This window comes from Zhengella mangrovi, from assembly GCF_002727065.1.
GTDB classification, from domain to species: Bacteria; Pseudomonadota; Alphaproteobacteria; order Rhizobiales; family Rhizobiaceae; genus Zhengella; species Zhengella mangrovi.
Genome location: NZ_PDVP01000014.1, coordinates 1 through 111475 on the forward strand (window position 1 = coordinate 1; position 111475 = coordinate 111475).

General features: G+C 66.2%; 116 protein-coding genes and 2 tRNA genes (1 of these 118 cut by a window edge). 51 read left to right on the top strand and 67 right to left on the bottom strand.

Annotated elements, in window-relative coordinates; translation table 11 throughout:
• The first annotated feature begins 394 nt into the window (after positions 1–394).
• Entirely contained in the window at positions 395–1180 is a 786-nt protein-coding gene (locus CSC94_RS18105) for a hypothetical protein (protein ID WP_099307788.1), read from the top strand.
• A 505-nt stretch (positions 1181–1685) separates the two neighbouring features.
• Here the strand turns inward: CSC94_RS18105 and CSC94_RS18110 are convergent.
• The 5 genes from CSC94_RS18110 to CSC94_RS18130 form a co-directional block, all read right to left on the bottom strand.
• A tRNA-Arg gene (locus CSC94_RS18110) sits at positions 1686–1762 on the bottom strand.
• Between the two features lie 64 nt (positions 1763–1826).
• Positions 1827–2972: an osmoprotectant NAGGN system M42 family peptidase gene (locus tag CSC94_RS18115; protein WP_099307789.1), complete on the bottom strand. Its 1146-nt coding sequence runs from the start codon at positions 2970–2972 to the stop codon at positions 1827–1829.
• Between the two features lie 86 nt (positions 2973–3058).
• Positions 3059–4855 (bottom strand): N-acetylglutaminylglutamine synthetase, encoded by a 1797-nt coding sequence (gene ngg / locus CSC94_RS18120; protein WP_245408404.1) that lies wholly within the window; start codon positions 4853–4855, stop codon positions 3059–3061.
• Entirely contained in the window at positions 4852–6627 is a 1776-nt protein-coding gene (locus tag CSC94_RS18125) for an N-acetylglutaminylglutamine amidotransferase (protein ID WP_099307791.1), read from the bottom strand. The genes ngg and CSC94_RS18125 overlap by 4 nt, the downstream gene beginning before the upstream one ends.
• 192 nt (positions 6628–6819) lie before the next feature.
• On the bottom strand, positions 6820–7989 hold the full coding sequence (locus tag CSC94_RS18130) for a M20 aminoacylase family protein (RefSeq protein WP_099307902.1): 1170 nt from the start codon (positions 7987–7989) through the stop codon (positions 6820–6822).
• Positions 7990–8142: 153 nt separating this feature from the next.
• On the opposite strand from CSC94_RS18130, the gene CSC94_RS18135 reads away from it, so the two are divergent.
• Positions 8143–9330 carry a D-alanyl-D-alanine carboxypeptidase family protein gene (locus CSC94_RS18135; RefSeq protein ID WP_205853355.1) on the top strand — a complete coding sequence of 396 codons (1188 nt, stop codon included), beginning with the start codon at positions 8143–8145 and terminating at the stop codon, positions 9328–9330.
• 13 nt (positions 9331–9343) lie between these two features.
• A complete protein-coding gene (locus tag CSC94_RS18140) occupies positions 9344–10477 on the top strand; it encodes a CobW family GTP-binding protein (RefSeq protein WP_099307792.1) in 1134 nt (377 codons plus the stop codon).
• A 6-nt stretch (positions 10478–10483) separates the two neighbouring features.
• Here CSC94_RS18140 and CSC94_RS18145 read toward each other — a convergent pair whose 3' ends face one another.
• The 5 genes from CSC94_RS18145 to CSC94_RS18165 form a co-directional block, all read right to left on the bottom strand.
• Positions 10484–10717: a sulfurtransferase TusA family protein gene (locus tag CSC94_RS18145; RefSeq protein ID WP_099307793.1), complete on the bottom strand. Its 234-nt coding sequence runs from the start codon at positions 10715–10717 to the stop codon at positions 10484–10486.
• On the bottom strand, positions 10707–11864 hold the full coding sequence (locus tag CSC94_RS18150) for a L,D-transpeptidase family protein (protein WP_099307794.1): 1158 nt from the start codon (positions 11862–11864) through the stop codon (positions 10707–10709). The genes CSC94_RS18145 and CSC94_RS18150 overlap by 11 nt, the downstream gene beginning before the upstream one ends.
• A 185-nt stretch (positions 11865–12049) precedes the next feature.
• Positions 12050–13000, bottom strand: coding sequence for an acetyl-CoA carboxylase carboxyltransferase subunit alpha (locus tag CSC94_RS18155; RefSeq protein WP_099307795.1), 951 nt, complete (start codon positions 12998–13000; stop codon positions 12050–12052).
• A 109-nt stretch (positions 13001–13109) separates the two neighbouring features.
• The gene (locus CSC94_RS18160) at positions 13110–14015 is read right to left on the bottom strand and encodes a site-specific tyrosine recombinase XerD (protein WP_099307796.1); all 906 of its coding nucleotides are present in this window, start codon (positions 14013–14015) and stop codon (positions 13110–13112) included.
• A complete protein-coding gene (locus CSC94_RS18165; RefSeq protein ID WP_099307797.1) occupies positions 14012–14161 on the bottom strand; it encodes a histidine kinase in 150 nt (49 codons plus the stop codon). The genes CSC94_RS18160 and CSC94_RS18165 overlap by 4 nt, the downstream gene beginning before the upstream one ends.
• 153 nt (positions 14162–14314) lie before the next feature.
• Between CSC94_RS18165 and CSC94_RS18170 the strand changes: the two genes are divergently transcribed.
• Genes CSC94_RS18170 through CSC94_RS18180 form a run of 3 tightly spaced genes read left to right on the top strand, consistent with a single transcriptional unit; the run spans position 14315 to position 17306 of the window.
• Positions 14315–14911: a shikimate kinase gene (locus tag CSC94_RS18170; RefSeq protein WP_099307798.1), complete on the top strand. Its 597-nt coding sequence runs from the start codon at positions 14315–14317 to the stop codon at positions 14909–14911.
• Positions 14908–16038 (top strand): 3-dehydroquinate synthase, encoded by a 1131-nt coding sequence (gene aroB / locus CSC94_RS18175; protein ID WP_099307799.1) that lies wholly within the window; start codon positions 14908–14910, stop codon positions 16036–16038. Before CSC94_RS18170 ends, aroB begins: the two co-directional genes overlap by 4 nt.
• Positions 16035–17306 carry an HlyC/CorC family transporter gene (locus CSC94_RS18180; protein WP_099307800.1) on the top strand — a complete coding sequence of 424 codons (1272 nt, stop codon included), beginning with the start codon at positions 16035–16037 and terminating at the stop codon, positions 17304–17306. Before aroB ends, CSC94_RS18180 begins: the two co-directional genes overlap by 4 nt.
• A 13-nt stretch (positions 17307–17319) precedes the next feature.
• On the opposite strand, the gene CSC94_RS18185 is transcribed toward CSC94_RS18180, so the two are convergent.
• Positions 17320–17628: a BolA family protein gene (locus CSC94_RS18185; protein WP_099307801.1), complete on the bottom strand. Its 309-nt coding sequence runs from the start codon at positions 17626–17628 to the stop codon at positions 17320–17322.
• Positions 17629–17787: 159 nt separating this feature from the next.
• Between CSC94_RS18185 and CSC94_RS18190 the strand changes: the two genes are divergently transcribed.
• From CSC94_RS18190 to CSC94_RS18205, 4 genes are all read left to right on the top strand, one after another.
• Positions 17788–18399: a J domain-containing protein gene (locus tag CSC94_RS18190; RefSeq protein WP_099307802.1), complete on the top strand. Its 612-nt coding sequence runs from the start codon at positions 17788–17790 to the stop codon at positions 18397–18399.
• A gap of 71 nt (positions 18400–18470) precedes the next feature.
• Positions 18471–19457, top strand: coding sequence for a cobaltochelatase subunit CobS (gene cobS / locus CSC94_RS18195; protein WP_099307904.1), 987 nt, complete (start codon positions 18471–18473; stop codon positions 19455–19457).
• Between the two features lie 13 nt (positions 19458–19470).
• Positions 19471–21381 carry a cobaltochelatase subunit CobT gene (cobT, locus tag CSC94_RS18200; protein ID WP_099307803.1) on the top strand — a complete coding sequence of 637 codons (1911 nt, stop codon included), beginning with the start codon at positions 19471–19473 and terminating at the stop codon, positions 21379–21381.
• A complete protein-coding gene (locus CSC94_RS18205) occupies positions 21378–22379 on the top strand; it encodes an esterase-like activity of phytase family protein (protein WP_099307804.1) in 1002 nt (333 codons plus the stop codon). The genes cobT and CSC94_RS18205 overlap by 4 nt, the downstream gene beginning before the upstream one ends.
• A 219-nt stretch (positions 22380–22598) precedes the next feature.
• On the opposite strand, the gene CSC94_RS18210 is transcribed toward CSC94_RS18205, so the two are convergent.
• Both CSC94_RS18210 and rpmB read right to left on the bottom strand, forming a co-directional pair.
• Complete coding sequence (locus CSC94_RS18210; protein WP_245408405.1) at positions 22599–23225, bottom strand: queuosine precursor transporter; 627 nt, start codon at positions 23223–23225, stop codon at positions 22599–22601.
• Positions 23226–23322: 97 nt separating this feature from the next.
• Positions 23323–23613 carry a 50S ribosomal protein L28 gene (rpmB, locus tag CSC94_RS18215; protein ID WP_099307906.1) on the bottom strand — a complete coding sequence of 97 codons (291 nt, stop codon included), beginning with the start codon at positions 23611–23613 and terminating at the stop codon, positions 23323–23325.
• 269 nt (positions 23614–23882) lie between these two features.
• Here rpmB and CSC94_RS18220 point away from each other — a divergent pair, with 269 nt between their 5' ends.
• From CSC94_RS18220 to CSC94_RS18230, 3 genes are read left to right on the top strand one after another with little or no spacing between them, the layout of a single operon-like run.
• A complete protein-coding gene (locus tag CSC94_RS18220) occupies positions 23883–24668 on the top strand; it encodes a DUF3108 domain-containing protein (RefSeq protein ID WP_099307805.1) in 786 nt (261 codons plus the stop codon).
• Positions 24669–24712: 44 nt separating this feature from the next.
• A complete protein-coding gene (gene yddG / locus CSC94_RS18225) occupies positions 24713–25606 on the top strand; it encodes an aromatic amino acid exporter YddG (RefSeq protein ID WP_099307806.1) in 894 nt (297 codons plus the stop codon).
• Complete coding sequence (locus CSC94_RS18230; protein WP_099307807.1) at positions 25603–26289, top strand: lysoplasmalogenase family protein; 687 nt, start codon at positions 25603–25605, stop codon at positions 26287–26289. Before yddG ends, CSC94_RS18230 begins: the two co-directional genes overlap by 4 nt.
• On the opposite strand, the gene CSC94_RS18235 is transcribed toward CSC94_RS18230, so the two are convergent.
• Both CSC94_RS18235 and gloB read right to left on the bottom strand, forming a co-directional pair.
• A complete protein-coding gene (locus CSC94_RS18235) occupies positions 26281–26730 on the bottom strand; it encodes a cupin domain-containing protein (RefSeq protein ID WP_099307808.1) in 450 nt (149 codons plus the stop codon). The two genes, CSC94_RS18230 and CSC94_RS18235, sit on opposite strands and share 9 nt — an antisense overlap.
• A gap of 4 nt (positions 26731–26734) precedes the next feature.
• Complete coding sequence (gene gloB / locus CSC94_RS18240; RefSeq protein WP_099307809.1) at positions 26735–27505, bottom strand: hydroxyacylglutathione hydrolase; 771 nt, start codon at positions 27503–27505, stop codon at positions 26735–26737.
• Positions 27506–27577: 72 nt separating this feature from the next.
• On the opposite strand from gloB, the gene CSC94_RS18245 reads away from it, so the two are divergent.
• The 3 genes from CSC94_RS18245 (at position 27578) to CSC94_RS18255 (ending at position 30533) form a co-directional block, all read left to right on the top strand.
• On the top strand, positions 27578–28345 hold the full coding sequence (locus CSC94_RS18245) for a class I SAM-dependent methyltransferase (RefSeq protein WP_245408406.1): 768 nt from the start codon (positions 27578–27580) through the stop codon (positions 28343–28345).
• 111 nt (positions 28346–28456) lie between these two features.
• Complete coding sequence (gene hisC / locus CSC94_RS18250) at positions 28457–29569, top strand: histidinol-phosphate transaminase (protein ID WP_099307811.1); 1113 nt, start codon at positions 28457–28459, stop codon at positions 29567–29569.
• A gap of 43 nt (positions 29570–29612) precedes the next feature.
• A complete protein-coding gene (locus tag CSC94_RS18255; protein ID WP_099307907.1) occupies positions 29613–30533 on the top strand; it encodes a prephenate/arogenate dehydrogenase family protein in 921 nt (306 codons plus the stop codon).
• Between the two features lie 9 nt (positions 30534–30542).
• Here CSC94_RS18255 and CSC94_RS18260 read toward each other — a convergent pair whose 3' ends face one another.
• Complete coding sequence (locus CSC94_RS18260; protein WP_099307812.1) at positions 30543–31544, bottom strand: DUF2125 domain-containing protein; 1002 nt, start codon at positions 31542–31544, stop codon at positions 30543–30545.
• A 41-nt stretch (positions 31545–31585) separates the two neighbouring features.
• On the opposite strand from CSC94_RS18260, the gene CSC94_RS18265 reads away from it, so the two are divergent.
• The gene (locus tag CSC94_RS18265) at positions 31586–32125 is read left to right on the top strand and encodes a gamma-glutamylcyclotransferase (RefSeq protein ID WP_245408407.1); all 540 of its coding nucleotides are present in this window, start codon (positions 31586–31588) and stop codon (positions 32123–32125) included.
• Positions 32126–32133: 8 nt separating this feature from the next.
• Here CSC94_RS18265 and CSC94_RS18270 read toward each other — a convergent pair whose 3' ends face one another.
• From CSC94_RS18270 to ftsE, 4 genes are all read right to left on the bottom strand, one after another.
• On the bottom strand, positions 32134–32937 hold the full coding sequence (locus CSC94_RS18270) for a lysophospholipid acyltransferase family protein (protein ID WP_099307813.1): 804 nt from the start codon (positions 32935–32937) through the stop codon (positions 32134–32136).
• A 333-nt stretch (positions 32938–33270) separates the two neighbouring features.
• On the bottom strand, positions 33271–33984 hold the full coding sequence (locus tag CSC94_RS18275) for a YdcF family protein (protein ID WP_245408408.1): 714 nt from the start codon (positions 33982–33984) through the stop codon (positions 33271–33273).
• An 89-nt stretch (positions 33985–34073) separates the two neighbouring features.
• Positions 34074–35027: a cell division protein FtsX gene (locus CSC94_RS18280; protein ID WP_099307910.1), complete on the bottom strand. Its 954-nt coding sequence runs from the start codon at positions 35025–35027 to the stop codon at positions 34074–34076.
• Positions 35028–35121: 94 nt separating this feature from the next.
• Positions 35122–35781: a cell division ATP-binding protein FtsE gene (ftsE, locus tag CSC94_RS18285; protein WP_099307911.1), complete on the bottom strand. Its 660-nt coding sequence runs from the start codon at positions 35779–35781 to the stop codon at positions 35122–35124.
• Positions 35782–35974: 193 nt separating this feature from the next.
• Here ftsE and CSC94_RS18290 point away from each other — a divergent pair, with 193 nt between their 5' ends.
• Genes CSC94_RS18290 through CSC94_RS18300 form a run of 3 tightly spaced genes read left to right on the top strand, consistent with a single transcriptional unit; the run spans position 35975 to position 37544 of the window.
• Complete coding sequence (locus CSC94_RS18290) at positions 35975–36628, top strand: hypothetical protein (protein WP_099307814.1); 654 nt, start codon at positions 35975–35977, stop codon at positions 36626–36628.
• Entirely contained in the window at positions 36628–37170 is a 543-nt protein-coding gene (hpt, locus tag CSC94_RS18295; RefSeq protein WP_099307815.1) for a hypoxanthine phosphoribosyltransferase, read from the top strand. Before CSC94_RS18290 ends, hpt begins: the two co-directional genes overlap by 1 nt.
• An 8-nt stretch (positions 37171–37178) precedes the next feature.
• On the top strand, positions 37179–37544 hold the full coding sequence (locus tag CSC94_RS18300; protein WP_099307816.1) for a response regulator: 366 nt from the start codon (positions 37179–37181) through the stop codon (positions 37542–37544).
• A gap of 103 nt (positions 37545–37647) precedes the next feature.
• Here the strand turns inward: CSC94_RS18300 and CSC94_RS18305 are convergent, their stop codons facing one another.
• From CSC94_RS18305 to argH, 5 genes are all read right to left on the bottom strand, one after another.
• A complete protein-coding gene (locus CSC94_RS18305; protein WP_099307817.1) occupies positions 37648–38019 on the bottom strand; it encodes a glyoxalase superfamily protein in 372 nt (123 codons plus the stop codon).
• On the bottom strand, positions 38016–40613 hold the full coding sequence (locus CSC94_RS18310; RefSeq protein ID WP_099307818.1) for a TIGR02302 family protein: 2598 nt from the start codon (positions 40611–40613) through the stop codon (positions 38016–38018). The genes CSC94_RS18305 and CSC94_RS18310 overlap by 4 nt, the downstream gene beginning before the upstream one ends.
• 124 nt (positions 40614–40737) lie before the next feature.
• Positions 40738–42003, bottom strand: coding sequence for a diaminopimelate decarboxylase (lysA, locus tag CSC94_RS18315; protein WP_099307819.1), 1266 nt, complete (start codon positions 42001–42003; stop codon positions 40738–40740).
• A gap of 32 nt (positions 42004–42035) precedes the next feature.
• Positions 42036–42248, bottom strand: coding sequence for a hypothetical protein (locus CSC94_RS18320; protein WP_099307820.1), 213 nt, complete (start codon positions 42246–42248; stop codon positions 42036–42038).
• A 74-nt stretch (positions 42249–42322) separates the two neighbouring features.
• On the bottom strand, positions 42323–43723 hold the full coding sequence (gene argH, locus CSC94_RS18325; RefSeq protein ID WP_099307821.1) for an argininosuccinate lyase: 1401 nt from the start codon (positions 43721–43723) through the stop codon (positions 42323–42325).
• Between the two features lie 32 nt (positions 43724–43755).
• Between argH and tlpA the strand changes: the two genes are divergently transcribed.
• Complete coding sequence (gene tlpA / locus CSC94_RS18330; RefSeq protein ID WP_099307822.1) at positions 43756–44424, top strand: thiol:disulfide interchange protein TlpA; 669 nt, start codon at positions 43756–43758, stop codon at positions 44422–44424.
• Between the two features lie 2 nt (positions 44425–44426).
• On the opposite strand, the gene CSC94_RS18335 is transcribed toward tlpA, so the two are convergent.
• From CSC94_RS18335 to CSC94_RS18380, 10 genes are all read right to left on the bottom strand, one after another.
• Positions 44427–45605 carry a carboxynorspermidine decarboxylase gene (locus CSC94_RS18335; protein ID WP_099307823.1) on the bottom strand — a complete coding sequence of 393 codons (1179 nt, stop codon included), beginning with the start codon at positions 45603–45605 and terminating at the stop codon, positions 44427–44429.
• A gap of 4 nt (positions 45606–45609) precedes the next feature.
• The gene (locus CSC94_RS18340) at positions 45610–46860 is read right to left on the bottom strand and encodes a saccharopine dehydrogenase family protein (RefSeq protein WP_099307824.1); all 1251 of its coding nucleotides are present in this window, start codon (positions 46858–46860) and stop codon (positions 45610–45612) included.
• A gap of 179 nt (positions 46861–47039) precedes the next feature.
• Complete coding sequence (locus tag CSC94_RS18345) at positions 47040–47378, bottom strand: TfoX/Sxy family protein (RefSeq protein WP_099307825.1); 339 nt, start codon at positions 47376–47378, stop codon at positions 47040–47042.
• A 21-nt stretch (positions 47379–47399) separates the two neighbouring features.
• Entirely contained in the window at positions 47400–48278 is an 879-nt protein-coding gene (locus CSC94_RS18350; protein ID WP_099307826.1) for a 3-hydroxybutyryl-CoA dehydrogenase, read from the bottom strand.
• A 179-nt stretch (positions 48279–48457) separates the two neighbouring features.
• Complete coding sequence (locus CSC94_RS18355; protein WP_099307827.1) at positions 48458–49387, bottom strand: electron transfer flavoprotein subunit alpha/FixB family protein; 930 nt, start codon at positions 49385–49387, stop codon at positions 48458–48460.
• A 26-nt stretch (positions 49388–49413) separates the two neighbouring features.
• Positions 49414–50163 (bottom strand): electron transfer flavoprotein subunit beta/FixA family protein, encoded by a 750-nt coding sequence (locus CSC94_RS18360; protein WP_099307828.1) that lies wholly within the window; start codon positions 50161–50163, stop codon positions 49414–49416.
• Positions 50164–50363: 200 nt separating this feature from the next.
• Positions 50364–51140, bottom strand: a complete 777-nt coding sequence (locus CSC94_RS18365) for a rhomboid family intramembrane serine protease (protein ID WP_099307829.1) — start codon at positions 51138–51140, stop codon at positions 50364–50366.
• 27 nt (positions 51141–51167) lie between these two features.
• On the bottom strand, positions 51168–51749 hold the full coding sequence (locus CSC94_RS18370; protein ID WP_099307830.1) for a cob(I)yrinic acid a,c-diamide adenosyltransferase: 582 nt from the start codon (positions 51747–51749) through the stop codon (positions 51168–51170).
• Positions 51750–51773: 24 nt separating this feature from the next.
• Positions 51774–51968 (bottom strand): twin transmembrane helix small protein, encoded by a 195-nt coding sequence (locus CSC94_RS18375; RefSeq protein WP_099307831.1) that lies wholly within the window; start codon positions 51966–51968, stop codon positions 51774–51776.
• A 54-nt stretch (positions 51969–52022) separates the two neighbouring features.
• Positions 52023–52856 carry an SDR family oxidoreductase gene (locus CSC94_RS18380; RefSeq protein WP_099307832.1) on the bottom strand — a complete coding sequence of 278 codons (834 nt, stop codon included), beginning with the start codon at positions 52854–52856 and terminating at the stop codon, positions 52023–52025.
• Positions 52857–52930: 74 nt separating this feature from the next.
• On the opposite strand from CSC94_RS18380, the gene CSC94_RS18385 reads away from it, so the two are divergent.
• A complete protein-coding gene (locus CSC94_RS18385) occupies positions 52931–53815 on the top strand; it encodes a YihY/virulence factor BrkB family protein (protein WP_099307833.1) in 885 nt (294 codons plus the stop codon).
• On the opposite strand, the gene CSC94_RS18390 is transcribed toward CSC94_RS18385, so the two are convergent.
• Entirely contained in the window at positions 53742–54638 is an 897-nt protein-coding gene (locus CSC94_RS18390; RefSeq protein WP_099307834.1) for a DMT family transporter, read from the bottom strand. The two genes, CSC94_RS18385 and CSC94_RS18390, sit on opposite strands and share 74 nt — an antisense overlap.
• Here CSC94_RS18390 and CSC94_RS24280 point away from each other — a divergent pair.
• Positions 54628–55065 carry a hypothetical protein gene (locus CSC94_RS24280; RefSeq protein ID WP_133122925.1) on the top strand — a complete coding sequence of 146 codons (438 nt, stop codon included), beginning with the start codon at positions 54628–54630 and terminating at the stop codon, positions 55063–55065. The two genes, CSC94_RS18390 and CSC94_RS24280, sit on opposite strands and share 11 nt — an antisense overlap.
• A 6-nt stretch (positions 55066–55071) precedes the next feature.
• Here CSC94_RS24280 and gluQRS read toward each other — a convergent pair whose 3' ends face one another.
• A complete protein-coding gene (gene gluQRS, locus CSC94_RS18400) occupies positions 55072–55947 on the bottom strand; it encodes a tRNA glutamyl-Q(34) synthetase GluQRS (protein WP_099307836.1) in 876 nt (291 codons plus the stop codon).
• Between the two features lie 80 nt (positions 55948–56027).
• Here gluQRS and CSC94_RS18405 point away from each other — a divergent pair, with 80 nt between their 5' ends.
• Together CSC94_RS18405 and CSC94_RS18410 are read left to right on the top strand one after the other, a co-directional pair.
• Entirely contained in the window at positions 56028–56672 is a 645-nt protein-coding gene (locus tag CSC94_RS18405) for a DNA-3-methyladenine glycosylase family protein (RefSeq protein ID WP_099307837.1), read from the top strand.
• Between the two features lie 125 nt (positions 56673–56797).
• Positions 56798–57355: an HNH endonuclease gene (locus CSC94_RS18410; RefSeq protein ID WP_099307838.1), complete on the top strand. Its 558-nt coding sequence runs from the start codon at positions 56798–56800 to the stop codon at positions 57353–57355.
• Positions 57356–57364: 9 nt separating this feature from the next.
• Here CSC94_RS18410 and CSC94_RS18415 read toward each other — a convergent pair whose 3' ends face one another.
• Both CSC94_RS18415 and CSC94_RS18420 read right to left on the bottom strand, forming a co-directional pair.
• Positions 57365–57871, bottom strand: coding sequence for a disulfide bond formation protein B (locus CSC94_RS18415; protein ID WP_099307839.1), 507 nt, complete (start codon positions 57869–57871; stop codon positions 57365–57367).
• Positions 57872–57883: 12 nt separating this feature from the next.
• Positions 57884–58465, bottom strand: a complete 582-nt coding sequence (locus tag CSC94_RS18420; RefSeq protein WP_099307840.1) for a YqaA family protein — start codon at positions 58463–58465, stop codon at positions 57884–57886.
• A gap of 173 nt (positions 58466–58638) precedes the next feature.
• On the opposite strand from CSC94_RS18420, the gene CSC94_RS18425 reads away from it, so the two are divergent.
• The 3 genes from CSC94_RS18425 to CSC94_RS18435 all read left to right on the top strand — a co-directional run bounded on the left by CSC94_RS18425 (position 58639) and on the right by CSC94_RS18435 (position 60753).
• A tRNA-Leu gene (locus CSC94_RS18425) sits at positions 58639–58723 on the top strand.
• 165 nt (positions 58724–58888) lie between these two features.
• Complete coding sequence (locus tag CSC94_RS18430) at positions 58889–59068, top strand: hypothetical protein (protein WP_205853356.1); 180 nt, start codon at positions 58889–58891, stop codon at positions 59066–59068.
• A 56-nt stretch (positions 59069–59124) separates the two neighbouring features.
• On the top strand, positions 59125–60753 hold the full coding sequence (locus CSC94_RS18435; RefSeq protein WP_099307841.1) for an acyl-CoA dehydrogenase family protein: 1629 nt from the start codon (positions 59125–59127) through the stop codon (positions 60751–60753).
• Positions 60754–60942: 189 nt separating this feature from the next.
• Here the strand turns inward: CSC94_RS18435 and CSC94_RS18440 are convergent, their stop codons facing one another.
• The gene (locus CSC94_RS18440; RefSeq protein WP_099307842.1) at positions 60943–61869 is read right to left on the bottom strand and encodes a calcium/sodium antiporter; all 927 of its coding nucleotides are present in this window, start codon (positions 61867–61869) and stop codon (positions 60943–60945) included.
• Positions 61866–62267, bottom strand: coding sequence for a hypothetical protein (locus CSC94_RS24285; RefSeq protein WP_133122926.1), 402 nt, complete (start codon positions 62265–62267; stop codon positions 61866–61868). The genes CSC94_RS18440 and CSC94_RS24285 overlap by 4 nt, the downstream gene beginning before the upstream one ends.
• Positions 62268–62534: 267 nt before the next feature.
• Here CSC94_RS24285 and CSC94_RS18450 point away from each other — a divergent pair, with 267 nt between their 5' ends.
• The 3 genes from CSC94_RS18450 to kce all read left to right on the top strand — a co-directional run bounded on the left by CSC94_RS18450 (position 62535) and on the right by kce (position 65333).
• Entirely contained in the window at positions 62535–63335 is an 801-nt protein-coding gene (locus CSC94_RS18450) for an SDR family oxidoreductase (protein WP_099307844.1), read from the top strand.
• A 1-nt stretch (position 63336) separates the two neighbouring features.
• Positions 63337–64284 carry a 3-hydroxyacyl-CoA dehydrogenase gene (locus CSC94_RS18455; protein ID WP_099307845.1) on the top strand — a complete coding sequence of 316 codons (948 nt, stop codon included), beginning with the start codon at positions 63337–63339 and terminating at the stop codon, positions 64282–64284.
• A gap of 116 nt (positions 64285–64400) precedes the next feature.
• Positions 64401–65333, top strand: a complete 933-nt coding sequence (gene kce, locus CSC94_RS18460) for a 3,5-dioxohexanoate:acetyl-CoA acetone transferase (RefSeq protein ID WP_099307846.1) — start codon at positions 64401–64403, stop codon at positions 65331–65333.
• A gap of 81 nt (positions 65334–65414) precedes the next feature.
• On the opposite strand, the gene CSC94_RS18465 is transcribed toward kce, so the two are convergent.
• The 8 genes from CSC94_RS18465 to CSC94_RS18500 form a co-directional block, all read right to left on the bottom strand.
• Positions 65415–66929, bottom strand: coding sequence for an HWE histidine kinase domain-containing protein (locus CSC94_RS18465; protein WP_114647867.1), 1515 nt, complete (start codon positions 66927–66929; stop codon positions 65415–65417).
• Positions 66930–67148: 219 nt separating this feature from the next.
• Entirely contained in the window at positions 67149–68156 is a 1008-nt protein-coding gene (locus CSC94_RS18470) for a glycosyltransferase (protein ID WP_099307848.1), read from the bottom strand.
• A 176-nt stretch (positions 68157–68332) separates the two neighbouring features.
• The gene (locus tag CSC94_RS18475; RefSeq protein ID WP_099307849.1) at positions 68333–69013 is read right to left on the bottom strand and encodes a PulJ/GspJ family protein; all 681 of its coding nucleotides are present in this window, start codon (positions 69011–69013) and stop codon (positions 68333–68335) included.
• The gene (locus CSC94_RS18480; RefSeq protein WP_099307850.1) at positions 69010–69420 is read right to left on the bottom strand and encodes a PulJ/GspJ family protein; all 411 of its coding nucleotides are present in this window, start codon (positions 69418–69420) and stop codon (positions 69010–69012) included. Before CSC94_RS18480 ends, CSC94_RS18475 begins: the two co-directional genes overlap by 4 nt.
• A 1-nt stretch (position 69421) precedes the next feature.
• Positions 69422–69907 carry a prepilin-type N-terminal cleavage/methylation domain-containing protein gene (locus CSC94_RS18485; protein ID WP_099307851.1) on the bottom strand — a complete coding sequence of 162 codons (486 nt, stop codon included), beginning with the start codon at positions 69905–69907 and terminating at the stop codon, positions 69422–69424.
• A gap of 1 nt (position 69908) precedes the next feature.
• Entirely contained in the window at positions 69909–70343 is a 435-nt protein-coding gene (gene gspG / locus CSC94_RS18490) for a type II secretion system major pseudopilin GspG (RefSeq protein WP_099307852.1), read from the bottom strand.
• Between the two features lie 62 nt (positions 70344–70405).
• Complete coding sequence (locus CSC94_RS18495; RefSeq protein ID WP_099307853.1) at positions 70406–71620, bottom strand: type II secretion system F family protein; 1215 nt, start codon at positions 71618–71620, stop codon at positions 70406–70408.
• A 17-nt stretch (positions 71621–71637) separates the two neighbouring features.
• Positions 71638–73362, bottom strand: a complete 1725-nt coding sequence (locus CSC94_RS18500; RefSeq protein ID WP_165784502.1) for a GspE/PulE family protein — start codon at positions 73360–73362, stop codon at positions 71638–71640.
• A gap of 247 nt (positions 73363–73609) precedes the next feature.
• On the opposite strand from CSC94_RS18500, the gene CSC94_RS18505 reads away from it, so the two are divergent.
• The 5 genes from CSC94_RS18505 to CSC94_RS18525 all read left to right on the top strand — a co-directional run bounded on the left by CSC94_RS18505 (position 73610) and on the right by CSC94_RS18525 (position 78314).
• On the top strand, positions 73610–74932 hold the full coding sequence (locus CSC94_RS18505; RefSeq protein WP_099307855.1) for a class I SAM-dependent methyltransferase: 1323 nt from the start codon (positions 73610–73612) through the stop codon (positions 74930–74932).
• Between the two features lie 205 nt (positions 74933–75137).
• Positions 75138–76151 (top strand): PilN domain-containing protein, encoded by a 1014-nt coding sequence (locus tag CSC94_RS18510; RefSeq protein ID WP_099307856.1) that lies wholly within the window; start codon positions 75138–75140, stop codon positions 76149–76151.
• Position 76152: 1 nt separating this feature from the next.
• A complete protein-coding gene (gspM, locus tag CSC94_RS18515) occupies positions 76153–76755 on the top strand; it encodes a type II secretion system protein GspM (protein WP_099307857.1) in 603 nt (200 codons plus the stop codon).
• Between the two features lie 61 nt (positions 76756–76816).
• Positions 76817–77245: a hypothetical protein gene (locus CSC94_RS18520; protein ID WP_099307858.1), complete on the top strand. Its 429-nt coding sequence runs from the start codon at positions 76817–76819 to the stop codon at positions 77243–77245.
• Between the two features lie 64 nt (positions 77246–77309).
• Entirely contained in the window at positions 77310–78314 is a 1005-nt protein-coding gene (locus tag CSC94_RS18525; protein WP_099307859.1) for a rhamnan synthesis F family protein, read from the top strand.
• On the opposite strand, the gene CSC94_RS18530 is transcribed toward CSC94_RS18525, so the two are convergent.
• The 13 genes from CSC94_RS18530 to ectA form a co-directional block, all read right to left on the bottom strand.
• On the bottom strand, positions 78289–79077 hold the full coding sequence (locus CSC94_RS18530; RefSeq protein WP_099307860.1) for an ABC transporter ATP-binding protein: 789 nt from the start codon (positions 79075–79077) through the stop codon (positions 78289–78291). The two genes, CSC94_RS18525 and CSC94_RS18530, sit on opposite strands and share 26 nt — an antisense overlap.
• Positions 79078–79083: 6 nt before the next feature.
• Positions 79084–79857: an ABC transporter permease gene (locus tag CSC94_RS18535; protein WP_165784503.1), complete on the bottom strand. Its 774-nt coding sequence runs from the start codon at positions 79855–79857 to the stop codon at positions 79084–79086.
• A 183-nt stretch (positions 79858–80040) separates the two neighbouring features.
• Positions 80041–80955 carry a type II secretion system protein GspK gene (locus CSC94_RS18540; protein ID WP_099307862.1) on the bottom strand — a complete coding sequence of 305 codons (915 nt, stop codon included), beginning with the start codon at positions 80953–80955 and terminating at the stop codon, positions 80041–80043.
• Between the two features lie 63 nt (positions 80956–81018).
• Positions 81019–81417: a hypothetical protein gene (locus CSC94_RS18545; protein ID WP_099307863.1), complete on the bottom strand. Its 399-nt coding sequence runs from the start codon at positions 81415–81417 to the stop codon at positions 81019–81021.
• 155 nt (positions 81418–81572) lie between these two features.
• Positions 81573–84224, bottom strand: a complete 2652-nt coding sequence (locus tag CSC94_RS18550; protein WP_165784504.1) for a S8 family serine peptidase — start codon at positions 84222–84224, stop codon at positions 81573–81575.
• A gap of 176 nt (positions 84225–84400) precedes the next feature.
• Positions 84401–84982 (bottom strand): prepilin peptidase, encoded by a 582-nt coding sequence (locus CSC94_RS18555; protein WP_099307865.1) that lies wholly within the window; start codon positions 84980–84982, stop codon positions 84401–84403.
• A 9-nt stretch (positions 84983–84991) separates the two neighbouring features.
• The gene (gene gspD, locus CSC94_RS18560; protein ID WP_099307866.1) at positions 84992–87178 is read right to left on the bottom strand and encodes a type II secretion system secretin GspD; all 2187 of its coding nucleotides are present in this window, start codon (positions 87176–87178) and stop codon (positions 84992–84994) included.
• 219 nt (positions 87179–87397) lie between these two features.
• Positions 87398–88072 (bottom strand): hypothetical protein, encoded by a 675-nt coding sequence (locus CSC94_RS18565; protein ID WP_133122927.1) that lies wholly within the window; start codon positions 88070–88072, stop codon positions 87398–87400.
• A gap of 244 nt (positions 88073–88316) precedes the next feature.
• On the bottom strand, positions 88317–89801 hold the full coding sequence (locus tag CSC94_RS18570; protein ID WP_099307868.1) for an aspartate kinase: 1485 nt from the start codon (positions 89799–89801) through the stop codon (positions 88317–88319).
• Between the two features lie 16 nt (positions 89802–89817).
• Positions 89818–90750, bottom strand: a complete 933-nt coding sequence (thpD, locus tag CSC94_RS18575; protein WP_099307869.1) for an ectoine hydroxylase — start codon at positions 90748–90750, stop codon at positions 89818–89820.
• Positions 90751–90805: 55 nt separating this feature from the next.
• Positions 90806–91198 (bottom strand): ectoine synthase, encoded by a 393-nt coding sequence (locus CSC94_RS18580; protein ID WP_099307870.1) that lies wholly within the window; start codon positions 91196–91198, stop codon positions 90806–90808.
• A 5-nt stretch (positions 91199–91203) separates the two neighbouring features.
• Positions 91204–92493 carry a diaminobutyrate--2-oxoglutarate transaminase gene (gene ectB, locus CSC94_RS18585; protein ID WP_099307871.1) on the bottom strand — a complete coding sequence of 430 codons (1290 nt, stop codon included), beginning with the start codon at positions 92491–92493 and terminating at the stop codon, positions 91204–91206.
• 65 nt (positions 92494–92558) lie between these two features.
• Positions 92559–93092 (bottom strand): diaminobutyrate acetyltransferase, encoded by a 534-nt coding sequence (ectA, locus tag CSC94_RS18590; protein WP_099307872.1) that lies wholly within the window; start codon positions 93090–93092, stop codon positions 92559–92561.
• Positions 93093–93277: 185 nt separating this feature from the next.
• On the opposite strand from ectA, the gene CSC94_RS18595 reads away from it, so the two are divergent.
• Complete coding sequence (locus tag CSC94_RS18595) at positions 93278–93757, top strand: MarR family winged helix-turn-helix transcriptional regulator (RefSeq protein WP_099307873.1); 480 nt, start codon at positions 93278–93280, stop codon at positions 93755–93757.
• Between the two features lie 7 nt (positions 93758–93764).
• Here CSC94_RS18595 and CSC94_RS18600 read toward each other — a convergent pair whose 3' ends face one another.
• Positions 93765–95054, bottom strand: a complete 1290-nt coding sequence (locus CSC94_RS18600) for a GNAT family N-acetyltransferase (RefSeq protein ID WP_099307874.1) — start codon at positions 95052–95054, stop codon at positions 93765–93767.
• Position 95055: 1 nt separating this feature from the next.
• A complete protein-coding gene (locus tag CSC94_RS18605) occupies positions 95056–96468 on the bottom strand; it encodes a lipopolysaccharide biosynthesis protein (protein ID WP_099307875.1) in 1413 nt (470 codons plus the stop codon).
• Positions 96469–96620: 152 nt separating this feature from the next.
• Here CSC94_RS18605 and CSC94_RS18610 point away from each other — a divergent pair, with 152 nt between their 5' ends.
• Both CSC94_RS18610 and CSC94_RS18615 read left to right on the top strand, forming a co-directional pair.
• Entirely contained in the window at positions 96621–97862 is a 1242-nt protein-coding gene (locus tag CSC94_RS18610; RefSeq protein WP_099307876.1) for an MFS transporter, read from the top strand.
• 99 nt (positions 97863–97961) lie between these two features.
• Positions 97962–98405 (top strand): hypothetical protein, encoded by a 444-nt coding sequence (locus CSC94_RS18615; RefSeq protein ID WP_099307877.1) that lies wholly within the window; start codon positions 97962–97964, stop codon positions 98403–98405.
• 88 nt (positions 98406–98493) lie between these two features.
• Here CSC94_RS18615 and secA read toward each other — a convergent pair whose 3' ends face one another.
• On the bottom strand, positions 98494–101223 hold the full coding sequence (gene secA, locus CSC94_RS18620) for a preprotein translocase subunit SecA (RefSeq protein WP_099307878.1): 2730 nt from the start codon (positions 101221–101223) through the stop codon (positions 98494–98496).
• Positions 101224–101480: 257 nt separating this feature from the next.
• Between secA and CSC94_RS18625 the strand changes: the two genes are divergently transcribed.
• The 6 genes from CSC94_RS18625 (at position 101481) to CSC94_RS18650 (ending at position 105618) form a co-directional block, all read left to right on the top strand.
• Positions 101481–102338: a peptidylprolyl isomerase gene (locus CSC94_RS18625; RefSeq protein ID WP_099307879.1), complete on the top strand. Its 858-nt coding sequence runs from the start codon at positions 101481–101483 to the stop codon at positions 102336–102338.
• A gap of 28 nt (positions 102339–102366) precedes the next feature.
• Positions 102367–103608, top strand: a complete 1242-nt coding sequence (gene argJ, locus CSC94_RS18630) for a bifunctional glutamate N-acetyltransferase/amino-acid acetyltransferase ArgJ (RefSeq protein ID WP_099307880.1) — start codon at positions 102367–102369, stop codon at positions 103606–103608.
• A 19-nt stretch (positions 103609–103627) separates the two neighbouring features.
• Entirely contained in the window at positions 103628–104404 is a 777-nt protein-coding gene (locus CSC94_RS18635; RefSeq protein ID WP_245408409.1) for a GNAT family N-acetyltransferase, read from the top strand.
• Positions 104405–104406: 2 nt separating this feature from the next.
• Positions 104407–104817 carry an 8-oxo-dGTP diphosphatase MutT gene (gene mutT / locus CSC94_RS18640; RefSeq protein WP_425356533.1) on the top strand — a complete coding sequence of 137 codons (411 nt, stop codon included), beginning with the start codon at positions 104407–104409 and terminating at the stop codon, positions 104815–104817.
• A gap of 178 nt (positions 104818–104995) precedes the next feature.
• Complete coding sequence (locus CSC94_RS18645; protein WP_099307883.1) at positions 104996–105313, top strand: hypothetical protein; 318 nt, start codon at positions 104996–104998, stop codon at positions 105311–105313.
• 137 nt (positions 105314–105450) lie between these two features.
• Positions 105451–105618, top strand: coding sequence for a Flp family type IVb pilin (locus CSC94_RS18650; RefSeq protein ID WP_099307884.1), 168 nt, complete (start codon positions 105451–105453; stop codon positions 105616–105618).
• A gap of 15 nt (positions 105619–105633) precedes the next feature.
• Here the strand turns inward: CSC94_RS18650 and CSC94_RS18655 are convergent, their stop codons facing one another.
• Entirely contained in the window at positions 105634–106506 is an 873-nt protein-coding gene (locus CSC94_RS18655; protein ID WP_099307885.1) for a methyltransferase domain-containing protein, read from the bottom strand.
• An 87-nt stretch (positions 106507–106593) separates the two neighbouring features.
• Between CSC94_RS18655 and CSC94_RS18660 the strand changes: the two genes are divergently transcribed.
• The 4 genes from CSC94_RS18660 to CSC94_RS18675 are packed head-to-tail and all read left to right on the top strand — an operon-like array spanning position 106594 to position 108939.
• Complete coding sequence (locus CSC94_RS18660; protein ID WP_099307886.1) at positions 106594–107361, top strand: ComF family protein; 768 nt, start codon at positions 106594–106596, stop codon at positions 107359–107361.
• A 24-nt stretch (positions 107362–107385) separates the two neighbouring features.
• Positions 107386–107655 carry a glutaredoxin 3 gene (gene grxC / locus CSC94_RS18665; protein ID WP_099307887.1) on the top strand — a complete coding sequence of 90 codons (270 nt, stop codon included), beginning with the start codon at positions 107386–107388 and terminating at the stop codon, positions 107653–107655.
• Positions 107656–107668: 13 nt separating this feature from the next.
• Positions 107669–108517: a carbon-nitrogen hydrolase family protein gene (locus CSC94_RS18670; RefSeq protein WP_099307888.1), complete on the top strand. Its 849-nt coding sequence runs from the start codon at positions 107669–107671 to the stop codon at positions 108515–108517.
• Positions 108514–108939 (top strand): DUF1178 family protein, encoded by a 426-nt coding sequence (locus tag CSC94_RS18675; protein ID WP_099307889.1) that lies wholly within the window; start codon positions 108514–108516, stop codon positions 108937–108939. The genes CSC94_RS18670 and CSC94_RS18675 overlap by 4 nt, the downstream gene beginning before the upstream one ends.
• A gap of 18 nt (positions 108940–108957) precedes the next feature.
• Here CSC94_RS18675 and ubiG read toward each other — a convergent pair whose 3' ends face one another.
• Positions 108958–109707, bottom strand: coding sequence for a bifunctional 2-polyprenyl-6-hydroxyphenol methylase/3-demethylubiquinol 3-O-methyltransferase UbiG (ubiG, locus tag CSC94_RS18680; RefSeq protein ID WP_099307890.1), 750 nt, complete (start codon positions 109705–109707; stop codon positions 108958–108960).
• Between the two features lie 224 nt (positions 109708–109931).
• Between ubiG and CSC94_RS18685 the strand changes: the two genes are divergently transcribed.
• Together CSC94_RS18685 and ptsP are read left to right on the top strand one after the other, a co-directional pair.
• Positions 109932–111206: an aspartate kinase gene (locus CSC94_RS18685; protein WP_099307891.1), complete on the top strand. Its 1275-nt coding sequence runs from the start codon at positions 109932–109934 to the stop codon at positions 111204–111206.
• Between the two features lie 140 nt (positions 111207–111346).
• A protein-coding gene (gene ptsP / locus CSC94_RS18690; protein ID WP_099307892.1) for a phosphoenolpyruvate--protein phosphotransferase crosses the window boundary here: on the top strand, positions 111347–111475 show its 5' portion. 2139 nt of this gene lie beyond the right edge of the window; only the first 129 of its 2268 coding nucleotides appear in the window; it begins with the start codon at positions 111347–111349; its stop codon lies beyond the right edge, outside the window.

Here is a 111475-nt window from a genome sequence, read left to right on the forward strand (position 1 = left end):
GCTCCTTCAAGATGCCGATGATCTGTTCTTCCGAGAACCGTGATCGCTTCATTGCCTGTCTCCTTATTCCAGGAACAGGCTAACCTAAAATCGGGGACATCTCAGGGGAGCAGGTCACCAGTTGGACTTTACCGGAAAAACTGGAGCCTCGGTGCGGCATGAGGGTCGGTTTGGTGCATTTTCGCCGTTTTCGGGCGCACCTATTCCATGGCCTTGTGTATCGACCCAGCAGAATCTGCACAGGTTGAGCCGCTAAAGCGAATGCCTGAGCGGGCTTTTCATGTTAGCGCCTGATGGGGGCGCTGATTGTTGTAGAATGCGATCAGTCCCATTGCCGCAAACAGATCCGGCGGCGTACGACAACGCAGCGCCGCCGAGGGACGAACGTGATCTCATGGCGACAGCGCGCCATTCGCACCTGCTGAGTTTCGACAACCTGTCGCGCATCGACAGCAGGCTTTCCGATGCCATCTGCCGGCTTTCCACCGGCGGCGCCTTCACAACGCGCAAGCTTCACACCGATAGCGATCTTGCCTGGTTCCAGGGCGCGCGGCCGATCATTCTCAATGGCATCCCCATGCTGACGGAAAGGGCCGATCTTGCTGACCGCTCGCTGCAGGTCCGGCTCCTCGACATCGGTGGCCGGTCTCGGCAGACGGAAGCCGAATGGTGGACGTCGTGGCATTCCGTGCGCCCGAATATCCTCGGCGTCCTGTTCAGTGCCCTTTCGGTGGCGATCCGGAGGATCGACACGGTCAAGCTCGAGCTGCTCCCGCGCATGGCCGACTTCGTCCGCCTCGTGGAGGCAGCAGCGCCGGGTCTTGGATGGGAAGACGGCGCATTCTCGGCTGCCTACGCGGAAAACCGCAGTTGCGCGAACGATCTGGCGTTCGAAGCCGATCCCGTGGCCGTGGCCATCCACGATCTTGTGCCGTCAAAGGCAGGTGCGAAATGGTCATGGGAGGGAACGGCGACGGAACTCCTGGCCACGCTCAATCGGGCCGCGAGCCCGGAGATCCGGCGTCTGCACCCGTGGCCGAAGAAGGCAAACGAGATGGGAAACGCGGTTCTGCGGGCCAAGCCATCGCTGCGGCAGAAAGGCATCCTCGTGGACAGATACAAGACCGCCGCTCGACGATTGATCACGATCAGCCTGGACAGGACGTCCAAAAGGCGGTGAACCGTACGCCCGCCGAGGCAACAAATCCCGAGCGCTGGCGCCAATGGGCGCCATCATGCTGCCTGACATGACGCGCCATGCTCATCCAGGTCACGGCAGCAATCCATGACACGCCAGCGCGCATGCGTCCGCACAGGCGCAGACAGACGTCAAGTCTCCCACCCATGCCGGGGTCGCCAGCACACCGCGCCAGTGCCCAAGGCTGGAAACGCTATGCGCCGCCAGCAATCGAGGCTTCCCGATCCTCGCCAACGCGTGCGGGTATCAGCGATTTGGCCCAAATGACGAGGGCTGACGGTAAGTGACGGCCTCCGGCGCAGGCCAAGTGATTGATTCCACTAAATTCCTGACGGCTGTGACGGCTGTGACAACCCGTTCTCAAAACAGAAAAGAGGTATGAAATCAGAAAGGCAAGCTGCTCAGACAAGCGGTGTCGGTTGCTTACAATGCGCTTACAAGGTGAGACTTGGCTTTGGGTCTGAAAATTGTAAGTGTCAGAATTTATTGGTGATCCCGGCAGGATTCGAACCTGCGACCCTCAGATTAGGAATCTGATGCTCTATCCTGCTGAGCTACGGGACCACTAGCCTTCCTGATAGCAGAAGGCCGCGGGTTTTCAAACGCCCGTTTTTCGGCTCCGGGCCTGTCACTTCCCTTCCGGCGTCAGCACCTGCTCGGCCTCTGCCGTGGGCTGGCGGGTGAAGCCGGACATGTCGCCGGTTTCCTCGAAGTCGCGCTTGATGCGGACCGGGCTGACCGCGTAGGCGGTGAGCAGTTCGGCGAGCGAGCGCAGGGCATGCATGTGGATGCGCTCGTAGCCATGCGAGGCGTCGATGCCGAATGTCAGCAGCGCGGTGCGGACATCGTGACCGGCCTCGATGGCTGAGGCGGAGTCCGACCGGTAGTGGCGGAAGATGTCCTTCTGGTAGCGGATGTCGTTCTCGATGCACAGGTCGACCAGCTTCTTGGTCAGGTGGTAGTCGAAGGGGCCGGTCTGATCGGCCATGCCGACGGTGACGCCGAACTCGCTGGAATTCTGCCCCGGCGCGGAGGTGCCGTTGTCGACGGCGATCATGGAGGCCACGTCGTGGCTGACGACGGAGGATGCGCCGACGCCGACTTCCTCCGCGATGGTGAAGAGGAAATGGATGTCGACCGGCGTGATCGCGTTCTGGTCCTGCATCGCCTTCAGCGTGGCGAGGGCCAGGGCAACGCCGGCCTTGTTGTCGAGGTGGCGCGAGACGATGTAGCCGTTGTCGAGGAACTCGGGCTGCGGATCGACGGCCACGATATCGCCGATCTCGATACCGAGCCGGTCCAGCTCGGCGCGGTCGCGGGCCAGCGCATCGACGCGCAGCTCGACGTAGTCCCACCCGACCGGCAGCGTGTCCACTTCCTCGTTGAAGGTGTGGCCCGAGGCCTTCAGCGGCAGGATCGTGCCGCGATAGCTGCCCTTCCGGGAAAAGATCGTGACGCGCGCGCCCTCGGCGAAACGGGCCGACCAGTGCCCGATGGACACCAGTTCCAGCCGACCGTTCGGCTTGATCGCCTTGACCTGGGCGCCGAGCGTGTCGACGTGCGTGACGATGGCGCGCGCGCCTTCGCGGCGCGAGCCCTGGCGGATGGCGCGAATGGCGCCGCGCCGGGTCAGTTCGACGTCGAGGCCGAGCCGGTTCAGTTCGCGCGACACGTAGCGCACCACGGTGTCGGTGTAGCCCGTCGGGCTCGGGATCAGGAGCAGGTCGTGGAGCGTGCGGGCGAGGTACTCGTTGTCAATGGCTAGTCTGGTCATGTCTCGGTCATCCTGAGGCGGCTCCGGTCTCCGGCATCCCTGCCGGTTCTCCGCCATTCTTTCTGCGCCGACTTTGCGATGGCGCATCATCCGGCCTGGACGGCCTGGCGGACCGCGGCCGGCACGGAAAGGGGGAACAGCAGGTCGATGAATCGTTCAGCGGTCGGCTGCGGTTCGTGGTTGGCCAGACCCGGCCGCTCGTTGGCCTCGATGAAAGCATAGTCCGGCCTGGTGGGCGATGTCACCATCAGGTCGATGCCGGTGACCGGGATCGAGATGGCGCGGGCGGCCTTGACGGCGGCGTCGACAAGGACGGGGTGAACAACCCCGGTAACGTCGTGAATCGTGCCGCCGGTGTGCAGGTTGGCGGTCTTGCGGACCTGGATTTCCTCGCCGTCCGGCGGGACGTCCTCCAGCGCGAAGCCGGCGCGCAGCAAGGCGCGGTCGGTCTCGGCGTCCAGCGGGATGCGCGATTCGCCGCCCGTCGCGGCCGCGCGGCGGCGGCTCTGCTTGTCGATCAGTTCCCTGACCGTGGAACGGCCGTCGCCGGTGATCATGGCCGGCCGGCGGATGGCGGCGGCCACGACCCGGTAGTTGATGACGACCAGGCGCAGGTCCTCTCCGGCGATGCAGGCCTCAATCAGGACATCGTCGGAGACGGACCGGGCCTCGCCGATGGCGCGGTCGACATCGTCCATGGCGGCCAGGCCGACGGAAACGCCGCGGCCCTGTTCGCCGCGCGCCGGCTTGACGACCACTTCGCCATGGCGGTTCAGGAATTCCTCGATCTCGCCCCGGCTGGCGCTGGCCGACAGCTGGTCGGGCACCACGACGCCGGCCTTCTCGACAAAGCGCCGGGTGACGGTCTTGTCATCGCAGATCGACATGGCAACCGCGGTGGTCAGTTCCGACAGGCTTTCGCGGCAATCGATCGTGCGGCCCCCGTGGGTGAGGCGGAAGAACCCGCTCCCGGCGTCGAGCACCTGGACATGGATGCCGCGACGGCGGGCCTCCTTGACGATGATCCTGGCGTAGGGGTTGAGCGACTGGTCGGTTTCCGGCCCGGTGAACAGGGTCTCGTTGATCGGGTTCTTGCGCTTGAGCGAGAAGAAGTGGACCCGGTGGAAGCCGAGTTTCTCGTAGAGCCTGATGGCCTGTTCGTTCGAGTGGATCACCGACAGGTCCATGAAGGCGGCGCCGCGCGCGGCATAGTGTTCGGCGAGACGGCGGACCAGGGTTTCGCCGACGCCGGGGTGCCTGGCCTGCGGATCCACGGCAAGGCACCAGAGCGAGGAGCCGCGCTCTGGATCGTTGAACGCGCGGAAATGATCGACGCCGGTCACGGTGCCGAGGATCTCGCCGGTCGCCTCGTCCTCGGCGACGAAATAGGTGATGGAGCGGGCATCGCGGCGCGACCAGAAAAACTCCGGCGGCACGGCGACCATGCCGCGCGCGGCATAGATGCGGTTGATGGCATCGGCATCTGACTGGGACGTCAGGCGCCGGACGAAGAAGGTCCGGGAGCCGTCATGGGAGGGCCGGTAGGTCGACAGGTCGAGCCGGTAGGTGTGCGAGGGATCGAGGAAAAGCTCCTGGGGGGCCTCGGCGAGAACCACGTGCGGATCGCGGACATAGATGGCAATGTCGCGGCGGTCGGGCAATTCCTCGCCGAGCGAGCCGGCGAGCGCGGTGGCATCGGTGAAGGTCTGGCCGAAGACGAGGCGGCCCCAGCCGCAATTGAGCGCGAAGTTCTCCTTCATCGGCTCCTGGCGGCTTTCGCGCTGTTCGATGGGCGGCTTGAGCCCCTGTTCGCGGAGGCGCTTGAGCCGGTGCGCACCGGCCTGTCCGCGCCCCTTCTGCCTGTTGCCGGGTGCCTTGCTCACAGTGCATGCTCCTGCAGCCACATTTCCAGCAGGGCGGCCTGCCACAGCTCCGAGCCCCGCAGGGGCGTGATGTGGGCGGCAGGATCGGCGAACAACCGGTCCAGCCATTCCTGCCGGAACAGGCCGCGCTCGCGCGCCGGGGCCGAGGACAGCGTGTCGCGCACCATGTCGAGGTAGGGGCCGGCGATGTACTTGAGCTGCGGCACCGGGAAGTAACCCTTCTTGCGGTCGATGACCTCGTGCGGGACGACCAGGCGGGCGGCATCCTTCAGGACACCCTTGCCGCCGTCGTTGAGCTTGAACTCGGGCGGAATCGCCGCGGCCAGCTCGGCCAGTTCATGGTCGAGGAACGGCACGCGGGCTTCCAGGCCCCAGGCCATGGTCATGTTGTCGACGCGCTTGACGGGATCGTCGACGAGCATGACCTGGCTGTCGAGGCGCAGGGCCCGGTCGACCGGGTCTTCCGCGCCATCGGCCATGAGGTGGGCTGCGACGAGGTCGCGGCTGACATCGCTGCCCGCGATCCACTCGTCGGCCAGCTGCGACTTCAGCGTCGCATGGTCGCGGTCGAAGAAGACGCGGGCGTAGTCCGACACGACATCGTTGGAGGATTGCAGCGGCGGGTACCAGTGATAGCCGGCGAAGATCTCGTCGGCACCCTGGCCGGACTGCACCACCTTGATGTGTTTCGATACCTCCCTGCTCAGGAGGTAGAAGCCGATGTTGTCATAGGAGACCATGGGTTCCGACATGGCGGCGATGGCGCCGGGCAGGTGGGTCATCAGATCGGAGGACGGCACGAAGATCTTGTGGTGATCGGTGCCGAAGCGCTCGGCGATCAGGTCGGAATAGACGAACTCGTCTCCCTTCTCGCCGTTGGCTTCCTCGAAACCGATGGAAAAGGTCATCAGGTCGCGCTGTCCCTCCTCGGCGAGCAGGCCGGTGATGATGGAGGAATCGACGCCGCCGGACAGCAGCACGCCGACCGGCACGTCGGCAACCATGCGGCGGCGCACGGCGACCCGCAGCGCCTCGAGCACGCGATCGCGCCAGTCGTTGCGGGTCAGGCCCTTGTCCTCCGGGCGGCGGGCGTGGGGCGGGTTCCAGTAGCGCTCCTCGGTGAAATTGCCGGTGGCGTCATAGATGCGCATGGTGGCCGGCGGCAGCTTGCGCACACCGTTGATGATGGTGCGCGGCGGCGGCACCACGGCGTGGAAGGTCATGTAGGTGTGCAGTGCCTCGCGGTCGATGCCGGTGTCGATGTCGCCACCCTTGACGAGGGCCGGCAGCGTGGAGGCGAAGCGGATCGCGCCCGGAAGCCCGGCAAGGTAGAGCGGCTTGATGCCGAAACGGTCGCGCGCCATCACCGTGCGGCCGGTGTCGCGCTCGGCGATGACGAAGGCGAACATGCCATGGAAACGCCGGACGCAATCGGCGCCCCAGGCGTGCCATGCCTTCAGGATGACCTCCGTGTCGCCGTGGGAAAAGAAGTGGTAGCCCTTGCCTTCCAGTTCGGCGCGCAGTTCCGGGTAATTGTAGATGCAGCCGTTGAAGGCGATGGTCAGGCCGAGATCGGAATCGACCATGGGCTGGGCCGCGCGTTCCGAGAGGTCAATGATCTTCAGCCGGCGGTGTCCGAAGCAATAGCGCCCTTGCTGAACAATGCCGCATCCATCCGGCCCTCTTGGCGCCAGTGCCGCAGTTATTCTCGAGACGGCTTCAGAATTGGCGAACTTCTCATCGAAACGGATTTCCCCGGCTATTCCACACATGTCGGGATCTATTCTCCTCTTGTATTTTCGTTATTGGGGAAAGCATCTCCCCGAAATCAACCATTATTTCTGCGACGCCGATATTGTTGCAGTGCAGCAGTCATAGGCCAGGGGTGCGCGAAAGGCAAACCCCGACGGGTTTGAACGCGCCGGGGGCCGTCCGGTTCCGGTTTTCGCGCGGAAAAGGCGATGTCAGGCTTTTGGCGCCAGCACGGTTTCGGCCAGTTTCACCCAGTAGGTGATGCCATGGGCAATGGTGTCGTCGTTGAAGTCGTATTCCGGGTGGTGCAGGCCGGCGGTGTCGCCGTTGCCGATATACATGAAGCAGCCAGGCCGGGACTGGAGCATGAAGGCGAAATCCTCGCCGCCAAGCGTCGGCGGAATGTCGTCGCGAACCTGGTCCTCGCCGGCGAAGGTGCGGGCGACAGAGGCGGCGAGTGCCGTTTCTGCGGCGTGGTTCACGGTGACCGGGTAGCTGGTGACATAGGCGATCTCCGCCGTGGCGCCGTGGGCCTGCGCCAGGCCGGTGACGAGCGCTTTCAGGCGGCTTTCGGCGAGGGCCGCCAGCTCCGGCTTGAGGGCGCGGACGGTGCCGGCGATCGTCGCGGTCTGCGGGATGACGTTATAGGCATCGCCGGCATGGAACTGGGTGACCGAGACGACGACCGATTCGACCGGGTCGGCGTTGCGCGCGGCGATCGACTGCAGGGCGGAAACGATCTGGGCGCCGGCCACGATGGGATCGACGGTCTCGTTGGGATGGGCCGCATGGCCGCCGCGGCCGGTGATGGTGATGTCGAACTCGGCGGTGGACGCCATGATGGCGCCGGGCCGGGTGGCGAAGCAGCCGACCGGAACGCCGGGCACGTTGTGCAGGCCATAGACGCTGGCGATACCGAAGCGGTCCATGATGCCCTCCTGGACCATGACCTCGCCGCCGCCGCCGTTTTCCTCGGCCGGCTGGAAGACGAGTGCGACGGTGCCGGCGAAATTGCGTGTTTCCGCCAGGTGCTTGGCGGCGCCGAGCAACATGGAGGAGTGGCCGTCATGGCCGCAGGCGTGCATCCTGCCGACCGAGCGGGAGGCATGGGGCAGGCCGGTCGCCTCGCGGATCGGCAGGGCATCCATGTCGGCGCGCAGGCCGACGACAGGCCCGTCGCCGAGGTTGCCGCGGATGAGGGCGACCATGCCGGTCTTCGCGATACCGGTGTGCAGTTCGTCCACCCCGATCTCGCGCAGGCGCGCGGCGATGAAGCCGGCCGTCTCCGGCAGGTCGAACTCCAGTTCCGGGATGGCGTGGAGGTGGCGGCGCCACTCGGCCGCCTCGCGGGCGATTTCGGCAGCACGATTGAGAACAGGCATGACGGATTCCTCGTTGAGAGCCACAGATTGATCACGCCGGTCACGCGATCGTCAATCTTTGCGGCTTTGATTTCGCGCGGCGGATCGGATACCACGGAACACGCGTAGCCGAACGCCGTTGATCACCCAGAAATTCACGGGACGCCTGCCGTCATGTCATTCCGCCCGATCCGCGCCCTTCTCGCCGCGATTGTCATTTTCCTTTTCGCCGCGCCGGCGTTTGCCCAGAACCCCTATGTCGTCGCCGACGTGCAGACGGGCGCCGTGCTCGATCACAACAGGGCCTTCAAGCGCTGGTATGCCGCGTCGGTCACCAAGATCATGACCGCGCGGCTCGCCTTCAAGGCGATCCGCTCTGGCGAGCTGTCGATGAAAAGCCCGGTGCGAATGACGGCACGGGCGGCCAAGGAGCCGCCGAGCAAGATGGGCTACAAGGTCGGCACCGTGCTGACGATGGAAAACGCGCTCAAGATCATGCTGGTCAAGTCGGCCAACGACGTCGCCATGGCGGTCGGCGAGGCGGTGGCGGGCTCCGAGATGGAATTCGTGGCGGCGATGAACGAGGAAGCCCGCGCGATCGGCATGACCGACACCATCTATGCCAATCCAAACGGCCTGCCCGGCGGCACGCAATACACAACGGCGCGCGACCAGGCGATCCTGGCGGTGCGCACGCGGCGCGACTTCCCGGACTATGCCGGCTTCTTCGACCTGGAGGCCATCGATACCGGCGGCCACGTGATCCCGAACTACAACATCCTGCTTGGCCGTTTCGCCGGCGCCGACGGCATGAAGACCGGCTACGTCTGCGCATCCGGGTTCAACCTGGCGGCCTCGGCGACCCGGGACGGGCGCACGGTGGTGGCCATCGTCCTGGGGGCACCGAGCCAGAACGAACGTGCCGACCTTGCCGCCGACCTGCTGGCCAGGGGCTTCGCGACGGACCCGGCCGGCAAGCCGACGCTGTGGACGCTGGAGCCCTATGGCGACAACCGCATGCAGGTGGCCAACATCCGCAACGACATCTGCACCCAGGCGGCGCAGAAGGCGCGCTACGATGGCCGCGATTTCGACGGCAAGCTGGTCTACCGCTCGTCCTACCTGCACCCGATGAACCGGGCGCCCGTGGCCGTCGCCGTCGGAACCGGCGGGGCCACCGGGCCGGCTGCCGCCAACACGCTGGTCGCCGACGTGCCGGTGCCGACGCCGCGGCCGGACGACGCGCCGCAGGTGGCGCTCACCACGCCGGCGCAGGACCAGGACCAGGAAGAGATCACCTCGCAATTGCGCGGCACGCCGGCGCCCGGCATTCCCGTGCCGACGCCGCGGCCCTCCATCTGACGGTACAGCCTCCATGCATGACCAGATTCCCGTCACCGTCGTCACCGGCTTTCTCGGCTCGGGCAAGACGACGCTGCTCAACCGGCTTCTGAAGGACCCGGCGCTGACCGACACGGCGGTCATCGTCAACGAGTTCGGCGAGGTCGGCATCGACCACCTGCTGGTGGAACAGTCGGCGGACGGCGTGATCGAATTGTCGGACGGCTGCCTGTGCTGCACGGTGCGTTCCGACCTGGTGCTGACGCTGGCCGATCTCGTCGACCGGGTGCAATCGGGCCGGATCGCATCGCTGAAGCGGATCGTCATCGAGACGACGGGCCTGGCCGACCCGGCGCCGGTGCTGCAGGCGGTGATCGGTCACCCGGCCCTGCAATGGGCGCTGCGGCTGGACGGCGTGGTGACCACGGTCGACGCGGTCAACGGCATGCGCACGCTGGACAATCATGAAGAGGCGGTGAAGCAGGCGGCGGTGGCCGAGCGCATCGTGCTGACCAAGACGGACCTGGCGGACGGCGATACTGTCGCCGCGCTGAAGGGCCGGCTGGCGGCGCTCAATCCGCAGGCGCAGATCCTCGACGCGCAGGACGAGCCCTCCGTCGCGGCGCTGATGGACTGCGGCGCCTGGAACCCGGACACGAAAAGCGCCGACGTGCGCAAGTGGCTGGCCGCGGAGGCGGGCGGGGATCAAGGCCGCGATCATCACCATGGCGGGCATGACCATGGCCATGGCCATGGCGATGACCATCACCATCATCACGACGTGAACCGGCACGATGCCCGGATCCGCTCGTTTTCCATCGTCCACGACAAGCCGGTGGACAAGCTGGCCGTGGCGATGTTCCTCGACCTGCTGGCCTCGGGGCACGGCGACAAGCTGTTGCGGATGAAGGGCATCGTGGAACTGAAGGACGATCCGGAGCGGCCGCTGGTCATCCACGGCGTGCAATCGGTTATGCATCCGCCGGTGCGGCTGGATGCCTGGCCGAAGGGGCCGCGCGGTACGCGGATCGTGCTGATCACGCAGGACCTCGGCGAGGATTTCGTGCGGCGGATGTTCGCTGCCTTCACCGATACGCCGGCGATCGACACGCCGGACCGGCAGGCGGTCACGGAGAACCCGCTGGCGGTCCCCGGTTTCAGGCGCTGAAAGGCGTCAGGCGCCGCGCTCGACGAGGAAGCGGTGGCCGCTCCCGGCGGTCACGGTCTCGACGAGCCGGTGGCCGGCCTCCTGGCAGAAGGCGGGAATGTCGATCACGGCGAGGGGATCGGTGGTCTCGAGCCAGAGCCGGGTGCCGGGAACCATGTCGTTCAGGCGCTTGCGCGCCTTCAGCACCGGCAGGGGACAGTTGAGGCCGCGCAGGTCGTAGACGGCCGGGTCAGAAGACATTCCACCAGCGCTTCTTCTTCGGTTCTGCATCGGCGGTAGCCTGGTCCGGCCGCTCCTGCGGGACAGGGGTCGCGGCTTCCGCGGGCGCCTGCTTCGGCTGTTCGGCAGCGGCCACGGCTTCGGTGGCGGCTTCCTCCTGCTTCGGCTCGGGCCGCGCAGCGGGGGCCGGCGCCCGGGCCGGCACGTCGAGCGACGGCGGCTGGCGCGAGACCTTCTCGCCACGGGCGCGCCGCTTCGACCAGTCGGCGACGAGGCGGGCTTCCTTGATGCCGTCGATCGACGGGCGCGGCGGGGTGGAAGCGCCGCCGTTCGAGAGCAGCCTGGTGAAGGCCTCGTCCTGGTCGCGCTTCAGCGCATCGTAGGCCAGGCGCAGGCTTTCCGGCTCCGACATCGACGGGCAGGCGGCGGAGGGGCCGCGGAACGACTGGCCCTCGGCAGGAACCTGGTTGAAGACGTAGCGGCCTTCGCAGACATCCACCTTGGGCGGGACCTTGGTCAGTTCGAAGTGATCGTAGCCGACCTTCAGCATGCGCCAGAAGCCGATGTTCGGATCGTCCTTGTAGCGGGCCATGTTGGCCGGCGTCAGGCGGAAGGGATAGGCCTGGACCTGGAACTCCTTCTGGCCGCCGCGGAAGGCGTCGCGGCCGAAGGCGAAGATCTCCGCGACCTGTTCGTCGGTCATGGAATAACAGCCGGACGACGAGCAGGCGCCGTGCACCATCAGGTGCTGGCCGGTGCGGCCATGGGCCCGGTCATAGGCATTGGGGAAGCCGATGTTGAAGGACAGGTAGTAGTTCGACTTCGGGTTCATCTGGTAGGGGCGGATGGTGTAAAAGCCTTCCGGCGCCTGGCGGTCACCCTCGATGTACTTCGGACCGAGCTGGCCCGACCACTTGCAGATGTCGTAGTCGGTGACGAAGTCGTAGCGGCCGTTGTCCTTCTGCTTCCAGACCTCCAGCTTGCCCTCTTCCTTGAAGATGCGGATCATGATCGGCGAGGACTTGCTCATGCCCTTGGACTTCAGCACCCGGACCAGGCGCTCGGGCAGGGGGCGTTCGGCCTTGGCGGCGCTGTCGAGCGCGTCGGTGCAGCCCGACAGCGCGAGCGCGGCAGCGATGAGCAGTCCGGAAATGAGTTTCCGCTTCATGACGTGACAACCGGTTTCAACATCTTCGTCCCGTACGCGCCGGCAGGCACGCACCGATCAAGCGTATATGCGTTAACCATTGAAAAACCATTACCGCAAGTGCCAGCAACGCCTGATCACGCAAGCGTCATTGGATGGCAGGATTGGCAATTTTGTGGCACCCGACCGACGTCGGTGCCCGGTGCCTAGAGGCTTCGGCCGATTGCCAGGAACTTCTCGCGGCGCTGCTTGCGCAGGTCGAGGCCGTCCGCCGACAGGTCGTCCAGCGCCTTCCCGATCTGGTCGCCGGCCGCCTCGATGACGCGGGCGGCATTGCGATGGGCGCCGCCGACGTGTTCGGGAACGATGCCGTCGATGATCTTCAGTTCGAGCAGGTCCTGGGCCGTGATCTTCATGCCCGTCGCCGCATCCTTGGCGCGGGTGGAGTCGTGCCACAGGATCGAGGCCGCGCCTTCCGGCGAAATCACCGAGTAGATGGAATGTTCCAGCATGTAGACGCGGTTGGCCGTGGCGATGGCGATGGCGCCGCCCGAACCGCCTTCGCCGATGACCAGCGAGATGACGGGAACGGTCAGGTTGAGGCATTTCTCGGTCGAGCGGGCGATGGCCTCGGCCTGGCCGCGTTCCTCCGCGCCGATGCCGGGATAGGCGCCGGCGGTATCGACCAGCGTGATGACCGGCAGGCCGAAACGCTCGGCCATGTCCATCAGGCGGACGGCCTTGCGGTAGCCCTCGGGCCGCGCCATGCCGAAATTGTGCTTCAGGCGGCTCTGGGTGTCAGCGCCCTTTTCCTGGCCGATGACGCAGACGGCGCGGCCATTGAAGCGCGCCAGGCCGCCGATGATGGCGTGGTCCTCGGCGAAGTTGCGGTCGCCGGCCAGCGGCGTGAACTCGGTGAAGAGCGCCTCGACGTAATCCTTGCAATGCGGGCGGTCGGGATGGCGGGCGACCTGGGCCTTCTGCCAGGGGGTCAGCGCCTTGTAGACGTCGCGCAGGGCTTCCTGCGACCGGGCCTCGAGGCGGGTGATCTCGTCGCCGACGTCGACGGATTCGCCGCTGTCCATCAGCGTCTTGAGTTCGAGGATCTTGCCTTCGAGATCGGCAACGGGTTTTTCAAAATCGAGATAGTTGTACATGCGCCCCTGATCCCGCGTCTTGCGGCCTGGTCATGGCAAATTGCCGGAGCGCACCGCATCGCCTGGCGGCGCGCCCGCCTTTCTGGACCCTCACATAGCGATCAAGGCGTCAATCGGCAAGCGGGTGGTGATCCCGGACCAGTTCCACCAGGCGTTCCTCGAGCACGTGGGTGTAGATCTGGGTGGTGGAAATATCGGCGTGGCCGAGCAGTTGCTGAACGGCGCGCAGATCGGCCCCGTTCTGCAGGAGGTGGCTGGCAAAGGCATGGCGCAACACGTGCGGCGAGACGGCAGACGGCTTGAGGCCGGCACGGGCGGCCAGCGCCTTCAGGTCGCGGGCGAAGACCTGGCGCGGCAGGTGCCCGTCGGCTGCGCTGCCGGAGGGAAACAGGAAGGGTGACTGCGACAGGTCGGCGCGTGCGTCGCGCCAGGCCAGCCAGGCGGCCATGGCCCTGCGTGCCTTTGGCGACAGGGGCACCATGCGATCCTTGCCGCCCTTGCCGCGAACGATGAAGAAACGCTCGTCGCGGCGTGCCACCGTGACCGGAAGCGCGACCAGTTCCGAAACGCGCAGACCCGTGGCGTAGAGCACTTCCAGCAGGGCATGCATGCGCAGCGGGGCAGGGTCCCCTGCTGCGGCTTCGGACGCGGCGAGGTCGAGAAGGCGGGTGACCTCGGCTTCCGACATGATCTTCGGCAGCGGGCGGGCCTTCTTCGGCGAATCGATCACGCCGGTCGGATCGTCGCCCCTGACGCCTTCGCCATAGAGAAAGGCGAAGAACTGGCGCAGCGACGACAGCCGCCGGGCCTGCGTCGAGACGGCAAAGCCGCGGGCGGAGAGATCGGCCAGGTGAGCGGAAATGTCGTCCGGCACCGCCGCGGCAAGGCGGCCGGCCATGCCGGCATCGGCCTCTTCCAGGTCGCGCCGGTAGGCGTCGAGCGTGTTGCCGGCGGCGCCGCGCTCGGCGGCCATCATTTCCAGGAAGGCGTCAATCAGGGCCGCGGAGGACGTCATTCGTCCAGTTTCAGCTTGTCGGGCGGAATGCGCACCTGCATCTCGCCCTTGTTGGGCTTCACGAAGGTGGCCAGCGCGAACATGCCGCCATAGGCGAGCCCTGCCAGGATGCCGATCGTTACCAGAAACCGGAACAGAGTTGGCATCGTGCCGTTCCTCGCCCTTACCCCTTGATTTACCCTGGCTCGTTATGGGACGCGACGATCTCCAATGCAACCCGTCCGCGGCCCGGACGCTTGACGGCGCGGCGCTTTTCATGTCGAAACGCGGCCAATGCAGCGAGGGCGGACCAGTCCCGGATGGAAGCACAAGAGGCCAGACCCGAATCGGCGATCCGGCAGTTGCTCGGAGAACGTTCCGTCGTCTTCGTCGGCCTGATGGGCGCCGGCAAGACGGCGGTCGGCAAACGCGTGGCCCAGATGACGGGACTCGGCTTCGTCGACAGCGATCACGAGATCGAGCACGTGTCCCGGATGACCATCCCGGAACTGTTCGAAGCCTATGGCGAGCCGGAGTTCCGTTCGCTGGAAAGCCGCGTCATCCAGCGCATCATCGGTACCGGTGCACAGGTGCTCTCGACGGGCGGCGGCGCCTTCATGAACGAGCAGACGCGCGAGGCGGTCCGCCAGCACGGCGTTTCGGTCTGGCTGAAGGCGGACCTCGACCTGCTGATGGAACGCGTCAGCCGCAAGCAGAACCGGCCCTTGCTCAAGGATCCCGATCCGCGCGGCGTCCTGCGCCGGCTGATGGAGGTGCGCTACCCGGTGTATGCGCAGGCCGACGTCACGGTGGAATCGGCCGACGTGAGCAAGGAAGAGATGGCACAGCGGGTCATCGAAGCGCTGCATGCCCACCTGAGCGGACAATCCAACCCGGACGGAGCCAGACCGACATGAGCGCAGTGACAAGCGAAACCTCCGCACGCGTGCAGGTGGGGCTCGGCGACAGGGCGTATGACATCCTGATCGGGTCCGGTCTCGTGGGGGCCGCCGGGCTGGAAATCGCCTCGCGGCTGCCGGGCAGCCGGGCGGCCGTCATCACCGACGAGAACGTGGCCGCGGCCCATCTCGACGTGCTGAAGCAGAGCCTGCGCGAAGCCGGCATCGCCCATGAATGCCTCGTGCTGCCCGCTGGCGAGAAAACCAAGAGCTTTCCCTATTTCGAGAAAGCGGTCGATTTCGTGCTGGCCGGGAAGTTCGAACGCGGCGACGCCGTGGTGGCGCTCGGCGGCGGGGTGATCGGCGACCTGAGCGGTTTCGTCGCCGGCGTCATCCGGCGGGGGATGCAGTTCGTCCAGATACCGACCTCGCTGCTGGCGCAAGTCGACAGTTCGGTCGGCGGCAAGACCGGCATCAATTCCGATCATGGCAAGAACCTCGTCGGCGTGTTCCACCAGCCGCGCCTCGTGCTGGCCGACACCGGTGTGCTCGACACGCTGCCCGAACGCGAGTTCCGCGCCGGCTACGCCGAGGTCGCCAAGTACGGGCTGATCGACCGGCCGGACTTCTTCGCCTGGCTGGAGCGCAACTGGCGCGACGTCTTCGCCGGCGGCGAGGCGCGCACCCATGCCATCGCGGTCTCCTGCCAGTCGAAGGCGGACGTGGTGGCGCGCGACGAACGCGAGAGCGGCGACCGGGCCCTGCTCAACCTCGGCCATACCTTCGGTCACGCCCTGGAAGCGGCGACGCGCTACGACAGCCGCCGGCTGGTGCACGGCGAGGGCGTGGCCATCGGCATGGCGCTGGCGCACCGCTTCTCCGCGCGGCTGAACCAGGCCAGCCCGGACGACGCGGAACGGGTGGAAGCGCATCTCAAGGCCGTCGGCCTGCCGACGCGCCTGCAGGATGTTCCGGGCGGCCTGCCTTCCGCCGACGAACTTCTCACCTATATTGCGCAGGACAAGAAGGTCAGCCGCGGAAGCCTGACCTTCATCCTGACGCGCGGCATCGGCCAGTCCTACATCGCGAAGGACGTGCCGCCGTCGGAAGTTCTGTCCTTTCTGCGGGAGCAACTGGTTTCATGACACCGGAACTCTGGATCATTCTCGGCGCGATCTTCTGCCTGATCCTCCTGTCCGCCATGTTCTCAGGATCGGAGACGGCGCTGACCGCGGTGTCGCGGGCGCGCATGCACTCGATGGAGAACGCCGGTAACGCGCGCGCGGGCACGGTGGGGGCGCTGATCGAGCGGCGCGACCGGATGATCGGCGCATTGCTGATCGGCAACAACCTGGTCAACATCCTGGCGTCATCGCTGGCCACCTCGGCCTTCCTGACGCTGTTCGGCGATGCCGGCGTGGCCTATGCGACGCTGGCGATGACGGTGCTGCTGGTCATCTTCGCCGAGGTCCTGCCAAAAAGCTGGGCGATTTCCAGCCCGGACCGGTTCTCGCTGGCGATCGCGCCGATCATGCGCGTCTACGTCGGTGTGATCGGCCCGCTGTCGAGCGGGGTCAACTGGATCGTGCGCCACGTTCTGGGCCTCTTCGGCGTGCGCCTCGACGCGGGCCAGTCGATGCTGTCGGCACACGAGGAGTTGCGCGGAACGATGGAAGTGCTGCACCGCGAGGGCGCCTTCGTGAAGCAGGACCGCGACAGGCTGGGCGGCCTTCTCGACCTGGCCGAACTGGAAGTCTCCGACGTGATGGTGCATCGCACCGGCATGCGCATGGTCAATGCCGGCGACCCGCCGGAGAAGGTTGTGCGCGAGGTGCTGGAATCGCCGCATACCCGGCTGCCGGTGTGGAAGGGCGAGACCGACAACATCATCGGCGTGGTCCATGCCAAGGACCTGTTGCGGGCGCTGCACGATGTGGACAACGACCCGTCGCGCATCGACGTGACGCGCGTCGCCGCGCGGCCCTGGTTCGTGCCCGACACGACGACGCTGCATGACCAGCTCAATGCCTTCCTGCGCCGCAAGGCGCATTTCGCCATCGTCGTCGACGAATATGGCGAGGTGGAAGGACTGGTGACGCTGGAGGACATCCTGGAAGAGATCGTCGGCGAAATCGCCGACGAGCACGATGTCGAGATGCAGGGCGTCAAGCAGGAAGCCGACGGATCGATCGTGGTGGAGGGATCGGTGCCGATCCGCGACCTCAACCGCGCGCTCGACTGGTCGCTGCCGGACGACGAGGCGACGACGATCGCCGGGCTCGTCATCCACGAGACCAAGCTGATCCCGGAGGAAAAGCAGGCCTTCACGTTCCACGGCAAGCGCTTCGTGGTGCTGAAGCGGGAGAAGAACCGGATCACCCGGCTGCGCATCCGGCCGCTGGAACCGACCTGACCGGACCGGCCTGTCAGGTGCCGCGCCGCCCCGGTTCGCCGGGCGCGCGGGCCTCGACGGCCAGGGCATGGACGGTGGAAGCCAGTTCGTCGGCCAGCGCCGCGTTGACGGCCCGGTGGCGCTCCAGGCGGCTCATGCCGGTGAAGGCGCCGGCGACGATGCGGACGCGGTAATGGGTCTCGCCGTCGCGCGGGAAGCGTTCGTTGTGCGGCCGGCCGGTGTGGTGGTGGCCGGCGTGGAGGCTGCTCTCGTTGAGCACTTCCAGGTGTTCCGGCGAGAATGCCGCCGTCAGCTTGGTCCTGATCGTTTCATCCATGGACATCGTGATGCCTCTTTCCCATATCTGGCGCAGGCGGGCGGTGAATCGGCCCTTAGACAGGCATAAAAGCCGTCTTGTCAATTCTTGTTTCCCCTGACGAAGCGCCCATAATCACGCGTTCGAAACGACGCGCCGCTGACGCACCATGGCGAAGACTGGACGATGAAACCCTATTCGAAATATTTCGAGCGCATCCGCGTTCGCCCCGATCCGCAGGCCGAGGCCAAGGCGCAGGCGCCGGTCTGCCAGTGGGACGGCTGCGAGGCGCCGGGCACGCATCGGGCGCCGGTCGGGCGGATGGCGGAAGGGGAGTATTTCCACTTCTGCGTCGACCACGTGCGCCAGTACAACAAGGGCTACAACTATTTCTCCGGCCTGTCGGATTCCGACGTGGCGCGCTACCAGAAAGAGGCGCTGACCGGTCACCGGCCGACCTGGAAGCTGGGGACCAACAGCCAGACCTGGACGTCCAGCGACATGCGCACCGGATCGGCCGCATCGCGGGCGCGGCTGCGCGATCCGCACGGGCTGTTCGGGCAGAACGCCAACCGGCCGGACATGGCGCGCCAGAGGCGGCTCAAGCCGCTGGAAGCCAAGGCCTTCGAAACGCTGGGCCTGGAGGCCAAGGCGACGCAGCAGGACATCAAGACGCGCTACAAGGAACTGGTGAAGCAGCACCATCCCGACGCCAATGGCGGCGACCGGGGCTCCGAGGAGCGGTTCCGCAATGTCATTCAAGCTTATCGATTGCTCAAGCAAGCCGGTTTCTGCTAAGCCGAACCGAACCGTATTACAGACCGGCGGGCAAACCGGGTCAAACCTGCTTGCGCGCCGTTGGAGGCATGATGAACAAGGTCGATCGCGATATCGCCAACCTTCCGGACACGACGGTGCCCGTGAAGGAAACCTTCGGCTTCGATTCGCAAATGGTGGTTCCCGCGTTTTCCGCGCCGGATCCGAACGTGCCGGACGTCGATCCGGATTACCTCTTCGACAAGCAGACGACGCTGGCGATCCTGGCGGGCTTTGCCTACAACCGGCGCGTCATGGTGTCGGGCTATCACGGCACCGGCAAGTCGACCCACATAGAGCAGGTCGCCGCGCGGCTCAACTGGCCCTGCGTGCGCGTCAACCTGGACAGCCACGTCAGCCGTATCGATCTCGTCGGCAAGGACGCCATCGTCATCAAGGAAGGCAAGCAGGTCACGGAATTCCGCGACGGCATCCTGCCCTGGGCGTACCAGCACAACGTGGCGCTGGTATTCGACGAATACGACGCCGGCCGTCCGGACGTGATGTTCGTCATCCAGCGCGTGCTGGAATCCTCCGGCCGCCTGACGCTCCTCGACCAGAGCCGCGTCATCCGGCCGCATCCGGCCTTCCGCCTGTTCGCCACGGCCAACACGATCGGTCTGGGCGACACGACCGGCCTCTACCACGGCACGCAGCAGATCAACCAGGCGCAGATGGACCGCTGGTCGATCGTGACCACGCTGAACTACCTGCCGCACGACCAGGAAGTCGAGATCGTGCTGGCAAAGGCGCATCACTACCGCAACGAACAGGGCCGTGACATCGTCGACCGCATGGTGCGGCTGGCCGGCATGACGCGTGCCGCCTTCATCAACGGCGACCTGTCGACCGTGATGAGCCCGCGTACGGTCATCACCTGGGCCGAGAACGCGGACATCTTCAAGGATGTCGGCATGGCGCTCCGGCTCACCTTCCTCAACAAGTGCGACGAACTGGAACGGCCCATCGTGGCGGAGTTCTACCAGCGCTGCTTCAACGAGGAACTGCCGGAAAGCGCGGCCAACATCACGCTGAGCTGAGGGCCGACACGCCATGGCAGGGCCGGGAGACAACCAGCGCGCACGCAAGCAGCAACAGGCCGAGAGCGAGAGCTTCCGCCGGTCCATCACGGCGACCGTGCGCGCGATCGCCGGCGACGGCGAGATGGAGGTCTCCTTCTCCAAGGACAAGCCGTCGCTGACGGGCAAGGCGGCGCGCCTGCCCGACCTTCCGAAACGGCCGACCGCCAATGACGTGGCGGTGACGCGCGGCACCGGCGATTCCATGGCCCTGCGCCGGGCCTGCCACGACGGGCGGGTGCACATGCGCATGGCGCCCGACGGCCGCCAGGCCCGCGCCATCTACGACGCGGTGGAGCAGGCACGCTGCGAGGCCATCGGCTCCAACCGGATGTCCGGCATGGCCGCCAACATCGCCACCATGCTGGAGGACAAGTACCAGCGCGCCAACCTCGGCGCGGTCACGGCACGCGAGGAAGCGCCGCTGGAGGAAGCCGTGGCGATGATGGTGCGCGAGCGGCTGACCGGCCAGCCCGTGCCTCCGTCGGCGTCGAACCTGGTCGAGCTGTGGCGCGACTGGGTGGAGACCAAGGCCGGCGGCGATCTCGACGACCTCACCGCCAAGCTGGACGACCAGCAGGCCTTCGCCCGCGCGGTCCGCAACATGCTGGTCAGCATGGACATGTCCGACGAATACCAGGACGAGGACCAGCAGGAGGAAAGCGAGGAAAACGAGGAGCAGGAGCAGGAGCCGCAGGACCAGGGCGAGGACGGCCAGGAGGAAAGCGACGGCAGCGAGCCGTCTCAGTCGGAAGAGGAACAGGCCTCCGACGAGGAGCAGCAGGCCGGCGAGATGGAAAGCGCCGATGCCACGGCCGACGATTTCGCCGAGGACGACAACGAGGCCGAGACGCCGGGCGAGGCACAGCGCAAGGATGATCCGTTCTCGCAGATGACGGCGGAACTGGACTACAAGGTCTTCACCTCGGAGTTCGACGAGACGGTCGGCGCGGAAGAACTCTGCGACGCGGAAGAACTGGAACGCCTGCGCGCCTATCTCGACAAGCAGCTGTCGAACCTGCAGGGCGTGGTCGGACGGCTGGCGAACCGGTTGCAGCGCCGGCTGATGGCGCAGCAGAACCGCTCCTGGGACTTCGACCTCGAAGAGGGCTACCTCGATCCGGCGCGCCTGCCGCGCGTCGTCATCGACGAGTTGAAGGGTTCGTTCGCGTCGCTGTCGTTCAAGCGCGAGCGCGATACCAATTTCCGCGACACCGTCGTGACGCTGGTGCTCGACAATTCGGGCTCGATGCGCGGACGGCCGATCACGGTGGCCGCGACCTGCGCCGACATCCTGGCCCGGACGCTGGAGCGCTGCGGCGTGTCGGTGGAGATCCTGGGCTTCACGACGCGCGCCTGGAAGGGCGGCCAGTCGCGCGAGAAATGGCTGAAGGACGGGAAGCCGGTCAACCCGGGACGGCTGAACGACCTGCGCCACATCATCTACAAGTCGGCGGATTCGCCGTGGCGGCGGGCGCGCAACAATCTCGGCCTGATGATGCGCGAGGGCCTGCTGAAGGAAAACATCGACGGCGAGGCGCTGCTCTGGGCGCACAAGCGCCTGCTCGGCCGGCCGGAACAGCGCAAGATCCTTATGATGATCTCCGACGGGGCGCCGGTGGACGATTCCACGCTCTCGGTCAATCCGGGCAACTACCTGGAAAAGCACCTGCGCGCGGTGATCGACCTGGTGGAGACGAAATCGCCGGTCGAACTGCTGGCCATCGGCATCGGCCACGACGTGACGCGCTACTACCGCCGCGCGGTGACCATCGTCGACGCCGAAGAGCTGGCAGGCGCGATGACGGAACAGCTTGCGGCGCTGTTCGAGGAGCAGAGCGCACGCGGACGACAGCCGGGACACGGGATGCGCCGGGCGGGATGAAACGCGCGTTCCTTCTGCCGGCCCTGGCCGCCCTGGCACTGATCAGCGGATCCGGACCGGGGCTGCCGCGCGATTTCGACGCCCCGCTCGCGGCCAGTCCGATCACCGCGTTCAGCGTCAATTCCACCGAAACCCGCTTCGGGCCGCTGACCTTCGTCGGCGGCTTTTCGCTCACCTCGAGCCAGTCGCATTTCGGCGCGGTCTCCGCGTTCCGGTTCATCGAGCCCGGCGGGCGGTTCCTGGCGGTGACCGACAACGGCTTCTGGCTCAGCGGTACCGTGACGCGGGACAAGGCGGGGGTGCCGACGGGCATCCGCGACGGGCATATGAGCGAGATCGAAGGTACTGACGGCAGGCCGCTCGGCAACAAGTACGAGGCGGATGCCGAGAGCCTGACGGTCCGGGGCAATGTGGCGACTGTCGGGTTCGAGCGTTTTCACCGCATGGTCGACTATCCGCTGTCAGCGGACGGGCAGCCGGGCCGGGCGGGCCGCAATCTCGATATCGTGGTCCCGGTGCAGGAATTGCGGGCGAATCGCGGGTTTGAATGCCTCGCCTATTCGCCGCCGGACAGTCCGCTTGCCGGTGTCCGGGTGGCCGTGACCGAGAAGAGCCTCGACCGCAAGGGCAACATTTTCGGCGCCATCCTGGAAGGACCGAAGCGCGGGATTTTCACCGTCGCCAAGTCCGGCCCGTTCGATATCACCGATTGTGCCTTCCTGCCGGGCGGCGACCTCGTGGTCCTGGAGCGCCGTTACTCGATCGCGACGGGCGTGGGCATGCAGTTGCGCCGGATCGCGGGGAGCGACATCGCGCCGGGCCGGCTGGTCGACGGCAAGGTGCTGTTCTCTGGCGGCATGGACTACCAGATCGACAACATGGAAGGCATGGACATCTGGCGCGCCGCCGATGGCAGCCTGCGGCTGTCGATGGTCTCCGACGACAACAAGTCGCTGCTGCAGCGCTCTCTCTACCTGGAATTCCGGATCGAGGAATAAGCCCGGGCCGCGTGCCGGTGCACAGTGCGCCTCCGGGCCGGCAACTCCTCCGGCGGCGGTCTCTCCGCTTTCAGCGACCGGCCTGAAAGCAGGCGTCCGCTTCGCCATCCCCCGCCCTTGAGACGAGGCTCGATGCCATGGGTCCCAGGACCTGACCCGGGGATGACGAGGAAGGCAGGCGGGCGTTCGGGCGGCGCACAGCGGCGCCGCCGGAACCGCTCAGGCTGCCCTGGTCTGGACCGGCTTGAGCCAGTTCAGCAGCGCGCCGTAGGGGGCGAGCATGACAAGGCCGACTGCGATCTTGACGCAGAAGTCCCCAAAGGCCAGCGACACCCAGAGCGGAACCTCGCGGCCGAGGAAGGCCACCGGGAAGGCGAGCGAGCCGTCTTCCATGCCGAGGCCCGTGTCGAGGACCGCGAAGCGGGCGGCGAAGGCGAGACTGAAGAAGATGATCGTGTCGAGGATCGAGCCGAGCACGGTGGAGAGCAGCGGCGCGCGCCACCAGGCAAGGCGGCGCAGGCGGTTGAACACCGTGGCATCCAGCATCTGGGCGACGAGGAAGGCCGAGCCGGACGCGATCGCGATGCGCGGCGTCGCCAGCCAGACCGACAGGATGACGGCAATGACGAAGCCCGCCAGCACGACCTTGCGCGCGGCGGAAACGCCGAAATGCCGGTTCGTCAGGTCGTTGACGAGGAAGGCGACGGGATAGGTGAAGGCGCCCCAGGTCAGGATCTCGCCAAGCCCGAAATGGGCAAAGGGATACTGCACGAGGACGTTGGAAACGGCGACGACGGCCGCCATGGCTGCCACGAAAGGCAGAAGGGCACGGATGCTGACCCGCATTTTTTTATCCTGGGTGATGCCACCAGCTGGCCGGGAAACCCGGCGGTTCACGATGTGCCCGGCAAGCCGACGCCTGCCGGGAGGGCTCTCAGGCCGATCAGGCCTGTTCGGCGAGCTTCTTGGCGATCTGCTTCTTGAGCACGCGGGCGCGCTGCGACAGATCGTTGGAAGAGGCCTTCAGCAGGAAGGCATCCAGGCCGCCGCGATGCTCGACGCTGCGAAGCGCGTTGGCGGAGATGCGGAGGCGGTAGCTCTGCCCCATGGCTTCCGACATCAGCGTGACCTGCACGAGGTTCGGCAGGAAGCGACGACGGGTCTTGTTGTTGGCATGGCTGACATTGTTACCGGACATGACGGCCTTGCCGGTCAGTTCGCAAGCACGGGACATGAGATCACCTTTTTCTTCGTTTGTCTCTTTCGCGGCCAGCCCGAACACGATCAGCGGTTGTTCAACCGCGTCTTGTTTCCGGGGCGGCCTCGTGGAAAAATCCCGCGTTCCTTAGTGGCAAAGCGCCTTGCCGTCAAGCAACGAATGCGCCTGCCGCTGCGTTGCATTCCGGCAAACGACACAACTTCGCCGGATTCGCCCTGTAGCCGCGAGCGCAGAGGGACAGCAGGCGACCGGGCATCTGGCCGGCGCGAGAGAGGCTACGACGCATGCGCCATTTACGCACCATCCTTTTTGCCACCGCGATGGCGGCGACGCCGGCAGCAGCGCAGGCGCTCGAGGCGGGACCGGCCTTCGTCACCGAGTATCGCATCTCGATTCTCGGGCTGCCGCTTGGCGTCTCGCATTTCGAGAGCCGGGTCGACGGCGACCGCTTCACGGTGGAAGGCACCGTCCGCAGCGCCGGCATCGCGCGCATCTTCGACAAGACGGTCGCCAATTCCCGCGTCGAAGGCCGCATGACCGACGAAGGCGTGCAGCCGACGAGCTACGCGCTCAACTACGTCTCCGGCAAGAAGAAGCGCGCCGCCGAGCTCGTGTTCCGGAACGGGAACGTCGTGGAAACGCGCCTGTCGCCGAAGCCGCGCAAGAACGACCGGCTGGTGCCGGTTGGCCCGCAGCACCTGACGGCGGTCAGCGATCCGCTGACGGCGAGCATCGTGCGTGCCGGCAGCCCGGAAGCGGTCTGCGCCCGGACGCTGCACGTGTTCGACGGCCAGATGCGCATGGACATCGCCCTGTCGGCGCCGCAGGTCGGCAAGGTGAGGCTCGCCGGTTATTCCGGTCCTGCCGTCACCTGCAAGGCAAAGTTCACGCCGGTGGCCGGCTACCGCAAGGGCAAGAAGTCGATCGAGTTCCTGCGGACCAACAACAATATCTCGGTCACCTTCGCCCGGCGCGGCTCGACAGACGTTTATGCGCCGGTTAAGGCTTCCGTGCCGACCTATATCGGGACGCTGACGATAGCCGCGACCCGGTTCGGTCCGGCCGACTGAGGCACGGGCGCGGGGCCGCTTTCCCCGACAGGGGGACCGGACGCATGGCGCGCGCCACTTTCATCGGATTTCTTGCCGTCGTCCTGTGGGCGCTGCTGGCGCTGTTCACCGATGCCTCGGGCGCGGTGCCGCCCTTCCAGCTGGCCGCGATGAGCTTCGCGGCCGGAACGGCGGTCGGCCTTGTGGCGCTGGTGCTGCGCGGCAAGTCGCTGTCGGCCCTGCGGGTGGAGCCGAAGGCCTGGGCGGTGGGCGTGATCGGTCTGTTCGGCTACCACTTCTTCTATTTCTCGGCGCTGAGGAATGCGCCGGCGGTCGATGCGAGCCTGATCGCCTACCTGTGGCCGCTGTTCATCGTCGCCGGTTCGGCGCTGATGCCGGGCGAGCGGCTGCGGATCCATCACGTCATCGGGACGCTGATGGGGCTTGTCGGCACCGGCCTGATCGTGACCAAGGGCAAGGGGCTCGATTTCGATCCCGCCTACGGCTTCGGCTACGCCATGGCCTTCGTCTGCGCCTTCCTGTGGTCGGGCTATTCGCTGCTGTCGCGGCGCCTGGCGAACGTGCCGACCGACGCGGTGACCGGGTTCTGCGCGGCCACGGCCGTGCTTGCGCTCGCCTGCCACCTGGCGCTCGAGCAGACGGTGTGGCCGGCCACGCCGACGCAATGGCTGGCCGTTCTCGGCCTCGGCCTCGGACCGGTGGGCGCAGCCTTCTATTTCTGGGACCACGGCGTCAAGCACGGCAACATCCAGGTGCTGGGCGCGTCGAGCTACGGCGCGCCGCTGCTCTCCACGCTGGTGCTGATCGGCGCCGGGTTTGCCGAGCCGACGGCCATCGTGCTGGCCGCCTGCCTGCTGATCACCGGCGGCGCGGTGCTGGCCGCCTGGCCTATGCTGGCGGGTCGCGGCAAGCCCCCGGTGGCCGAGACCGTGCCATGACGCTGCTGCCGTTCCCCGGTGGGATTCACGAAACGGGCAACGGCCTGCTGCTGCTGTCGGCGATTGCCGCGGTCCTCTATGCCCTGATGCTCGGCCAGCCGGTCTCGTGGCGGCGCACGGCATCCAAGACGCTGTCGACCGCGCTGCTGGCGCTGATCGCATCCCACGCCGGAGGGCCATGGGCGCTGGCGGCGGGACTGGCCCTGTCGGCGCTGGGCGATTTCTTCCTGGCCCATCACGACGACCGTTCGTTCATGGCCGGCCTGGCGTCGTTCCTGGCGGCCCATCTCGTCTTCGTCTGGCTGTTCGCGACGCACGATCCGGCCGCGGCTTCGGCCCTGCCGGTGGTGATGCTGCCCGCCGCGGCCGCCTACGCGCTGATCGCGCTGGCCGCCGGCTGGACGCTGTTCCTCGGCGCGCGGCTGATGCCGGCGCTGGATGGCGGGATGCGGGTGCCCGTCGCCATCTACATCGCGGCCATCGTGGCGATGGCGGCCACGGCCTTCCTGTTCCAGCCGCTCGGCGTCGTGGCCGGCGCGCTATTGTTCGTGGCCTCGGATTCGGTGCTCGCCATCGAGCGTTTCCTCATGCGCGAGGGCGATCCGCGCCAGGGCGCTGCGCATCTTTTCGTCTGGTCGACCTATTACCTGGCGCAGGCGGCCTTCCTGGTCGCGCTAACCTGACGGCTGCCAGCCCGGCGGCGCCATCTCGAAACGGTCGAACAGGAAGCCGGGCGCCACCGTGCAGCCGACCAGTGTCCAGGCGCCGAGGCTCTGCGCCGACTGCCATCCGTTGGGCGGGACGACAGCCTGCGGGCGCTGGCCGGCGGCGAGGTCCATGCCGAGCACGACGCTCGACACGGACCGGCCGTCGCCGGACCGGTCCAGCCGCAGCGGCGCGCCGGCATGCCAGTGCCAGATCTCGGCGGCGTCGGAGACGCGGTGCCAGTGCGAGCGCTCGCCGGCTTCCAGCAGGTAGAGGATCGCGGTGGAATGACCGCGCTCGCCGCCACCGCTGCCGTCGCGAAAGGTCTCGACGTACCAGCCGCCTTCGGGATGACGCCGCATCGCCAGCGTCTCGCGGATCGCCTCCGGCGTCAGGACAGTGTTGTCATCCCCGGCCATGGCGTCAGAAATTGTCCTTGCGCTTGCGGATCTCGGCGAGCACTTCCCAGTCCTCGGCGCCGCTCATGCCGAGATGGGCGCGGATCGCCGGGTCGCCCCAGCGCAGGAAGGGATTGGTCTCCAGTTCCCGGCCGATGGTGGTCGGCAGGGTCGGCTTGTCTTCGCCGCGCAGGACCTCGATCTCCTTCAGCCGTGCCGCGAGCGCGCTGTTGTCGGGGTCCACGGTGACGGCGAAACGCGCGTTGGCCAGGGTGTATTCGTGGCCGCAGTAGACCGCGGTCTCCGGCGGCAGGGCCGCGAGCTTCGACAGCGACGTGAACATCTCCTGCGGGCCGCGCTCAAACAGGCGGCCGCAGCCGAGCGCGAACAGCGTGTCGGCGGTGAAGACCACGTGATCGTCCGGCAGATGGTAGCAGACATGGCCGGCGGTATGGCCCGGCGTGGAGATCACCTCGACGCGGTGGCCGGCCCAGTCGAAGCGGTCGCCGTCGCCAACCAGCCGGTCCAGCCCGTCGATGCGCCCGGCCTCGGCCGCGGGCCCGACCACCTCGCAGCCATAGGCAGCCTTCAGCGGCGCGACCGCCTCGACGTGATCGCCGTGGTGATGGGTGATGAAGATATGCGTCAAGGTCCAGCCCCGGGCGGCGAGGCGGTCACGGATCGGGCCGTTCTCGGGCGCATCGATGGCCACCGTGCTGCCCGTTTCCGGGTCGTGCACCAGGACGCAGAAATTGTCGGAGCGGCACATGAACTGTTCGATCTGCAATGGCATCAATCGTCTCCCTCGTTTCGTCCAGACCCTATTGGACGCGCGGCGCAATGTCACTTGGTCGGGGTGGTTGCGCTGGTGTCTGCGCGTGCTACCGTCCCGCCCATGTATGGCGACATCGTCGATTTGCGAACCTTTTATGCGTCCGAACTCGGACGGTTGGCCGAACGGTCGATCGCCCGGGCGCTGACGGCGGTCTGGCAGCCGCTGGCCAACGAGCGGCTCGTCGGCCTTGGCTACCCGCTGCCCTGGCTGGACCGGTTCTCGCCCGATACCGAACGGACCTTCGCCTTCATGCCGGCGGGGCAGGGCGCTGTCAGCTGGCCGCCGGAAGGGCCAAGCGCTGCCGCACTGGTCTTCGACGAGGAACTGCCGCTGCCGGACAGCTCCATCGACCGGCTGGTCATGGTGCACCTGCTGGAGCACTCGGAAAACCCGCGCGAAACGCTGACGGAAGCCTGGCGCGTCCTGTCGCCCGGCGGACGGCTGATCGTGGTCGTTCCGAACCGTCGCGGCGTCTGGGCGCGGTTCGAGCACACGCCGTTCGGTTCCGGGCGGCCGTTCTCGCGCGGACAGGTGACGACGCTGCTGCGGGATGCCAATTTCACGCCCGGCGCCTTTGCCGATGCCCTGTTCTTCCCACCCTTGCGCAAACGCTGGCTGATCAAGGCCGCGCCGACGCTGGAACAGGCGGGCCGGCGCTTCTGGCCGGTGTTCGCCGGCGTCCTCGTGGTCGAGGCACAGAAGCGGCTCTACCAGGGCCGCCCCGTGGCACAGCGCGCCTCGCGCCGCGTCTTCGTGCCGGTGCTGGCGCCGCAGGCCGTCTCGCGGACCAGGGAGGCATGATGCCGGCGGCGCGCGATGCGCCGCGCCACCTCGACATTTCGCCTCATCGCCTGTATGTCGGCTCGCGGCCGTCTCGAAGGGCGGCCTTCCTTTCATCAACGGACCCCCGCCATGGAAAAGAGAGCCAATCCCACCCGTCCCGAGCCCAATCCCGGCGTGATGGACATTGCCGCCTATGTGCCCGGACGCGAAACCGTGCATGGCGTCGACAAGGTCTACAAGCTCTCGTCCAACGAAACGCCGCTGGGCTGCTCGCCGAAGGTGCGCGCGGCCATCGAGGCGACGCTTGCGAAGCTGGAAATCTACCCGGACGGACAGTCGGAGGACCTGCGCCACGCCATCGCCGAAGTGCACGGCCTGAACCCGGCCAACATCGTCTGCTCCAACGGTTCCGACGAACTGCTCGGCCTGCTGGCCCACGTCTATCTCGGCGAAGGCGACGAGGCGATCTATACCGAGCACGGTTTCCTGGTCTACCGCATCCAGATCCTCGCCAACGGCGCGACGCCCGTCGTGGCTGCCGAGAAGGACGAGACGGCCGACGTCGACGCCATCCTGGCCTGCGTGACGGAGCGCACCAAGGTCGTGTTCCTGGCGAACCCGAACAATCCGACCGGCACCTACATTCCCTACGAGGACGTCAAGCGGCTGCGCGCCTCGCTGCCGTCCCACGTGCTGCTGGTGCTGGATGCGGCCTACGCGGAATATGTGCGCCGGAACGATTACGAGGCCGGCATGGAACTGGTGGCCAACAACGACAACACGGTGATGACGCGCACCTTCTCCAAGATCTACGGGCTCGCGGGCCTGCGGATCGGCTGGATGTATGCGCCGGCGCATATCTGCGATGCCATCAACCGGGTGCGCGGGCCGTTCAACGTCAACGCACTGGCGATCAAGGCCGGTGCTGCGGCGATCCGCGATCGCGGCTTCATCGAGGCGGCGGTGTCGCACAACGACGAGTGGCTGGCGAAGCTGACCGAGGCCTTCACCGGGCTCGGCCTGCGGGTGACGCCGTCGGTCGGCAATTTCGTGCTGGTGCATTTCCCGGAGAACGATCCGGAGCACACGGCGGAAGCGGCGGATGCCTTCCTCTGCGCCCGCGGCTACGTGCTGCGCCGCGTGACCGGTTACGGTTTCCCGAACGCATTGCGGATGAGCATCGGCACGGCGGAGGCCAACGAAGGCGTCATCGCGGCGCTGAAGGCGTTCCTGAAAGGATAATCCCTTGGCTGACAGCAGTTCCGCGGCGGCGGGCGGCGAACCGATGTTCGCGCGCATCGCCCTCATCGGCATTGGCCTGATCGGCTCGTCGCTCGCCCACGTCATCCGGCGGGAGGGGCTGGCCGGCGAAACCGTCGTGTCGACGCGCAGCGCCGACACGCTGAAGCGCGCCGAAGAGCTGGGGCTGGGCGACCGCTACGAGGCCGACGCGGCCACGGCGGTGCGCGATGCCGATCTCGTCATCGTCTCGGTTCCCGTCGGCGCGTCGGGTTCGGTTGCCAAGGCCATCGCCGGGGCGCTGAAGCCGGGCGCGATCCTCACCGACGTCGGCTCCACCAAGCGCTCGGTCATCGACCAGATGGCGCCGCACGTGCCGCAGGGCGTGCATTTCATTCCCGGTCACCCGATCGCCGGTACGGAGCGTTCCGGCCCCGACGCCGGCTTTGCCGACCTGTTCGAGGGGCGCTGGTGCATTCTCACCCCGGTGGACGGCACGGACGAGGCTGCGGCCGACCGGCTGCGCGCCTTCTGGGAAGCCTGTGGTTCGCGCGTCGACGTCATGGATGCAGACCACCACGACCGGGTGCTGGCCATCGTCTCGCACCTGCCGCACATCATCGCCTACAACATCGTCGGCACGGCGGACGACCTGGAAACGGTGACCAAGTCGGAAGTCATCAAGTATTCGGCCTCCGGCTTCCGCGACTTCACGCGCCTTGCGGCGTCCGATCCGACGATGTGGCGCGACGTCTGCCTGCACAACAGGGATGCGATCCTGGAAATGCTGGCGCGGTTTTCCGAGGACCTCTCGGCGCTGCAGCGGGCGGTGCGCTGGGGCGACGGCGACAAGCTGTTCGACCTCTTCACCCGCACGCGGGCGATCCGCCGCTCGATCATCGAGGCCGGCCAGGATACCGCGGAACCGGATTTCGGGCGTCACGCGGATCACGCCCCGAAGGGCTGACGTCTCCGGTCAGGGCAGCGGCGGCAGCGGGTTCAGCCGGATGAAGCCAATCGTCGGCACGCCATCCTTGACGCTGACCGGCAGGGTCGGGCCTTCTGCACTGCCTCCGGCAACGGTGACCGCCGTCAGCACGGTATCGACCGTCCTGGCCTGTTGCGGGTAGAACTTCTTCGCCAGCGACGCCAGCGCGGACGGGTTGCGCAGGGTCAGCGAGAAATCGCCGCTGAGACGCCCCTGCGTGTCGACGCTGTAGGGGCCGGTGATGCGCATGCCGGAGGTCTCGCCGATCGCCAGCGAGAGATCGCGCAGCGTGCCCTCCGTGCCGCGCAGCGACCGGTTGCCGCTGGCCAGCCAGAAGGCGCCGTCGCGCATGCCCAGATCGGCCGTCAGGGCGAGGGGCGGCAGGTCCTGGCCGCTGGTCAGCGCCTTGTCGACCTGCACGCCGGTCAGTGCCGCTGCGATGTCGAGCGCACCCTGGTTGGTGCGCATGTGAAGCTGGACATCCTCGGCCGTGCCGATTGGCGGCTGTTCGCCGGAGCGGACAGCCAGGCGTGCCTTGCGCGCCTCCAGCGAGACGCGCGCCGGCACGGGCCGGCTCGCGCGTACGCTGGCCTGGAGGTTTTCCCAGTCGGCCGCCAGCGGCAGGAGGCCGGGCAGGTCGATCTCGGCCGGGCCGTCGATCTCGCCGACGACGTGGCTCGGCGCGTAGACCTGCGCGGCGGTCCGCAGGGCCCCGGCCTTCACCGCGATGCCGCCTTCGGGGCGGCGCCATCCCGTGGCATCGCAGAACAGGCCGATGCGGAACGGATAGCCGCGGGCTTCCGGGCTGGCGCATTCGGCCTCGACGCCGCGCTCGGCCTGGCGGGCGAGGGCGAGGCGGGTTTGCTCTTCGAGGCGACCGGCGATATAGAACCAGCCGGCCGTGTAGAGCGCGATGGCCGCGACGATGGACACGGCGAGCCAGATAAAGCGGCGTGCGTAGCGGGGAGCGGGCTTGTCGGTTCGGGTCATCGCGACGGGCGGCCTTTCATTTCAGTCATGGAACGTTTCGCATGAACACGAACGCCGATATGGGCGATTTTTGGGTCTTCGGCTACGGTTCGCTGATGTGGCGGCCCGGGTTCGATTTCATCGAGAGCCGGCGCGCGCACCTTCATGGCTTCCGGCGGGCACTGTGCGTGCGGTCCTACGTGCATCGCGGCACCGAACAGCGGCCGGGCCTCGTGCTCGGCCTCGACAAAGGCGGGTCGTGCGTCGGCGTGGCGTTCCAGGTGGCGGGCGTCCATCGCGACGGGGTGATCACCTACCTGCGGGAGCGCGAACTGGTGACGCATGTCTACCGCGAGCGCTGGCTCAGCATCTCGCTCGACGATGGCCGGCGGGTTCCGGCGCTGGGCTATGTCGTCGACCAGCACCACCGGCAATATGCCGGACGCCTGGGCGTCGACGAGGCGGCCCGCCACGTGGCCGGGGCGCGGGGGCAGTCCGGCCCGAACGAGGAATATGTCGCCAACACGGTGGAGCACCTGCGCCAGATGGGGATCCGCGACCGCTGGCTGGAGGCGGTCGCCCACCACATGCATCAGCGCTGACCGGGGCATCAGCGCCGCGGAAGGCCGGCGGTATCGATGCCGAGTTCCTCGAGGCGCCGTATGGCCGTCTCCGGCATGGGCGGCGGGTTGGCGCCGGTGGCCGCCTCGACGAGATAGGCGTCGCAGGCTGCCTCGATCTCCGACTGCAGGCGCGCCTGGAATTCCTCGCGCGGGAGCCCGGCCGGGATCGGCGGCAGGAAACGGGCCCGGATGGTGCCGGGATAGCGCAGCATCTTGCGGCGCGGCCAATAGAGGCCGGCGACATGGGCGACCGGGACCACCGGCACGTTCAACTGCGAATAGAGCTCGACGATGCCGTACTTGTAGGCCGGTTCGGCGCCGGGCGGACGCCGCGTGCCTTCCGGGTAGATGATCAGTTGCCGCCCCTCGGCCATTTTCTCCCGGGCTTCGCGAACAGCCTTCTTCAGCGCGACCGACCGTTTGCCGCGATCGATCGGGATCATGCGCATCTTGGCCACGTACCAGCCGAACAGCGGTATCCACATCAGTTCCCGCTTGAGGATGTAGAGGGCATCGGGAATCCACGGCAGGAAGGCGATGGTGTCCCAGACGGACTGGTGCTTCGGCGCGATGATATAGCCGCCATCGGGCAGGTTCTCCTGGCCGGTGACTTCCGATTTCACGCCTCCGATCCAGTGGAGCAACCACAGGTTCACCCTCGCCCAGGTCTTGGGGACCCACCAGGACTTCTTTCGTGGCGCGACGAAGTAGAAAGGCGTGTAGACGATCATCTGGACGATGGTCGCCACGTAGAAAGCCGCGTTGAACAGCAGGGAGCGCAGGAGGATCATGAAGCGTCCGGACCAGTATGATGTGCTGCCGACCGGATTACACGATGGCGCGCGAAAGGCCAATGCCGGGCAGGCGATGGCGGTGGCGCAGGTTTGCCCTGCCTGACCGGGGCGGCGGACGGTCTGAAATCGCCGTTGCGGCGGCGGATCGCCCGACCCGCCTGCAGAACGGTTCCTTGTTTCGCATTTGTGCGACGGCGGATGATTTCATCCGCCTGCAAAACGGTTCCTTGTTTCGCATTTGTGCGACGGCGGATGATTTCATCCGCCTGCAGAACGGTTCCTTGTTTCGCATTTGTGCGACGGCGGATGATTTCATCCGCCTGCAAAATGCTAGTGCACCGAGGCTCGCAGGGATTCGGATTCCTGGTCGCCCGGGAAGACGCCGCGCGCCATCGCGGCCACATACTTGGTATATTCCGTCAGCAGCACGCGCAGCGCGGCCGGTTTCACCATCCAGCGGCCGTCATCCATGGGCGTGTTGACCACCGGCCAGGGTGTGATGGCAATGTCGCCGGCCGTCCGCTTCAGTTCCATCATCGAGCGCGGCATGTGGTAGTTGTTCGTCACCAGGATGACGCTTCTGTAGCCGTTGCGCTTGAGCCACTTGGCGCTCTCCGTCGCATTGCCGATGGTGTCCAGCGCCTCGATGTCGATGTCGATGCAGCAGTTGAACAGGGCGCTGCGCGCGCCGGTCGCCTTGCGCAGGCTGGTGCGGGTGGTGACGGGATTGACGCCTGAAATCAGCAGGCGCTTGCCGTGGCCGTTCTCGAGCAGGTCGATGGCGGTGTCGAGGCGATGATAGCCGCCGGTGAGCACGATGATCGCGTCGGCATCGGCAATCGCCCCGGGCGGCGCCATGCGGCTGACGGAGTCGGCGAAAAAGGTGAAGCCGGCGACGAAGACCGCGGCGATGACGAGAATGCCGAGAAACGTGTAGCGCCAGGCACGGCGGAGCCGGCGGATCACGGTCGGCCCCTCCGTCTTCTCCGCCATCGCTGCCGGCATGGCAGCCCCGGCGCAATCATCGTTGGCATTCGCGTTCATGCAATTTCGTTACATGGCAATTGCGGCATTGAATAGCCAAAAATGCGGACAATCCGGCCGCTCCGGCGGTTCGCTGCCCGCGCGGGAGGTCAGCCGCTGCTGGTGGCGTCGAGGTCATTGAGATGGGACAGGACGGTGAAATGGGTTGTCAGCGCGGTGAGAAGGGAGATCAGGATCACGACTGCGATGACGCCCAGATAGCCCGGAATGCCGATGCCGAAGGTGCCGAACAGGGCCGTGGCCTGGTCGGCCTGCGGCGTGGCCAGGTTGCTCGCCGTCCACCAGGAGATCAGCAGGAAGACGAGAACCGCAAGCGCCCCGCCGATGGCCGCGCCCTTCATGCCGACGGAGAGGAAATGGCTGCGGAACTCCACCGCGATGAACTTGCCCTCGGCGCCGACGAAATGGAGCACCTCGATGATATGGGCATTGCCGGCCATGGCGCCACGGGTGGCGAAGACCACGGTCAGAACGGTGGCCGCCAGCATGAGGGCGAGAACGGCCATGCCGATGGCGACCGTCGTGCGCGCCATGGAGACCAGGCGGTCGACCCAGGCGCGGTGATCGTCGAGGGACAGGTGCTCCACCGCGCCGGTCAGGGCCTGGCGCATGGCGTTGAAATCGGGCGGATTGCGTTCGTTGATGGTGACCACGACGAGGCGTGGCACCGGCAGTTCATCGATGTCGAGGCCGCTGCCGAGCCAGGGCTCGAGCAGGCGGGCGGTGGCTTCCCGGTCGACGATCTCGGCCGACCTGACGCCGTCGAACCCTTCGGCGATGGCGGCCGCCTTGGCCAGCGCCGCGTCCATGTCGAAGCCGTCCTCCGGGCGGATCTGGATCGTCGCCTCGCGGGCGATCTGGCTTTGCCAGGTCGAGGCGGTGTCGCGGACCAGCGTGACGGCGCCGAGCGTCAGGCAGGACAGGAAGGTCATGATGGCGATGACGAAGATCAGCGCCCGGCCGGCGACGTTGCCGGACGGGACGATGGGCGTGGGCCTGCGCGCGCGGGTGTTGAGGATGCGCGGAATGGCCCGGACCGGCATGTCGGGGAGTTTCGGCAGGCGCGGCGTCTCGCCGACCCGGCTGGCCTTGCCGCCGTCCTTCGGCGCCTTCGTGCCCGGTGCTGCCTGCGGCGGCCTAGTCATAGATATCCAGCCTCCCGTCGGAGAGGATCATGCGCCGGGCATCGACCTGGTTCATCAGCGACAGGTCGTGGGTGGCGATGAGGACGGCGGTTCCGGACCGGTTCAGTTCGATGAAAAGGCGGAGCAGGCGTCGCGCCAGGGGCGGGTCGACGTTGCCCGTCGGTTCGTCGGCGAGCAGAATCTCGGGCTGCTCGATCAGGGCGCGGGCGATGGCGGCACGCTGCTTCTCGCCGCCGGAGAGGACCGGGGGGAGGACATGCATGCGGTCGCCGAGGCCGACCCACTTGAGCAGCTCGGTGACGTCGTTGCGGTAGCCGGATTCCTCGCGGCCGCGGATGCGCAGCGGCAAGGCAACGTTTTCCCACGTGGTCATGTGGTCGAGGAGCCGGAAATCCTGGAAGACGACGCCGATGCGCCGCCGCAGGTGCGGCAGTTCGGCCCGGGTGATCTGGGTGCGGTCCTTGCCGAAGACCGTGATCAGCCCGCGCGTCGGCTTGAGCGACATGAACAACAGGCGCAGCAGGGTGGTCTTTCCGGCGCCCGACGGCCCGGTCAGGAACTGGAAGGAGCGCTCCGGCAACTGAAAGGAGATGTCGCGAAGGATCTCCGGTCCCATGCCATATCTGAGGCCAACATTCTCGAAACGGATCACGCCGTTCAATCCTTCGCCTGCGGCGCCGCGGACGCCATACCCGGTGCCGGGCAAATCAGTCGTTCGTCTTGGTTAGCTGTCCCGGGCACGAGGGGTCAAGAATCCTCTCGCCCGGTGGCGGTTTTGAGGAAGCGTTAACCATTTCTTGACGCGGGCCACGCCACACATGAGGGAACGACGAATCAGGCGAACCATGGCGACGCAGACCGGCCCCCAGCCGCTGGACGGCGAGATCATCGACATGCGGGACCCGGCGGGCGCTCCCGGGGCCGCCGGCCTGCGGGACGATGCCGAGGTCGTCGGCTTCGAAGCCGTGACGCCGGATACGGACACGCAGGCCCACGGCAGCCGGGCGTGGCGCCAGCCGCCTGACACCGGGGTTCTGGCGGCCGGCGCAGACGGCCTGGCGATGCTGCGCGCGCAGCCGGCGGGCGCCGAAGACGGCGCCACGCGGGAGCACTGGGCCGGCCGCTGGCTGAAAACGGCCGGTTTCGTCTGTGCCGGCGCCGCGTTCTGGGTCAATGGCGGTCATGCGCTGTTCATCGGCCCATCTTCCGCGCCCGACCTCGTGATCGCCGACGTGACGTCGCGCCTGGAGACGCGCGACGGGCAATCGCTGGTGCGGGTGGATACGCGCGTGGAAAACCGCGGCAGCGGAACGGCGCAATTGCCGACCCTGGTGGTCTCGGTGCACGGGCGGGACGGATCGACCACACGGTACAAGCTGGGGACAAGCCGGAACGGCCTCGGACCGGGCGCAAGCCACCTCTTTTCCGGCCATGTCGCAGCGCCTAATGTAGGCGTTGACCGGGTGTCTGTGCGCCTGGCAAACGCGGGGAGCGGCTAATGCAGACGGTCAGGGGCAAACAGATCGAAGTGCTGTTCAGCGCGTCCACCATCGCCCGGCGCAACCTCGAACTGGCCAAGGAGATCGCCGAGCGCGACTTCAACGACCTGCTCGTCATTTCCGTGCTCAAGGGCTCGTTCATCTTCGCGGCCGACCTGATCCGGGCCATGCATGATGTCGGGGTGGCGCCGGAGGTGGAATTCATCATGATCTCCTCCTACGGGGCCGGGCGCACCAGCGGCGAGGTCAAGGTGCTGCGCGACATCGACAACGACGTCACCGGGCGCGACATCCTCGTCATCGACGACATCCTGGAATCGGGCAAGACGCTGAAATTCGTCCGCGAGCTGATGCTGTCGCGCGGGGCGCGGTCTGTTTCCATCGCCGTTCTGCTCGACAAGCGCATGCGCCGGACCAGCGAGATCGATGCCGATTTCACGGGGTTTGACTGCCCCGACTATTTCGTGGTCGGCTATGGCATGGATGCCGGTCACGCGTTCCGCGAACTGCCCTATGTCGGGTTCATCAAGGATGAGGCTTGAGGACAACCATGGCCAAGATACTTCTTGTCGAAGATGACGATTCGGTGCGCACCTTCACCGCGCGTGCGCTCGGCGTGGACGGGCACAGCGTGGAAACGGCCGAGGACGGCGAGATCGGACTGTCCATCCTGACCGGCGAATCGGGTGGCTTTGACCTCGTGCTGTCGGACATCCGCATGCCGGTGATGGACGGCATCGAGATGGCCAGGACGGCTGCCCGGGATTTTCCCGGACTGAAGATCCTGCTGATGACGGGCTATGCCGAACAGCGCGAACGGGCCGGCGACCTGGCCGAGATCATCATCGACGTGGTGCCCAAGCCGTTCACGCTGTCGGAAATCCGCTCGGCCGTTGCCGGCGCCCTGGCCGCCTGAGCGGCCTGGAGCGTTTCCGCAATTCCCTGGATTGCTCCAAAGCTCCCCGTTGTTTCTACGCGCTTCCGGACGGGACCCGGTGTCCACTTTCGCTGGAATTGCTCTAGCTACCGGCTGACTGGAAAAAGGTCAGCCGGTTCGAGAAGGGGTCCGTCAGCGTCATTTCGCGCATGCCCCAGGGCTGGTCGATGATGGCCGGTCGAAGATGGCGATCGTCTTTCGCGGCCAGTTCGCGATGGAATTCTTCGATATCCTGAACGGCGATGCGAATCCTGGCGCCCGGCGAGCTGTCGCCGTGGTGCTCGGAGAGATGGAGCACGGCGTCATCACGCCGGATTTCCAGGTACAGGGGCAGCGCCGGTTCGAAACGGTGCTCGAAAACGACCGTGAAGGACAGGTAGCCGCAATAGAATTCGCGGGCCTTCTGCTCATCGAAGATTCGCAGGATGGGAACCGGAGTGCCGAGAGCCGTCACTGCTGCTCCAGCAGGCGCTCGAGATATTCCTTCTCCAGTTGCGGCGACAGCGCATCGCCCAGGCGCTTGCGAATGGCCTCGAGGATTTCGCGGGCGCGCTGCGCATCGATCTCGTCGGGCACCTTCACGGTATCGCCAAAATCCGGACCGGTAGTCGCCCGCGGCCGGCCGAGCGGATCGCGGTCGTCGGCGCGCGTGTTGCCGCCGGGCTCGGAGCCGCCCTGTCCGTTCTGCTGCGCCTGCTGCTGCATCTGGTTCATCATGTCCTGGGCGCCGCGGCGAAGGGCTTCCAGCGCCTCGCCCTGGCGGCCGACGGCCGATTCGCCATCGGCCTGGCCGAGCGCCTTGCCGGCCTGGCCCATGCGGTCCTGCGCCTCGCCGAAGCCTTCGCCCGGCTCGATGCCCATGCCGCGCAGGCTCTCCATGAGCTGGCCCAGTTCACCCTGCAGCTGTCCCTGGCCTTCCTGGAGGCCACGAAGCGCCTCGGCCAGTTCGTCGGGCGTCATGCCACCCTGACCCTGGCCCGGCTGCTGGCCGTTCTGGCCCATCTGGCCGTCCTGCTGGCCCTGTTGCCCCTGCTGTCCGCGCTGGCCCTGCTGCCCGCGCTGGCCCTGTTGCCGGCCTTCGCCCTCCTGCTGTCCGCGCTGCATCTGGTCGAGGCGGAACGTCTCGTTCATCATTTCCTGCTGGCGGCGCATCAGTTCGCCGAGCTTGTTCATCTGCTGGCGCATCTGGCCCTGCTGACCCTGCTGGCCATTCTGCTGGCGGCCGGCCTGCAGGTTGCGCATCATGTTCTCAAGCTGGGAAAGAAGCTGCTCGGCCTTGTCGCGCTGACCGGACTTGGCGAGGTCCTCCATCTGCTTGAGCATCTGCTCCAGGTCGGACTGGCTGAGTTCCTGGCCCTGCTGGGGCATCTGCTGCGCCATGTTGGGATCCTGCTGCGCGCGCTCGGCGAATTCGCGCAGGAAATTGTTCAGCGCCTCGCGCAATTCCGCGATCCGCTTCTCGATTTCCTCGTCGCTGGCGCCGTTTTCTAGCGCGTCCCGCAGGGCCTGCTGGGCATCGCGGAGGCGGCGTTCGGCGTCGGTCAGGTCGCCGTCCTCGATCTGGACCGCCAGTTCCCACATGTAATCGACGGTTTCGCGCAGGGCATCGTCGCTGTCGGCCAGCTTGAGCCGGGTCCGCAGCGCCATAAGGCCCAGGTAATGGGCCATGTTTGAGAACGTGTCCTCGGGGCGAAGCGTGGCCGAATCGAGCAGCAGCAGCACCCTTGGCTTGCGGTTGGCATCCAGTGCCAGCATGCGTCTCTGCTCGATCACCGCCCTGGCCAGCGGGTTGGTGAAAACGCGCTCGGGCATGGTGATCGCGACCGGCTGCGTGTAGCCTTCCTGACCGGCGGCGTCCGTCACCTTGAGGCGCATGCGCGCCCTGGCGCCTGCCCAGGGGTGTTCGGCCATCATGGTCGTGGTTTCGGCATCCGCCTGGCGGCCGCGCGGCATGGTCAGCGGCATTTCAGGTGCTTCATAGAGCGGATGGGCGTTCGGCGCCTGTTTCTCGGCCAGTTCGAACAGGGTTTCGCCGGATTGGGCGCCGTAGTCGTCCTTGACCGTGTAGCCGAGCGTGAAGGTGCCGTTGGGTTCGCGCTTGGGATCTCCCTTCAGGGCGATTTCGGGCGGCTGGTCGGGGATGACGGTGAAGGCCCAGTCGTTGATCGGCGTGTCACCCATGGACAGCCGGAGGTGGCCGTCGCCTTCGAGCGTCAGCGAGAACTGGCGGGCCGCCGTTCCGGTGCTGCCGGCGGGCGCGGACGACGAGGCGCCTTCCGGATCGATGACCCGGGCGGCTTCGGCGCCGGCGGCCTGGAACGACAGGTCCTCGCTGCCTTCGCCGCCGGTGACGCGCACGATGGCCCTGGAGCCTTCCGGAACGGTGAAACCGGATTCGCCGCGATTGGCATCGGCGGTGAGGAAAACGGGCGCCCGCCCGGTGTAGGCCGGCGGCGTGACCCATGCATCGACACGGGGCGGGATGGCCGGGGCGCCGCCGCGCGCGGTCAGGAGGTCGGTGAGACGGCCGCCGTTCGGGCCGAAGGAAAAGGCAAAGGCGGCTGCAAGCAGGAGGGCCGGAACGGCACGCAGCGCCCAGGGATCACGCGCCGGAACGCCGGTGGAGGGCGAGCCGGGCGCCAGCCGGTCCAGTCCGGCGGCGATGCGCTTCTGGTGCTCGCGCCACAGGGCCTCGGCGAAGGGATCGCGCGCGCGCGCGGCCAGCGTGTCGGTCTGTGCCGTGACCGGCCGGTGCAGCAGTGCGTTGGCGCGCTCGATGCGGTGGTCGACGTCCTGCGAGCGCGGCAGGCGCAGGCGGGTCAGCGGGTAAAGGGAGGCAAGCGCGGCCAGGGCAAGCGCCGCGCCGGTCGCATAGCGGACGCCATCGGGCATGAGGCGGAAGAGGCCGAACCAGGAGATGACGGCGAAGAGCGCGGCGACGATGACCAGCGGCAGGCAGAGCGGCCAGAGGCGCTCGACGATCATCACGAGGCGCACGATGAACCGCGTGCGTTTCAAACGTTGCATGAGGCCGGTCGTGGTCTGCATGGCGTCCTTCCGCTTTCCCTGCCCATCATCGGCCGGGACCAGGGACAAGGATAGCGAAAAATGCGCCAAAGGCGAGGCCACCCCACGCAAACGTGAGCGGCCGTCTTTTCCGGCCGGCGGCGGCTCAGAGCCAGTCGGGCAGGGAATCGAGGCCGATCATGTCGTCGTAGCCGGGGCGGGGCCGGATGACATGGAAACGGTCGCCATTGACCAGCACCTCGGGCACCAGCGGGCGGGAATTGTAGGTCGATGCCTGGACGGCGCCGTAGGCCCCGGCCGAACCGACCGAGAGCAGGTCGCCGGCCGAGACGCGCGGCATTTCGCGGTCCTGGGCCAGGTAGTCGCCGGTTTCGCAGACCGGGCCGACGATATCGGCGAAGATCCGCGAGGCGGTCGCGGCCTTCTGCTCGACCGGATAGATCTCGTGATGGGCGTCGTAGAGCGTCGGGCGGATCAGGTCGTTCATGCCGGCGTCGACGATGACGAAATTCTTCGCGTCGCCTTCCTTCACGTAGATCACTTCCGTCACGAGGATCCCGGCATTGCCGGAAATCAGGCGCCCGGGCTCGAAGATGGCCTTGAGGCCCAGCTGCGTGACGTGCTTGCGCACGACCTCGGCATAGTGCTCGGGCAGCGGCGGCGGGTTGTTGTCGTCCTTGTAGGGGATGCCAAGGCCGCCACCGAGGTCAACGTGCTCGATCTCGTGGCCGTCCTGGCGCAGGGTCTGCACGAGTTCGGTAAGGAGCGCGAAGGCGTCGTCGAAGGGCTGCAGTTCGGTGATCTGGCTGCCGATGTGCATGTCGATGCCGGCGACACGGATGCCGGGCAATCCGGCGGCCTCGGCATAGACGGCGCGGGCGCGCTGCCAGGGTATGCCGAACTTGTTCTCCGCCTTGCCGGTGGAAATCTTGCGGTGGGTCCTGGCGTCCACGTCCGGGTTGATGCGCAGCGAGACGGCCGCTTCCCGGCCGAGCGCCACGGCGCGGGCCGACAGCAGTTCCAGTTCCGGTTCCGATTCGACGTTGAAGCAGCAGATGCCGGCCTGCAAGGCAAAATCGATCTCGCGGGCGGTCTTGCCGACGCCGGAGAAGACGATCCGGCCGGCGGGAATGCCGGCGGCAAGCGCGCGCCGCAGTTCGCCCTCGGAGACCACGTCGGCGCCGGCGCCGAGGGCTGCCAGCGTCTTCAGGACGGCCTGGTTGGAATTGGCCTTCATGGCATAGCAGATCATCGCGTCGAGGCCTTCGAAGGCCTTGGCGAAAACCTCGTAATGCCGTCTCAGCGTGGCGCTGGAATAGACGTAGAAGGGCGTGCCGACGGCGCGGGCGATCTCCGGCACCGGCACATCCTCGGCGTGGAGCACGCCGTCACGATATTCGAAATGGTTCACGGCAGACGATCCTGGCGCTCAAGACAGATGGATCACTCGATCAGCGGATCGAGAATGAAAGGCTTGTTCTTTTCCGGTTTCTGCGGCTCGGGCACCTTCTCGCCGGTCTTGCGCGCGTCCCGGGCCTCGCGAACCGATGCCTGGTAGGGCGTTTCCAGCGAACTGCGGCGGCCGCACCCGGCGGCCACGGCCGCGATCATCAGGAGGCAGAGCCCGGTCGAAAGGGATTTACTGATCGCGGTCATCGGTCTTCCGTTGTGTGATCCGGGACTTCCTATAACTGATCGCAGCGTCTTTTGCACCCGCGTTCGACCCCGCCTCACCCCTTTGCGAGTCGCTTTTTCCAGTAGCGGACCTGCTTTTTCACCTGCGCCGGGGCCGTGCCGCCATAGGAGGCGCGGCTCTTCACCGACTGGGCAACCTGGAGCACGGGGAAGACGGCATCGGTGATCGCCGGGTTGATCGCCTGGAGGTCGGCCAGAGGCAGGCGCTCCAGCGGGCAGCCGCGCTCCACGGCCAGCGCGACGGCGCGGCCGGTGACGTGGTGCGCCTCGCGGAAGGGCAGGCCGACCTCGCGGACCAGCCAGTCGGCCAGGTCGGTGGCCGTGGACATGCCGGAGCCTGCGGCTTTCTTCATGGCGGCGACATTGACGTCCATCTCGGCGAACATGCCGGTCATGGCTGCCAGCATCAGGTCCAGCGTCTCAGCGGCATCGAAGACGGCTTCCTTGTCTTCCTGCATGTCCTTGGAATAGGCCAGCGGCAGGCCCTTCATCACGGTCAGCAGGGCGATCAGATCGCCGTTGATGCGGCCTGTCTTGGCGCGAATCAGTTCCGCGGCATCCGGGTTCTTCTTCTGCGGCATGATGGACGACCCGGTCGAAAAGCTGTCGGAAAGCTTCACGAAGCCGAACTGCGGCGTCGACCAGATCACGATCTCCTCGGCCATGCGCGACAGGTGCGAGGCGCAGATGGCGGCGATGGAGAGAAACTCCAGCGCGAAATCGCGGTCGGACACGGTGTCCATGGAATTGCGCGTCGGTTCGCGGAAACCGAGGGCCTTCGCGGTCATGTGGCGGTCGATCGGATAGCCCGTGCCGGCCAGCGCGGCGGCGCCGAGCGGGCATTCGTCGAGACGCTCGATGGCGTCGGCAACGCGCGAGCGGTCGCGGGCGAACATCTCGACATAGGCCATGCAGTGATGGCCGAAGGTGACCGGCTGGGCGGTCTGAAGGTGGGTAAAGCCGGGCATGACGGTGGCCGCATGGGCCTCTGCCTTGGCGAGCAGCACCTCGATGAGCCCCTTCAGCGCGGCATGCGTGCGCTGCAGTTCCTCCTTCACCCAGAGGCGGAAGTCGGTGGCCACCTGGTCGTTGCGGGAGCGGGCGGTGTGCAGCCTTCCGGCGGCCGGGCCGACCAGGTCGGCAAGGCGCGCCTCGACATTCATGTGGATGTCTTCCAGGCGGGTGGAAAACTCGAATTTCCCGTCCTCGATCTCTGACAGGATCGTGTTCAGCCCGTGAACGATCTTGTCATGGTCGTCCGCCGAAATTATGCCAGTTTCACGAAGCATGGCGGCGTGGGCCAGCGATCCGCGGATGTCCTGGGCATAGAGCTTCCGGTCGAAGCCGATGGACGCGTTGATCGCTTCCATGATGGCGGCGGGGCCGGAGGCGAAGCGTCCACCCCACATCTGGTTGCTGGTCTTGTTGTCGCTCATGGCCCTGTTCACACCCCGGGAGTGGTTCTTCAATGGCTGACGGAAAGACGTCCCTGTCCTTCAAGTGGATTGCCGGCGCGGCGGTTGCCGCCGTGCTTGCCGGCGCCGGCGCGGTATACGTGACAATGGCGCCGTCTGGCAATGGCGGGACGCAGACGGCGGACGTCGACTGCCCGGTCAACGCGGAGCGCCGCGCAGCCATCGACGCCGCGGCGACAGGCGAGGTCGCTGCCTTCGCCTCGGCCGATCCGGAAAACCTGTCCGGCCTGTCCTTTCAGGGGCGCGACGGCAAGGCGATGACGCTCGCCGATTTCAAGGGCAAGACCATCCTCGTCAACCTGTGGGCGACCTGGTGCGTGCCCTGCCGCAAGGAGATGCCGGCGCTGAACGGGCTGGAGCAGCAGCTTGGCGGCGACGAGTTCCAGGTGGTCGCGATCAACATCGACACCGGCGAGCCGGAAAAGGTCGACCGCTTTCTCGACGAGGTGGGCGTCTCGGCGCTCGGGCGCTACAGCGATTCCTCGATGCGCATCTTCAACGAGTTCAAGAAGCGCAGCCTGGCGCTGGGCCTGCCGGCGACCGTGCTGGTCGATCCGAAGGGCTGCCTGCTGGGCAAGATCAACGGTCCGGCCGAGTGGGACAGCGCCGATGCCATCGGCCTGATCGAGGCGGCGATGGGCGGTGCCGCGCCCGCGCAGTAGGATCAGCCCAGACGGGCTTCGAAATCCTCGTATCCGAAACGTTTCACCACGTCGGCCTGACCGGTGCGGCTGTCCCAGATGACGAGAGCCGGAAGCGGCGTGCCGTTGAAGGTGGTGGCCTTGACGCCGGTGTAATAGGCGAGATCGAGGAAGACCAGGCGGTCGCCGATCTCCGGCAGCCGATCGAAGCGGTAGGTGCCGATGGTGTCGCCGGCCAGGCAGGTGGGACCGCCGACACGGGCAACGGCGGGGTCGTTGACGTCACGCGGGTCGAGGTCGCGCGGCAGCGTGGCGGCGCCGAGGCAATCCGGCGTGAACGGAGCTTCGAGCACGTCCGGCATGTGGCAGGTGGCGGAGGCATCGGTGATGATCACCGGAGCGCCCGTGGTGCCGACATCCAGCACTTCGGCCACGACGGCGCCCGCGTGCAGGGCGACGGCCGTGCCTGGTTCCAGGTAGACCTGGAGGCCGGTGCGCTCGCGGAAGCCGCGCAGGAGCGCGATCGCCTCGTCGACCGGGAAGCCGTCGTCGGTGAAAAGGACGCCACCGCCCAGGTTGATCCAGCCGATGGCCGGAAACAGGTGGGCAAAACGCGTCTCGACCGCTTCGAGGTAGCGGGCGAAGGCATCCAGGCCATGGTCGCACAGGGCGTGGACATGGATGCCGGAGAAGGGCGCCATGTCGTCCGGCGTCAGGTCCGCGGCATCGATGCCGAGCCGCGACCACGGTCCGGCGGGATCGTAGAGCGGGTTGGCCACCTCGCGGTGATGGGGGTTCAGCCGCAGGCCGAGCTGCGGGCTGTCCCGGCCTTTGAGCAGGGGCGCGAAGCGGCGGTATTGCGTCAGCGAATTGAAGATGAGGTGATCGGCATAGCGGCATATCCCGTCAATCTCTTCGGGCTTCAGCCCGGGCGCGAAGGCGTGCATCTCGCCGCCGAAGCGCGTCTTGCCGAGACGGGCCTCGTAAAGGCCGCTGGCGGCGGTGCCGTCCAGGTACCGGGCGATGATGTCGGCCACGGCAAAGGTGGAGAAGGCCTTCAGTGCCAGCAACACCCTGACGCCGGCTTCGTCGGCGATGCGGCGCAGGATGCGGCAATTGTGCTCGATGCGGGCGCGGTCGATCACGTAGGCGGGGCTCGGAAGGCCCGCCGTCTCCAGCATGTGGAAATAGCCCGGCTGCATGGCGTCAGCCGGACCAGGGCCAGGAGCCGTCGAGCGGCAGTTCCCGGACCTGCCAGCCGATGCCGGTCTCGGGCATCATGGCGAGGAAAGGGTCGGGATCGAGTTCCTCCATGTTGACCATGGTTCCCGGGTTCCAGGCGCCATTGGCCAGCAGCCGTGCCGCGGTGATCACCGGAACGCCGGTGGAATAGGAAATTGACTGGGCGCCGACCTCGCGGAAATTGTCCGCGTGGTCGCAGATCGACCAGATGAAGAAGCGCTTCTCCTCGCCGTTCCGGCGGCCACGGATGTCGACGCCGATGCAGATCTTGCCCGTATAGTCCTTGGCCAGGCTGGCGGGATCGGGCAGCAACGCCTTGACCAGCCGGTTTGGCGTGACCATGGCACCGTCCACCTCGACGGGGATCGAGGATGTCAGGCCGAGCTTGTCGAGCACCTCGAAGACCTTGAGGTAGTGCTCGCCGAAGCCCATCCAGAAGGTGATGCGCGGCGTGTCCGGGAAATTGACGGCCAGAGACTGCAGTTCGTCATGGCCCATGGAATAGACGCGGTGCGACCCCACCTCGGGCAGGGTGACGTCCATCCATTCGGCGTGATGCGGCGTGGTGCGCCACGCGCCGCCGTCCCAGGTGATGACGTCTTCCTTGATCTCGCGCAGGTTCACGTCGGGATCGAAATTGGTCGCGAAGTAGCGGCCGTGACTGCCGCCGTTGACGTCGATGATGTCGATCGCGTCGATCTCGTCAAGCAGGTGCTTGCGGGCATGGGCGCAGAAGACGTTCACGACGCCCGGGTCGAAACCCATGCCGAGAAGGGCGTTGAGGCCCTTTTCCGCGAAGCCGGGCCGGCGGCGCCACTCGTGATAGGAATACCAGTTGGGCTGGATGTTCTCGACATGCTCGTCCTCGGCCAGCGCGGTATCGATGTATTGCGTGCCCGTTTCCAGGCAGGCATCCAGGATGGCCGGATTGCAGTAAGGGGAGGCCACGTTGACGACGATGTCGGCCGCGGTCTCGCGCAGCATGGCGACGGTCTCGCGCACGTCGCGGGCATTGACCCGCACGGGCTCGATGAGCCGGTTCTCGTTGGCCGCCGCCCAGCGGGCATGCACGGCGTTGGCCTTGGCGGTCAGTTTTTCCAGCGACCGGCTGGCCCAGTAGATGTCGCCGAATTCCCTGCGGAACTGCACGGCCTTGTTGGCGGCCACGTCGCCGACGCCGCCGGCGCCGATGATCACGAGGTTGGGTTTGCCCATCCGGCGGTTCTCCCGTTCAGTTCACATCGTGACCCGTCGAGGGGCGGATCCGGAGGCCGGATCCTGTCGCCATCATCAGTGGCGTGATGCGATGGTTTGTCTTCTCCGGTTCAGTGCGGACCTACCTAGCCACCAAATCCCGGGGAGGGAAGGGCACGGCGCCTTTTTACCGGTGCCGGTCAGCGCTTCTTCTCGGGCAGGGTGGAAATGTACAGCTTGGCGACGTCGAGCCAGGCCAGAAGCGCGGAGTCGTCGCTGAATCCCTCGGCGTCGATGCGCACAAAGCCGTTCATGACCCGGCCGTTTCCCATTTCCATGGGGCGGGCATGGGGCCGGCCGAGGGCATCGGCATAGCCGGTCGCGCCGACACGGACCATGAGCGACGTGCCGTTGACGCCGCAGGCCATGTGGTCGCCCAACATGAAGACCAGGGCGCCCATCATGCGGCGCTCGCTGATCCGGGGTTCGCTGGCCAGGAGGGTCCTGACACGACCGGCCGTCTGTTCGTCAAAGGCCATGCAAGATCCTCTTCTTTCGGCTCAGCGGGTCGGTACCGGGGTGTCGCCGCGATAATCGTAGAAGCCGCGGCCCGCCTTGCGGCCGAGCCAGCCGGCCTCGACATATTTCACCAGCAGCGGGCAGGGCCGGTACTTGCTGTCGGCCAGACCGTCGTAGAGCACCTGCATGATGGACAGGCAGGTGTCGAGGCCGATGAAGTCGGCGAGCTGCAGCGGACCCATCGGGTGGTTGGCCCCGAGCCGCATGGCGGTGTCGATGGCTTCCACAGAGCCGACGCCCTCGTAGAGCGTGTAGATCGCCTCGTTGATCATCGGCAGCAGGATGCGGTTGACGATGAAGGCCGGGAAATCCTCGGCCACGGTGATCGACTTGCCGAGGCGCGAGACGAATTCCTTGGTCGCCTCGAAGGTGGTCTCGTCGGTGGCGATGCCGCGCACCACTTCCACCAGTTTCATCACCGGGACCGGGTTCATGAAGTGGATGCCGATGAAGCGTTCCGGCCGGTCGGTCTGGGCGGCCAGGCGGGTGATGGAAATGGACGAGGTGTTGGTGGCCAGCAGGGCCTCCGGATTGAGGATCGGGCAGAGCTGCGCGAAGATCTTGCGCTTGATCGTCTCGTCCTCGGTCGCCGCCTCGATCACCAGGTCGCAGGCGGCAAGGTCTTCCACCTTGGGGGCCGGCTTGATGCGCGAGAGCGTCGTCTTGCGATCTTCTTCGCTGATCTTGTCGGAGGCGACCTGGCGGGCCATGTTGCCGTTGACGGTGGCCAGGCCGTGCTCGATGCGGTCTTCCGAAATGTCATTGAGCAGGACGTTGTAGCCCGCCATCGCGCTGACATGCGCGATGCCGGCTCCCATCTGCCCCGCCCCGATTACGCCGATCGTCCTGATCCCGGTCATGATTGCCTGCCCGTCCGTTTCTGTCGTTTCAACCCTGGTGGGCGCGCATTGCAGCCCATATTGCGCCGCACATTACGGCAGGATTGTCACAGTTGGAACAAGCAATCTGGCTTGGTGTGCCAACAAAAAAGCCGGGGCGGTCCTGCCGCCCCGGCTTTCGATCGGTTCAGGTCCCGGTCTCAGAGCGCTTTCTGGAGTTCCGGCAGGGCCTCGAAGAGGTCCGCGACGAGGCCGTAGTCGGCGACCTGGAAGATCGGGGCTTCCTCGTCCTTGTTGATGGCGACGATGACCTTGCTGTCCTTCATGCCGGCGAGGTGCTGGATGGCACCGGAAATGCCGCAGGCGATGTAGAGATCCGGCGCGACGACCTTGCCGGTCTGGCCGACCTGCCAGTCGTTCGGCGCATAGCCGGCGTCGACGGCGGCACGCGAGGCACCGACGGCGGCGCCGAGCTTGTCGGCGACCGGGAGGATGACTTCCTGGAACTTCTCTTCCGAGCCGAGTGCGCGGCCGCCGGAAATGATGATCTTGGCGGAGGTCAGCTCCGGACGGTCGCTTTCCGACAGCTTGTTCTCGACGAAGCTGGAAAGCGCCGGGTCGGCGACGGCGTCAACGGTTTCCACGGATGCGGAACCGTCCTGGCCGGCAGCCTGGAAGGAGGCCGTGCGCACGGTGATCACCTTCTTTGCGTCGGTGGACTGCACCGTCTGGATGGCGTTGCCGGCGTAGATCGGACGCTGGAAGGTGTCGGCGCTGTCGACGGCGATGATCTCGGAGATCTGCATGACGTCGAGCAGGGCAGCCACGCGCGGCATGACGTTCTTGCCCATGGTGGTGGCCGGCGCGACGAAGGCGTCGTAGCCATCGGCCAGCGCGACGACCTGGGCGGCGGTCGGCTCGGCGAGGCGCTCGGCGAGCGCACCGGCTTCGGCGAGCAGCACCTTGCGAACGCCGGACAGCCTGGCGGCGGCGTCGGCGGCCGCCTTGGCGTCCTTGCCGGCAATGAGGATATCCACGTCGCCGCCCATCTTCAGGGCAGCGGAGAGCGCCTTGGCGTTCTGGTCGGACAGCGAGGCGTTGTCGTGATCGGCAACGAGAAGAATGGCCATTGTCGTTTTCCTTTCCGTCCGGTCCCTTAGAGGACGCCCGCTTCGTTCTTCAGCTTGTCGACCAGCTCGGCGACCGAACCGACCTTGACGCCCGCCTTGCGGCCTTCCGGCTCGGCGGTCTTGAGCACCTTGAGACGCGGGGCCGTGTCGACGCCGTAGTCCGACGGGGCCTTCTCGTCGAGCGGCTTCTTCTTGGCCTTCATGATGTTGGGCAGCGAAGCGTAGCGCGGCTCGTTGAGGCGCAGGTCGGTGGTGACGATGGCCGGCATGGTGATCTCGATCGTCTGCAGGCCGCCATCGACCTCGCGGGTCACGGTGGCCTTGCCGCCGTCGATCTTGACCTCGGAGGCGAAGGTGCCCTGCGACCAGCCGAGCAGCGCGGCCAGCATCTGGCCGGTCTGGTTGGCGTCGTCATCGATGGCCTGCTTGCCGAGGATGACCAGTTCCGGCTTCTCCTCGTCGACGATGCCCTTGAGGATCTTGGCAACGGCCAGCGGCTCGACGGCGTCGTCGGTCTTGACCAGGATGCCGCGGTCGGCGCCCATCGCGAGCGCCGTGCGGATCGTCTCCTGGCACTTCTGCTCGCCGATCGAGACCGCCACGATCTCGGTCGCGACACCGGCTTCCTTCAGGCGGATCGCCTCTTCCACGGCAATCTCGTCGAAGGGGTTCATCGACATCTTCACGTTGGCAAGTTCGACGCCCGAGCCGTCCGCCTTGACGCGGATCTTCACGTTGTAGTCAACGACTCGTTTGACCGGTACCAGGACTTTCATGCACCTGACCTCTCTCGTTGGAATTTTGTCGGCGGAAACTAGCGGACCTTGAAAGGTCAAGGCTAGTCCCGCTGCGCATTATTTCCGCTCGGTATCGACGTTTCCTAGGGGTAACGCAGACCCACGCTTGTTCTTGTCGCGCCGGATTTAGCGCTTGCTGACGTTAGCGTCAATTATATGCAGTGCAAAAAGGTGCCCGGTCAGTTCCGGCCCCATTGCCGGCCGGCCGGCTCGCGCGGGGCCGCCTCGGCGGGCAGGGGCGGCGGTTCGGTGGCGACCGCCTTCGGCGTCACGATCGCCTTGTCGAAGAGCGGCACGCCGCGGCGGCGCAGGACGAGGACGAGCGCCGCGCCGGCGACGATGCCGCCGAGATGGGCGGCCCAGGACACCTGGTCCTCGCCGTTGCCGAAGAACATGACCAGCTGAAGGCCGATCCACAGGGCGAGGGGAATGAAGGCAGGGATGCGCAACGGAATGCGGCCGAGGGCGAGCACCCAGACCTTCACGCGGGGATGCAGCAGCAGGTAGGCCGCGATGATGCCGGCCACGGCGCCCGACGCGCCGATGAGCGGCGTTTCGGATGCCGGATCGATGTAGCCGTGCAGCCAGGCGCCTGCGGCGGCGCAGGCGAAATAGAAGAGGATGTATTTCACGTGGCCGAGCGCATCCTCGACATTGTCGCCGAAGACCCAGAGGAAGAGCATGTTGCCGCCCAGGTGCATGAGGTCGCCATGCATGAAGGCGTAGGTCACGTAGGTGAGCTGCTCGGGAACGCGAACGAGTTCCGGCGACAGCTCGTTGATGTCGTGAACGACAGCCGGGACGTAGCCGAAGCCCAGCGCGTCGGCGATCAGCGCCTGCTCGCCGTTGAAGCCGGTCAGCAGGTAGACCACGACGTTGATGGCGATGATGGCGATGGTGACGTATTGCGCCTTGATATACCGGAGGCTGTTTGCGTCATGCAGTGGAATGAACATCGAACCGGCCGTTCCCCTTGCGCCCTGTCAGCGGTTCGCCCCCGGAATCCATAGCACGTCGGCCGTGCCGTTGTCATTGACCACGCGGGCCGCGACGAAGAGCAGGTCGGAAACCCGGTTCATGTAACGGATCGTCTCTGGATTGACATGCTCGCCGGGCTTCTCGGCCAGTTCCACGATCAGCCGCTCGGCGCGCCGGGCGACGGTGCGCGCCAGGTGCAGGTTGGCGGCCGCCGGCGAGCCGCCCGGCAGGACGAAGGACTTCAGCGGCTGCAGCCGCGCGTTGAGCGCGTCGATGTCCTGCTCGATCCGTTCGACCTGGTGGTGGACGATGCGCAGCGGTTCGTAGCCCAGGTCCTCCTCGCTGTCCGGCGTGGCCAGGTCGGCGCCGAGGTCGAACAGGTCGTTCTGGATGCGCGACAGCATCCCGTCGAGTTCCGGATGGGCGGTGCCGGTATGCAGGCGGGCCATGCCGAGGCAGGCATTGGCCTCGTCAACCGTGCCGTAGGCTTCCACGCGCAGGTCGAATTTCAGCCGCCGGCCGCCGGCGGCAAGCGCCGTGGTGCCGTCGTCGCCGGTGCGCGTGTAGATCTTGTTCAGCTTGACCATCTTTTCCCCTCCTCGTGCCGCCGATCAGCCCGGCCGCGCGAAGTAGATGGCGCCCACGATCAGCAGAATGGCGATGAACTGCAGGAAGACACGGGCCTGCATCAGCTTGTTGGACGTGTTGGCATCGCCCGCCTTCATCATGTTGATCAGCCCCCTGATCAGCACGAAGACCACGGCGGCCATGACGACCATCGCCAGGATTTTGAATACGGTAGCCATTGTCGATATTCCTTCAGGCGCGCCGGGCGGCGAACCGGTGTTGGTCTTTCGGTTTCATCCTTGCCCGGCAGTGATGCGGTAGGCAAGCGCGGGCGGGAGGAAACGCTTGGCGAGTACGCCGGCGCGGGCCGGCAAGGTCATGACATAGTGCGGTTTCGGCCGGCGGCTATTCAGCGCGTGCGACAGGACGCGGTAGACCGCTTCCGGCCCCGGTTTCCAGCGCGAGACCGAGCCCCCGGCCTTCAGGCGGGCGAGCTGGGCCTGGTAGGCCTCCCGGTGATGCGAGGCCTCGATGTCGATGTACCTGAGGAACCAGGGCAGGCCATTGGAGGCGATCTTCGAGGCGACCGGGCCCGGCTCGATCAGCGACACCCTGATGCCGCTGCCGTCCAGTTCCGCGCGCAGGCAGAGCGTCAGCCCCTCCAGGGCATGCTTGGAGGCAGCATAGGCGCCCCGGTACTTCACCGGGACGAGCCCGAGAATGGAGGAGCAGTTGACGATCCGGCCATGGCCCTGGGCGCGCATCGCCGGAACGATGCGGCAGGTCAGGTCGTGCCAGCCGAAGAAATTGGCCTCGAACTGGTCGCGCAGGGCCTGGACCGGCAGGTCCTCGACGGCGCCGGCCTGGGCATAGGCGCCGTTGTTGAACAGGGCATCGAGCGTGCCGCCCGTCCGTGCCAGCACGGCTTCGGCCAGGGCGGCGATGGAAACCGGTTGCGTGTAGTCGAGGAAAAAGGCCTCGAAGCCGTCGGCTTCCAGCGCGGCGATGTCGGCTGCCTTGCGCGCGGTGGCGAAAACGCGCCAGCCGTCGGCCTTCAGGGCGCGGGCGCAATAGGCGCCGATGCCCGACGAGGCGCCGGTCACGATGATCGAACGGGACTCCCGCATGGATGAGGCTGCCCTTTTTGTCTTGCCTGCATTTCCCATATAGGACAGCGTTACGCAACCAGAAGGACGGGTTCATGCGCAGATACATCGCCGCCAAGCGGATCATCGGGGACGCCCTCGGGCACTTTTCCCGCGATGACGGCTGGGCGATGGCCAGTCACGTGGCGCTGTCCACGCTGATGGCGCTGTTTCCCTTCCTGATCTTCGCCACGGCGCTGGCCGTTTTCCTGGGTGCGGATGCCTTCGCGCAATCGGCGGTCCACCTGATCTTCGACACCTGGCCGGAGACCATCGCCGAACCGCTGGCGCGGGAAGTCAACAACGTGCTGACAACGCAGCGCAGCGACCTGCTGACCATCGGTGTGGTGCTGGCCTTCTTCTTCGCGTCCAACGGCGTGGAGGCGCTTCGCACCTCGCTCAACCGCGCCTACCGCCAGACGGAGGGCCGGTCGATCATCGCGCTGCGCCTGCAGAGCCTGGCCTTCGTGCTGCTGGCGACCTTCGTGCTCGTCATTGTCAGCCTGCTGCTGGTGGCGCTGCCCGTGGTGGCCCGCCAGGTGGCGACGCATTTCCCGATCGTTGCGGAATGGTACGGCAGTTTCGATGCCCTGCGCATCGCGATCGCGGCCATCGTGCTGCTGTCGGGCCTGATCTCGGCGCATCTCTGGCTGCCGTGCGGGCGGCGCGGCATCGGCGACATCCTGCCCGGCGTGGCGCTGACCTTCCTGTTCTGGATCTTCGGGTCGTCGGCGTTCGCGACCTACCTGAACAATTTCGCCAATTACGCCTCGACCTATGCCGGACTGGCCTCGATCATCGTGGCGCTGGTCTTCCTCTACATGATCGCCGCGATCTTCATCATCGGCGGCGAGCTGAATGCCGCGATCATGCGTTACCGCGCGCTGCGGGAGCAGGTTTCTGATTTGCCATCGTCGCAAGAGCCACGCCGAAACTCGTGACGGCCATACCGGCGATCTGGATCGGCAGCAGTTCCTCGTCGAAGAGGATCCAGGCGAAGACCGCGGTGCAGGCCGGCACGAGATAGAAGAGCGACGCCACCTTCGAAATCGCGCCTTCGCGGATGAGGTACATCAGCAGCATGATGGCACCGATCGACAGCACCAGCACCAGCCAGGCCATGGCGAAGATGGTGCTGCCGTTGACAACGACCTGTCCGGTCTCGAAGAACAGGACCATGGGCAGCGCCGCGATGACGCCGCCGAGATATTGCCAGAAGGTGCCGCGCAGCAGGTTCGCGCCCTGGACGAAGCGCTTCTGCCAGATCGTTCCGGCGCTCATGCCGAGGACCGAGATGATCGAGGCGGTCAGGGTCGCCCCGTTCACGCCGGCGCCAATGACGCCGATCTTCGGCCAGAGCACGATGGCAACGCCGGCGAAGCCGACGACGAGGCCGGTCCAGTGGCGCAGCGTCACCCGTTCGCCCAGCGCCGGGACGGCCATGAAGGCGGTGACGAGCGGCTGCAGCCCGATGATGAGCGCCGACAGGCCGGCCGGCATGCCGTGGCGGATGGCCCAGAACACCCCGCCCAGGTAGACGCCGTGCATGAGCATGCCGGCGATCATGGAATTGTAGATGTGCGAGGGCTTGAGGCGCGGCCCGGCGAACCAGAGCACGAGGCCGGCGATCAGGGCGGCGGAGATGACGAAGCGGATGCCGAGGAAGGTGAACGGCTCGGCATAGGGCATGGCATAGCGCGCACCGATGAAGCCGGTGGCCCAGAGGGCGACGAAGAGGGGCGGTGCGAGGCGGGTGGGGGTCATGAAGGCAATTCTGGACGATCCGGTGACGGGACCACCGCCATATACCGGCGGCCGGCTTAAGCAAAGCGAAAGAAATTTGTCCTACAAGAAGGGCAGGCTTACGCGATTGGCCTGCCGCAATCCGAGGGCATTGAAAATGATCTGGAAAATCGATCCTTTCTGGCTTTTTTTCAGCTTCATGCTGGTCACGATGCTTTCCTACCTGTTCGGGTATTTCCTGGACCGGATCCTGAACCGCGACGGTTTCGGGCCGGTCGGGAACATGATCTTCCTCGTGGCGGGCTTCTTCGGCAGCATCTATCTTTCCAACCTCTACGGCATCCGGTTCTGGAACGTGCAGGTTGCGGTCGCAGCGGGCCTGGCGGGCAGTTTCGCGATGCTGACCGTCTTCTACGTCCTGAAAGCGCTGTTCTACCGCACCAACTGACCGGCTTCACAGGCCGACCATGCGGCGGATATCGGCTGGCGTCATGCCGGCATCGCGCAGGTGGGCGAGCGCCGTATCGCCGCGGCTCTTCGACAGTTTCCGGTCGTCATCGCCCAGCACCAGCCCGTGGTGGTGGTAGACGGGCGCCGGCAGGCCGAGCAGGTCCTGCAGGAGGCGGTGAACCGCCGTCGCGTGGAAGAGATCGCGCCCGCGCACCACGTGCGTCACGCCCTGCAGCGCATCGTCGAGCGTGACCGAGAGGTGGTAGCTCGCGGGGATATCCTTGCGGGCGAGGACCACGTCGCCCCACCGCGCGGGATCGGCCGCGATCCGTCCGGTTTCGCCGTCCGGGCCGGCTCCCGTTTCCTCCCAGCCCTGCACCCCGCCGGTAAACGCCAGGGCGGCGCGCATGTCGAGGCGCCAGGCGTAGGGGTCTCCGGCGGCGATCCGCGTCCGGCGGCCCGCGTGCGGCAGGTCGCGGTCGATGCCGGGATAGAGCGGCGCACCGTCCGGGTCGCGCGGCCAGGTCATGCCGGTGCTCTCGGCCTCGACGATGTGGGCGCGGACCTCGCCACGGGTCATGAAGGCCGGGTAGACGAGGTCCTCGGCGATGAGCGCGTCGAGGGCCGCCTGGTAGTCGGCGAAATGTTCCGACTGGCGGCGGACCGGGCGCTCCCAGTCGAGGCCGAGCCAGGCGAGGTCCTCCAGCATGGCGGCTTCGAGGGCCGGGGTGCAGCGCGTGACGTCGATGTCCTCGATGCGCAGCAGAAAGCGGCCGCCGGCCTCGCGGGCCATCCGGTCGTTCAGGCAGGCCGAATAGGCGTGGCCCAGGTGCAGGGCGCCGTTCGGGCTGGGCGCGAAGCGGAAGACGGGTTGCGTCATGGGGCGGACCGGTCGGGCAGGGCAGGGATCATCGGGGCGGCAAGCTAGCCGGAGGGACGGCGACGTGGCAAGATCGCGCCATGCGAGCGATCGAGACACTGGACGACATCGAGGCGGGGCTGGCGGCGCTGGCGGACCAGGACCGGCGGCTGGCGCCTGTCATCGCGCGGGCCGGGCCGGTGCCGCTGCGGCGCTCGGCGCCCGGATTTCCCAGCCTGGCGGGAATCATCGTTGCGCAGCAGGTGTCGAAGGCCAGCGCCGACGCGATCTTCGGCCGGCTGACGCGGCTTCTCGACCCGCTGACGCCACGGGCCGTGCTGGACGCGGACGAGGACGTCTTCCGCGCTGCGGGCCTGTCGCGGCCGAAACAGGCGACGCTGATCGCCATCGCCGAGGCGGAAGCGGCCGGGCTGGGCCTGGCGGGCCTGTGCGGCCTGCCCGCGGCGGAGGCGATGGACCGGTTGACCGCCATCCGCGGCGTCGGACCCTGGACGGCGGAGGTCTACCTGCTGTTTGCCGGCGGGCATCCGGACATCTTTCCGGCCCGGGACGTGGCGCTGCAGGCCTCGGTGCACGAGGCGCTCGGCCTGGACGCGCGGCCGGGCGAGAAAGCCCTCCAGGCGATCGCCGAATCATGGGCGCCGTGGCGTGGCGTGGCGGCCCGCCTGTTCTGGGCCCATTACGCGGCGATCCGGGGGCGGGATGGCGCTCCGCCCAGCGACTGACGCCAAAAAAGCAATAAAAACAGTCCAGCCTAACCGTGATCGGTGTAAAATTGCCGCTTCACAATGCTGTCATGTCCAGCTTACAGTATCCGCGCCGAAAGACCTGAAACATAGGGGGTCGTGGCGTGACGGTGCACGTCAAACCGGACGGGTTGCCCGCTCTTGTCTTGAATGCGGACTACCGTCCCCTGAGTTATTATCCGCTGTCCCTTTGGTCGTGGCAGGACGCGATCAAGGCGGTCTTTCTTGACCGGGTCAACATCGTCGCCGAGTACGACCACGAGGTGACCTCGCCAAGCTTCCGGATGCGCGTGCCGAGCGTCGTTTCCCTGAAAAGCTACGTGAAGCCGGCGCGCCATCCCGCGTTCACCCGCTTCAATGTCTTCCTGCGCGACCGGTTTCGCTGCCAGTATTGCGGTTCGGAGGAAGACCTGACGTTCGATCACGTCATCCCGCGGCGCTGCGGCGGCACCACCAACTGGGAAAACATCGTCGCGGCCTGTTCGCCCTGCAACCTGAGGAAGGGCGGCATGATGCCGGAGCAGGCGCACATGTGGCCACGGCAGAAGCCCTTTCAGCCGACGGTGCACGACCTCCACAACAACGGCCGCGCCTTTCCTCCCAACTTCCTGCACGAAAGCTGGATGGACTACCTCTACTGGGATGTCGAACTGGAGCCCTGACGGGCCTGTTCAGCGCTTCGCGAAGACGCCCCGGATGGCGACCGCGGCGAGGAAGGCACTGGCGAGCGCGTTCCACCCGGCCATCGACAGGCCGAGAACGCGCAGTGCCGCCTCGTCGCAGGACGGCGGGCGCTTGTTCACCGCGCCGCTGAGAAGCTCTTCCACCGAACCGGGCGTGACCGGTGCGACCGAGGTGCAGTCCGTCGGGCCGGCCCAGAAGTGCCACTCGACGCCGGAATGGTAGACCGCGAGGACAAGGCCCCACAGCATCAGGCCGGCACCGGCCGCCAGCAGCAGGCGGACCAGCAGGGCCGGGCTGCCGAAACGGCCGAGCAGGAAGGTCGCCAGCATCAGCGGTGCGCCGATGTAGTAGGGCAGGCGCTGTTCCAGGCAGAGCGCGCAGGGGATGTAGCCGCCGATGTGCTCGAAGCCAAGCGCGGAGAGCACGACCGCAGCCATGGCGAAAGCCAGGAAAAGGGCGGTCCAGGTGGCGGTGCGGCTGGCGGCGGCGATCATGGCGGCTCCTGTTCAGAATACGTAGCGTATGGCGACAAAACCGCCGATGAGCAAGATCATGAAGGCGGTCACGAGGAGGTTCAGGTATTTCTCGATGAAGACCCGGATCGGCTCGCCCCAGCGGTGAAGCAGCCAGGCGACCAGGAAGAAGCGGGCGGCACGGCCGATGACAGACACGAGCGTGAAGATGAGGAAATTCAGCCCCGTGGCGCCGGAGAAGATGGTCAGCACCTTGTACGGAAAAGGTGTGACGGCGGCGAAGAGCACGCCCCAGCCGCCCCAGGTGTTGTACCACTGACTGATCTGCTCGAAGGCGTCGGCCTTGCCGTAGAACTTGAGCAGCGGCTGGCCGATGGTCTCGAAGAGGAACATGCCGATGGCATAGCCGAGGAAGGCGCCGAGGATGGAGGAGACGGTGCAGATGACCGCGATGCGCACCCACCTGTCGCGCCGGGCGAGCACCATGGGGATCAGCAGGACATCCGGCGGAATGGGGAAGAAGGAGCTTTCGGCGAAGGAAATGCCGGCCAGCGCCTTTTCGGCATGCCGTGTCCCGGCGAGCGACAGTGTCCAGTCGTAAAGGCGGCGCAGCATGGTTCCCGTTCTCTCTGTCCGGCCAGCCGGACATGCGGCTGCGCGGCCCTCTTTAGGCGCGCGCCGGGTCAGTGGCAAGGCTGCATGCTGCGCCGCGTTCGGAATGTGATTGACGAGGGCAGGCAGGTCCGTATAGTCCGGCACCGTGGCGGGGCGATCACGGTCCGCCACGGGCCCCTGTGGCGGAATTGGTAGACGCGCTCGACTCAAAATCGAGTTCCGCAAGGAGTGCTGGTTCGATCCCGGCCAGGGGCACCATCCTAATTCAAGCAAGATTCCGTCTTGTCGATTTGCTCGACCCGTCGCGATGCAGGGCCCGCCCCTGGGGCCACCTTCTTCCGCCCGGTTCCCGGTTGCGCTGCCTGCCGCGCTGCTCCAGTTCGAGCACAATCCTCTCCGCGGGTCAGCGGTCACTTCCCTCCCGTGGATGCGGCGGGCGGCCCGCCACATTTCCTTGCCGAGCAAGCTGCGGACTGGGGGCCGATCCAGTACAAGGGCGAGTTGCACGACCGGGCGACCTACCGTTACTTCTGGAGCTGCCTGCAGCGCGCGGCAGTGACCGGCGTGCCCATGTCGGACGAGGCGCGGGCAGCCTTCTTTTGAACGATTCCGGCAGGCCGGGGGCCTGCGATCCAATTGGAGCATGCGACGTGACAACGATGGAACAGGCCCTGCAATCCCTCGGACCGGCGATGACCGACTACGTGGCTTCGGCGCGAAGCGCCGTCGCGCAGCGGGTCGTGCGGGACGGGCGCGTCGACCGGAAGCTGGCGGACCGCGAGCAGCGTGCGCTGCATGGCCTTGCCTGGATCAGTTCCCAGGCCGAAGCCGTGCGGCAGGCCGCGACCTGGGCTGCCAGACTGGCCGCCGAGGGCAAGCTGACCGAGACGACGCAGCTGGCGCTTGGCATTGGCATCGCGGAATATGTCGACCAGTTGACCTCCGGCGTGCCGATGAGCCAGAGCGAGATCTTCCGGCCTTCCGAAATCGGGCTTGAGGACGAGGCTGCCAGGCTGCGTGCGCACTCCGGGGTCGCCCATTTCCTGACAACGGGAAACACGGTCGAGACGCGCGCCGACCTGGTCGCCCATCTCAACGGCGGAGACCGCGTCGAGGAAGGGCTCGGTGACGAGACGCTCGACATGATCCGCGACCAGTTCCGGCGTTTTGCCAACGAACGGGTGCTTCCGGGCGCCCACGAATGGCACCTCAAGGACGAACTGATCCCGGACGAGATCGTGACGGAAATGGCCGATCTCGGCACCTTCGGCGTCTGCGTCGATGAAGCCCATGGCGGCCTAGGTCTCGGCAAGCTTGCCATGTGCGTCGTGACCGAGGAGTTGAGCCGGGCCTGGATCGCGGCCGGATCGCTCGGCACGCGTTCGGAGATTGCCAGCGAACTGATCACCCATGGCGGTACGGACGAGCAGAAAGCCTACTGGCTGCCCAGGATCGCTTCGGGCGAGGTGTTGCCGACGGCCGTTTTCACCGAGCCGAACACGGGATCGGATCTCGGCAGCGTGCGGACCAAGGCCGTGCGCCAGGAGGACGGCAGCTGGCGGATCAACGGCGCCAAGACGTGGATCACCCATGCGGGGCGATCCGACGTGATGACCGTCCTGGCGCGCTCCAATGCCGCCGACGGCTACGCGGGCCTGAGCATGTTCCTGGCACCGAAGACGCGCGGCACGGACGCCGAGCCGTTTCCGACGGCCGGCATGAAGGGCGGCGAAATCCCGGTGCTGGGCTATCGGGGCATGAAGGAATACGACATTGCCTTCGAGGATTTCGCGGTGCCGGCCGACGGCCTGCTCGGCGGCGAGGAAGGGCAGGGTTTCAAGCAGTTGATGAAGACGTTCGAGGGCGCGCGGATCCAGACGGCGGCGCGCGCGGTCGGCGTGGCATGGCGGGCGTTCGAACTCGCCCATGCCTATGCCCGCGACCGGGTCCAGTTCGGCCAGCCGATCGTCAACTTTCCGCGGATCGCCGACAAGCTGGCGATGATGCTGGCCGAAACCATCATGGTGCGCGAACTGACCTATTTCGCCGCCCGCGAGAAGGACAAGAACCGGCGGTGCGACATCGAGGCCGGCATGGCCAAGCTGCTGGCCGCGCGGGTCGCCTTCTCCAACGCCGACGTGGGCCTGCAGATTCACGGCGGCAACGGTTACGCGCAGGAATACGAGATCAGCCGCGTTTTCTGCGACGCCCGCATCCTGAACATCTTCGAGGGGGCGGCGGAAATCCAGGCGCAGGTGATTGGACGCGGGCTGGTGGGCACGAACTAGGCCCTCGCCGGCCTCGCGCCCGCAGGGCTCCATTCTGGTCCACGAGGCGTGATGACAACCGCGGACGAGGACTGATCACCTGTCCCGGTTCATCCGCTTGCGGATGGATTCGGCGGTGCCGGGATGGCCGTTTCCCGCTGTTTCACCAGCATTCGCTGGAGCATTTGCTGCGCTTTCGCCGGAACTGGCCTATGCCGCATAGAGGACGCCCACGTAGACGGCATAGCCGGCCAGCATGGCCGCGCCGGCGAGCCTCGGAATGCGACTGGCAAAGCGCAGTATCGCCAGCAGCAGGAGCGCGCTTATCACCATCACCGGAATGTCGAACTGCTGCATGGCGGTCGATACGGGAACCGGGGTGACGATGGCGGTGATGCCGAGGATGCCGAAGACGTTGAAGATGTTGGAACCCACGATATTGCCCAGCGAGACGGCGGAGTTGCCCCTGATGGCGGCCACGAGCGACGTGGCGAGTTCGGGCAGGCTCGTGCCGACAGCGACAATGGTCAGGCCGATGACTGCCTGGGACACGCCGAGCGACGTGGCAATCGTCGTCGCCCCGTCAACGAGAAGACGGGCACCGCCGAACAGTGCGGCCAGGCCGAGCGCGGTGATGAGCAGCAGCGCCGGAACGGAGGTTGTCTCCCGAACCGTCTCTGTGTCCGGGTGGTCCCGGCGCGATGACCGGAAGGCGGCGACGAGAAACGCACCGAGCATGCCCAGCATGACGATACCGGCCGCCATCGAGATCGTCCCGGTCAAGGCGATCCCGGCGACCACGAGCGCGGCACCCGCCATGACCATCGCTTCGCGCCGGACGCCTCGATCCCACGCCATGATCGGGGCAATCAGCGTCGAAATGCCGATGATCAGCAGCACGTTGGCCGTGTTGGAGCCAATCACGTTTCCGAGCGCAATGTCGCTTTCGCCAGAGAGCGCGGCATCCAGCGAGACGAGGAGTTCCGGCGTCGAGGTGCCAAAGCCGACGATGGTCAGGCCGATGACGAGTTCCGAGACGCCGAACCGGCGGGAGAGCCCGACGGCACCGCGAACCAGCGCCTCGCCGCCGGCGAACAGGAGGACGAGGCCAGCGCAAACGAAAAGCCACTCGGTCATGAATTTTCCTGATTGTTCATCGGGTCAGTCTCTGCATCCCAGGCAAGCATGGCGACCTTGGCGGTGGCGGCAAGCGAGGCGGTGATGGCAAGGCCGTAGAGAAAAAGCGTCGGCGTCGGCGCGAGATGCATCAGCCCGCTGAACGCCCAGACCATGGCGAATGCGCCGGCCAGGGCCTCCGTCGCGAAAAAGACGGTGACGGCAACTGTTCCGATCATGGTGGCGAGAGAGATGACACGCGAATGCTGTGCCGGATATGAGGGCTGATCCGGCTGAACCGCGAAACCATTTTCGCTATCCGTTGAACCGTTCAGATGCTCAATGCTGTTGTTTTTACGCAATTCCGGACGCGAAACCGGGGTCCACTTTCGCTGGAATTGCTCTAGAGGCGACGACATGCGTCACATGGTCCTTGAAGACCGCTACCACGAACGGAGCGGGGCCGACGATAGATGTGGGGACGGGTGCCTGGACACAAGAGCGGCGATGACGCGGGCGGAAAATTTTTTCGCCCGTCGCAAGCAGCGCCGGCAAAGTCGCCCGTCCCGGGCCGGATGGAATTGCCTTTCTTCGTTCCTGTGATTGTCATACTCGGATTCCGGAGCGCCCGGTGCCATCATCACGGCCGGGATAGGGTGTGATTCCAACGGGAGGAACCTGGACCAATGAGTGACAAGACGGTGAACGCCGACCTGGCCGGAGGAATCGCGGGGCAGCGTGTCCTGATCACCGCCGGTGCGGCCGGCATCGGCCTTGCCATCGCCGAGCGGCTTGCGGCCCACGGCGCGCGGCTCTTCGTCTGCGACGTGTCCGAGGACGCGCTGGCAACGTTCGGCGAGCGGTTTCCCGACGCCGGGCGGATCCGGGCCGACGTGTCGGACGAGGCTGACGTGGCGCGCATGTTTTCCGCTGTCGACGGGACGCTGGGCGGCCTCGACGCGCTGATCAACAATGCCGGCATCGCCGGACCGACCGGTGGCGTGGACGAGATCTCGCCGGCCGACTGGCGGCGGTGCATCGACGTGTGCCTGACGGGACAGTTCCTTTGCGCGCATCATGCCGTACCCATGCTCAAGGCCGCAGGCGGCGGGTCCATCGTCTCCATGTCCTCGGCGGCGGGCAAGTTCGGCTACGCCTTCCGCACTCCTTACGCGGCGGCGAAGTTCGGCATCATCGGCTTTACCGAAAGCCTGGCCAAGGAACTCGGACCGTTCAATATCCGGGTCAATGCCATCCGTCCGGGGATCGTCGAGGGCGAGCGCATGTTCGGCGTCATCCGCGACCGGGCCGCCCAGGTGGGTGTGTCCTACGAGGCGATGGAACGGGAATACCTGGCGAAGATCTCGCTGCGCCGGATGGTCACGCAGCAGGACGTGGCGGCGATGGTCGCTTTCCTCCTGTCGGATGCGGGTGCCAACCTGTCGGGCCAGTCCATCGGCGTCGACGGCAACATGGAGACCCTGTGACATGGAACGCGTAGCCATCATCGGTGCCGGGTTCATCGGCCGGGCCTGGGCCATCACCTTTGCCCGCGCGGGCCATTCCGTCGCGCTGTGGGACCAGGACGCGGCGGCGCCGGCCCGGGCGCTGGATTTCATCGGCGGCGTCCTTCCGGATCTTGCCGCCAACGACCTGTTGAACGGGGCCGCGCCGGATGAGGTGATCGGCCGGATCCAGCCGGAACCGGATCTCGAACGGGCGCTGGCGGACTGTATCCACGTGCAGGAAAACACCCCGGAACGGCTGGAGGTGAAGACCGAGGTCTTCGCCATGCTCGACCGGCTTGCCCCGGCCGACGCGGTGCTTGCCAGCTCAAGCTCGGCGCTGCTGCCCTCCGCGTTCACCGAGGCCCTGCCAGGCCGGCACCGCTGCCTGGTCGTTCACCCGATCAATCCGCCCTACCTGGTGCCGGCCGCGGAGGTCGTGCCTGCCCCCTGGACGTCCGGTGCGGTGGTCGAGCGGACCCGCGCTTTCATGGCCGGATGCGGGCAGTCCCCCATCGTCATGAAACGCGAGCTCGACGGCTTCGTAATGAACCGGATGCAGGGCGCACTGCTCGAAGAGGCCTTCCGCCTGGTCGCCGACGGCTATGCCAGCGTGGAAGATATCGATACCGGCATTCGCGAAGGCCTTGCGCTGCGCTGGTCGTTCATGGGGCCGTTCGAGACCATCGACCTGAACGCGCCGGCCGGCGTGCGCGACTATGCCGAACGCTACGAGGGCATCTATTCCAACATCTTTCCGCAGATGCAGCGGCGCGTCGACTGGACCGGCCCGGTGATGGACACGATCGAAGCGGAGCGCCGGGCTGCGCTGCCCGCCGACCAGCTTGGCGCCCGGCAGGCGTGGCGCGACCGCCGCCTGATGGCACTGGCGGCCCACAAGCGGCGTGCCGGCGAGGATATCGGAGAGTAGGACGTTTCGGCGGTCCGCCGAGCCGCAGCACGGCACAAACCCATAATTTCCTGTCAGGTCCGGACGCGACGCCGGTCCCCATTTTCACTGGAATATCCAAGAGGGAGACAAGCACCATGGCCACCCAAGGCAAGATCATCATCACATGCGCCGTTACCGGGGCGATCCACACGCCGACCATGTCCCCCTACCTGCCGATCACGCCCGACGAGATCGCCAATGACGCGGTTGCGGCTGCCGAGGCCGGTGCGGCGATCCTGCACCTGCATGCGCGCAACCCGGAAACGGGGCAGCCGGACCAGACGCCGGAGGCGTTCGCGCGCTTCCTGCCGCGCATCAAGCAGGCCACGAACGCGGCCATCAACATCACGACCGGCGGAAGTCCCTACATGAAAGTGGAAGAGCGGGTTCGCCCGGCGGCGCAGTTCAAGCCGGAGGTGGCCTCGCTGAACATGGGGTCGATCAACTTCGGCCTCTATCACCTCGTCGACAAGTACAAGGAGTTCAAGTTCGACTGGGAGCGGCCGCATCTGGAGGCGACACGCGACCTGGTGTTCCGCAATTCCTTCAAGGATATCGAGTACATTCTTGAGACCTGCTACGACAACGGCACGCGCTTCGAGTTCGAGTGCTACGACATTGCGCATCTCTACAATCTCGCCCATTTCGCAGACCGCGGCCTTGTGAAGCCGCCGTTCTTCGTGCAGTCCGTCTTCGGCCTGCTGGGCGGCATCGGCAGCCATCCGGAGGACGTGTCCCACATGAAGCGCACGGCCGACCGGCTGTTCGGATCGTCCTACCGATGGTCCGTGCTGGGCGCGGGCGCTGCCCAATTGCGGGTGGCGGCACAGGCCGCGGCGCTCGGCGGCAATATCCGCGTCGGGCTCGAGGACAGCCTTTGGGCCGGCAAGGGGAAGCTTGCGACCTCCAACGCCGACCAGGTGCGGCTGGCGCGCAAGATCATCGAGGGCCTCGGCATGGAGGTCGCCACGCCGGACGAGGCGCGCGACATGCTGTCGCTGAAGGGTGGCGACAAGGTGGAATTCTAACGGCGACCCCTGGGGGAGAACGGGCGATGGCGCCTCGCGCCCGTGCGTTCTCCCGGTCCCGGTCCGGCCACCCGGCGTCCGCTAGCCGGCGCGAGGCAGCGGGATCTCGATCCGGCAATGGAAGCCCTGGTCATCCAGACGTCGCGTGAGCTTGCCACGCAACTGGCTTTCGATGGTCATCTGCAGCAGCTTGGTGCCGAAGCCCGATCCGCCGCTTGCGGCCGTCGCGCGCGGCGCCGTGGACGTTTCCGTCCAGTCGATGTCGAGGACCGTGTTGTCGCGAAGCGTCCAGGAGACGGAGAGGCTGCCGTCCGGGGTCGCCAGCGCACCGTATTTCAGCGCATTGGTGACCAGTTCGTGGATCGCCATGGCAACGGGCTGGGCCAGGGCGGGATCGAGGATCACCGGCGGGCCCTGCAGCGAAGCCCGCGGCTCCTTGGCCGACAGGTAGGGTGCGAGTTCGCCCTCCAGCAGGTCCGACAGCCTTGCGCCGACCCATTTCGATTCCGACAGGAGCCCCAGCGTCTTGGCCAGCGAACTGATCCGGTCGAGAACGGAGGCCCGGAAGCTCTCGATGTCGTCGGCCCGGACAAGGCGGATGAGCGCCTGCGAAACGCCGAGCATGTTGCGCGCCCGGTGGTCGATCTCGCGCATCATGGCCTGTTCGCGCAGCGCGGTCCTTTCCTCCTCGATCGCCTGGTTCGCCACCGCGAAGGCGTGTTCGACGGTGGCCACTTCCTCGTCGCTCCACGGCCGCGCGCTGGCGCGGTGAACGAAGATCACCGAGTGCAGTTCACCTGCCCGGTGCGCGGGTATGGCCAGGACCGAGGCGGCGCCCTTCTGCGCCAGCATCCGGACATCGGGCTCGGCCGATCCCTCGGTGCAATCGATGCGCACCACGTTTCCCCTGGCCAGCGTGCGCGCAATGGAGTCCATGGATGCCCAGGGCACGATGCTGCCGGCCGGCTCGACGCCGTCGGCCGTCCACTCGGAGCGGATGGCCAGGTCCCGTGTGAGGGGATCGATTTCGCGGATTCCCACCCGCGCGGCCTGGAGGTGCGTTCCGAGCATCCCGCAGATCAGGTCCATCATGCTGCCGGGATCGGTGCCCGCGCGAAGCCCGTCGTTCAGTTTCAGGAGAAAGGCCGTTTCCCGCCGGGTCAGCACCTTGGCGGTCGTTTCCTGGCCCGAGTTGAAGATGCCCTCGATCGAGCCGTCCTCGCCCCGGATCGGGGTGAAGCTGTAGGACCAGTAGGTTTCCTCGACCAGGCCGAAGCGGCGCATCGGCAGCAGCTGATCGTCGACGAACAGGCCTTCGCCAGTCTCGATCACGTGGATGAACTGCGGCTCGATGACGTGCCAGATATCGGCCCAGACCTCCCTGGCCGGCTCGCCGAGGCAGGCGGGATGACGCGGGCCCGGAATGGTCGACCAGGCGTCGTTGTACAGGAGGCGGAGGTCCGGACCCCAGTAGATCGCAGTCGGGAACGCGGAATTCAGGCAGATGCCGAGCGCCGAACGCAGTGACAGCGGCCAGGTTTCGGGAGGACCAAACGGGTGGTCGGCCCAGGCGAACTCGCGGATGCGTGTCGCCATCTCGCCACTCCCGGCCAGAAAGCTCAACGGCGTCTTGTCGGGTCTCTGACGTTTCAGCACTCGCGGCAGGCCCCCGGTTCTTCCTGTTTACAGCATTAGTTGTATCGCAGTTTCTTTCGCAGGCAAGCGGGCAGGATCGTTCAGAACGGTGCGCGATTTGCGCCCGGACAAGACGGGATGCCTTCGGCATCGCCAAGGGGGCAGGGCAGCCCGGCGGCTTCAGATCAGCCGGAACAGGCCACCGAGGACAAACAGCCCCAGTTGGCCCTTGAAGGTCTGGCGAAACACGCCGGAGCCGAACAGCAGTGCCATGCGGCGGTGAAGCCGCGCGGTGCGCGCTTCGCGGAACAGTGCCAGCGTGCGTCGGGATTCGTCGTTCAACAGGTCCTCGCAGGCCTCGAGGTTGGCCAGGTTGCGATCGGTCCAGTCGCGGAAACGGCCCTGCAGGAAATAGCGCATGCGCAGGACGCGGGCGCCCCAGCTGTTGTTCTCGCCGACGAGATTGCCTTCGTGCTGCCGGTAGCGAATATCGGGAACAGGATTGTAGAACACACGGCCGCCGGCCCCGGTGATCAGCATGTAGCTGAACCAGTCATGGCTCACGAAAGGTCCCCGCCTGGCGGCCTTGCGCAGGATGGCGAAGGCGCAACGGTTCATCACCATCGTGTTGCCGCCGGCGATGGACTGCACCAGCGCATTCTGGAAGCAGGGCGGCTTGCGGAACAGCGGCGAGAAGCTTTCCCGTCCCGAGCGGAAGTTCAGCGTCCGGCCGCAATAGAGCGCCGGCGTGTTTGCCGGCTGGCTCGACAGCCAGGCAATGGCGTTTTCCAGCTTGTCGGCGTTCCAGATGTCGTCCTGGTCGCAAAACGCAACGTAATCAGCGCGTTGCGGTTCGTGACGGAGAATGAGCGAGCGAAAGTTTTCGGAGAACCCCCGGTTCGGACCCTCGACAACGGAGAAGCGTCCCTTCGGCCAGCGTGCCATGTGGTCTTCGAGCTGGCCCAATGTGCTGTCGGACGACGCGTCGTCGGATACAAGGATGTCGATCCGGCTCCATGTCTGGTCTTCGATGGAGCGCAACTGTTCGGCCAGGTAACGTTCGCCGTTGTGGGTCGCCAGAAGCACCGCAACCCGCCCAAGCGGATTGGACGTCTCATCCGACGTTTCATAGACCGGGTCGAAATCCCCGGTCCCCAAGCCTGCCCTGAAGCCAGACACGAAGTTCATAGCCTGCCCTGTTGCCAGCGTGCCGTTATTGGCATCTGCCCACCGACGTTCAAACTCCACATTATTCGTTTTATTCCGGTGAATGACAATTCGCATAATATAAATTGCTAATATTATGAGAGTCGACCCTGCAACGCCCGGTCGGGCGGCGCGGTCCACAGATCTGGCGGCGGCGATCAGGGATTGGCGGCGAGGTAGGCGGCGCAATCGGCCTCGCCGGAGTCCGACAGGCACGCTGTCACGGCGTCGGCCATCGGCATGGCCGTCTTGCGGAACACACGTTCCGGCAGGCCCGGCAGCGAAAAGGCGATGCGAACCGCTGCCGGCAGGGCAGCCCTGTCCTGCCACCGGTCCTTGAAGGCGATCCCATCGGGCGAATATTCGAACCAGACCTGCCCTTCGATCTCGGCCAGCAGGGTGCGGACCGTGCCGGCGCTGCCCGGGACGGGCTTGGTCACGGCCAGGGGGCCGCTGTAACGGATCACGTCCGTGCGCTTGCCCCTGGGTTCGAGGGCATAGGTCACCTCGTTGAGGTCCGCCGCGTTGTCGAAGCCGATGGCCGGCCTGGCAAAGACCATGCGGGCCGCATCACCGCTGAAGAAGACCTTGGGCCCGGTGTCGCTGGCGATCGTGATCGGTATCATCCCGTTGATTTCACGGGAAAAAGTTTCCGCCGTCCCGACTGCTGCGGCAAAGTCGCCGATGTTCCGGTTGAACTGCCCCCAGTTGCGCAGCATCGTACCGGTGATCTGTGCAAGGCCTTGCAGCACGAAGGCCGAGATCACGACGACCGCGATGATCTCGATCAGGGAAAAGCCCCGGGACCCGCCGGCGCGTGGCGCATCGCGGCGCTTCATTGCCCGCCACCATCCTCGGCCAGGAGCCGGGCCGGCAGCAGGAGCTGGCCCTGCCATGCCGTGCGCCCCGTCCGGGTCGAGACCAGCGCCACATTGACCAGTTCGACGCCCCTGGTGGCCAGTTCCTGGCGCTGGCGGTCGGAGAAGCCGGCGGAGCGCTCCATCCGCATGACCAGCGGATCGGGCATGTCCGGTATCTGGCCGCGCCGGATCTGCCCGATCACGCCCAGGGCCAGTTGCTCTTCGGCCAGAACGGTTTCGACATTGTCGACGACGACCTTGCCGGAGCGTGCGGAAACGCCGCCGATCCGCGCCAGCGCGCCAAGGACGACGCCCATCACGGCCAGCGCCACGAGCACTTCCAGCAGGGTGAAGCCACGCGTGCCGCCGCGCCTGCCGGGCGTCATGTCAGTACTCCTTCGCCGTGCCGGCGACATCGAGACTGGAGGTGCCGACCAGCCAGTTGGTGCGGATGACCGCGCGCAGGCCCTCGATCGACAGAGTGATCTGCGAGCCACAGGAGCGGCCGTCGGGCAGGAAGACAACCTCGATCACGGCGCCGTTCTGGCGACAGCGGGTCGATATCTCGTGGCTGATGGCGACGTCCCCCGGAACCGTGACCGGCTCGACGGGCGATCCTGCCAGCCGGGCGGTGCGCCGCGCGGTATCGAAGGTCATCCGCGTTTCATGCCCGGTGCGGATGGCCAGGAGGCGGGACTCGCGCAACAGCGATGTCATGGCGGTGGCGACGGCGCGCAATTCCGCCCGCGAGGTGCCGCCGAACAGGCGCGGCAGCGTCAGGCTTGCGAGCATGGCGATGATGGCCATGACAGCGACGGTTTCGAGCATGGTGAACCCGCGCACGCCGCGACGGCGGGCGTGGCGCGCCGGCATCCTACTGGCCCAGCGTGCTGGCCAATCCCGGCGACGTCACCTGGAGCGGTCCGTTCGGCCCGGACAGATTGTAGGTGTATTCCGATCCCCACGGATCGAGCGGGACCTTGCCGTCGCGCAGGTAGGGGCCGTTCCAGTTCTGGACGCTTGTCGGCTTGGTCACCAATGCCTGCAGGCCTTCCGACTTGGTCGGATAACGGCCGGCGTCGATGTAGAACAGGTCCAGTGCGCTGGTCAGCGCGTTGATCTGGAGTTCGGCGCTCTTCTGGCGCGCATCGCCGACATAGGCCAGCACGCGCGGACCGACGAGGCCGGCGATCAGGCCGATGATGGTCAGCACCACCAGCATTTCGACGAGGGTGAAGCCGCGCGTCTGCTTCCGCCGGGCCGCCGCAGGCCTGGCCGTGCCCGGTTTGCGGATGTCTGCTCGTGTCATTTTTTCCGCCCTGGTCATCTTCCTGCCCGCCCCTTCCGGGGCGTTTCCATCCTGCCCTGGGTTCACAAGCCGACCATGTCGTTGATCGACAACAGAGCATTCATGATTACCACGATCAAACCGCCAATAACAGTACTTATGAGGACGAGGACCACCGGGCCGACGATCGCCAGGACCCGCTGGAGGTGGCGCTGCGCGCGGGCTTCGTAGAGGATGCCGGCCCGCGCGGCGAGAGCCTCGATCTGGCTCGACTGCTCGCCCAGGCGGATCATCCGCAGGGCCAGGTCCTGCAGGTTGGCGTTCTCGTCGAGAACGTCTGCGAGCTTCATGCCGCGCCGCAATCCGGCCACCGCGTCGCGGCTGATCTTCGTCTCCGCCGGGCCGTCGACGGCCAGGCCGATCACCGAAAGGGCGGTGGGCAGGTCGACGCCGGCGCGCTGGGTCTGGGCGATGAGGGTGCAGATGCGGCCGTCGCGGAAGGTCTTGGCGATGGTCCCGGCCACGGGCAGCCTGAACAGCGCGCGGCGCAGCAGGGAGCGCAGGCGTGCCGACCGGGAGGCGATCCAGGCGGCGAGGATGGCGACAAGCGCCAGGACCATGATGAGGTCGCTGTTGTCGCGGATCAGCCGCGACACGGCGAAGATGTAGCCGAGCGAATCGTCGCCACGGTTGAGCGTGGCCAGCACGGGTTCGAACTGGGGCAGAACGTAGATCAGGAAGAAGACCATGATCGTCAGGGCGCCCAGGAGCAGAAAGGCCGGGTAGCGCAGGGATGCCGAGATCCGTGCGACGACACCGGCGCGCAGTTCCCGGTCCTCGGCGATCTGGCCGAGCGTGACGCCGAGGTCGCCCGTGCTTTCGGCGAGGCGGATCATCTCGATCTCGACCTGCTCGAACAGATTGCCCTGTGCCTGCATGGCCTGCGACAGGCTTTCGCCGTTTTCCAGCCGGCGGTGGATGTCGGTCAGCAACTGGCGGGAGTTGCCGAATTCCACCTCCTGCAGCATCAGTTTCAGGGCCTCGTCGATGCGCAGCCGCGACTGGACCAGCGCGGCGAGATCGGAGAGCAGGATGGTGATGTCCGCCTGGCTGACCGAGCGCGAGAACAGGCCCGACCGGCCGAATCGCCGTACCTGTTCGGCCGCCGGCGCAACGCGGACGACGATGAGGTCGCGGGCTTCTATTTCCCGGACCGCGGCATGGGAATCGGTCGCGGTGATGCGGCCCTTCTGCAGGGCGCCGTCGGCGGCAATGGCTTCGAAATCATAGTCGGCCATGGCAGTGCCGGTTCACGCTACAGGTAGGCGGCAACGCGGAAGATCTCCTCGGGAGAGGTGATGCCTTCCGCGCAGCGGCGCCGTGCGTCCTGGGGAATGGTGGTCATGCCGGCCGCCATCGCCAGGTCGCGCAGATCGAGTTGCGATGCCCGGTTGCCGATCGCCTGGGCGATCTCGTCGGTGATCATGAACACCTCGAAGACCGGTGTCCGTCCCTTGTATCCCGTGCCGGCGCAGCGGCTGCAGCCATGGGCCCGGAACACGCGCTCGCCCTCGACGAAGCCGAAAACCCGGTAGCGGGCGTCGCCGGCAAGGTCCGCCGCGGAGATGGCCTGCTCCTTCTTGCAGGCCGGGCAGAGCACGCGCACCAGGCGCTGCGCGATGATGCCGCGCAGGTTGCTGGCGATCATGTAGTTCTCGACGCCGAGGTCCTGCAGGCGGGTGAGGCCGGACACGGCCGTGTTGGCGTGCAGCGTCGTCAGCAGGAGGTGGCCGGTCTGCGATGCCTGGACCGCAGCCTTCGCGGTCTCGGTATCGCGGATCTCGCCGACCATGATGATGTCGGGATCCTGGCGGAGGAAGGACCGGATCGCGGCGGCGAAGGTCAGGCCGATCTCGGGATGGACCTGGGCCTGCACCACGTTCTTCAGGCGGTACTCGATCGGATCCTCGATGGTGACGATCTTCTTGCCGACATCGTTGAGTTGCGACAGCGCGGTGGCCAGCGTCGTGGTCTTGCCGCTGCCGGTCGGCCCGGTCACCGCGATCATGCCGTAGGGATGGTCGAGCAGTTGCCGGACCCGGGCAAGGTCGTCCGGGCTCATGCCCATCCGGTCGAGGGTGGACAGGCGCGCGCTGCGGTCGAGCAGGCGGATGACGACGCTTTCGCCATCGCTGGTCGGGAGGGTCGAAATGCGCAGGTCGATATCGCTGCGATGGATGTCGAGCCGAACCGCGCCGTCCTGCGGCTTGCGCTTCTCGGCGATATCGAGCTTGGCAAGCACCTTGATGCGCGAGACGATCGCGTTGGCAAATTCGGCGGGCCGGTCCGGCATCTTGCGGAGCACGCCGTCGACACGGTAGCGCACGCCCAGGCCCTCGCCGTTGGGCTCGAGGTGAATGTCGGTGGCGCGCAGGTCGATGGCCTGTTCCAGCAGTTCGTTGACAATGGCGACCACGGGCGTGCCGCTTGCCAGATCGAGCAGCATTTCCAGCGCGGGACGGTTGCGCCGCGCCGATTCAGCGGCGCTCGCCGCGGAGTCCGAGGGGCCGTAACGCTGGGCTTCGAGAAGAATGTCGAGGTCGTCCAGCGGCGCCAGGGCGACGATGGTCTGGCGCCCGATCGCCTTGATCGCAGAACGGATGGCCGCCGTGCCGAAGGGATTGCTTGTCAGGAGGGTGAAGGGCGGGTTCTCCGGATCCGCTTCCGGCGCCAGGGGCAGCTTGTGGCCGGCGACGAGCCGGTTTTCCAGCATGAAGGTTCCGGCCAGCGCGTCCGGTTCCGGCCGGAACGATGCCGGGGTGATGTCGGTCTCCACGGGCAGGCCGAACTGTTCACCCAGGAACCTTGCCAGGTCAGGCGCCGAGATGGTGCCGGTCTCGACCAGCCGTTTCAGGTGCACGTAGCGCACTTCGGTCTCGGGCTTTTCCGACCCGGCCAGCTTTTCGGCGGTATCGAGGTCCAGGAGGTCCCGCTCGACCAGGCTGTGCAGGAAATGCTGCAACGTGTTTGCGGGACCCATCTGCATCGACTTCCTGTGTGAAACACACCACGCGGCATTGCGGCCCTGACGGCGGCCGAAACAGGTTCATCGGGCGGTCGGGGCAGTCACGAAGCCGAGTATTGCCATTGCAAACGCCCAAAGCCAAGAATATTCATCTTCCGGTGTTCCGGCAAACATAGTGCAATCCGATCGGGCCGGTACACTGTTCTGGGCGAGTGTCATCGTCGGGCTTCATCGCACTGCAGGGAAAAGAGGTGGAATAGACATGACTTCGACCGGGCCAATTCGCTGGATGCCGAGCGACCAGGTGATGAACTCGAAATGCCCGGTCTGCGGTACGAGCGGCGACCAGCCGCACGTGCTCGACATGTCCGTCGCCACCTCGCCGGAGGGTCCGCTTCACCTGCTGCGCTGCACCGGGTGCGGCAGCGGCTACGTGCACGAGTTCCGCTACCCCGACTACCAGAACTACGAGATCACCAAGGAGGCCGTGCGCTTCTACGTCGAGCAGGGTGCCGGCATGGACATCCTGTCCCGCCCGGCGACCCTGGCCCACAAGACGGGCGCCAGGAATTACCTGGAAATCGGCTGCGGTTTCGGCTTCGGGGTCGATTTCGCTGCCCGCACCTTCGACATGAACGCCCGCGGCATCGACCCGGCCCCGCAGGCAAAGGCCGGCCGTGACGCGCTCGGCATCGACATCGTGCCCGACTACCTGACCAGCGAGAGCGCCAGCGTCTTCGGCCTGCAGGATATGATCGTCGCCATGGAGGTGATCGAGCATATCGTCGAGCCGCAGCCCTTCCTCAAGATGATCAAGGACAACCTGACGCCGCAGGGCATCGTCGTGATGTCGACGCCGAACGTGGCGGCCCTGGCGGAGCGGGAGTCGCAGATGCTGCTGCCGGTGCTTTCGCCCGGCTTCCACGCCATCCTGTTCTCCGCCGAAGCGCTGAAGAACGAATTCCTCAAGGCCGGGTTCGGCTACGCCGCGGTCCGCGACGAGCCGACGTCGCTGCTGGTGGTCGCGACCGTGGACGGACGCGAGATCTCGCCGGACCTGGAGATCGATGGCGAAGCCTTCGCGACCTACACCGGCGATCGCATGGCAACGGTTTCGGGGGACGACTCGCTCTGGTCCGGTTTCGCCTACCGGCATTTCAAGGCGCTGGTCAATTTCGGCTTCTACGATCGCGCCAGGGAGGCGCTCGGCGGGCTCAGGAAGGAATACCTGGCGCGTTTCGACATCGATATCGGCAACCCGGCGCTGTTCGCTGCGCGCTACCACATTGAAACCGAGCGCATGCGCAAAGGCGAAAAGGTATCCGACTGGCGGGCCAATGCGCCCTTCCATATCTGCAACCTGTTCTATTTCATCGGCGTGCTGAAAATGAACACCATCGGCGAGGAAGCGGCCTTCGACTATTTCTGGGCCGCCGTCCGGGTGGCCGAGGGGCAGATGGCCTATTACAAGGCAGGCGGCTATGGAGACGGTGAAACCGAGGTCCTGGCCTGCTACTCGTCGCTCTACCTGGCGCGGTGCGCGCTTTCGCGAGCCGGTGAGGTTGGCGACGCCAGTTCGCTCTGATCATGGGCCGCGGCCTTCAAGCATTTCCGGTGCCCGCTGAACCGCTCCATTGTTCTATCTCCTTGTTTTCAAGGAATTCCGGGCACGAAACCGGTGTCCACTTTCGCTGGAATTGCTCTAGCCATTCGGCTCCGGGCTTGGCAGTGTTGAAACCCGGCCGCAGTTGCTTCACTCCGGTCGAGGCTCGGACACGGAAAGGCGCAGCTTGACCCCGGCGATTCGGACACCGCTCATCCTGCTGGACCGCTGGGCCCAAACGCTGGCGGAGGCGTTCTCGGGCCAGGCGTCCAGCATGGTGATCACCGCGTCCGGCGACGGCTTCGTGGACAAGGATGGAAATGCGGTTGCACTTCCCCTGGAGGTCCGGCCGAGGCGGACGGTGCGCTGCGAACTCGACGCCGAACGTGTCGTGTTCGTCGATCTCCCGATCCCGCCGGGTGCCGAGGACCACGTCGACGGCATCGTCAGCAGCAAGCTGCCGCAGGTAAGCCCGTGGAAGGTATCGGACGTCATCTATGGCCATGCGTTGCGACCGCGCGACGAGGCCGGCGGCCTGGTGACCATCGCCATCATCGGCAAGGCGGATGTGCCGTCCATTCCGTTCCGGGGCAAGGGCGTGCCGGTGACCTATTGCGTCCGGACGCCGGCGGGAGACCGTATCGATTTCCGCCAGCCTGCGGCCGGCGGCCGGCGGGAGAGGGCCGGGAAGGTAACGGCAATCAAGGCGCTGCTCGTGCTTTTGCTGCTCCTGACCGTCGGCCCGCTGATCGCCGGTCCGGTCCAGTCCTATTTCGTGAACCGGGACCTGTCGGCCATCAACCGGGCGCAGGGCGCGTTGCGCGCCAGGCTGGAGCGGCAGTCGAGCGGCGAGGCCGCGGCCGATGCTCCGTCCCGCCAGTTGAGCGATGCGCTCAACCGCCGCCCGTCGCGGCTGGCGGTCGTCGCCGCGCTCGCGCACCTGCTGCCGGACAGCGTTCACCTGGAGTCGCTGACGATCGAGGGCGATGTCCTCGGTTTCACCGCGATCGCCGACGATGCGGCGATGGTGCTTCGCCTGCTCGCGGAAAGCCCGGTGTTCCGCAATGCCGCCTTCTCCGGGCCGACGGTCCGGGAGGAGGACAGCAACTCTGTCCGGCTCCAGATCAGCGCCGAGATCGCTTCCGGCGCGGATGCGGCCGGTGCGCTGGAGCAGTTGCTGCTGGCGGAGGTAAAGGGCTGACATGGCGCGGAGGATGACAGGACAGGCGTCCTCGACGCGGATTGCAAGTCTCGCGGCTTTCTTGCTGCTGGTTGCCGCGGCGCTTTGGTCGGTCCTGTCGCTGGCCATGGAGACCGGCCGCGACCTCGATGAACTGGCGCGCAAGCGCGCCCTGCTGGCACGCATGGAAGAGGTGGTGAAACGCCGCGAGCAATCGGCGGACGATCCGGCCGGCACGGTCGCGCAAGATCCGTTCCTGCAGGCGGAGAACGGTTCGGCCGCGGCGGCGCAATTGCAGGATCACCTGGTGCGGGAATTGCAGGCCATCGGCATCGCTCCGAAAACCGTGGAAGTACAGGCCCGCGACCTGGACCCGGACCTGCCGGAGTCGATCGGGCGCGTCCAGGTCACCGCCGAGTTCGAATTCCCGGAAGGCGACACCAGCCGCATTCTCACCATGGCCGAAAGCGCCTATCCGGCCCTGAAAATCGACCGGCTGGAAATCCGCGGGGCGGGCCGGCGCGGTGCCGACCTGGCGGATGTCGTCTACGCGGATGACTGGCGCAGGCTTTCCGCGACGCTTGCCGTGTCGGGCTACTGGCTGGTGGGCAACGATGCGCGATAGGCACCCGTTTCCCAGGCGGCGTGGCCGCCCCGAAGCCTGCCGGCGCCGGCGCGGCGCGGGAATGACGGCTGTGCTGGCGTTGCTTGCCAACCTGCTGCCGGCGCCGGCGAGTGCCTTCGACTTCGGACCGCTCAATGCCCTGGTCGACGCGCTGGGCGCGCCGGTCGAGGAACGGCCACTGTTCGACCCGGACCGCCGGCCGCCACTTCCGCCGCCGCCACCGGTTGTCGCGCCACCCGAAGCCCCACCCTCGAGCGCGCCGGTGGTCGTGGCACCGCAGCCGGACAGCTGGAAACTGCTTGGTATCGTGCGCGGCGAGGGTAACGACATGGTCGTCGTGCTCGACACGCTCAGCAACGAGACGTTTCGGCTTGCCGTCGGCGAGAGCCGCGACGGCTGGTCGCTTGTCGAAATCGGAAATCGCGATGCCCTGCTGGCGAAGGACGAGAAAACGTTTGCACTCGGCTTTCCGCGCGATAGTAAAGACTGACATGAAACAGTATTGCCGCTGAGCAATCGGGTATACCGGTCCGTACCGGTGTGTGGAGTTGGGGATGGGTGCCATCAGTCGGCGTATTCGCGCGTTGTACAACAAGGCGAACTGGTATTCGTCGCTGGCGATCAGCCACCTGCGCGCCAAGCTGCCCAACATCCGCAAACGGTGGCAAGGCGACCGTTTTTCGACTCCGGCGAAGAAACATGCCGTCTTCGTTCATTTCGACACCGAGGGCGTGATCCACGACTACGTAATCAAGTATCTCGACGACCTGCGCGATTGCGGGTTCGAGATCACGTTCGTGACCAATTCGCCGGAAATGCCGGATGAAAGTGTGGCGCTGCTGAAGCCGCTCTGCCGGCTGATCGTCCACCGCTACAATTCCGGCTACGATTTCGCGGCCTACCGCGACGGGATCCGCCAGATCCCGAATCTCGACCAGTGCGAGGCGCTGATCCTGGCGAATGACAGCGTCTACGGACCGCTTTTCTCGCTCAAGGACGAACTGGCCGGCCTCGACCCCGAGACCCTCGACGTCTGGGGCATCACGGACAGCTGGGAGTTCAACTACCACGTCCAGAGCTATTTCATGCTCTTCTTCCCCAGGGCGTTGCGGTCGAAGGCGTTCAAGAAATTCTGGAAGCGGTTTCCCAATCTCAACAACAAGCATTTCGTCATCAAGCGCGGTGAAATCCGGCTGGCCCAACGCCTTGCGCGCGACAAGCTGCGCATCAAGGTGCAATGCCCCTACTGGGAAGTGGCTGCCGACCACGTGACGCCGCTGCGCAGCTTTCTGTCGGCCAAGACCGTCGACAAGTTTTCACCGCTGCAGGTGCGCTGGCTCCAGGACATGGAAGACAAGATCGTGCTGGGTATCCCGCTCAATCCATCCCATTCGTTCTGGGAAAGGGTGATCAGGGAACGCGGCTGCCTCTTCCTGAAGCGCGAACTGATCCAGAAAAACCCGCTCAGCATCCCCTTCGTCTGGCGCTGGAAGGACGTGGTCGACGAGTGCACGGACTACGATTCCGACCTGATCAGCCGTCACCTGCATTCGCTGTAGCGGGTTCGGGCGGACGGTGCGGCGGATCGAAATAGGCGGCCAGAACGTCGGCTGACGGTCCGTCCATGATTACCTTGCCGTGTTCCAGCCAGATCACCCGCGAGCAGTTGACGGCGATCAGGTCGCGCGAGTGGCTGGCGAGCACGAGGATGTTGGTCTCGTCCACCATCTCGGCCAGCCGCCTGTTGGCCTTGTCGCGGAAATGCTCGTCGCCCGTCGACAGCCATTCGTCCATGATCAGGATATCCGGCTTGAGAATGGTCGAGATGGAGAAGGCCAGCCGCGTCTGCATGCCGGTGGAATAGGTGCGGTAGGGGATTTCCAGGAAGTCACCCAGTTCGCTGAACTCGGCGATCCGGGCATAGTAGTCGCGGAAGCGGGCGCCGGTGATGCCCATCATGGCACAGCGCAGGCGGATGTTCTCGCGGCCCGTCGCATCGGGGTCGATGCCCAGCGCCATGTCGATCAGCGGGAAGCTCTCGCCTTCGATGTGGCACGTGCCGGAGGTCGGCTCGTAAATGCCGGACAGCAGCCGCAGCATGGTGGTCTTGCCGGCGCCATTGTGGCCGATCAGGCCGACGCGTTCGCCGTCATGGATTTCCAGCGAGATCGAATCGAGGCCGCGAACGGTGACGACACCGTCGGCCAGGCTGCTGATGACGCCGCCGGTGGCGATGTTCATCACCTCGCGTTTCAGCGACCGGCTCTTGCCGTCAAAGACCGGGTAGTCGATCGTCACGTTGTCCAGCTTGATGGATGCCATGGGATGCTACAGCCAGAATGGGATGTGCCGCCTCGACCGCCCGAGGACCAGCAGGGCGATCAGCCATCCGGCGATGGCGCCGGCGATGCAGACCGTCCAGCTGACGGTTTCGGGGGGAGAACCCGTCAGCGGGTCGCGGACGATGGCGAGGAGATGGTAGAAGGGGTTGAACTTGAGCACCTCGATGATCGGCTTGCCGGCCAGGGTTTCCGGCAGCCACATGATCGGCGTGGCGTAAAAGAGAACCTGCAGCAGGTTCTGGACGATCTGGATGAGATCGCGGTAGCGGGCACAGAGCACCGACAGCACCGTCATGATCCACAACAGGTTCAGCGCCATCAGGATGAAGCCCGGAATGGCCAGCAGGACCGTGATGCCGGGCCCCTTGGCGACGATCAGCATGACCAGCGGGTAGATCAGGATGTTGTGCCCGAGCGTCACCAGGTTGCGGAAGAAAACCCGGATGACGTGCAGGAAAAAGGGAAGCCTGATCTGCAGGATGATGTTCTGCGACTGGATGAAGGCCGAGCAGCCCTCGGTGATCGCCCCTGACATGAAGGCCCAGAAGATCAGGCCGACGCTGACATGGGGAAGGTATTCGGCCAGCGGGAGGCCGAAAAGGGCACCGAAGATCAGCCCGAGCGTCCCGATGAGGATCGCCATGCTGATGGTGAGCCAGAAACCGCCGAAGAAGGACCGGCGATAACGCTTCGCGATGTCGTTCCAGCCGAGCAGCAGGGCGAACTCGGCCTTGTCGAGCGCCCCGCGAATGTCGCGCATGGAAACCTGGATGCTTGGTAACAGACTCAACGAAATGCCACTTGTGATGATGCGGACCATGATGCCGGCCCGGCGTGCCGTTTCAAGGCTACATAGCGGCTGGTCCGGCCCGCGTAAACCGGATGCCAATCGGCCGGACGGTGATTCTTGCCCGCCGCGCCGTTGCGGCCGGCCGGACCCGGTTCAGTCGATGCGGTCGAGCGGGCCGGAAAAGGACAGGATGCGGAAGGGACGCGGATCGTTGGCGAGCAGGGCGATATCGCCCTCGTAAATCTCCACGATGCCGGCGCTGGTGGAAATCGTCTCGGTGACGTGCCAGCCGCGCGACTGGGCCGTGGAGACGAGATTGCCGAGCACGGGATCGCTGCCGGCGATATCCGCCACGCTGTCGGTGGATTTTCCCTCGACCGCGACGAGCGCCTGGAGCCTCGACCTCGTGGTGGGGAGGATGCCCGGCACGTTGAGCAGGAGATCCGGGGACAGGAGGTCGGGATGGACCGTCGGTATGCCGGAACCGACCGTGACACGTGTCATCATCTGCCGGACCAGCCCGGCATCGAATCCCGGGACCTGCGCCAGTTCGAGCACGGACTGGAACGGCTTGTTCCTCGGACCGGTATTGCGGTTCGATCCGTAATCGATGGATTCGCTTGCCCCGTCGGTCAGCCGCTGCCCGTCGTCGTCGCGCCAGTCAATGATCCGGCCTGAAAGGGTGACGACGTCGTTCACGGGAACACCGGCCGCCGCCAGGGCCGCCTGGAGCAATTCCGGCGGCGCCGCGTTCAGGTCCACACGGCCGGCATTGTTGACGAAGCGGCCGGTGATCGTATCGCCGGCCTGCCGGTCGGCAAAGCTGCCGGACACCTGGGCCGCGGGATCCGTCCTCGCCATGATCTCGGCAGCGGCGGTCTCGAACCCGCTCATCGCGAGGGACGGCAGGCCGTGGCGTGCCGTCAGCATTCGCGTTTCACTGACGATGGAGGCCGTGTTGAGCCGGGTGGAGACCATGATCGCGGTCAGCAGCGACAGCGTGCCGAGCACGGTGAAGAGGATGAAACCGCGCGTTCTCCCGACGGTCTTTCCCGTCGGCTTGTTCATCCGAGATCGCCTGCGGCGGTCAGGTCCCCGCCGCCCGGGCCCGGGCCAGGGCCGGAACACCTGTCAGCCGCCGGCCGGCGCGTTCAGGCCGTCCCGCTGGATGGACTTGATGCAGCGGTTCTTCCTGAGCGCGGCAACCGCGCGGTCGGATGCCTCGATGACGAACTGCGGCGTGTATTGCATCTTCTTGACGATGGAATAGGACGTCCCCTCCATCGAGCGGGCGATGTCCTCGGCGCTGCGGTCCGGGCAATTGTGGGTGACGATGTAGCGTTTCATGGCGCCTCCCTTGCGTTCGGAGGATCTGCGGACCGACTTCTCGGCGGGCTTCATGCTGCCCATGGCCAGCGTGGGCGCCTGGATGGCGGCCGCGGCATGGCCCCCGGACCGGGTGTCCGTGCCGGAATGGATCGCCGGGATGGCCACGGCGGCGACCACGGCAAGAAATGCAAACTTGGACATGCGGTTCCTTTCTCCGATTCATCCCGTGAAAGCGAAGATGGCCAGGACAGTGCCCGGCCATCTTCAATTCTAGTTGGCGACTTTGTCGCAATTCCGAACGCGAAACCGGTGTCCACTTTCGCTGGAATTGCTCCAGGCCACGTCGCGCGTCCGCGTCACTGGGTGCGGACGGCCACGCTGGTCGCTCCGACCACCTGCGAACTCGCATTGCGGAAGTAGATATGCGCTCGGTTGGTGGCCGGGTTGTCGGCCACCGTGCCCGACCCCTGGGCGAGGACCACGAAGTAGTAGGTCTGCCCGGCCGTCGCCGTGAACGATGTGCTGGCCGCAAACGTGGTCTGGCAGACGCCGCTCGAATTGGCCCGGCAGATCGTCAGCGTGGCCGGCATGTTCGGGTCGGTTCCGCCGATGGCCTGCTCGGTCACGCTGGCCGTGACGGTCTGCGACGCACCGATGTTGATCGCGGCGACGGAGGCGGCCGACTGGCCGGTCGTGCCCGGGATCGAGATGTAGCCGGTGTTGCCGACTGTCGCGGCGATGGCCACCAGGTCCGCGATCGGCGTGGTCGAGGCGGTGTACTGGAAGGTGTTCACCCCGAAGATCGTGCCGGCGGGCGAGGTGTTGGTGCAGTCGAAGACGAGCGGGATGTTGCTCGACGCGGCTGCGGTCGGCGACAGGGCGAAGTAGAAGCCCTGCGATCCGCCGGCGGCGATGTTGACCGGCGTGTTCGCGGTGCCGATGGGCACGTTGGACGCGTTGGTCGTCTGGTAGAGGAAGGTGGTTCCGGCGATGGCGGACGGCAGGGCGATGCTGCAGCCGGTCGCCGCGGTGGCGTTGGGGTTGATGATGGTGGCGAAGGCCGTCACGGCCGTTCCGGTCTGCGTCGCCCGGGCCGTCGGCAGGACGGACGCGACGACCGCGCCGCCCGAAGATCCGCCGGTCGTCGAGATGTTCAGGTTGAACGTGCCGGTGTTGCCGCTGAAGCCGTCCACCGCAATGTAATAGGTCCCGGCATTCACGGCCATCTCGATCAGGGACGCCAGGTTGGTGCCGCCGTCATCGTTGGTCGCAAGCGTGGTCAGGGAACTGACCGACGATCCCGAGAACAGGCCGATGAAAGTGTCGAGAGCCGAGCCGTTGGTATCGACATGCAGGGTGGTCGAGCTCGGGATCGTGACCTTGTACCACACCGAGTTGTTCGGTGCGCTGAGTGCCGGCTCGCCGGTCTCGCTGGTCGCGCCGACATTCGTATGGCCTGTCACTGCATAGGGCAGGCTGGCAACGATGGCGTTGGCGAAGTTGTCGTTCGTCGGGCCGGAGCTGCCGCCGGCGCAGGTGCCTGCGCCAAGGGCATTACAGGCTGCCAGCATGTCGATGCGCGGCTTGGTCGTGCCGGCCGAGGTGATCGGGACACCAGTGGATTCCAGCGCGTTCTCGATCTCGGTCACGGTCTTCGTCGGGAACAGCGAGCGCAGCGCGGCGAAGGCGCCGGCAACGTGCGGCGCGGCCATGGACGTGCCGTTGTAGTTCTCATAGGTCGAGGTCGAGCTGACAGACGGACCATAGACCGACGACAGGATGTTGGAGCCCGGGGCCACGACGTCGATCAGGCTGCCCCAGTTGGAGAAGCTCGACCGCGAGTCCGACGTGTCCAGCGACGAGGCCACGGTGATGGCGCTGGAGATACATCCCGGGGCGCCGACCTGGTTGTCGAGGCCGTCGTTGCCAGCCGAAATGGTCGAGGCAATGCCAGCATTGCGCAGGTTCGTGATGATGGGCTGACGCGAGTCGTTGTCACAGGCGCTCGAGAAAGCACCGCCGCCGATACTCATGTTGACGGCGTCGATATTGTAGGTGCTGCGCAGGGAATAGACATGTTCAAGCGCAGCAATCATGTCGGACGTGAAGGCGAGGACGCAAGGGGTTCTCGACGCTGATCCGCACGAGGACGTGCTGCTGAACAGGCTGAAAACGTTGATCCCGATGATATTGGCCTGGTAGGCCATGCCATGCAGCGGTTCCCCGCTCTGGCGGTTGGTGTTGTTGCCGGCCGCGGTGCCAGTAACATGCGTGCCGTGGCTGCATCCGAATGCCGTCGTCGAGGCGCAGTCCGCGGCGGAACCGGAGGCCGTGGATTCTTCCAATCCGCCCGGACAGCGTGTCGTCGCGCTCTGGGCTGGAACAGTCGTGTTGAAGCAGGCTTCCGCAACCACGCGGCCCGGCGTGATGAACTCATGGGCCTTCTTCACGCCGGTGTCCATGATGGCGACCGTCCGGCCGGTGCCGGTGCCGCCTGCCGCCCAGACGGCCGGCATGTTGATGTGCACGGTGCTTTCGTCCATCACGGGCGGCGAAGCCACGTCCGGCTGGATGTGCGTCACGCGGCCGCTGGCCGCGATACGGTCGATTTCCTCCGCCGTCAGGTTCATGACGAGCATCTGGCTGTAGTTCATCCGCTCCGTGCCATAGACATCGGACAGCGGACCGTTGAGAACGCCGTCGGACGATCCGAACACGTCGGAAAGGACCAGGTCCTGAAGGGCGTGGTTGCGGGCGATATACTGGGCGTCGTCGTCCTTGGACCCGGCGGCATCCGGGGCGCCGAGGTCGGAGTTCTCATACTGGATGATGACGCGATAGCGGCCGGCGGGATTGTCGGCCATCATCTTGGCCAGGCTGTTCGCATCGACGATCTTGTCGAGTGTCGGGGCTGCCAGCGGGAGGCTGACGCTCTGCTGGGCCAATGACGGAACTGTTCCGCCGCCCATGGTCGCCAGCGTGATGCCGGCCACCGCGATCAAGTTCAAGGCGCTACTTCTGAGCGCCTGCCTAAAGATTCTCATGCGACAACCCTCCACCTCTACCAAGCTGGTTGTTTCTTTTTGCCCCTGTGAAAACACCATCTAGGCTATAGAAAAAGCATCGCTTTTCAACAAAATAAAATTCGTGGAAATTTCATCCAAAGCTTTTTCCGCGGCCCGTCCTAATACGCCGCAAGAACCGTAAGCCACAGAGAAACCGACAGGAACCCGCCGAAGGGCACATAGGTCCTTGCAAGGAGCGCCCGCCCGCGCCGGCGATTCCTCAAGATGGTGGCCGTGAGCGCTCCGATGCTGGCGACAAGCAGGAAGACGGGAAAGGCGTCGAGCGGCAGCCAGACGCCGGCTGCCGCGAACAGGACGAGGTCGCCCGGCGCGATCCCGGTGATGCCGCGCCAGGCCCGGTAGACGCGATTGACCGCCCAGAACAAGGCAAAAAGAAGCGCGCCACGACCCGCCGCCAGGGCCAGGTGCATGGCAACGGACCGTGCGGTTGCGGAGCCATCGCCGGTCAGGGCGACGGCGGCTGCGAATCCGAAGCCGAGCCCGACCATCCACGCCAGGGCGGCGTGGTCGATGCGGTAGCGGCGGAAGTCGCTGCGGGCTACGGCGAGGGCGACCGGCAGCATGAGGCCATGAGCGAGTGCCGGAAGCAGCGGCAGGACAAGCAGGGAGATCGCGAACCCGGCGGCGGCCGACAGCCAGGCCGCAGGGCCCGGCCAGGACGTGGATGCGTTCCCCGCCACCGGCCGCGGTTACTTGATGAAGGACTTGGCGGGAACGCGCATGGCCGTCGGCGGGCGGTTGACGTTGAGGAGCTGCAGCCGCGAGCGCATTTCCGAGGCCACGGAGGAGGCATCGACCTCGTTGGCGATGATGCGCGGCCGGATCAGCAGGATCAGTTCGGTGCGGTCGGCCTTGCGGCTCTTGGCGCCGAAGAGATCGCCCCAGCGATTGATGTCGCCAAGCACCGGCAGTCCTGACGATCCCGCCGTCGTCCGCTGGCTGATGAGGCCGCCGAGGAGGACCGTCTGGCCGGAGACGACGGAGAGCGCGCTTTCGACCTTGCGCTGCGAGATGGTGGGCGTCAGCGTGTTGGCCGCGGCGTTGTCGACCACGGAGCTGATCTCCTGCTTGATGTCGAGGCTGATCACGCCGTTGGAACTGATGCGCGGCTTGACCTTGAGAATGACGCCGGTGTCGCGGAAGGAGATGCTGTTGACGATCGGCGCGGAAAGGTCGTCGTTGCTCTTCGACGTGCGGGTGGTGATCGGAACCTCGTCGCCGATCTGGAGCACGGCCTGGGAATTGTCCCGGACCACGACCGATGGCTGCGACAGCACGTTGACCTCGGTGAGGTTGCGCAGGGCGTCGATCACCACGCGCGGTTCGGTCTCGGGGCCGAGCAGGAGGTTGAAGCCGGGAATGACGCGGTCAAGCACCGCGTTCGTCCCTGCGCCGATCAGGCCGATCGACCCGGAATCGTCCCTGAGGCCGAAGTCCTTGGACTTGAGGAAGAACTGCACGCCGTGGCTCAGGTTGTTGTTGAGCGTGATCTCGGCGATCGTGGTCTCGATGGCGACCTGCAGGGGCCGGCGGTCCAGCGACGCGATGGCGCGCTCGATGATCTTGTACTTCTCGTTGTTGGCGTAGATCAGGATCGTGTTGTTGGTCGGGTCGGCGCTGATGCGGACGTTTTCCAGAAGGGCGTTGCCACTGGAGGTGGCCACCACCGGCGCCGCCTTGGCCTGCTCTGTGGCGCCGTTCGTCACGCCCTGGCCCGTGGCGGAATCCGGCGGGAACTGGCTTTGCGCCGTGGCGTCGACCGCCGCCGGCGCCCCGCCGAGGAACATGGCGTTGAGCGTGCTGGCGAGCTGGGCCGCATCGGCGTACTGGACCTGGTAGACCCGGATGCCGACACTGTTGAGGTCGTTGCGGTCCATCCGCTCGAGCCAGGAAAAGGTCTGCCGGAGCATGGAATTGGACTTCGCCACGACGAGGACGCCGTTCAGGCGCTCGACGGGGACCATCTGGACCAGGCCCGCCGCGCGTCCACCCTCCTTGGAGTGAAGGATCTCCTCGACCTCCCGGATCATGATCTGCGGATTGGTGGTCTGGACCCGGTAGATGCCGACGGCCTGCGAGCTCAGCCATTCCTGGTCGAAGGAGAGGACGGCCTCGATGGCGGCGCGGCGCTCGGCCGAGGTTCCCTGGAACATCAGCGCATTGCGGTCCTTGTCGACCTTCACCAGGCCCTGGCGGGTGATGAAATTGTCGATCAGGGGAATGATTGAATCCGCCGACACATGGTAGAGCGGCACGACCGACACGCCGTAGCCCGGCGAAACGCTGCGGCGACCGCCCGAATCGACCGAGGCCGAGAGGGTCGCCGTGGAGAGCGGAACGATCTTGTAGCCGAGCGCGTCCTTGGTGATGGCCGCGTTGGAGAAGGACAGCGCGCTCTCGAAATAGGCCACCAGGTGGTCGACCGGAATCGGTCGTCCCGTCGACAGCGACACCGTTCCCTTCACGGCCGGGGAGACGCTGTAGCCGGTCTTCATGATGTCGCCGAAGATGATGCGCGCCGCCGTGGCGATATCCACGTCCTCGAGGTTCAGGTCGTAGGCCTTGCCATCGGTGGAGGGCGCGAACAGAGGCCGGTCGGGAGACGCGCTCGACGGATTGCCGCCGGCAAAGACGAGGTTGCGGCCCTGGCCACCCTGCTGCTGGCGGCTCAGGAGATCGGGGGACTGGCCGTTTCCACGTGGCGCACGCGGCGACAGGTCGACGTTGCGGACGTAGTCCGACGTGTCGATGCCGAAGACGACGTTGTCATTGCCGAACTTGCTGTTCGTGCATCCTGCGATTGCGGCGAGCAGCCCGCAGGCGCCCGCTACAGCGGCCGCACGGACACCCCGAACCCCAGTCTTACGCACGACCATACCACTCTCCCCACAGACGTCATCTCAATCGCACTTCGCGCCACCGATGCCAAGACATTCCTGATTTCTTGGCTAACACTGGCGGGGATTCAGCGTCGTTTCCAGGCTGGCGTGTTCCTTATGCGACAATCATTGCGGGCGGACAGACGCCGCGACGGCGGCGTCAGCACTCCTTGCGCCGCCTTTCGCACCTGTGCGTCCTGCCGGTCCGGCCGCCGTTCAGCCGCATGTCTGGCCGGGCGGGCACAGGGCCTTCAGGGCCTGGACCAGCGATTTCAACGATTCCTCCGACTGCCTGGTCAGGGCGGCCATGTCGGACCCGGATTGCGCTGCCGGGGGCGGCGTCGCGGCGTCCTTGTCGGCATTGTTAACGTTCATGCCCGGAAGCAGGGGGCGCATCTGGCCGACGTTGAAGCCGGAAACGGCGACCTGCCGTTCAGCCGGCTTCGCCGGCTTTTCCGGCTTTGCCGCCTCGACCGACTTGCCCGTCTCGAGCGCCTGGGCGAGTTGTACGGGCCTGGAAGCGGCCCTGTCATCGGCGGCCACCTGTGTGCCCGCGGACTTTTGTCCACCGCTTGGCGACCCGTTGATGATCATCAGTTCCTCGGGGCCGTCCGCGCCATAGACGAGCATGACATTGCGTTCTCCGAACAGGCGGCTCAGGACGGATTTCAGGTCGCCGCGCACCCGCGCCGTGATGGCATCCGCATCCTTGATCTCGCCCGTCACCTTGAGGCCGAAGTGCTCCGCCAGCTTGTCGGCGACGGCCTTGCGGGAGTCGTTCGTGACCTCGACCGTCAGGTCCTTTCCATCGGCTCCGCCGGAGATGATCACGTCGGCCCGGACGGCCTGTCCGCCGGCAGCCAGAAGGGAGGATGCGGCCACAAGGGCCACGGCCGCAATCCTGTTTCGAAGTTGTGCGGTCATCAAGAAACTTGTCGACGTCATCACGCGCTCCATGACTGAAAACATCATCTCGGGGCTTATTCGAATGTGCTTCAGCCTACAGGAGAACGGCCACGACCGCCAGACGGGACGGGCAATCGGCCTTGCGATGCTCTGGAGGCGGTCGCGCAAACGCCGACCGGCTCGTGGAAAAGCCGGGAGCGCGGATCATCGCGCTCCCCCGCGGTTCCGGTCAGGCCGCGGCCTGAAGCGGGCTTTCCTGCCCGGTTTCGACAAGGGCGCCGTGCAGGACCTTCGCGGCTGCTTCCTTGTCGTCCTCGGCGAGCAGGAACTGGACGTCGACGCCACGGCCCGTCTCCTGCGCGGCGATGGGTGTGATGCCGGCTTCGCGCAGGGCTGCCAGTCCGCGCAACATCACGTCCTGTCCCGTCAGGTCGCGGCCGATGGCCGAGACGATGGCGGCACGGCGCGCGGTGATGCGGGCAGAGGGATAGCGTTCGCGCAGGTCACGCTCGACACGCCGCACCCCCTTCAGCGTCGCCTCGACGTGGTGTACGATGGAATTGGCGTTGGAGGTCTTGGAGACAATGCGCACGCGGTGGCGCGTCAGGACCTCGAGGATGGCCGCGTCGTAACCCTTGACGCCGACCATGTCCTGCTCGAACAGCTCGATAGAAGTGACGGTCAGGCCGGTGATCATCTGTACGCCCGGCTCGCCGGCGAGGTCCGCGTCGATGAGCGTGCCCGGATCTTCCGGTTCGAACGCATTGGCCACGCGAAGCGGAACGCCGGCCTGGCGCAGTGTCTTGGCGGCCTTGGGATGGATGGCCTCCATGCCCATGTTGGACAGCTGGTCGGCGACGTCGTAGTTCGTGCGCCCGATCTTGCGGACCTTGCCGGCACCGACGAGCTTCGGGTCGGCGCTGGAGAGGTGGAATTCCTTGTGGATGATTGCCTCGCGGGCCGCCGTCTGGGCGGCGATGGTGGCGAAGGTCACCTCCGAATAGCCGCGGTCGAACTCGCTCATCAGGCCCTCGCGGCACTGGGCGTAGCCGGTGACGATCGGGAGCTCGCACGCAAGGTCGATATCGGCAAAGGCGGTGGCGATCCGTTCGTGCAGGTCGGGCTGGGTCTCGTCCCGCCAGCCGGTCAGGTCGACAAGCCTGGCATTGACGCCATGCCGGCGCAGGAGAATGGCCAGGTTGTTGGCCGAATGCGCCTCGCCGAGCGCGGCCAGCAGTTCGCGGGTGGTCTGCATGTGTTCCGACAACTGGAAATGACCATAGGAGCACAGGCGCTGCAGATCGATCAGGCAGCCGCGCGCGCCCTCGATGCGTTCGCGAACAAACTCGTCCGCCGCCTGGCGGTCGGCCGCATGGTCGAACAGGTCGGCGTTGATGTCGAGCATGGCGCGCGAGGTGCCGGACAGGGCATCCATCCAGCCGTGATGGTTGTCGGCGCTGGCAAACAGCGCATAGACACCCAATTCGCCCGATCTCTTGTGCTCCAGCAACTTGTCGGTGATGCCGCCGAAAGCGGAAACCACGAACACACGGTTGTAGAGGCCGGCTTCGGTCCTGTCCCCGACGAGGATCGTGCCGATCAACTCGCGGAGACGGCTCATCGACGTGCCGCCGATCTTCTCGACCGTGTGTACGCCCCGTTCGGGCGTGCGCCGGTCATTTCCTGCCTGACTGGCTTTCTCGGCCTTGGTCATCGTGTCGTTACTCCTTTCAGGACAGCGGGCCCGACATGATCTCGAGCACCGACGGTTCACCGCGCGCGGCAAGGAAGTCGGGCCGAGGCCTGCTGGCCGCGTAGGGCTCGCGCAAGGCGTTGGTGACCGCGTTGAACACGAAGAAGGCGTTCGAGCGGGCAAAGGGCGTGATGTTGGAATTGGACCCGTGCATTGTGTTGCAATCGAACAGAACCAGGGTTCCGGCCGGTCCGGTCGCGCTTTCGATGCCGTTCTGGCGGGCCAGCCGGGCGAGCGCCTCGTGCGACGGGGTTCCGACTTCCTGGGCCTTCAGCGAGGTCTTGTGGTTGTCGTCCGGCGTTGCACCGGCACAGCCGACGAAGGTCTTGTGCGACCCTGGCATCAGCATCAGGGCGCCGTTGCTGGCATCGTTGTCGGTCAGCAGGAGCGACGCGGAGACAGCGCGCATGCGCGGCATGCCGTCCTCGGCGTGCCAGGTCTCGAAGTCCGAATGCCAGTAGAACTCCTTGCCCGTGAAGCCCGGCTTGTAGTTCAGCCGCGACTGGTGGACGTAAACCTCGTCGCCCAGCAGGAAACGGGCAATGCCGGCCAGCCGGCGGTCTCGGGCGAGCCGGTCGAAAAGGGCATTCTGTTCCGGCAGCTTGAAAACGGTGCGTACGGAATCGCTGCCCGGTTCGGTGATCACGGTGTCTTCCATGAGCGTGCGGCCGCCCTCGCGCAGGCCTTTTGCCTCGTCCTGAAGGGCCTTCACCTCTTCAGGGGTAAATAGGTTCTTCAGCACGAGGAAGCCGTTGCGTTCGAAACTGTCTGCCTGCTGGGCGGTCAGCGGCGCATCCGGGCGCCACTGGCTCCATACCGTCCGGTCCTGCCGCTCGCTCCATTGTTCGCGCGGCAGGCGGGTGGGATAGGCGTCCAGTTCCGTCGTCTGGGGTTTCTGCATGAAGTTCATTGCTCTCTCCCGTCTGTCTGTCTGGATTCTCTGGTTCTGGGGTCCGGTCAGGGGATCAGGCGTCCTCGCTGACCAGGGCGTAGGATCCGTCGTCCTGGTGGACTTCCTGGCCGGTCACAGGCGGATTGAACACGCAGGCGAGGATCATCTCGTCCTCGGCGCGCAGGATATGCTTGTCGTGCTGGTCAAGCGCATACATCACGCCGGGACGGATCTGGTGCACCTTGCCGGTCGCCAGGTCCTCGATCGAACCCGAGCCGGAAATGCAGTAGACCGACTCGAAATGGTTCTTGTAGTGGAACTGCAGTTCACCGCCGGCATAGATGGTGGTGATGTGGAAGCTGAAGCCCATCCGGTCGCCGGCCAGCAGCAGGCGAACGCTTTCCCAGCCATCAGAGACGACCCGCCGCTCGGTGTTCTTCGCTTCGTTGAAATCGCGTACGATCATGTCTGTTACTCCGCTGCAATGGTCTTGGGTTTGACGATGGAGGAGACGGCGGCCTCGAGGATGTCGAGGCCTCGCTCCAGCGTCTTCCTCTCGATGGTGAGGGGGCAGAGGATCTTGACGACCTCGTCCCAGGCGCCCGACGTCTCAATGACCAGTCCGTTGCGGAAACATTCCGCGCAGATGTCCGCGGCGAGGTCGCCGCTGCCGACATCGATGCCCTGCATCATGCCGCGGCCCTTCAGGCTGGCGCCCGGCACCTGGGCGGCGATGCGCTGCAGGCGCTTGCGAAGCAGGGCCGCCTTTTCGCCGATCTCCTGCTGGAAGGCGTCGTCGGCCCAGAATTTCTCCAGCGCAACGCGAGCGGTAACGAAGGCGTGGTTGTTGCCCCGGAAGGTGCCGTTGTGCTCGGCCGGGCCGAAGACGTCGTGCTCGGGACGGATCAGCACCGCGGCAAGCGGCAAGCCGTAGCCCGAAAGCGATTTCGCCATGGTGACAATATCCGGCATGACATCGAAATCCTCGAAGGAGAAAAACGTTCCGGTGCGCCCGCAGCCGGCCTGGATGTCGTCGATGATGAAGAGGGCGCCATTGTCGCGCGCGATCCGGGCGATGCGGCGAACCCATTCGGGCGAAGCCGCGTTGAGGCCGCCTTCCCCCTGGACCGTTTCCAGGATGATCGCCGCCGGCGCATCGATGCCGCCGGACGGATCTGCCAGCATCTGCTCCAGCATGGCAGCCGAATCCGCTCCATCGTCGAGGAACCCGTCAAACGGCATGCGGGTGACATCGGGCAGGGCGACGCCGGCTCCGCCGCGATGGTAACCGTTGCCGGTGGCGGCCAGCGCGCCGTTGGTCACACCATGAAAGCCGTTCGTGAAGGCCACGACATTGGTGCGACCCGTCACCTTGCGGGCGAGCTTCAGCGCCGCCTCGACAGCGTTGGCGCCGGTCGGGCCGCAGAACATGACCTTGTGGTCCATGCCACGCGGCTTCAGGACAAGGCGGTCGAAGGCGTCGAGAAACGCCGCCTTGGCTCCGGTGTGCATGTCGAGGCCATGGGTGACGCCGTCGCCGGCGATGTATTCGACCAGTTCCGCCTTCATGTCGGGATCGTTGTGGCCGTAGTTCAGCGAGGAGCATCCGGCCAGGAAATCGATGTAGTCGCGACCGGATGCATCGGTCAGCGTGGCGTTGCGCGCGGTTTCAAAGACCACGGGGAAGCTGCGGCAATAGCTGCGCACCTCCGACTCGCGGCGGGAGAAAATGCTCTTGTCGTCCGTCGTAACGGAAGTCATGACTGCCTCTTTCGGTTGGATTGCTTGAACGATTTCGAATCAGGCCGGGATACGGCCGAGCGAAATCAGGCCGCGGCGCGTCCCGCCTGCGGAAAGCGGATCGTGACCATGTGCTCGGTCTCGTGACGGCCGTCGAAATGGTCGTCGCGCCGGTAATGCGGTTCGTCGCGCAGCCGCGCGCCGCGGCTGCGAGCGAAGGAGGTGAAAAGCCCCCAGCTCGCCTCGTTGTCCGGCGTGATGGTCGTCTGCAGCGCCGTGACATCGGCGCAGGCATCCCGGCCCAGGAGATGGCCGAGCATGCGCTTGGCAAGACCCTGTCCCTGGGCCAGCGGGGAAACGGCAACCTGCCAGACGAACAGCGTCTGCGGATCGTCGGGAAGGATGTAGGCCGAGATCCATCCCACAAGGCGCCCGTCCGCACGGACCGCGGCCACGCAGGTGTCGGCGAAGTGGTCGCACTGGATCAGGTTGCAATAGCGGGAGTTGACGTCGAGCGGCTCGCAAGCCTTGATGAGTTCCCAGACGTCGCTGCCATCCTCGCGCGTGGGCTCGCGGAAGAGGATGGTGTCTTTTCGCTTGAGGGCTTCGATCGGGGGCATGGGTCTCCACTGCGGCTGTTGAATGTGGTCCGGATATTATGATTATCGAATTACATGACAACCGTTGACTCTCGAAAAAGTTCGAAAAAATTCCTATCCTGCTGTAATCATAACAAAAATTACCATGATAATATGTTTTGCAAATCAAAATAGATTCTGGCGCATATGAAACCGGAAGAGGTGACATGGAAGACAGGGTACAGGCCACGCTGATCGCGCTCAGACGCATTCTGCGGGCGACCGAGTTCAACGCGCGGGCGCTGGCCAAGGCGACCGGGCTGACAGTGCCGCAACTCATCGTCCTGGAAATCGTCGCCCGGCACGACCGGGTCACCCCGAAGACCATCGCCGGGCAGGCCGGTGTCGGGCAGGCGACGGCGACAACGCTGATCGACAAGCTGGAACGGAGCGGGCTGGTCGCGCGCACGCGCGGCCAGCGCGACAAGCGAATCGTCTGGGTCAGCGTGACGGAGGAAGGCAGGACGGTGCTGGATGCCGCGCCCGACCCGTTGCAGCGCATTTTCGCGCGTCAGTTCGCCGATCTGCCGGACTGGGAGCAGGCGATGGTGCTCTCGGTGCTGGAGCGCGTCGGCGACATGCTCAATGCCGGCGAGATCGATGCCTCGCCGGTGCTCGACGTTGGCGCCATCGTGTCGAAGGACTGACCCTGGTTCAGCGGCGGCGGATGAAGCCGCGCATGCGGTTGCGCACCAGCTTGGCCAAGTTGCGGGTCTCGACGTAGAGATGCAACTGGGTCGCCGTCTGGCGGGCACTGCGATCGGCGCCCGGCGTGAGGCCGATGACCAGGGTACCCATCTCGCGCCGCTCGCTCCACAACCGGTCCATCTGCGGATGTTCCGGCGCCGCGCAGGAATCGGTCATGTCGATGTTGAAATCGTCGAGGTGGGTCTTCGTCGCCTCGATCATCAGCAGGGCGCCCGGCGAGAAATGCGACAGGGTCTCGTCGTAGGCGGTTTTCCAGGTGTAGGCGATGCCCCGCTCGATGAAGACGATGAGCGCGGCGATGGTCTCGCCGTCCAGCGTCAGCGTGTGGACGCGCACCATGTCCTGTTCGGACATGCGGTGGATGGCCTCGCGCATGAAGGCGGCCTGGAACCGGTCGGATGCCAGGGCGGTGCGTTCACGCCCCTTCCAGCCCATCAGTTCCAGCGTCAGGAAGGATTCGCAGCCGCGGCGGATCTCGTCGGGGTGGCGGGCCACCTGGTACTGCAGGTCTCCCTGCTCGGCGAGGCGCCGCCAGAGGCGCCTGTATTCCCGGAAATGATGCGACTTGAGCGATTCGCGGAGATAGGCCTCGCCCTCCAGGTCGCTCTTCAGGCAGGCGCGCTGGCGCGTGTTCGCCGTCAGGACGGGGAGGTTGCGCCCCATGGCGGCCGTCCGGATGATGCTGGCAGCCTCGCCTTCCAGCGGCATGTCGGGCAGGACGAGGACCGGCGGCAGGCCGAGCGAGGGCCGGGCAAGCATGGCGAGGAAATCATCGACGGTGCCGACCGGGTCGTCGCGATCGATCAGCGGCGCGCCAAGCGGGCCATAGGGGCTCGACCAGGCGCGCACGATGGCTGGGCCGATGCCGAGGCCGGGCCGTTCGACCGAGTATGGCAGAAGGAAGCGCAGGCGCGAGCGGTGATCGCTCTCGTCGCGCATCACGGCGAGAAAGACCTCGCGATCCTCCAGGCGCGGCATGGCCGGTGCCAGGAAGCGGGGATTGAAAAAGACGTTCGGCTCGACGCTGCGCGCGGCAAGGTGGTCCAGTTCCTCGACCAGGTCGAACCCGGCGGACGCGGCATAGATGGAGAGCTTGCGGGGACTGTCGGGCAGCGACGCGCCGCGCAGGGCGTCGTGGGGCGAGACGTCCAGGTTTCCCCGGACGCCGGCAAGGTCGGCGATCATCTGGCCGGACGCGGTTCCGCTGAGTTCCTCGATCAGGGGGATGGCGGCCATATCAGGCATTTCCTCGGGCAAGGCCGGCTGGCAGGCCGATGAACATCAGGATCCCGGTCCGCCGCCATACGGTGTAGAGAAGGGCGGCGGCCTCGATCGACATGGCGATGGCGGTGGCGACGGCGGCACCCCATAGGCCCCACACGGGCAGCAGGATGACGTTGAGCACCACGTTGGTGGCAAGGGCGGCGCCGTAGACCGCCGCGCAGACCGCCTGGTTGCCGGACATGGTGAGCAGGCTCTCCGCAGGGCCGACGGACGCGCGCGCGACAACACCGAGAACGAGGACGAACAGCATCGGGTAGCCGGCGGTGAACTCGGCGCCGAAGAGGCGCAGGAGCAGGTGGCCGGTCAGCAGGATGACGGCGGCCATGAGCACGGAGGGCCAGAAGGTCCAGTGGACGGTCTCGCGGGCGAATTCGCCGAGGCTGTCGGAATCGGGATCATTGGCGAGCGCGGCGAACCGCTGGGCGGCACCGGCCTTGACGGCGAAATAGACGAAATGGACAAGCGCCAGGATCTTCACCGCGGCGTAGTAGACGGCCACATCGTGCGGGTCGAGGTAGCGGCCGACCATCAGCACGTCGGCATTGGTCATCAGGAAGAAGAAACTCTCGACCAGGAAGATCGGCAGTGAAACGGCGACCCATTCGCGCATGTGATAGGCGTTCGGCCCCTGCGGGATCTTGCGGTCGGTTCCCGCGGTCACGAAGACCAACTGGCCGATGGTGGTGACGTAGGTCGCGGCGATGGCGGCGATGATCGCGGTACGGGCATCGTGGGAGAACCCGGCCAGGAGGGCCGCGCCCATGAAAGCGAGGATGAGTACGGGGCGGATCAGGTAGATGGGCGCAAGGGCGGAGACGGCCCATGTGTTGGCCCGCGAAATGCCCTGCAGGACATCGGACAGGGCAATCATCGGCAGGCATATCAGCCCGAGATAGAAGGGGATGACGTAGTAGCTCTCGATCCGGTCGGAGAAGAACCAGACACCGAGCGCGCCGGCCAGGGCAAGCGCGGAGGACGCGAGGATGGCGACGAGGCGGCTGGCAAACAGCATGCCGCGCAGGCTCGGCAGATCGCCCTTGACGAGGTATTCCGGCAGGAAACGGATGATCGAGGTGTGGAAGCCGAAGCACGAGATGTTGCCGACGATGACCATGGTCACCCAGACCAGCACGAATATGCCGTATTCGAAGCTGCCCATCCAGCGTGCCAGCAGCACCTGCGACAGGAAGGCGAGCGCGGCCGAGACGATGCGAATCGAAAAGGCGATCAGGGACATGCGGCTCGCCTTGCCGCGCTCGTCGGCGGCAAAGACCAGGCCGTCGATGCGATCGGCGAGCGGGCGCGCCCGCTGCGCGAGGCGCTCCGGCAAGATGCGTCTGGTCGTGGCGGCTGCGGAGAAACGCACCCTGTTCCCTCAATTCCCTAAATCCCTTTCCTGATTACCAATCAGTCTTTAAGAAACAGTTGGTTTTACCCGGGTGCGCCGCTTTTCCCTCGAAAAGCCACAACGGGCCGGCCGCGCCGGACGATGCCACGGACCGTTTCGGGAGAGATGCAATGACGGGAACGGTGCGTGCCTTGCCCCTCTGGGGCATTTCGCTGATGCTCGGCATCACGCAGACCATCGGATATGGCTCGCTCTACTACGCCTTCGGGGTCCTGACGCCCGGAATGTCCGCCGATACCGGGCTGCCCCTGCCGCTGATCTACGGCGGGTTCTCGGCGGCCATGATCGCCGGTGCCGTCGTGGCGCCGCGCGCGGGCGCCATGATGGACCGGCGCAACCCGGCCGCCGTGATGGCCGCCGGCTCGGTGCTGGCCGGCTTCTGCCTTGCCGGGTGGGCACTGGTGCCGTCGCAGGCGGCCTTCGGCCTGTTCCTGTTGCTGGCGGAACTGGTCTCGATCCTCGTGCTCTACGAGGCCGCTTTCGTGGTGGTGGCGCATGTTGCGGGAGCAAAGGACGCGCGACGGGTCATCGCGGGCATCACCTTCGTCGCCGGGTTCGCGTCGACGATCTTCTGGCCGTTGACGCAGTGGCTGCTGACAATGACGGACTGGCGGGGGGTCTACGGGCTCTATGCCCTGCTGCACCTGTTCGTCTGCGCGCCGCTGCATTTCGGCCTTTCCCGCAGGACCCGGTCCGCGAACGGGCGCGGCATCGCGCCCGCGCCGCCGGCCGGGACGACCGATACACCCGACGCCGCGCCGCTGACGGGCCGCGAGGGGCGGCTGGTTTTCCTCCTGCTGCTGGTGGGCTTCTCGGCAACGTCCTTCGTCATCTCGGCTGTCCACCTGCACCTGATCACCGTGCTGGGCGCGCTCGGACTGGGCACGTCCTCGGCGCTGGTCGGCGCCTGCATCGGCCCCGCGCAGGTCGGCGCCCGGGTGCTGGAGTTCGCGACCGCGCGGCGGACGTCGATCCACGTTCCTTCCATTATCTCGGTGGCGATGCTGCCGCTGGCGCTGTTGCTCCTGCTGGGCGGCGCTCCATCGACCGGCTGGGGCGTCGCGTTCGCGCTCGCGTTCGGCACCGGCCAGGGGCTTGCCTTCATCGTGCGCGGCATCCTGCCGCTGCAGGCCTTCGGCCGGGCGGTCTACGGCACGGTGACCGGCCGGCTGAACGGTGTACGGCTTTTCTTCACCGCGCTGGCGCCCTTCGTGCTGTCGCTGGTGCTGGAGCAGGCCGGGCCGCCAATGGCGCTGCTGCTGCTGATCGGCGTGGGGCTGACCGGTACCGTGGCGATGATAGCCATCGCACTGATCATGGGCCGCGCAACGGGTGCCGGGCGCGCCGCCTGAGACATGAATTGGACATGAACGGAGCGCTCCGTCGCGGTTCAGGTTCGATGGCGCATTGTTGCGTCACTCGATGCCAATCAACCGCCAAGGAGACCCCCGATGACCCAGCAGACCTCCCTCAACCGCCGTTCGTTCTTCCGCCGCTTCGCTGCCCCGGCGCTGGTTGCCGCCGCGACCGTTGCTGCCGCCCCTGCCTTCATTCCCGCCACTGCCGAAGCCGCTTCGCGGGCCTACTGGCAGGGCTATGAAAAGGGCAAGCAGGCCGGACGCCAGGATGGCTACACCGATGGCTACAAGGGCGCCTACAAGGCTTCCTACGTCGACGAGCTGATGAACGGCCTGAACGGGACCATGTCGCGCCGTTCTTCCGAAGACGCCGACTATGCCCGCGGCTACAAGGTGGGCTACCGGAAGGGATACATGATGGGCTACCGCGCCGGCGAGCGTGACGGATCGCGTGACGGGCGCGACGACGCCCGCGACTGGAAGTCGGACCTGCGCGACGACATGCGCCGCTGCATGCGGACCGGCCGCTGCGACTGACGCCCGCGCGTCATTTCACCGACCAAGAAAAAACCGGCGTGGCTTCTGGCCGCGCCGGTTTTCATTTTGCTGTTTCGACGGCCGGCGGTCAGACCAGGACGCCGTGGCAGTGCTTGAACTTCTTGCCGGATCCGCAGGGACAGGCCTCGTTGCGTCCGACCTTGCCCCAGGTGGATGGATCGTTCGGGTCGCGGTCCTGCGGCGGAACCTGGCGCTGTGCCGTATCGTCGTAGACCGCCTCGACCGGTTCGTCGAACTCGTCCATGCCGGTGGTCAGGTCGTAGTGGCTGCCTTCGCCTTCCGGCGCTTCCGGCATGGGTGCCTCGGCGGCCTGCTGGACGATCTCGACGCGCATCAACTGGGCAGTGACGACCTGGCGCAGGTTGGTCAGCATGCCCTGGAAGAGTTCGAAGGCCTCGCCCTTGTATTCCTGCAGCGGGTCGCGCTGGGCGTAGCCGCGGAAGCCGATGACCGACCGCAGGTGATCGAGATTGACCAGGTGCTCGCGCCACAGGTGATCCAGCGTCTGCAGCATGATGGATTTCTCCACATAGGTCTGCAGTTCGGGGCCGTAGCGCTCCAGCCGTTCATCGGCAGCCGTCTTCGCCGCAGAGGTCAGGCGTTCGACGATGTCGTCCTCGGCGATGCCTTCTTCCTTGACCCAGTCCTCGATCGGCAGGTCGAGGTTGAGGTAGGCCTGGACATCCTCCTTCAGGCCGGCGACATCCCACTGGTCGGCGTAGGCCTTTTCCGGGATCCGCTTGGCGACCATGTCGTCGATGACGTCCTGGCGCATCTCGGCCACGGTCTCCGACAGGTTGACGCCATCCATCAGTTCGAGGCGCTGTTCGAAGACCACCTTGCGCTGGTCGTTCATCACGTCATCGAACTTGAGAAGGTTCTTGCGGATGTCGAAGTTGCGGGCCTCGACCTTCTTCTGCGCTTTTTCCAGGGCCTTGTTGATCCAGGGATGGATGATGGCCTCGCCGTCCTTCAGGCCGAGCTTCTGGAGCATGCCGTCCATCCGCTCGGAGCCGAAGATGCGCATCAGGTCATCCTGAAGCGACAGGTAGAACTTGGACCGGCCGGGGTCGCCCTGGCGGCCGGAGCGGCCGCGCAGCTGGTTGTCGATGCGCCGGCTTTCGTGGCGCTCGGTGGCCAGGACGTAGAGGCCGCCGGCGGTCAGTGCCTCTTCCTTCAGCCGCTTGATGTCGTCCCGGATGGCGTCTTCCTTCGCCGTGCGCTCGGGGCCTTCGGGCATGTCGCCGAGTTCCTCGGCAATGCGCATGTCGGCGTTGCCGCCGAGCTGGATGTCGGTGCCGCGGCCGGCCATGTTGGTGGCGATGGTGATCGCGCCCGGGACGCCGGCCTGGGCGACGATGGATGCCTCGCGCTCGTGGTGGCGGGCATTGAGGATCTCGAAATCGGTCACGCCCTCGCGGCGCAGCAGCTCGGCCAGGAATTCCGACTTCTCGATGGAGGTGGTGCCAACGAGGATCGGCTGGCGCTTGGCGCTGGCGTCCTTGATCTCCTGGACGATCGCCTTGTACTTCTCCTCGAAGGTCCGGTAGACCTCATCGTCCTCGTCCAGGCGCTGGATCGGCAGGTTGGTCGGAATTTCCAGCACGTCGAGCTCGTAGATGCTGCCGAATTCCTCGGCCTCGGTGGAGGCCGTGCCGGTCATGCCCGACAGCTTGTCGTACATGCGGAAGTAGTTCTGGAAGGTGATCGAGGCGAGCGTCTGGTTCTCCGGCTGGATCTGGACGCCTTCCTTGGCTTCCAGCGCCTGGTGCAGGCCCTCGGAAAAGCGGCGGCCTGGCATCTGGCGGCCGGTGAACTCGTCGATGATGACGATCTCGCCATTGGCAACGATATAGTCCTTGTCGCGCTGGAACAGCTTGTGGGCGCGCAGGGCGTTGTTGGCGTGGTGAACGATGGCGACGTTCTCGACGTCGTAGAGTGATTCGCCCTTCAGAAGGCCGGCCCCCGTCAGGAGCTGTTCGATCTTCTCGGTGCCCTCCTCGGTGAAGGTCGCCGTCTTCTGCTTCTCGTCGATTTCGAAATCGCTGTCGAGAAGCTGCGGAATGTAGCCGTCGACCTGGACGTAGAGTTCGGAGCGGTCGTCGAGCGGGCCGGAAATGATGAGCGGCGTGCGCGCCTCGTCGATGAGGATGGAGTCCACCTCGTCGACGATGGCGTAGTTGTGCCCGCGCTGGACCATGTCCTCGCGCTGGTACTTCATGTTGTCGCGCAGGTAGTCGAACCCCAGCTCGTTATTCGTGCCGTAGGTGACGTCGCAGGCATAGGCCGCCCGGCGCTCCTCATCGGACATGCCGTGGACAATGATGCCGGTCGACAGGCCGAGGAAACCGTAGACGCGGCCCATCCACTCGGCGTCGCGGCGCGCCAGGTAGTCGTTGACCGTGACGACATGGACACCCTTGCCTTCCAGGGCGTTGAGGTAGACGGCGAGCGTGGCGACCAGCGTCTTGCCCTCACCGGTCCGCATCTCGGCGATGGAGCCCTCGTTGAGCACCATGCCGCCGATCAACTGCACATCGAAATGCCGCATGCCGAGGACGCGGCGGGATGCCTCGCGGACGGTCGCGAAGGCAGGGACAAGCAGGGCATCGAGCTTGGCCCCGTTCGCCAGGTCGTCGCGGAACTGGCGGGTGCGACCTGCCAGTTCGGCGTCGCTCAGGGCCGCCATCTCGTTTTCCATGGCATTGATGGCTTCGACACGCGGGCGCATCGCCTTGATGCGACGGTCGTTGGCCGAGCCGAAAATCTTGCGGGCAAATCCGCCGAAACTGACCATATCGGTCCTCTCAATCTCGATCGTCCGACCCTGGCAGAAGGCCGGTTGCGGGGGACGGGCCGGGGCGCCGGTTTTCCGGAAGGCAGCGCCGAGATCCGCCGGCCATGCGCAACACAAGTTCTGGACGCACGGTCGCAGGACAGATAAGAGGGGGCACATGCGATGTCAACGCCGCCGGTCGGTGGCGCGGCATGCCCATTTCGGCCACATTTACCGGTTTTCCAGACCGGCAAACGATCCCACTGGAGTTAGCTCACATGCCTGTTTCGATCCGCCGCCTCTCTGCCGGCCTTTCTGCCGCCATCCTTGCCGCCGGTCTCGCTTGCGCGCCGGTCTTCGCGGCGGACGACACGGTCGTGGCAACCGTCAACGGCATGAACATCACCGACGGCGATCTCTCGCTGGCCATGGCCAACCTCGACCAGCAGTTCGCCCAGCTTCCCGAGGACCAGCGGCGCGGCGCGGCGCTCTCGGCGCTCATCGAGATCCGCCTGCTCGCGTCGAAGGCCAAGGAAAAGGGCTACGACAAGGACCCGGATTTCCAGAAGCGGATGGCATTCCTGCAGGAACGCGCGCTGCATTCCGAGTTCGTGGACAAGGAAGTCGCCGCCGCCGTGACCGACGAGATGGTGCGCGCGCGCTATGACAAGCAGCTGGCCGACACGCCGCCCTCCAACGAGGTTCATGCCCGGCATATCCTCGTCAAGACGAAGGAAGAGGCCGAGGCCATCATCAAGGAACTGGATGGCGGCGCGGATTTCGAAAAGCTGGCCAAGGAGAAGTCGACCGGTCCGTCCGGACCGAACGGGGGTGACCTCGGCTATTTCCGCCAGGGCCAGATGGTGCCGGAATTCGAAAAGGCCGCCTTCGGCCTTTCCGCAGGGGCTTACTCGGAAGAGCCGGTCAAGACACAGTTCGGCTGGCATGTCATCAAGGTGGAAGACAAGCGCGCCGTTCAGCCGCCGGCCTTCGACGAAGTCAAAGACCAGATCCGCTCGGCCTTGCTGCGTGAAACCTATTTCGACATGGTCAAGAAGATGCGCGAGGCGGCCAAGGTCGACGTGGTCGACGAGAAGCTGAAGGGCACCGTCGAAGAAATGAACAAGGCCCAGTAACCGGCCGCACCCACGGAGCGCCCCCGCCATGGCTTCCCCTGTTTCCCCGCTCGCGCCCAAGGTGCGGCCCGACATGCCTGTCATCGAGGGGGTCGCCATGGCGACCGCCGCTGCCGGCATCAAGTACAAGGGCCGGACCGATCTCCTGGTGATGACGTTCACGCCCGGCACGGAAGTGGCCGGGGTGTTCACGCGGTCGAAGTGCCCGTCGGCACCGGTGGATTTCTGCCGGGCGAACCTGCCGCATGGCAGCGCGCGCGTCCTCGTGGTCAACTCGGGCAATGCGAATGCGTTCACCGGGCGCAAGGGCAGCGAGGCAACGGCGGCAACGGCAGCAGCGGCTGCAGCGGCCGCGGGGTGCGGCGAGAACGAGGTCTTCCTGGCCTCGACCGGCGTGATCGGCGAACCGCTGCCGGCAGACCGTTTCACGGGTCTGCTGGCCGATGTGACGCAATCGGCGGCCGCCGACCAGTGGCACGGCGCCGGCGAAGCCATCATGACAACCGACACGTTCCCGAAATATGCGACGGCCACGGTCGATCTCGGCGGCGTTCCGGTGACCATCAACGGAATTGCCAAGGGTGCCGGCATGATCGCGCCCGACATGGCGACGATGCTCAGCTTCATTGCGACCGACGCCCCGATCGAGGCGGCGGCGCTGCAGGCGATGCTGTCGTCTGCGACGGGGCCGACGTTCAACGCGGTGACGGTGGATTCCGACACGTCGACCAGCGACACGCTGCTCCTGTTTGCCACGGGCAAGGCGGAAGGACGCGGTGCGCCGCGCATCTCCGACCCGGCCGATGGCCGGTTGGAGGCCTTCCGCGAAGCCCTTTTCGACGTCATGCAGGATCTCGCGCTGCAGATCGTGCGTGACGGCGAGGGCGCGCGCAAGCTGATCGAGGTCCAGGTGACCGGAGCCGAAAGCAACGCCTCGGCGAAGCGCATTGCGCTGTCGATCGCCAATTCGCCGCTGGTGAAGACGGCGGCGGCGGGCGAGGACGCCAACTGGGGCCGCGTCGTCATGGCTGTCGGCAAGGCCGGCGAACCCGCGGACCGCGACCGCCTCGATATCTGGTTCGGCCCGATGCGGCTGGCGCGCCAGGGCGAACGCGATCCGGACTACTCGGAAGCCAAGGCGTCGGAGTACATGAAGAACGACGAGATCGTCATCCGGGCCGATATCGGCCTGGGCGACGGTCATGCGACGGTCTGGACCTGCGACCTGACCAAGGAATATGTCGCCATCAACGGCGACTACCGGAGTTGAGCGCGGGGTGGTCGGACCGGTGAGACGGATTGCTCCGGAAGATCTCGGGATCGTCAGGCGCTTCGAGGCGGCGGGCTTTCGTGCCTGGCCGGCAACCTCGATCCAGTACGACGGGACCTGGGCGATCCGCCTGACGGCCAGCCACCCGGCCAAGCGCCTGAACTCGATCAACCCGCTCGACCCGGCCGACGTGCGCGACATCACCGGGCGCATCGCCCGGGCGGCGCCGCGTTTCGAAGCCTACGACCGAGACCTGGTGCTGCGGCTGTCGCCGCTGGCGGGCGAGGAACTGACGCTGTGGTGCGATGCGCGCGGCTGGGAACGGTTTGGCGAATCCATCGTCATGATCGCCGACATGGCGTCGCTCGACCTCGACGGCACCATGGACCAGCTGCCGATGCGCGACGTGGCGCGCTTCTCTGCCGCCCACCTTGCCGTGCGCGGGCTCAATGCCTCGATGCGCGCGGGCATATCCGAGGTCGTGAACACGATCGAACCGGAGACGGGGCTGTTCCTGGCCGAGGTCAACGGCCAGGCGGTGACCACCGCCATCTGCGTCCATGACGGCGACCTCGCCGGTCTGTTCGAGGTGGCGACGGCGGAGACCTTCCGGGGGCAGGGCCATGCCCGCAACACGGTGCTCTCGGCGCTGAAATGGGCGCGGATGCGGGGCGCGAGAACGGCGTGGCTGCAGGTGGAGACGGCCAATTACCCGGCGGTCGCGCTCTACAGCAGCCTCGGCTTCCAGACCCTCTATTTCTACCACTATCGCAAGCCGGGCAGCGCGGGTCGATGACCATGGAAGCGACCCGGCCGATCCTTCTCGTGGCCGCCTGCGCGCTCGTCGATACCGACGGCCGGGTGCTGCTGACGCAACGGCCCGAGGGCAAGGCGCTGGCCGGTCTCTGGGAATTCCCGGGCGGCAAGGTGGAAGCCGGTGAAACGCCGGAGGAAACCCTCATCCGCGAACTGGAGGAGGAGATCGGCATCCGGACGAAGACGGCCTGCCTGGCGCCGCTGACCTTCGCCAGCCACACCTACGAGACCTTTCACCTGCTCATGCCGCTCTACGTCTGCCGACGCTACGAGGGGCAGCCGCGCGGCCTGGAGGGCCAGGCGATCAAGTGGGTGCGGCCGAAGGACATGCGCGGCTACCCGATGCCGCCGGCCGACGAGCCGCTGATCCCCTTCCTCATCGACCTGCTGTGAGCGGGCGCACGGCGCTGGACGCGCATGTCGCGGCGCCTGGCAGTCCGTCCATCGCGGCGGAAAATTCTCCCTCGTAACGAACAATTAGCGTTAATCGATCGTTTAGCCCTGCATGGCATCATGATGCCGGGTCGCGCGAAGTTGCGCTTGTCTTGGTTGAGTTCCTGGGGGTTTGAGAATGGCTAACAGTTCGGATTGGTACACGCCGCGGGGCAGTGTTCGCAGCAGCGCCAGCGCCGCGAGCATGGGCGTCCTGCGCGTCGTCCTGCTTTTCGGTTCGGCTGCAGCCGCGCTGGCGGTTATCCTGACCCCGATCGCCGACCGGCAATCGCGAAATTACGCGCAAAACGTCATTAGTCCGGGGATCGACCGGATTTCCACCGGTTCTGTCCAGCGCTATTCCGGAAAGTACACGGTGCGCCGCTCGGTCCTTCAGAACAGGCCGGATTCGGTCTGCATCATCCGGGACAACGGTGTGCGCAACGGCGACTGCTGACGGCGCAGGCACAGTCCATACCAGAAATCAGGGGTCAATTGTCGCGGGCCTGATTCCATCAGGGCGGCGCCGGCCATTAACCTTTCATGAAGTCGGGCATCGTACATTAGGCCATCAGCGGAGGCCGAACTGAATCGATGATGCACCTGATCAAGACATTCCTGCTGGACGAGCGAGCCGCAACGTCGATCGAGTATGCTCTGATCGCGTCGATCATCTCCATCGGATTTCTTGCCAGCGCCGGTTCGATCGGTTCCAACCTCATCCTGAAGTTCAAGCCGATCGAAACGGAACTGCAGCAGTAGCCGTCCGGATGCCCGTCACTCCGGGGTCCGGTTCAGTGCGCTGGCGAGCGAATGACTGGCGGAACCCGGCTTCAACGGTTTTTGCTGCGAAGCATCCGGGGCCCAGCCCGACAGCCAGACAATCGAGAAGGTGGCGCGGATCCTTCCGTCCGGATCGCTGAACCGTTCCGCGTACACTTCCACCGCCCGTTCGAGGACCGCGCGACGCAACGGCTTGCGGCTGCGGCGGTGCAGCGCGTTGGTGGCCGCCATGGCGCGCAGGTCGTGCATCAGGGACAGGGCGTTGGCATAGCGCACTGTCACGGTTTCGAAATCGGTGACGGGCAGGGCGAAGCCCGCCCGCTGCAGCAGGGCGCCGGCGGCGCGCACATCGGCCAGCGGATGCAGCCGCGGCGCAGCACCGCCGCTGACTTCGGTCTCGGCCGCCAGCAGACTCTCGCGCAGTTCGGCCAGCGTGCCGGTGCCGAGCATGGCTCCCAGGAACAAACCGTCCGGCTTCAGGCTCTTGCGGATCTGGGCAAGCATGCCGGGGGTGTCGTTCACATCCTGAAGGGTCAGAAGGCTGACCGCGAGGTCGAGGCTCTGCGGTTCAAGGCCGACCGTTTCCGGCCCCGCCTGCCGGGTGTCCCCGGCGAAGGCGGGAAAGGCGGGATCCGCCTCGACCGAGACGAGGGAGCGGACCTTTCCTGATCCCTCCAACACATCGTGCGCATGGGGCGTGATGCAATGGAGCAGGCCGGCGCGCTGAAAGGTCCGACCGGTGGTCGAAAGCCGGAGCGCGAGGTCTTCGGCCGCCTGGCGCATGAGAAAGTCCGCGCCCTCGACGGGGCGGGCGAGGGCGCGCCGGCGCCGGGCAAGAACCTGTTCACTGTCGAAGACGGTTTCCAAGGTGGCGTTTCCCAGGTTGCGAGGGCGCAATTTCAGGGTGCATAGTGCGGCGCCTTCTGGTGCGGAGAGGTGGCGGATCGTGGCCGGATGATCAAGGGGCTCGTGGAAAAATTGGGCAACGAGGCGGCCCGCGTGCTGTTTCCGCCCGTCTGCCCGGGGTGCCGGCGGCTGGTCAGCGAACCGGGAACGCTGTGCGGAACCTGCTGGCCGCAGCTCCGCCTGATCGAGCACCCGCTCTGTCCGGTGTACGGCACGCCGTTCTCGCATGACATGGGAGAGAACTTCCTCTCGGCCGAGGCCATCGCCAATCCGCCGCCCTTTTCCCGGTGCCGGTCGGCCGCCGCCTATGACGGCGCCGCACGGCAACTGGTGCAGGCGCTCAAGTACAACGACCGGACCGATCTCGCCCGGTGGATGGCCAAGTGGATGCTTCGCGCCGGTCACGACCTCATCGCCGACGCGGAGGTCGTCGTCCCGGTGCCGCTGCATCCCTGGCGGTTTTTCCGGCGGCGGTTCAACCAGTCGGCGGAGCTCGGCCGTGCACTCGCCGAGCGGACCGGTCTTGCCTGCGAGCCCGGCGCGCTGGTCCGCAGGCGCAAGACACGCCAGCAGGTCGGGCTGGCACGGTCCGAGCGCGAGGCAAACGTGCGCGGCGCCTTCGTCGTGCCGGAGGCCATGGAGATCGCGGTGCATGGCCGGCGGGTGCTGCTGATCGATGACGTCTACACCACGGGGGCGACGGTGAGCGCCGCGACGCGGGCGCTGAAACGGGCGCGGGCGGCGGACGTGGACGTGCTGACTTTCGCGCGCGTCCTGCCCGGGGACTTCCAGAGCGTTGCAACGGAGCCTATATAGCGGGAGAAACAGGGAAACCTTTGAATGGTTGAAGTGACGATCTACACGCGCATGTTCTGCGGCTTCTGCACGGCGGCCAAGCGGCTGCTCGACAGCAAGGGCGTGGCCTATACCGAACACGACGCGACCTATTCGCCGGACCTGCGGCGCGAGATGATCGAGCGCTCTTCGGGCGGCTCGACCTTCCCGCAGATCTTCATCGGCGATGTCCACGTCGGTGGATGCGATGACCTGCACGCGCTGGACGCCGCCGGGGAACTGGACGGGCTGCTGGCCACGGGCAAACTGGCCTGAGGAGCCGACCACAATGACGCGCTTCGTGGCCGCCTGCATCCAGATGCGCTCCGGTACCGATCCGGACGGCAATATCGCTGCGATGGAGGCGATGGTGCGCGAAGCCGCCGCTGCCGGCGCGCGCTACATCCAGACACCGGAAATGACCGGCGCGGTGCAGCGCGACCGCAAGGCGCTGTTCGCGGTGCTCAAAGGCCAGGACGATGACCCCGTCGCGGCGCGGGCTGCGCAACTGGCCGGCGAACTGGGCATTTTCCTCCACGTCGGATCGACGGCCATCGCCGTGGCGGACGGCAGGATCGCCAACCGCGCCTTCCTGTTCGGTCCCGATGGCGGCCTGGTCTCCACCTATGACAAGATTCACATGTTCGACGTCGATCTCGACAATGGCGAAAGCTGGCGGGAATCATCCGTCTATTCACCGGGCAGCGAGACGGTGGTCGCCGATCTCCCGGTCGCAAAGATCGGACTGTCGATCTGCTACGACCTGCGCTTTCCGCAGCTTTTCCAGGCGCAGGCGCTGGCCGGCGCCCAGGTTCTGACGACGCCCGCGGCCTTCACGCGGCAGACCGGCGAAGCGCATTGGCACACGCTGCTTCGCGCCCGCGCCATCGAAAACGGCGCCTGGGTGATCTCGGCCGCGCAGGGCGGAACGCATGCCGACGGGCGCGAGACCTATGGTCATTCGCTGATCGTCGATCCGTGGGGCCGTGTCGCCGCCGACAAGGGCGATGCCGAGCCGGGCGTGCTGCTGGCGGAGATCGATACCGACGCGGTGGCCGAGGCCCGGGCAAAAATTCCCAACCTGAAGAATGCGCGCGACTTCGACGTGCGGGTCGCGCCGGGCGGGGGAGCGGCATGATCCGGTTCTCGCTGGCCTGCGACCGGGGCCACGACTTCGACGGCTGGTTCCGCGGCAACGACGATTTCGACAGCCAGAACGCGCGCGGGCTCGTTTCCTGCCCGTCCTGCGGCTCGACGGCCATCTCGAAGGCGCTGATGGCGCCGGCGGTTTCGACGGCGCGCCGCAAGGAGAAGATGGCGCTGGCCGTCTCGGCAGAACAGAAGGCCGCCATGGCGAAGCTGCGCGAACTGGCGAAGGCGGCGATCGAGAATTCCGAGGACGTCGGCGAGCGCTTCGCCGAGGAAGCGCGCAAGATCCACTACGGCGAGGTGGAATCCCGGGCCATCCGCGGCGAGGCCAACATCACCGAAGTGTCAGAACTGCTGGAGGAAGGCGTACCGGTGATGCCGATACCCGCCTTGCCGGACGACAAGAACTGATCCTGACCGCAGGCCGGCCTAAGCGCCGGGCCGGGACGCAAGCACCATGTAGTTGACGTCGAGGTCGCGCGAGCGCGCCCAACGGTCGGCCAGCGGGTTGTAGGACACGCCGCTGCGCTCCAGAACGGTCATGCCGGTCGGGGCGAGGGCGGCATCGAGTTCTGCCGGCGTGACGAGCTTCTCGTACTGGTGAGTGCCTTTCGGCAGCCAGCGCAAAACGTATTCCGCTCCAAAGATGGCAAGGCCCCAGGCCTTCATGGTGCGATTGATCGTGGCGATGAACATCAGGCCGCCCGGCTTCACCATCTCGGCGCACTTGCGCATGTAGAGGTTCACGTCGGCGACGTGCTCGACCACTTCCATGTTCAGGACGACGTCGAAGCGCTCCCCGGCATCGGCCAGCGCTTCGGCCGTGGTGGCGCGGTAGTCGATGTCGAGGCCGCTTTCGGCGGCGTGGATACGGGCGACCTCGATGTTGACCTCGGAGGCGTCGGCGCCGGTGACGGATGCGCCGAGACGGGTCATCGGCTCGCTGAGCAGGCCGCCGCCGCAGCCGATGTCAAGGAACCGCAGGCCATCGAACGGGCGGGTGGCGCGGGCATCAAGGCCGAAGTGGGCGATCACCGACTGGCGGATGTAGTCGAGCCGGACGGGATTGAACTTGTGCAGCGGGCGGAACTTGCCGCGCGGGTCCCACCACTCGGCGGCCATGCGCGAGAAGCGCTCGACCTCGGCGCTGTCGATGGTGGTCTGGCCGGTGTCCGTCATCGCGTCGCTTCCTTTTCGTCACACTGCTTTTCCGGACAGGGAAGTCGGTCGCCGGTCGCAGAAAGTCAAGGCGTCAAAGCGATGCACAACCTTGCGAAAGCCCAAGCGATTGGATATGCAGACCGCGCACGGCGCTCCGGCTACCCACAACAGGCGGGGCGCTTTCCTTGTGACGGGCGCCTTCGCGGCAGTCCGCCATCGTTCAGGACAGTCGGCGGCATTGCATGGCGCGTATCGTTATGAAATTCGGGGGCACATCGGTTGCGGACCTGGACCGCATCCACAATGTTGCCCGGCACGTGAAGCGTGAAGTGGACGCGGGCCACGAGGTGGCCGTGGTCGTCTCCGCGATGGCCGGCAAGACCAACGAACTGGTCGGCTGGGTGCAGGCGATGCCGAAGGTAACCGGCGCGGCCTCTCCGTTCTTCGATGCCCGCGAATACGATGCGATCGTTGCCTCCGGCGAACAGGTCACTTCCGGCCTGCTGGCCATCGCGCTGCAGTCGATGGGCATCAATGCCCGGTCCTGGCAGGGCTGGCAGATCCCGGTGAAGACCGACAATGCGCATGGCGCGGCCCGGATCGCCGATATCGACGGCAGCGACCTGATCCGCCGGTTCGGCGAAGGCCAGGTGGCGGTGGTCGCCGGATTCCAGGGCATTGGCCCGGACAACCGCATCGCGACGCTCGGGCGCGGCGGGTCCGACACGTCGGCCGTGGCCATCGCGGCAGCCGTCAAGGCGGACCGCTGCGACATCTACACCGATGTCGATGGCGTCTACACCACCGATCCGCGGATCGAACCCAAGGCGCGCAGGCTGCCGAAGGTCTCGTTCGAGGAAATGCTGGAAATGGCGTCGCTCGGCGCCAAGGTGCTGCAGGTGCGCTCGGTCGAACTGGCCATGGTGCATAAGGTGCGCACCTTCGTGCGATCCTCCTTCGAGGATCCGGATGCACCCGGCATGGGCGATTTCGACAATCCGCCCGGAACTCTCATTTGCGACGAGGATGAAATCGTGGAACAGCAGGTCGTTACGGGTATCGCCTATGCCAAGGACGAGGCACAGATCTCGCTGCGCCGCGTCGCCGACCGCCCGGGTGTCTCGGCGGGGATTTTCGGGCCCCTGGCGGAGGCCAACATCAATGTCGACATGATCGTCCAGAACATTTCCGAGGACGGATCGAAGACCGACATGACGTTCACGGTTCCGACCGGCGACCTCGACAAGGCGCTGGCCGTGCTGGACAAGAACCGCGACACGGTCGGGTTCGATGCCGTGCAGTCGGAAGGCGGGCTGGTCAAGGTATCGGTCATCGGCATCGGCATGCGCAGCCATGCGGGCGTTGCGGCCACGGCGTTCAAGGCGCTGGCGGAGAAGGGCATCAACATCCGCGCCATCACGACATCCGAAATCAAGATATCGATCCTGATCGATGGTCCGTACGCGGAACTTGCAGTTCGTACGCTCCATTCCGTATACGGGTTGGACAAGGCCTGACTCGGACAACCTGACTCGGGCAGCGAACCGGCGGGCAAACAAGCCGGGCGCATGACAAGGCGGGACCAATCGAATCGCGGGGCGGGGTGGCGCAGCCATTCCGGCTGCGTGGCCCGAACCTGTTGGAGGTGGAAACATTCATGGCGGAGTATGCGGTCGGCCCCCGGGTTCTGCTCAAGCGTCTGCGCGAGATCATGGCGGAGGCGCTGGAGCCGCAGGCGCGCCTGGACCGGATCGTCGCCGAGATCGCGCGCAACATGGTGGCCGAG

Coding starts and splice junctions, on each gene's coding strand:
- CSC94_RS18105 (WP_099307788.1), top strand. CDS start 395: ATGGCGACAGCGCGCCATTCGCACCTGCTGAGTTTCGACAACCTGTCG.
- CSC94_RS18115 (WP_099307789.1), bottom strand. CDS start 2,972: ATGACCAGACTAGCCATTGACAACGAGTACCTCGCCCGCACGCTCCAC.
- CSC94_RS18125 (WP_099307791.1), bottom strand. CDS start 6,627: ATGTGTGGAATAGCCGGGGAAATCCGTTTCGATGAGAAGTTCGCCAAT.
- CSC94_RS18130 (WP_099307902.1), bottom strand. CDS start 7,989: ATGCCTGTTCTCAATCGTGCTGCCGAAATCGCCCGCGAGGCGGCCGAG.
- CSC94_RS18135 (WP_205853355.1), top strand. CDS start 8,143: ATGTCATTCCGCCCGATCCGCGCCCTTCTCGCCGCGATTGTCATTTTC.
- CSC94_RS18140 (WP_099307792.1), top strand. CDS start 9,344: ATGCATGACCAGATTCCCGTCACCGTCGTCACCGGCTTTCTCGGCTCG.
- CSC94_RS18145 (WP_099307793.1), bottom strand. CDS start 10,717: ATGTCTTCTGACCCGGCCGTCTACGACCTGCGCGGCCTCAACTGTCCC.
- CSC94_RS18150 (WP_099307794.1), bottom strand. CDS start 11,864: ATGAAGCGGAAACTCATTTCCGGACTGCTCATCGCTGCCGCGCTCGCG.
- CSC94_RS18155 (WP_099307795.1), bottom strand. CDS start 13,000: ATGTACAACTATCTCGATTTTGAAAAACCCGTTGCCGATCTCGAAGGC.
- CSC94_RS18160 (WP_099307796.1), bottom strand. CDS start 14,015: ATGACGTCCTCCGCGGCCCTGATTGACGCCTTCCTGGAAATGATGGCC.
- CSC94_RS18165 (WP_099307797.1), bottom strand. CDS start 14,161: ATGCCAACTCTGTTCCGGTTTCTGGTAACGATCGGCATCCTGGCAGGG.
- CSC94_RS18170 (WP_099307798.1), top strand. CDS start 14,315: ATGGAAGCACAAGAGGCCAGACCCGAATCGGCGATCCGGCAGTTGCTC.
- aroB (WP_099307799.1), top strand. CDS start 14,908: ATGAGCGCAGTGACAAGCGAAACCTCCGCACGCGTGCAGGTGGGGCTC.
- CSC94_RS18180 (WP_099307800.1), top strand. CDS start 16,035: ATGACACCGGAACTCTGGATCATTCTCGGCGCGATCTTCTGCCTGATC.
- CSC94_RS18185 (WP_099307801.1), bottom strand. CDS start 17,628: ATGTCCATGGATGAAACGATCAGGACCAAGCTGACGGCGGCATTCTCG.
- CSC94_RS18190 (WP_099307802.1), top strand. CDS start 17,788: ATGAAACCCTATTCGAAATATTTCGAGCGCATCCGCGTTCGCCCCGAT.
- cobS (WP_099307904.1), top strand. CDS start 18,471: ATGAACAAGGTCGATCGCGATATCGCCAACCTTCCGGACACGACGGTG.
- cobT (WP_099307803.1), top strand. CDS start 19,471: ATGGCAGGGCCGGGAGACAACCAGCGCGCACGCAAGCAGCAACAGGCC.
- CSC94_RS18205 (WP_099307804.1), top strand. CDS start 21,378: ATGAAACGCGCGTTCCTTCTGCCGGCCCTGGCCGCCCTGGCACTGATC.
- CSC94_RS18210 (WP_245408405.1), bottom strand. CDS start 23,225: ATGCGGGTCAGCATCCGTGCCCTTCTGCCTTTCGTGGCAGCCATGGCG.
- rpmB (WP_099307906.1), bottom strand. CDS start 23,613: ATGTCCCGTGCTTGCGAACTGACCGGCAAGGCCGTCATGTCCGGTAAC.
- CSC94_RS18220 (WP_099307805.1), top strand. CDS start 23,883: ATGCGCCATTTACGCACCATCCTTTTTGCCACCGCGATGGCGGCGACG.
- yddG (WP_099307806.1), top strand. CDS start 24,713: ATGGCGCGCGCCACTTTCATCGGATTTCTTGCCGTCGTCCTGTGGGCG.
- CSC94_RS18230 (WP_099307807.1), top strand. CDS start 25,603: ATGACGCTGCTGCCGTTCCCCGGTGGGATTCACGAAACGGGCAACGGC.
- CSC94_RS18235 (WP_099307808.1), bottom strand. CDS start 26,730: ATGGCCGGGGATGACAACACTGTCCTGACGCCGGAGGCGATCCGCGAG.
- hisC (WP_099307811.1), top strand. CDS start 28,457: ATGGAAAAGAGAGCCAATCCCACCCGTCCCGAGCCCAATCCCGGCGTG.
- CSC94_RS18255 (WP_099307907.1), top strand. CDS start 29,613: ATGTTCGCGCGCATCGCCCTCATCGGCATTGGCCTGATCGGCTCGTCG.
- CSC94_RS18260 (WP_099307812.1), bottom strand. CDS start 31,544: ATGACCCGAACCGACAAGCCCGCTCCCCGCTACGCACGCCGCTTTATC.
- CSC94_RS18265 (WP_245408407.1), top strand. CDS start 31,586: ATGAACACGAACGCCGATATGGGCGATTTTTGGGTCTTCGGCTACGGT.
- CSC94_RS18270 (WP_099307813.1), bottom strand. CDS start 32,937: ATGATCCTCCTGCGCTCCCTGCTGTTCAACGCGGCTTTCTACGTGGCG.
- CSC94_RS18275 (WP_245408408.1), bottom strand. CDS start 33,984: ATGAACGCGAATGCCAACGATGATTGCGCCGGGGCTGCCATGCCGGCA.
- CSC94_RS18280 (WP_099307910.1), bottom strand. CDS start 35,027: ATGCCGGTCCGGGCCATTCCGCGCATCCTCAACACCCGCGCGCGCAGG.
- CSC94_RS18290 (WP_099307814.1), top strand. CDS start 35,975: ATGGCGACGCAGACCGGCCCCCAGCCGCTGGACGGCGAGATCATCGAC.
- hpt (WP_099307815.1), top strand. CDS start 36,628: ATGCAGACGGTCAGGGGCAAACAGATCGAAGTGCTGTTCAGCGCGTCC.
- CSC94_RS18300 (WP_099307816.1), top strand. CDS start 37,179: ATGGCCAAGATACTTCTTGTCGAAGATGACGATTCGGTGCGCACCTTC.
- CSC94_RS18310 (WP_099307818.1), bottom strand. CDS start 40,613: ATGCAGACCACGACCGGCCTCATGCAACGTTTGAAACGCACGCGGTTC.
- CSC94_RS18320 (WP_099307820.1), bottom strand. CDS start 42,248: ATGACCGCGATCAGTAAATCCCTTTCGACCGGGCTCTGCCTCCTGATG.
- argH (WP_099307821.1), bottom strand. CDS start 43,723: ATGAGCGACAACAAGACCAGCAACCAGATGTGGGGTGGACGCTTCGCC.
- tlpA (WP_099307822.1), top strand. CDS start 43,756: ATGGCTGACGGAAAGACGTCCCTGTCCTTCAAGTGGATTGCCGGCGCG.
- CSC94_RS18335 (WP_099307823.1), bottom strand. CDS start 45,605: ATGCAGCCGGGCTATTTCCACATGCTGGAGACGGCGGGCCTTCCGAGC.
- CSC94_RS18340 (WP_099307824.1), bottom strand. CDS start 46,860: ATGGGCAAACCCAACCTCGTGATCATCGGCGCCGGCGGCGTCGGCGAC.
- CSC94_RS18345 (WP_099307825.1), bottom strand. CDS start 47,378: ATGGCCTTTGACGAACAGACGGCCGGTCGTGTCAGGACCCTCCTGGCC.
- CSC94_RS18350 (WP_099307826.1), bottom strand. CDS start 48,278: ATGACCGGGATCAGGACGATCGGCGTAATCGGGGCGGGGCAGATGGGA.
- CSC94_RS18355 (WP_099307827.1), bottom strand. CDS start 49,387: ATGGCCATTCTTCTCGTTGCCGATCACGACAACGCCTCGCTGTCCGAC.
- CSC94_RS18360 (WP_099307828.1), bottom strand. CDS start 50,163: ATGAAAGTCCTGGTACCGGTCAAACGAGTCGTTGACTACAACGTGAAG.
- CSC94_RS18365 (WP_099307829.1), bottom strand. CDS start 51,140: ATGTTCATTCCACTGCATGACGCAAACAGCCTCCGGTATATCAAGGCG.
- CSC94_RS18370 (WP_099307830.1), bottom strand. CDS start 51,749: ATGGTCAAGCTGAACAAGATCTACACGCGCACCGGCGACGACGGCACC.
- CSC94_RS18375 (WP_099307831.1), bottom strand. CDS start 51,968: ATGGCTACCGTATTCAAAATCCTGGCGATGGTCGTCATGGCCGCCGTG.
- CSC94_RS18380 (WP_099307832.1), bottom strand. CDS start 52,856: ATGCGGGAGTCCCGTTCGATCATCGTGACCGGCGCCTCGTCGGGCATC.
- CSC94_RS18385 (WP_099307833.1), top strand. CDS start 52,931: ATGCGCAGATACATCGCCGCCAAGCGGATCATCGGGGACGCCCTCGGG.
- CSC94_RS18390 (WP_099307834.1), bottom strand. CDS start 54,638: ATGACCCCCACCCGCCTCGCACCGCCCCTCTTCGTCGCCCTCTGGGCC.
- gluQRS (WP_099307836.1), bottom strand. CDS start 55,947: ATGACGCAACCCGTCTTCCGCTTCGCGCCCAGCCCGAACGGCGCCCTG.
- CSC94_RS18405 (WP_099307837.1), top strand. CDS start 56,028: ATGCGAGCGATCGAGACACTGGACGACATCGAGGCGGGGCTGGCGGCG.
- CSC94_RS18415 (WP_099307839.1), bottom strand. CDS start 57,871: ATGATCGCCGCCGCCAGCCGCACCGCCACCTGGACCGCCCTTTTCCTG.
- CSC94_RS18420 (WP_099307840.1), bottom strand. CDS start 58,465: ATGCTGCGCCGCCTTTACGACTGGACACTGTCGCTCGCCGGGACACGG.
- CSC94_RS18435 (WP_099307841.1), top strand. CDS start 59,125: ATGGAACAGGCCCTGCAATCCCTCGGACCGGCGATGACCGACTACGTG.
- CSC94_RS18440 (WP_099307842.1), bottom strand. CDS start 61,869: ATGACCGAGTGGCTTTTCGTTTGCGCTGGCCTCGTCCTCCTGTTCGCC.
- CSC94_RS24285 (WP_133122926.1), bottom strand. CDS start 62,267: ATGTCGTCGCCTCTAGAGCAATTCCAGCGAAAGTGGACCCCGGTTTCG.
- CSC94_RS18450 (WP_099307844.1), top strand. CDS start 62,535: ATGAGTGACAAGACGGTGAACGCCGACCTGGCCGGAGGAATCGCGGGG.
- CSC94_RS18455 (WP_099307845.1), top strand. CDS start 63,337: ATGGAACGCGTAGCCATCATCGGTGCCGGGTTCATCGGCCGGGCCTGG.
- kce (WP_099307846.1), top strand. CDS start 64,401: ATGGCCACCCAAGGCAAGATCATCATCACATGCGCCGTTACCGGGGCG.
- CSC94_RS18465 (WP_114647867.1), bottom strand. CDS start 66,929: ATGGCGACACGCATCCGCGAGTTCGCCTGGGCCGACCACCCGTTTGGT.
- CSC94_RS18470 (WP_099307848.1), bottom strand. CDS start 68,156: ATGAACTTCGTGTCTGGCTTCAGGGCAGGCTTGGGGACCGGGGATTTC.
- CSC94_RS18475 (WP_099307849.1), bottom strand. CDS start 69,013: ATGAAGCGCCGCGATGCGCCACGCGCCGGCGGGTCCCGGGGCTTTTCC.
- CSC94_RS18480 (WP_099307850.1), bottom strand. CDS start 69,420: ATGACGCCCGGCAGGCGCGGCGGCACGCGTGGCTTCACCCTGCTGGAA.
- CSC94_RS18485 (WP_099307851.1), bottom strand. CDS start 69,907: ATGCCGGCGCGCCACGCCCGCCGTCGCGGCGTGCGCGGGTTCACCATG.
- gspG (WP_099307852.1), bottom strand. CDS start 70,343: ATGACACGAGCAGACATCCGCAAACCGGGCACGGCCAGGCCTGCGGCG.
- CSC94_RS18495 (WP_099307853.1), bottom strand. CDS start 71,620: ATGGCCGACTATGATTTCGAAGCCATTGCCGCCGACGGCGCCCTGCAG.
- CSC94_RS18500 (WP_165784502.1), bottom strand. CDS start 73,362: ATGGGTCCCGCAAACACGTTGCAGCATTTCCTGCACAGCCTGGTCGAG.
- CSC94_RS18505 (WP_099307855.1), top strand. CDS start 73,610: ATGACTTCGACCGGGCCAATTCGCTGGATGCCGAGCGACCAGGTGATG.
- gspM (WP_099307857.1), top strand. CDS start 76,153: ATGGCGCGGAGGATGACAGGACAGGCGTCCTCGACGCGGATTGCAAGT.
- CSC94_RS18520 (WP_099307858.1), top strand. CDS start 76,817: ATGACGGCTGTGCTGGCGTTGCTTGCCAACCTGCTGCCGGCGCCGGCG.
- CSC94_RS18525 (WP_099307859.1), top strand. CDS start 77,310: ATGGGTGCCATCAGTCGGCGTATTCGCGCGTTGTACAACAAGGCGAAC.
- CSC94_RS18530 (WP_099307860.1), bottom strand. CDS start 79,077: ATGGCATCCATCAAGCTGGACAACGTGACGATCGACTACCCGGTCTTT.
- CSC94_RS18535 (WP_165784503.1), bottom strand. CDS start 79,857: ATGCGCGACATTCGCGGGGCGCTCGACAAGGCCGAGTTCGCCCTGCTG.
- CSC94_RS18540 (WP_099307862.1), bottom strand. CDS start 80,955: ATGAACAAGCCGACGGGAAAGACCGTCGGGAGAACGCGCGGTTTCATC.
- CSC94_RS18545 (WP_099307863.1), bottom strand. CDS start 81,417: ATGTCCAAGTTTGCATTTCTTGCCGTGGTCGCCGCCGTGGCCATCCCG.
- gspD (WP_099307866.1), bottom strand. CDS start 87,178: ATGGTCGTGCGTAAGACTGGGGTTCGGGGTGTCCGTGCGGCCGCTGTA.
- CSC94_RS18570 (WP_099307868.1), bottom strand. CDS start 89,801: ATGACCAAGGCCGAGAAAGCCAGTCAGGCAGGAAATGACCGGCGCACG.
- thpD (WP_099307869.1), bottom strand. CDS start 90,750: ATGAACTTCATGCAGAAACCCCAGACGACGGAACTGGACGCCTATCCC.
- CSC94_RS18580 (WP_099307870.1), bottom strand. CDS start 91,198: ATGATCGTACGCGATTTCAACGAAGCGAAGAACACCGAGCGGCGGGTC.
- ectB (WP_099307871.1), bottom strand. CDS start 92,493: ATGACTTCCGTTACGACGGACGACAAGAGCATTTTCTCCCGCCGCGAG.
- ectA (WP_099307872.1), bottom strand. CDS start 93,092: ATGCCCCCGATCGAAGCCCTCAAGCGAAAAGACACCATCCTCTTCCGC.
- CSC94_RS18595 (WP_099307873.1), top strand. CDS start 93,278: ATGGAAGACAGGGTACAGGCCACGCTGATCGCGCTCAGACGCATTCTG.
- CSC94_RS18600 (WP_099307874.1), bottom strand. CDS start 95,054: ATGGCCGCCATCCCCCTGATCGAGGAACTCAGCGGAACCGCGTCCGGC.
- CSC94_RS18610 (WP_099307876.1), top strand. CDS start 96,621: ATGACGGGAACGGTGCGTGCCTTGCCCCTCTGGGGCATTTCGCTGATG.
- CSC94_RS18615 (WP_099307877.1), top strand. CDS start 97,962: ATGACCCAGCAGACCTCCCTCAACCGCCGTTCGTTCTTCCGCCGCTTC.
- secA (WP_099307878.1), bottom strand. CDS start 101,223: ATGGTCAGTTTCGGCGGATTTGCCCGCAAGATTTTCGGCTCGGCCAAC.
- CSC94_RS18625 (WP_099307879.1), top strand. CDS start 101,481: ATGCCTGTTTCGATCCGCCGCCTCTCTGCCGGCCTTTCTGCCGCCATC.
- argJ (WP_099307880.1), top strand. CDS start 102,367: ATGGCTTCCCCTGTTTCCCCGCTCGCGCCCAAGGTGCGGCCCGACATG.
- mutT (WP_425356533.1), top strand. CDS start 104,407: ATGGAAGCGACCCGGCCGATCCTTCTCGTGGCCGCCTGCGCGCTCGTC.
- CSC94_RS18645 (WP_099307883.1), top strand. CDS start 104,996: ATGGCTAACAGTTCGGATTGGTACACGCCGCGGGGCAGTGTTCGCAGC.
- CSC94_RS18650 (WP_099307884.1), top strand. CDS start 105,451: ATGATGCACCTGATCAAGACATTCCTGCTGGACGAGCGAGCCGCAACG.
- CSC94_RS18660 (WP_099307886.1), top strand. CDS start 106,594: ATGATCAAGGGGCTCGTGGAAAAATTGGGCAACGAGGCGGCCCGCGTG.
- grxC (WP_099307887.1), top strand. CDS start 107,386: ATGGTTGAAGTGACGATCTACACGCGCATGTTCTGCGGCTTCTGCACG.
- CSC94_RS18670 (WP_099307888.1), top strand. CDS start 107,669: ATGACGCGCTTCGTGGCCGCCTGCATCCAGATGCGCTCCGGTACCGAT.
- CSC94_RS18675 (WP_099307889.1), top strand. CDS start 108,514: ATGATCCGGTTCTCGCTGGCCTGCGACCGGGGCCACGACTTCGACGGC.
- ubiG (WP_099307890.1), bottom strand. CDS start 109,707: ATGACGGACACCGGCCAGACCACCATCGACAGCGCCGAGGTCGAGCGC.
- CSC94_RS18685 (WP_099307891.1), top strand. CDS start 109,932: ATGGCGCGTATCGTTATGAAATTCGGGGGCACATCGGTTGCGGACCTG.